Source organism: Hydrogenivirga okinawensis, assembly GCF_055385515.1.
The window spans coordinates 489,950-596,855 of record NZ_AP042386.1 but is presented as its reverse complement, the minus strand read 5'-3'; the positions used below and the strand labels follow the sequence as shown (position 1 = coordinate 596,855).

124 protein-coding genes and 4 tRNA genes (2 of these 128 cut by a window edge) are annotated in these 106,906 nt (G+C 48.8%); 62 read left to right on the top strand and 66 right to left on the bottom strand.

Translation table 11 applies throughout. The annotated features are described in order from the left end of the window. From ACZ483_RS03515 to ACZ483_RS03495, 5 genes are all read right to left on the bottom strand, one after another. Positions 1-143 carry the start of a DegT/DnrJ/EryC1/StrS family aminotransferase gene (locus ACZ483_RS03515; RefSeq protein ID WP_464324793.1) on the bottom strand. 916 nt of this gene lie to the left of the window's left edge, so the window shows 143 of its 1,059 coding nt (coding positions 1-143); it begins with the start codon at positions 141-143; its stop codon lies beyond the left edge, outside the window. Between the two features lie 219 nt (positions 144-362). Further along, positions 363-650 carry a hypothetical protein gene (locus tag ACZ483_RS03510; protein WP_464324792.1) on the bottom strand — a complete coding sequence of 96 codons (288 nt, stop codon included), beginning with the start codon at positions 648-650 and terminating at the stop codon, positions 363-365. Next, positions 643-3,144 (bottom strand): EAL domain-containing protein, encoded by a 2,502-nt coding sequence (locus ACZ483_RS03505; RefSeq protein WP_464324791.1) that lies wholly within the window; start codon positions 3,142-3,144, stop codon positions 643-645. The genes ACZ483_RS03510 and ACZ483_RS03505 overlap by 8 nt, the downstream gene beginning before the upstream one ends. A gap of 31 nt (positions 3,145-3,175) precedes the next feature. Next, positions 3,176-4,270: a PilZ domain-containing protein gene (locus tag ACZ483_RS03500; protein ID WP_464324790.1), complete on the bottom strand. Its 1,095-nt coding sequence runs from the start codon at positions 4,268-4,270 to the stop codon at positions 3,176-3,178. Further along, on the bottom strand, positions 4,258-6,795 hold the full coding sequence (locus ACZ483_RS03495) for an EAL domain-containing protein (protein ID WP_464324789.1): 2,538 nt from the start codon (positions 6,793-6,795) through the stop codon (positions 4,258-4,260). Before ACZ483_RS03495 ends, ACZ483_RS03500 begins: the two co-directional genes overlap by 13 nt. Positions 6,796-6,893: 98 nt before the next feature. Here ACZ483_RS03495 and ACZ483_RS03490 point away from each other — a divergent pair, with 98 nt between their 5' ends. From ACZ483_RS03490 to trxB, 4 genes are read left to right on the top strand one after another with little or no spacing between them, the layout of a single operon-like run. Then, positions 6,894-7,184 carry a hypothetical protein gene (locus ACZ483_RS03490; RefSeq protein ID WP_464324788.1) on the top strand — a complete coding sequence of 97 codons (291 nt, stop codon included), beginning with the start codon at positions 6,894-6,896 and terminating at the stop codon, positions 7,182-7,184. 47 nt (positions 7,185-7,231) lie between these two features. After that, entirely contained in the window at positions 7,232-7,465 is a 234-nt protein-coding gene (locus ACZ483_RS03485; protein ID WP_464324787.1) for an antitoxin, read from the top strand. Continuing rightward, entirely contained in the window at positions 7,465-7,875 is a 411-nt protein-coding gene (locus ACZ483_RS03480; protein ID WP_464324786.1) for a type II toxin-antitoxin system VapC family toxin, read from the top strand. Before ACZ483_RS03485 ends, ACZ483_RS03480 begins: the two co-directional genes overlap by 1 nt. Before the next feature lie 10 nt (positions 7,876-7,885). Continuing rightward, positions 7,886-8,821: a thioredoxin-disulfide reductase gene (trxB, locus tag ACZ483_RS03475; RefSeq protein WP_464324785.1), complete on the top strand. Its 936-nt coding sequence runs from the start codon at positions 7,886-7,888 to the stop codon at positions 8,819-8,821. Here the strand turns inward: trxB and ACZ483_RS03470 are convergent. Genes ACZ483_RS03470 through ACZ483_RS03455 form a run of 4 tightly spaced genes read right to left on the bottom strand, consistent with a single transcriptional unit; the run spans position 8,818 to position 12,626 of the window. After that, positions 8,818-10,074, bottom strand: coding sequence for a beta-barrel assembly-enhancing protease (locus tag ACZ483_RS03470; protein ID WP_464324784.1), 1,257 nt, complete (start codon positions 10,072-10,074; stop codon positions 8,818-8,820). The genes trxB and ACZ483_RS03470 overlap by 4 nt on opposite strands. Before the next feature lie 2 nt (positions 10,075-10,076). Then, positions 10,077-10,742, bottom strand: coding sequence for an ABC transporter ATP-binding protein (locus tag ACZ483_RS03465; protein WP_464324783.1), 666 nt, complete (start codon positions 10,740-10,742; stop codon positions 10,077-10,079). 1 nt (position 10,743) lies between these two features. Next, complete coding sequence (locus ACZ483_RS03460) at positions 10,744-11,931, bottom strand: FtsX-like permease family protein (protein ID WP_464324782.1); 1,188 nt, start codon at positions 11,929-11,931, stop codon at positions 10,744-10,746. Next, positions 11,928-12,626, bottom strand: a complete 699-nt coding sequence (locus tag ACZ483_RS03455) for a PilZ domain-containing protein (protein WP_464324781.1) — start codon at positions 12,624-12,626, stop codon at positions 11,928-11,930. Before ACZ483_RS03455 ends, ACZ483_RS03460 begins: the two co-directional genes overlap by 4 nt. Positions 12,627-12,739: 113 nt before the next feature. Between ACZ483_RS03455 and ACZ483_RS03450 the strand changes: the two genes are divergently transcribed. Continuing rightward, positions 12,740-13,177, top strand: a complete 438-nt coding sequence (locus ACZ483_RS03450) for an RrF2 family transcriptional regulator (RefSeq protein WP_464324780.1) — start codon at positions 12,740-12,742, stop codon at positions 13,175-13,177. On the opposite strand, the gene ACZ483_RS03445 is transcribed toward ACZ483_RS03450, so the two are convergent. Beyond that, entirely contained in the window at positions 13,122-14,123 is a 1,002-nt protein-coding gene (locus ACZ483_RS03445; RefSeq protein WP_464324779.1) for a hypothetical protein, read from the bottom strand. The two genes, ACZ483_RS03450 and ACZ483_RS03445, sit on opposite strands and share 56 nt — an antisense overlap. Between ACZ483_RS03445 and ACZ483_RS03440 the strand changes: the two genes are divergently transcribed. Beyond that, positions 14,113-14,346: a hypothetical protein gene (locus tag ACZ483_RS03440; protein WP_464324778.1), complete on the top strand. Its 234-nt coding sequence runs from the start codon at positions 14,113-14,115 to the stop codon at positions 14,344-14,346. The two genes, ACZ483_RS03445 and ACZ483_RS03440, sit on opposite strands and share 11 nt — an antisense overlap. A gap of 19 nt (positions 14,347-14,365) precedes the next feature. Here the strand turns inward: ACZ483_RS03440 and ACZ483_RS03435 are convergent, their stop codons facing one another. Beyond that, complete coding sequence (locus ACZ483_RS03435; protein ID WP_464324777.1) at positions 14,366-14,800, bottom strand: hemerythrin domain-containing protein; 435 nt, start codon at positions 14,798-14,800, stop codon at positions 14,366-14,368. A 42-nt stretch (positions 14,801-14,842) separates the two neighbouring features. Further along, entirely contained in the window at positions 14,843-16,795 is a 1,953-nt protein-coding gene (locus ACZ483_RS03430; RefSeq protein ID WP_464324776.1) for a cytochrome b N-terminal domain-containing protein, read from the bottom strand. 182 nt (positions 16,796-16,977) lie between these two features. Between ACZ483_RS03430 and ACZ483_RS03425 the strand changes: the two genes are divergently transcribed. Genes ACZ483_RS03425 through ACZ483_RS03375 form a run of 11 tightly spaced genes read left to right on the top strand, consistent with a single transcriptional unit; the run spans position 16,978 to position 27,981 of the window. Continuing rightward, on the top strand, positions 16,978-17,151 hold the full coding sequence (locus tag ACZ483_RS03425; protein ID WP_464324775.1) for a hypothetical protein: 174 nt from the start codon (positions 16,978-16,980) through the stop codon (positions 17,149-17,151). Between the two features lie 5 nt (positions 17,152-17,156). Next, positions 17,157-17,687: a cytochrome C oxidase subunit II gene (locus tag ACZ483_RS03420; RefSeq protein WP_464324774.1), complete on the top strand. Its 531-nt coding sequence runs from the start codon at positions 17,157-17,159 to the stop codon at positions 17,685-17,687. Between the two features lie 14 nt (positions 17,688-17,701). After that, the gene (locus tag ACZ483_RS03415) at positions 17,702-19,399 is read left to right on the top strand and encodes a cbb3-type cytochrome c oxidase subunit I (protein WP_464324773.1); all 1,698 of its coding nucleotides are present in this window, start codon (positions 17,702-17,704) and stop codon (positions 19,397-19,399) included. A 3-nt stretch (positions 19,400-19,402) separates the two neighbouring features. Then, positions 19,403-20,164 carry an SCO family protein gene (locus tag ACZ483_RS03410; RefSeq protein ID WP_464324772.1) on the top strand — a complete coding sequence of 254 codons (762 nt, stop codon included), beginning with the start codon at positions 19,403-19,405 and terminating at the stop codon, positions 20,162-20,164. A gap of 55 nt (positions 20,165-20,219) precedes the next feature. Beyond that, positions 20,220-21,869, top strand: a complete 1,650-nt coding sequence (locus tag ACZ483_RS03405; protein WP_464324771.1) for a cytochrome D1 domain-containing protein — start codon at positions 20,220-20,222, stop codon at positions 21,867-21,869. A gap of 11 nt (positions 21,870-21,880) precedes the next feature. Then, positions 21,881-23,563 carry a cytochrome D1 domain-containing protein gene (locus ACZ483_RS03400; RefSeq protein WP_464324770.1) on the top strand — a complete coding sequence of 561 codons (1,683 nt, stop codon included), beginning with the start codon at positions 21,881-21,883 and terminating at the stop codon, positions 23,561-23,563. Continuing rightward, a complete protein-coding gene (locus ACZ483_RS03395; RefSeq protein WP_464324769.1) occupies positions 23,547-24,635 on the top strand; it encodes a radical SAM protein in 1,089 nt (362 codons plus the stop codon). The genes ACZ483_RS03400 and ACZ483_RS03395 overlap by 17 nt, the downstream gene beginning before the upstream one ends. Then, complete coding sequence (locus tag ACZ483_RS03390; RefSeq protein WP_464324768.1) at positions 24,623-25,669, top strand: cytochrome D1 domain-containing protein; 1,047 nt, start codon at positions 24,623-24,625, stop codon at positions 25,667-25,669. Before ACZ483_RS03395 ends, ACZ483_RS03390 begins: the two co-directional genes overlap by 13 nt. 3 nt (positions 25,670-25,672) lie before the next feature. Beyond that, positions 25,673-26,437, top strand: a complete 765-nt coding sequence (cobA, locus tag ACZ483_RS03385; protein ID WP_464324767.1) for a uroporphyrinogen-III C-methyltransferase — start codon at positions 25,673-25,675, stop codon at positions 26,435-26,437. Next, complete coding sequence (gene ahbA / locus ACZ483_RS03380; protein ID WP_464324766.1) at positions 26,430-27,500, top strand: siroheme decarboxylase subunit alpha; 1,071 nt, start codon at positions 26,430-26,432, stop codon at positions 27,498-27,500. The genes cobA and ahbA overlap by 8 nt, the downstream gene beginning before the upstream one ends. Next, positions 27,403-27,981 (top strand): TetR/AcrR family transcriptional regulator, encoded by a 579-nt coding sequence (locus ACZ483_RS03375; protein ID WP_464324765.1) that lies wholly within the window; start codon positions 27,403-27,405, stop codon positions 27,979-27,981. Before ahbA ends, ACZ483_RS03375 begins: the two co-directional genes overlap by 98 nt. Here ACZ483_RS03375 and radA read toward each other — a convergent pair. Together radA and ACZ483_RS03365 are read right to left on the bottom strand one after the other, a co-directional pair. Continuing rightward, positions 27,978-29,312 (bottom strand): DNA repair protein RadA, encoded by a 1,335-nt coding sequence (radA, locus tag ACZ483_RS03370; RefSeq protein WP_464324764.1) that lies wholly within the window; start codon positions 29,310-29,312, stop codon positions 27,978-27,980. The two genes, ACZ483_RS03375 and radA, sit on opposite strands and share 4 nt — an antisense overlap. After that, the gene (locus tag ACZ483_RS03365) at positions 29,293-29,997 is read right to left on the bottom strand and encodes a succinate dehydrogenase/fumarate reductase iron-sulfur subunit (RefSeq protein WP_464324763.1); all 705 of its coding nucleotides are present in this window, start codon (positions 29,995-29,997) and stop codon (positions 29,293-29,295) included. Before ACZ483_RS03365 ends, radA begins: the two co-directional genes overlap by 20 nt. Positions 29,998-30,046: 49 nt before the next feature. Here ACZ483_RS03365 and argH point away from each other — a divergent pair, with 49 nt between their 5' ends. Next, positions 30,047-31,423, top strand: coding sequence for an argininosuccinate lyase (argH, locus tag ACZ483_RS03360; RefSeq protein WP_464324762.1), 1,377 nt, complete (start codon positions 30,047-30,049; stop codon positions 31,421-31,423). On the opposite strand, the gene ACZ483_RS03355 is transcribed toward argH, so the two are convergent. Further along, entirely contained in the window at positions 31,420-32,367 is a 948-nt protein-coding gene (locus ACZ483_RS03355; RefSeq protein ID WP_464324761.1) for a hypothetical protein, read from the bottom strand. The genes argH and ACZ483_RS03355 overlap by 4 nt on opposite strands. Continuing rightward, positions 32,364-32,900 carry an FMN-binding protein gene (locus ACZ483_RS03350; RefSeq protein WP_464324760.1) on the bottom strand — a complete coding sequence of 179 codons (537 nt, stop codon included), beginning with the start codon at positions 32,898-32,900 and terminating at the stop codon, positions 32,364-32,366. Before ACZ483_RS03350 ends, ACZ483_RS03355 begins: the two co-directional genes overlap by 4 nt. Positions 32,901-32,992: 92 nt before the next feature. On the opposite strand from ACZ483_RS03350, the gene ACZ483_RS03345 reads away from it, so the two are divergent. Together ACZ483_RS03345 and ACZ483_RS03340 are read left to right on the top strand one after the other, a co-directional pair. Then, positions 32,993-33,076: transfer RNA gene (locus ACZ483_RS03345), tRNA-Leu, on the top strand. Between the two features lie 19 nt (positions 33,077-33,095). Then, positions 33,096-33,878, top strand: coding sequence for a Gfo/Idh/MocA family oxidoreductase (locus ACZ483_RS03340; protein ID WP_464324759.1), 783 nt, complete (start codon positions 33,096-33,098; stop codon positions 33,876-33,878). 27 nt (positions 33,879-33,905) lie between these two features. Here the strand turns inward: ACZ483_RS03340 and ACZ483_RS03335 are convergent, their stop codons facing one another. Genes ACZ483_RS03335 through ACZ483_RS03305 form a run of 7 tightly spaced genes read right to left on the bottom strand, consistent with a single transcriptional unit; the run spans position 33,906 to position 38,474 of the window. Then, complete coding sequence (locus ACZ483_RS03335; RefSeq protein WP_464324758.1) at positions 33,906-34,613, bottom strand: FAD-binding oxidoreductase; 708 nt, start codon at positions 34,611-34,613, stop codon at positions 33,906-33,908. Beyond that, a complete protein-coding gene (gene pdo, locus ACZ483_RS03330; protein WP_464324757.1) occupies positions 34,603-35,286 on the bottom strand; it encodes a protein disulfide oxidoreductase in 684 nt (227 codons plus the stop codon). The genes ACZ483_RS03335 and pdo overlap by 11 nt, the downstream gene beginning before the upstream one ends. 52 nt (positions 35,287-35,338) lie before the next feature. After that, positions 35,339-35,995 (bottom strand): endonuclease V, encoded by a 657-nt coding sequence (locus tag ACZ483_RS03325; RefSeq protein ID WP_464324756.1) that lies wholly within the window; start codon positions 35,993-35,995, stop codon positions 35,339-35,341. Continuing rightward, on the bottom strand, positions 35,986-36,588 hold the full coding sequence (locus tag ACZ483_RS03320) for a TIGR00296 family protein (protein ID WP_464324755.1): 603 nt from the start codon (positions 36,586-36,588) through the stop codon (positions 35,986-35,988). Before ACZ483_RS03320 ends, ACZ483_RS03325 begins: the two co-directional genes overlap by 10 nt. Next, entirely contained in the window at positions 36,566-36,994 is a 429-nt protein-coding gene (ybeY, locus tag ACZ483_RS03315; protein ID WP_464324754.1) for an rRNA maturation RNase YbeY, read from the bottom strand. Before ybeY ends, ACZ483_RS03320 begins: the two co-directional genes overlap by 23 nt. Next, positions 36,927-37,952, bottom strand: coding sequence for a PhoH family protein (locus ACZ483_RS03310; protein WP_464325166.1), 1,026 nt, complete (start codon positions 37,950-37,952; stop codon positions 36,927-36,929). Before ACZ483_RS03310 ends, ybeY begins: the two co-directional genes overlap by 68 nt. A gap of 21 nt (positions 37,953-37,973) precedes the next feature. Next, a complete protein-coding gene (locus ACZ483_RS03305; protein ID WP_464324753.1) occupies positions 37,974-38,474 on the bottom strand; it encodes a hypothetical protein in 501 nt (166 codons plus the stop codon). Positions 38,475-38,554: 80 nt separating this feature from the next. Between ACZ483_RS03305 and htpX the strand changes: the two genes are divergently transcribed. From htpX to ACZ483_RS03275, 6 genes are all read left to right on the top strand, one after another. Then, positions 38,555-39,421: a zinc metalloprotease HtpX gene (gene htpX / locus ACZ483_RS03300; RefSeq protein WP_464324752.1), complete on the top strand. Its 867-nt coding sequence runs from the start codon at positions 38,555-38,557 to the stop codon at positions 39,419-39,421. A gap of 69 nt (positions 39,422-39,490) precedes the next feature. Then, complete coding sequence (pspA, locus tag ACZ483_RS03295) at positions 39,491-40,123, top strand: phosphoserine phosphatase PspA (RefSeq protein ID WP_464324751.1); 633 nt, start codon at positions 39,491-39,493, stop codon at positions 40,121-40,123. Beyond that, the gene (locus tag ACZ483_RS03290) at positions 40,098-42,650 is read left to right on the top strand and encodes a tetratricopeptide repeat protein (protein WP_464324750.1); all 2,553 of its coding nucleotides are present in this window, start codon (positions 40,098-40,100) and stop codon (positions 42,648-42,650) included. The genes pspA and ACZ483_RS03290 overlap by 26 nt, the downstream gene beginning before the upstream one ends. Further along, positions 42,650-43,276, top strand: coding sequence for a MotA/TolQ/ExbB proton channel family protein (locus ACZ483_RS03285; RefSeq protein WP_464324749.1), 627 nt, complete (start codon positions 42,650-42,652; stop codon positions 43,274-43,276). The genes ACZ483_RS03290 and ACZ483_RS03285 overlap by 1 nt, the downstream gene beginning before the upstream one ends. A 3-nt stretch (positions 43,277-43,279) precedes the next feature. Next, positions 43,280-43,681: an ExbD/TolR family protein gene (locus ACZ483_RS03280; protein WP_464324748.1), complete on the top strand. Its 402-nt coding sequence runs from the start codon at positions 43,280-43,282 to the stop codon at positions 43,679-43,681. 1 nt (position 43,682) lies between these two features. Beyond that, entirely contained in the window at positions 43,683-44,402 is a 720-nt protein-coding gene (locus ACZ483_RS03275) for a YdcF family protein (protein ID WP_464324747.1), read from the top strand. On the opposite strand, the gene proB is transcribed toward ACZ483_RS03275, so the two are convergent. From proB to ACZ483_RS03245, 6 genes are all read right to left on the bottom strand, one after another. After that, positions 44,396-45,466 (bottom strand): glutamate 5-kinase, encoded by a 1,071-nt coding sequence (gene proB, locus ACZ483_RS03270; RefSeq protein WP_464324746.1) that lies wholly within the window; start codon positions 45,464-45,466, stop codon positions 44,396-44,398. The genes ACZ483_RS03275 and proB overlap by 7 nt on opposite strands. After that, the gene (locus ACZ483_RS03265; protein ID WP_464324745.1) at positions 45,463-46,530 is read right to left on the bottom strand and encodes a M20 family metallopeptidase; all 1,068 of its coding nucleotides are present in this window, start codon (positions 46,528-46,530) and stop codon (positions 45,463-45,465) included. Before ACZ483_RS03265 ends, proB begins: the two co-directional genes overlap by 4 nt. A gap of 360 nt (positions 46,531-46,890) precedes the next feature. Next, positions 46,891-47,571 carry a TIGR01906 family membrane protein gene (locus ACZ483_RS03260; protein ID WP_464324744.1) on the bottom strand — a complete coding sequence of 227 codons (681 nt, stop codon included), beginning with the start codon at positions 47,569-47,571 and terminating at the stop codon, positions 46,891-46,893. Further along, complete coding sequence (gene bioW, locus ACZ483_RS03255; protein WP_464324743.1) at positions 47,520-48,257, bottom strand: 6-carboxyhexanoate--CoA ligase; 738 nt, start codon at positions 48,255-48,257, stop codon at positions 47,520-47,522. Before bioW ends, ACZ483_RS03260 begins: the two co-directional genes overlap by 52 nt. Further along, complete coding sequence (mtnA, locus tag ACZ483_RS03250) at positions 48,245-49,228, bottom strand: S-methyl-5-thioribose-1-phosphate isomerase (protein WP_464324742.1); 984 nt, start codon at positions 49,226-49,228, stop codon at positions 48,245-48,247. The genes bioW and mtnA overlap by 13 nt, the downstream gene beginning before the upstream one ends. 2 nt (positions 49,229-49,230) lie before the next feature. Beyond that, a complete protein-coding gene (locus tag ACZ483_RS03245; RefSeq protein WP_464324741.1) occupies positions 49,231-50,460 on the bottom strand; it encodes a 2,3-bisphosphoglycerate-independent phosphoglycerate mutase in 1,230 nt (409 codons plus the stop codon). Positions 50,461-50,476: 16 nt separating this feature from the next. On the opposite strand from ACZ483_RS03245, the gene ACZ483_RS03240 reads away from it, so the two are divergent. Genes ACZ483_RS03240 through ACZ483_RS03230 form a run of 3 tightly spaced genes read left to right on the top strand, consistent with a single transcriptional unit; the run spans position 50,477 to position 52,218 of the window. Further along, positions 50,477-51,064, top strand: a complete 588-nt coding sequence (locus ACZ483_RS03240; RefSeq protein ID WP_464324740.1) for a thermonuclease family protein — start codon at positions 50,477-50,479, stop codon at positions 51,062-51,064. Continuing rightward, positions 51,064-51,624, top strand: a complete 561-nt coding sequence (locus tag ACZ483_RS03235) for a precorrin-2 dehydrogenase/sirohydrochlorin ferrochelatase family protein (RefSeq protein ID WP_464324739.1) — start codon at positions 51,064-51,066, stop codon at positions 51,622-51,624. Before ACZ483_RS03240 ends, ACZ483_RS03235 begins: the two co-directional genes overlap by 1 nt. A gap of 9 nt (positions 51,625-51,633) precedes the next feature. After that, positions 51,634-52,218, top strand: a complete 585-nt coding sequence (locus ACZ483_RS03230) for a winged helix-turn-helix transcriptional regulator (RefSeq protein WP_464324738.1) — start codon at positions 51,634-51,636, stop codon at positions 52,216-52,218. On the opposite strand, the gene ACZ483_RS03225 is transcribed toward ACZ483_RS03230, so the two are convergent. Beyond that, positions 52,160-52,630, bottom strand: coding sequence for a cytochrome P460 family protein (locus ACZ483_RS03225; protein WP_464324737.1), 471 nt, complete (start codon positions 52,628-52,630; stop codon positions 52,160-52,162). The genes ACZ483_RS03230 and ACZ483_RS03225 overlap by 59 nt on opposite strands. A gap of 102 nt (positions 52,631-52,732) precedes the next feature. On the opposite strand from ACZ483_RS03225, the gene ACZ483_RS03220 reads away from it, so the two are divergent. After that, a complete protein-coding gene (locus ACZ483_RS03220; protein WP_464324736.1) occupies positions 52,733-53,170 on the top strand; it encodes a DUF501 domain-containing protein in 438 nt (145 codons plus the stop codon). Here ACZ483_RS03220 and ACZ483_RS03215 read toward each other — a convergent pair. The 7 genes from ACZ483_RS03215 to ACZ483_RS03185 are packed head-to-tail and all read right to left on the bottom strand — an operon-like array spanning position 53,160 to position 59,589. Further along, the gene (locus ACZ483_RS03215) at positions 53,160-53,900 is read right to left on the bottom strand and encodes a tRNA (adenine-N1)-methyltransferase (RefSeq protein WP_464324735.1); all 741 of its coding nucleotides are present in this window, start codon (positions 53,898-53,900) and stop codon (positions 53,160-53,162) included. The two genes, ACZ483_RS03220 and ACZ483_RS03215, sit on opposite strands and share 11 nt — an antisense overlap. A 1-nt stretch (position 53,901) precedes the next feature. Next, on the bottom strand, positions 53,902-55,308 hold the full coding sequence (locus ACZ483_RS03210) for a hypothetical protein (protein WP_464324734.1): 1,407 nt from the start codon (positions 55,306-55,308) through the stop codon (positions 53,902-53,904). A gap of 8 nt (positions 55,309-55,316) precedes the next feature. Next, positions 55,317-55,889, bottom strand: coding sequence for a GTP-binding protein (locus ACZ483_RS03205; RefSeq protein WP_464324733.1), 573 nt, complete (start codon positions 55,887-55,889; stop codon positions 55,317-55,319). Between the two features lies 1 nt (position 55,890). Further along, positions 55,891-56,973 carry a hypothetical protein gene (locus ACZ483_RS03200; RefSeq protein WP_464324732.1) on the bottom strand — a complete coding sequence of 361 codons (1,083 nt, stop codon included), beginning with the start codon at positions 56,971-56,973 and terminating at the stop codon, positions 55,891-55,893. Continuing rightward, the gene (gene rsfS / locus ACZ483_RS03195) at positions 56,970-57,299 is read right to left on the bottom strand and encodes a ribosome silencing factor (RefSeq protein WP_464324731.1); all 330 of its coding nucleotides are present in this window, start codon (positions 57,297-57,299) and stop codon (positions 56,970-56,972) included. Before rsfS ends, ACZ483_RS03200 begins: the two co-directional genes overlap by 4 nt. Further along, entirely contained in the window at positions 57,287-58,198 is a 912-nt protein-coding gene (locus tag ACZ483_RS03190) for an outer membrane protein assembly factor BamD (protein WP_464324730.1), read from the bottom strand. The genes rsfS and ACZ483_RS03190 overlap by 13 nt, the downstream gene beginning before the upstream one ends. Positions 58,199-58,200: 2 nt before the next feature. Beyond that, complete coding sequence (locus tag ACZ483_RS03185; RefSeq protein ID WP_464324729.1) at positions 58,201-59,589, bottom strand: Rne/Rng family ribonuclease; 1,389 nt, start codon at positions 59,587-59,589, stop codon at positions 58,201-58,203. Positions 59,590-59,616: 27 nt separating this feature from the next. Between ACZ483_RS03185 and ACZ483_RS03180 the strand changes: the two genes are divergently transcribed. From ACZ483_RS03180 to ACZ483_RS03170, 3 genes are all read left to right on the top strand, one after another. Next, positions 59,617-60,402, top strand: a complete 786-nt coding sequence (locus tag ACZ483_RS03180; RefSeq protein WP_464324728.1) for an LpxI family protein — start codon at positions 59,617-59,619, stop codon at positions 60,400-60,402. Positions 60,403-60,414: 12 nt separating this feature from the next. Continuing rightward, positions 60,415-60,720: a dephospho-CoA kinase gene (locus ACZ483_RS03175; RefSeq protein WP_464324727.1), complete on the top strand. Its 306-nt coding sequence runs from the start codon at positions 60,415-60,417 to the stop codon at positions 60,718-60,720. Positions 60,721-60,722: 2 nt separating this feature from the next. Beyond that, positions 60,723-60,813: transfer RNA gene (locus ACZ483_RS03170), tRNA-Ser, on the top strand. 2 nt (positions 60,814-60,815) lie between these two features. On the opposite strand, the gene ACZ483_RS03165 is transcribed toward ACZ483_RS03170, so the two are convergent. Beyond that, entirely contained in the window at positions 60,816-61,550 is a 735-nt protein-coding gene (locus ACZ483_RS03165) for a ZIP family metal transporter (protein WP_464324726.1), read from the bottom strand. A 54-nt stretch (positions 61,551-61,604) separates the two neighbouring features. Further along, entirely contained in the window at positions 61,605-63,131 is a 1,527-nt protein-coding gene (locus tag ACZ483_RS03160; protein WP_464324725.1) for a multicopper oxidase family protein, read from the bottom strand. Positions 63,132-63,360: 229 nt separating this feature from the next. Between ACZ483_RS03160 and argB the strand changes: the two genes are divergently transcribed. Next, positions 63,361-64,260 carry an acetylglutamate kinase gene (argB, locus tag ACZ483_RS03155; protein ID WP_464325165.1) on the top strand — a complete coding sequence of 300 codons (900 nt, stop codon included), beginning with the start codon at positions 63,361-63,363 and terminating at the stop codon, positions 64,258-64,260. Here argB and ACZ483_RS03150 read toward each other — a convergent pair. Beyond that, entirely contained in the window at positions 64,248-65,654 is a 1,407-nt protein-coding gene (locus ACZ483_RS03150) for a TldD/PmbA family protein (protein WP_464324724.1), read from the bottom strand. The two genes, argB and ACZ483_RS03150, sit on opposite strands and share 13 nt — an antisense overlap. Positions 65,655-65,663: 9 nt before the next feature. Then, entirely contained in the window at positions 65,664-66,629 is a 966-nt protein-coding gene (locus ACZ483_RS03145) for an SDR family NAD(P)-dependent oxidoreductase (protein WP_464324723.1), read from the bottom strand. Between the two features lie 34 nt (positions 66,630-66,663). Between ACZ483_RS03145 and ACZ483_RS03140 the strand changes: the two genes are divergently transcribed. Beyond that, positions 66,664-66,906, top strand: a complete 243-nt coding sequence (locus tag ACZ483_RS03140) for an NIL domain-containing protein (protein WP_464324722.1) — start codon at positions 66,664-66,666, stop codon at positions 66,904-66,906. On the opposite strand, the gene uvrB is transcribed toward ACZ483_RS03140, so the two are convergent. The 11 genes from uvrB to ACZ483_RS03085 are packed head-to-tail and all read right to left on the bottom strand — an operon-like array spanning position 66,907 to position 78,665. Next, a complete protein-coding gene (gene uvrB / locus ACZ483_RS03135) occupies positions 66,907-68,901 on the bottom strand; it encodes an excinuclease ABC subunit UvrB (RefSeq protein ID WP_464324721.1) in 1,995 nt (664 codons plus the stop codon). It lies immediately after the preceding gene. Between the two features lie 6 nt (positions 68,902-68,907). Then, a complete protein-coding gene (locus tag ACZ483_RS03130) occupies positions 68,908-69,465 on the bottom strand; it encodes a Uma2 family endonuclease (RefSeq protein WP_464324720.1) in 558 nt (185 codons plus the stop codon). 10 nt (positions 69,466-69,475) lie between these two features. After that, complete coding sequence (locus ACZ483_RS03125; protein WP_464324719.1) at positions 69,476-71,437, bottom strand: hydantoinase/oxoprolinase family protein; 1,962 nt, start codon at positions 71,435-71,437, stop codon at positions 69,476-69,478. Positions 71,438-71,478: 41 nt separating this feature from the next. Then, on the bottom strand, positions 71,479-72,189 hold the full coding sequence (locus ACZ483_RS03120; RefSeq protein ID WP_464324718.1) for a hypothetical protein: 711 nt from the start codon (positions 72,187-72,189) through the stop codon (positions 71,479-71,481). A gap of 29 nt (positions 72,190-72,218) precedes the next feature. Continuing rightward, positions 72,219-73,271, bottom strand: a complete 1,053-nt coding sequence (locus ACZ483_RS03115; protein WP_464324717.1) for a hypothetical protein — start codon at positions 73,269-73,271, stop codon at positions 72,219-72,221. Positions 73,272-73,299: 28 nt separating this feature from the next. Beyond that, entirely contained in the window at positions 73,300-74,451 is a 1,152-nt protein-coding gene (locus ACZ483_RS03110; RefSeq protein ID WP_464324716.1) for a cation:proton antiporter domain-containing protein, read from the bottom strand. Then, positions 74,441-75,757: a TrkA C-terminal domain-containing protein gene (locus tag ACZ483_RS03105; protein ID WP_464324715.1), complete on the bottom strand. Its 1,317-nt coding sequence runs from the start codon at positions 75,755-75,757 to the stop codon at positions 74,441-74,443. The genes ACZ483_RS03110 and ACZ483_RS03105 overlap by 11 nt, the downstream gene beginning before the upstream one ends. Beyond that, positions 75,754-76,674: an ArsA family ATPase gene (locus ACZ483_RS03100; RefSeq protein WP_464324714.1), complete on the bottom strand. Its 921-nt coding sequence runs from the start codon at positions 76,672-76,674 to the stop codon at positions 75,754-75,756. The genes ACZ483_RS03105 and ACZ483_RS03100 overlap by 4 nt, the downstream gene beginning before the upstream one ends. A gap of 10 nt (positions 76,675-76,684) precedes the next feature. Further along, on the bottom strand, positions 76,685-77,764 hold the full coding sequence (locus ACZ483_RS03095) for a bifunctional diguanylate cyclase/phosphohydrolase (RefSeq protein ID WP_464324713.1): 1,080 nt from the start codon (positions 77,762-77,764) through the stop codon (positions 76,685-76,687). A 34-nt stretch (positions 77,765-77,798) separates the two neighbouring features. Continuing rightward, positions 77,799-78,275 carry a YqaA family protein gene (locus tag ACZ483_RS03090; RefSeq protein WP_464324712.1) on the bottom strand — a complete coding sequence of 159 codons (477 nt, stop codon included), beginning with the start codon at positions 78,273-78,275 and terminating at the stop codon, positions 77,799-77,801. A gap of 3 nt (positions 78,276-78,278) precedes the next feature. Then, entirely contained in the window at positions 78,279-78,665 is a 387-nt protein-coding gene (locus ACZ483_RS03085; protein ID WP_464324711.1) for a hypothetical protein, read from the bottom strand. Between the two features lie 54 nt (positions 78,666-78,719). Between ACZ483_RS03085 and eno the strand changes: the two genes are divergently transcribed. Together eno and ACZ483_RS03075 are read left to right on the top strand one after the other, a co-directional pair. After that, positions 78,720-80,003 (top strand): phosphopyruvate hydratase, encoded by a 1,284-nt coding sequence (gene eno, locus ACZ483_RS03080; RefSeq protein WP_464324710.1) that lies wholly within the window; start codon positions 78,720-78,722, stop codon positions 80,001-80,003. Beyond that, on the top strand, positions 79,951-80,289 hold the full coding sequence (locus ACZ483_RS03075; RefSeq protein ID WP_464325174.1) for a hypothetical protein: 339 nt from the start codon (positions 79,951-79,953) through the stop codon (positions 80,287-80,289). Before eno ends, ACZ483_RS03075 begins: the two co-directional genes overlap by 53 nt. Here ACZ483_RS03075 and fabZ read toward each other — a convergent pair whose 3' ends face one another. Together fabZ and ACZ483_RS03065 are read right to left on the bottom strand one after the other, a co-directional pair. Further along, positions 80,290-80,736 (bottom strand): 3-hydroxyacyl-ACP dehydratase FabZ, encoded by a 447-nt coding sequence (gene fabZ / locus ACZ483_RS03070; protein ID WP_464324709.1) that lies wholly within the window; start codon positions 80,734-80,736, stop codon positions 80,290-80,292. 8 nt (positions 80,737-80,744) lie between these two features. After that, positions 80,745-81,158 (bottom strand): archease, encoded by a 414-nt coding sequence (locus tag ACZ483_RS03065; RefSeq protein ID WP_464324708.1) that lies wholly within the window; start codon positions 81,156-81,158, stop codon positions 80,745-80,747. A 22-nt stretch (positions 81,159-81,180) separates the two neighbouring features. Between ACZ483_RS03065 and ACZ483_RS03060 the strand changes: the two genes are divergently transcribed. Genes ACZ483_RS03060 through ACZ483_RS03015 form a run of 10 tightly spaced genes read left to right on the top strand, consistent with a single transcriptional unit; the run spans position 81,181 to position 89,861 of the window. After that, positions 81,181-81,543, top strand: a complete 363-nt coding sequence (locus tag ACZ483_RS03060; protein ID WP_464324707.1) for a response regulator transcription factor — start codon at positions 81,181-81,183, stop codon at positions 81,541-81,543. Continuing rightward, positions 81,533-83,014, top strand: a complete 1,482-nt coding sequence (locus tag ACZ483_RS03055) for a YaiO family outer membrane beta-barrel protein (RefSeq protein WP_464324706.1) — start codon at positions 81,533-81,535, stop codon at positions 83,012-83,014. The genes ACZ483_RS03060 and ACZ483_RS03055 overlap by 11 nt, the downstream gene beginning before the upstream one ends. Continuing rightward, a complete protein-coding gene (locus tag ACZ483_RS03050) occupies positions 82,995-84,140 on the top strand; it encodes a HEAT repeat domain-containing protein (protein WP_464324705.1) in 1,146 nt (381 codons plus the stop codon). Before ACZ483_RS03055 ends, ACZ483_RS03050 begins: the two co-directional genes overlap by 20 nt. Then, entirely contained in the window at positions 84,133-85,554 is a 1,422-nt protein-coding gene (locus ACZ483_RS03045) for a glycosyltransferase family 2 protein (RefSeq protein ID WP_464324704.1), read from the top strand. The genes ACZ483_RS03050 and ACZ483_RS03045 overlap by 8 nt, the downstream gene beginning before the upstream one ends. Beyond that, positions 85,538-86,023: a hypothetical protein gene (locus tag ACZ483_RS03040; RefSeq protein ID WP_464324703.1), complete on the top strand. Its 486-nt coding sequence runs from the start codon at positions 85,538-85,540 to the stop codon at positions 86,021-86,023. Before ACZ483_RS03045 ends, ACZ483_RS03040 begins: the two co-directional genes overlap by 17 nt. Beyond that, positions 86,013-86,492: a protein-tyrosine phosphatase family protein gene (locus tag ACZ483_RS03035; protein ID WP_464324702.1), complete on the top strand. Its 480-nt coding sequence runs from the start codon at positions 86,013-86,015 to the stop codon at positions 86,490-86,492. The genes ACZ483_RS03040 and ACZ483_RS03035 overlap by 11 nt, the downstream gene beginning before the upstream one ends. Further along, positions 86,489-87,439: a hypothetical protein gene (locus tag ACZ483_RS03030; protein WP_464324701.1), complete on the top strand. Its 951-nt coding sequence runs from the start codon at positions 86,489-86,491 to the stop codon at positions 87,437-87,439. The genes ACZ483_RS03035 and ACZ483_RS03030 overlap by 4 nt, the downstream gene beginning before the upstream one ends. A gap of 5 nt (positions 87,440-87,444) precedes the next feature. After that, positions 87,445-88,011 carry a sensor histidine kinase gene (locus ACZ483_RS03025; RefSeq protein ID WP_464324700.1) on the top strand — a complete coding sequence of 189 codons (567 nt, stop codon included), beginning with the start codon at positions 87,445-87,447 and terminating at the stop codon, positions 88,009-88,011. A gap of 39 nt (positions 88,012-88,050) precedes the next feature. After that, complete coding sequence (gene miaB / locus ACZ483_RS03020) at positions 88,051-89,376, top strand: tRNA (N6-isopentenyl adenosine(37)-C2)-methylthiotransferase MiaB (RefSeq protein ID WP_464324699.1); 1,326 nt, start codon at positions 88,051-88,053, stop codon at positions 89,374-89,376. Continuing rightward, on the top strand, positions 89,373-89,861 hold the full coding sequence (locus ACZ483_RS03015; protein WP_464324698.1) for a bifunctional nuclease family protein: 489 nt from the start codon (positions 89,373-89,375) through the stop codon (positions 89,859-89,861). The genes miaB and ACZ483_RS03015 overlap by 4 nt, the downstream gene beginning before the upstream one ends. On the opposite strand, the gene nth is transcribed toward ACZ483_RS03015, so the two are convergent. Then, positions 89,858-90,499, bottom strand: coding sequence for an endonuclease III (gene nth, locus ACZ483_RS03010; protein WP_464324697.1), 642 nt, complete (start codon positions 90,497-90,499; stop codon positions 89,858-89,860). The genes ACZ483_RS03015 and nth overlap by 4 nt on opposite strands. A 23-nt stretch (positions 90,500-90,522) precedes the next feature. Here nth and ACZ483_RS03005 point away from each other — a divergent pair, with 23 nt between their 5' ends. From ACZ483_RS03005 to ACZ483_RS02970, 8 genes are read left to right on the top strand one after another with little or no spacing between them, the layout of a single operon-like run. Continuing rightward, a complete protein-coding gene (locus ACZ483_RS03005) occupies positions 90,523-90,786 on the top strand; it encodes a hypothetical protein (RefSeq protein WP_464324696.1) in 264 nt (87 codons plus the stop codon). Next, positions 90,758-91,780, top strand: a complete 1,023-nt coding sequence (gene gcvT, locus ACZ483_RS03000) for a glycine cleavage system aminomethyltransferase GcvT (RefSeq protein ID WP_464324695.1) — start codon at positions 90,758-90,760, stop codon at positions 91,778-91,780. The genes ACZ483_RS03005 and gcvT overlap by 29 nt, the downstream gene beginning before the upstream one ends. A 9-nt stretch (positions 91,781-91,789) precedes the next feature. Further along, a complete protein-coding gene (locus ACZ483_RS02995; protein ID WP_464324694.1) occupies positions 91,790-92,701 on the top strand; it encodes a Ppx/GppA phosphatase family protein in 912 nt (303 codons plus the stop codon). A 3-nt stretch (positions 92,702-92,704) separates the two neighbouring features. Continuing rightward, positions 92,705-94,201, top strand: coding sequence for a protein translocase subunit SecD (secD, locus tag ACZ483_RS02990; protein ID WP_464324693.1), 1,497 nt, complete (start codon positions 92,705-92,707; stop codon positions 94,199-94,201). 56 nt (positions 94,202-94,257) lie between these two features. Further along, positions 94,258-94,716, top strand: coding sequence for a hypothetical protein (locus tag ACZ483_RS02985; RefSeq protein WP_464324692.1), 459 nt, complete (start codon positions 94,258-94,260; stop codon positions 94,714-94,716). Next, a complete protein-coding gene (locus ACZ483_RS02980) occupies positions 94,713-95,453 on the top strand; it encodes a sulfite exporter TauE/SafE family protein (protein WP_464324691.1) in 741 nt (246 codons plus the stop codon). The genes ACZ483_RS02985 and ACZ483_RS02980 overlap by 4 nt, the downstream gene beginning before the upstream one ends. 19 nt (positions 95,454-95,472) lie before the next feature. Then, a complete protein-coding gene (locus ACZ483_RS02975) occupies positions 95,473-95,901 on the top strand; it encodes a DUF4149 domain-containing protein (protein WP_464324690.1) in 429 nt (142 codons plus the stop codon). Between the two features lie 9 nt (positions 95,902-95,910). Then, positions 95,911-96,711, top strand: a complete 801-nt coding sequence (locus tag ACZ483_RS02970; RefSeq protein WP_464324689.1) for a glycosyltransferase family 9 protein — start codon at positions 95,911-95,913, stop codon at positions 96,709-96,711. Here ACZ483_RS02970 and ACZ483_RS02965 read toward each other — a convergent pair. Together ACZ483_RS02965 and ACZ483_RS02960 are read right to left on the bottom strand one after the other, a co-directional pair. Further along, a complete protein-coding gene (locus ACZ483_RS02965; RefSeq protein WP_464324688.1) occupies positions 96,658-97,149 on the bottom strand; it encodes an ADP-ribose-binding protein in 492 nt (163 codons plus the stop codon). The two genes, ACZ483_RS02970 and ACZ483_RS02965, sit on opposite strands and share 54 nt — an antisense overlap. A gap of 8 nt (positions 97,150-97,157) precedes the next feature. After that, positions 97,158-97,382 (bottom strand): hypothetical protein, encoded by a 225-nt coding sequence (locus tag ACZ483_RS02960; RefSeq protein ID WP_464324687.1) that lies wholly within the window; start codon positions 97,380-97,382, stop codon positions 97,158-97,160. Positions 97,383-97,472: 90 nt separating this feature from the next. On the opposite strand from ACZ483_RS02960, the gene hisF reads away from it, so the two are divergent. Further along, the gene (hisF, locus tag ACZ483_RS02955; RefSeq protein WP_464324686.1) at positions 97,473-98,231 is read left to right on the top strand and encodes an imidazole glycerol phosphate synthase subunit HisF; all 759 of its coding nucleotides are present in this window, start codon (positions 97,473-97,475) and stop codon (positions 98,229-98,231) included. Here the strand turns inward: hisF and ACZ483_RS02950 are convergent. Together ACZ483_RS02950 and ACZ483_RS02945 are read right to left on the bottom strand one after the other, a co-directional pair. Continuing rightward, positions 98,212-99,039, bottom strand: a complete 828-nt coding sequence (locus ACZ483_RS02950) for a hypothetical protein (protein ID WP_464324685.1) — start codon at positions 99,037-99,039, stop codon at positions 98,212-98,214. The two genes, hisF and ACZ483_RS02950, sit on opposite strands and share 20 nt — an antisense overlap. Position 99,040: 1 nt before the next feature. Further along, positions 99,041-100,243 carry a L,D-transpeptidase family protein gene (locus ACZ483_RS02945; protein ID WP_464324684.1) on the bottom strand — a complete coding sequence of 401 codons (1,203 nt, stop codon included), beginning with the start codon at positions 100,241-100,243 and terminating at the stop codon, positions 99,041-99,043. Positions 100,244-100,270: 27 nt separating this feature from the next. On the opposite strand from ACZ483_RS02945, the gene ribH reads away from it, so the two are divergent. Together ribH and nusB are read left to right on the top strand one after the other, a co-directional pair. After that, the gene (ribH, locus tag ACZ483_RS02940; protein ID WP_464324683.1) at positions 100,271-100,735 is read left to right on the top strand and encodes a 6,7-dimethyl-8-ribityllumazine synthase; all 465 of its coding nucleotides are present in this window, start codon (positions 100,271-100,273) and stop codon (positions 100,733-100,735) included. A 3-nt stretch (positions 100,736-100,738) separates the two neighbouring features. Next, the gene (gene nusB / locus ACZ483_RS02935) at positions 100,739-101,167 is read left to right on the top strand and encodes a transcription antitermination factor NusB (protein ID WP_464324682.1); all 429 of its coding nucleotides are present in this window, start codon (positions 100,739-100,741) and stop codon (positions 101,165-101,167) included. Here the strand turns inward: nusB and ACZ483_RS02930 are convergent. The 4 genes from ACZ483_RS02930 to ACZ483_RS02915 form a co-directional block, all read right to left on the bottom strand. Next, a complete protein-coding gene (locus ACZ483_RS02930; RefSeq protein ID WP_464324681.1) occupies positions 101,145-101,369 on the bottom strand; it encodes a DUF2905 domain-containing protein in 225 nt (74 codons plus the stop codon). The two genes, nusB and ACZ483_RS02930, sit on opposite strands and share 23 nt — an antisense overlap. A gap of 2 nt (positions 101,370-101,371) precedes the next feature. After that, a complete protein-coding gene (gene murD / locus ACZ483_RS02925) occupies positions 101,372-102,577 on the bottom strand; it encodes a UDP-N-acetylmuramoyl-L-alanine--D-glutamate ligase (protein ID WP_464324680.1) in 1,206 nt (401 codons plus the stop codon). Positions 102,578-102,582: 5 nt separating this feature from the next. Continuing rightward, positions 102,583-102,657: transfer RNA gene (locus ACZ483_RS02920), tRNA-Cys, on the bottom strand. 22 nt (positions 102,658-102,679) lie between these two features. Continuing rightward, a tRNA-Gly gene (locus tag ACZ483_RS02915) sits at positions 102,680-102,751 on the bottom strand. A gap of 46 nt (positions 102,752-102,797) precedes the next feature. On the opposite strand from ACZ483_RS02915, the gene ACZ483_RS02910 reads away from it, so the two are divergent. Together ACZ483_RS02910 and ACZ483_RS02905 are read left to right on the top strand one after the other, a co-directional pair. After that, positions 102,798-103,214, top strand: coding sequence for a hypothetical protein (locus tag ACZ483_RS02910; RefSeq protein ID WP_464324679.1), 417 nt, complete (start codon positions 102,798-102,800; stop codon positions 103,212-103,214). 16 nt (positions 103,215-103,230) lie between these two features. After that, complete coding sequence (locus ACZ483_RS02905) at positions 103,231-104,541, top strand: UDP-glucose dehydrogenase family protein (protein WP_464324678.1); 1,311 nt, start codon at positions 103,231-103,233, stop codon at positions 104,539-104,541. Here ACZ483_RS02905 and ACZ483_RS02900 read toward each other — a convergent pair. The 3 genes from ACZ483_RS02900 to ACZ483_RS02890 are packed head-to-tail and all read right to left on the bottom strand — an operon-like array spanning position 104,525 to position 106,414. After that, positions 104,525-105,088, bottom strand: coding sequence for a tetratricopeptide repeat protein (locus ACZ483_RS02900; protein ID WP_464324677.1), 564 nt, complete (start codon positions 105,086-105,088; stop codon positions 104,525-104,527). The genes ACZ483_RS02905 and ACZ483_RS02900 overlap by 17 nt on opposite strands. Before the next feature lie 9 nt (positions 105,089-105,097). Further along, a complete protein-coding gene (locus ACZ483_RS02895) occupies positions 105,098-105,994 on the bottom strand; it encodes a radical SAM protein (RefSeq protein WP_464324676.1) in 897 nt (298 codons plus the stop codon). A gap of 21 nt (positions 105,995-106,015) precedes the next feature. Then, a complete protein-coding gene (locus tag ACZ483_RS02890) occupies positions 106,016-106,414 on the bottom strand; it encodes an arsenate reductase ArsC (protein ID WP_464324675.1) in 399 nt (132 codons plus the stop codon). Between the two features lie 18 nt (positions 106,415-106,432). Between ACZ483_RS02890 and ACZ483_RS02885 the strand changes: the two genes are divergently transcribed. Beyond that, positions 106,433-106,765: an ArsR/SmtB family transcription factor gene (locus ACZ483_RS02885; protein ID WP_464324674.1), complete on the top strand. Its 333-nt coding sequence runs from the start codon at positions 106,433-106,435 to the stop codon at positions 106,763-106,765. 60 nt (positions 106,766-106,825) lie between these two features. Further along, positions 106,826-106,906, top strand: the 5' end (the start) of a protein-coding gene (locus ACZ483_RS02880) for a thioredoxin family protein (RefSeq protein ID WP_464324673.1). Its footprint extends 162 nt past the window's final position; 81 of the gene's 243 nt are visible here — the first part of the coding sequence; it begins with the start codon at positions 106,826-106,828; its stop codon lies off the right edge, out of view.

The following is a 106,906-nucleotide window of genomic DNA, read 5'->3' as shown; positions in this document are numbered from 1 at the left end:
CAGTGCTCGACCCCTACGAAGCGGGCGAACTCTTCCTGAAAGGTTTGAGTCCACTTCCCGCGGGTTATCTGGTGGCTCTCTATGATCTCGATGACAGCCTCTTTCTCTTCCTCAGAAAATACCGGCTCGATAATCCTTATCATGGCTTGAATGAGATATTATAGGGCATTATATTTTCCCCCATGAAGTTTGTAAACCTGCCTGTCGAAGTCCGCTGGGAAGAGGATACCTTCTAATTCAGGGAGCTTTTGCTCAAGGAGACACACCCGAAGAAGCTCAATACTCTGCGGAGGAATTTAAATTTTATAGACAGGGGAAGGGCTCCCATGAGCGTGAGTTCGCAGAAGCCCGGAGCGTGGGTCCTAAGGCTTTCCATACTTCCCCTCCAGACGCCTCAGGAGGCTGTCCTTGAGCTGAGGATTTACCAGCGCCCCTAATATGTCCGCCAGTTGGTAGTAAAGTATTCTTTTTTCTTCCTCACTCATCTTGCTGAGATCGATATCCGTTGGATCGTTAGGTATTTCCACACTTTTAAGGTTTTCGTTGGTAAGGGAGAGGTCGTATATTATTCTTTTGAGTATGAACCGCAGGGTGGTCCTTCCGACGAACTTTTCCCCTTCACGGAGGGCATCCTTTATCAATTCATCCATAACTTTTCAAGAATTCAAGGAGTTTATCATAGCCTGTCGGAGGTGAGAAGAGATAACCCTGCCCTTCGTCACACCCCATATCTTTCAATAGCCTGAGATGCTCGTCCTTTTCTATGCCCTCCGCAAGAGCGCTCGCTCCCACACTGTGGGATAGGTCGATTATAGTCTTGACAACGCTCTTTGCCCTTTCGGTCTCATCCATGGCGGTCACGAAGCTCCTGTCTATCTTTATCTTATCAACATCGAACTCTATCAGGTAGTTCATCGAGGAGTATCCCGTTCCGAAGTCGTCTATAGCTATCTTTATCCCGAGATTCCTTAGCTTCGAGAGGATGTCTCTCGTCCTTTCTGGATCTCTCATGGCGATGCTCTCCGTTATCTCGAAGAGGAAGCTCTCCGGTGCCACGGAGTGTTTTTTCAGGGCGTCCTTTACCTTCTGAACGAGCTTAACGTCCATGAACTGCTTCATCGAGAAGTTCACGCCTATAAAGAGGTCGTATCCTTCCCTGTGGAGCTTAGAAATATCCTCGAGGGCTCTGTCAAGGATGAAGTTTCCGAGCTCTATTATAAGTCCCGTGTTTTCCGCTACCGGTATGAACCTCGCAGGGGAGAGCACACCGAGTTCGGGATGGTTCCATCTCACGAGAGCTTCTACACCCACTACCCTGTGATCCGAAAGCCTCAGTACTGGCTGATAGTAAAGGATGAACTCACCTCCCCTTATAGCTTCCCTCAGGGAACTCCTCAAGACCGCCTCCTCGACGGTTTCAAGCTCTATCTCCTTCGAATAGAAGTAAACTGCTCCCTCTCCTATGTTCTTGGAAGCATTCAGGGCAAGTTCAGCTCTCCCAAGCAGTTCCTCCGCCTTTGTTCCGTCGTTGGGAAAGAGAGCCACTCCGTAGTTTGCGTTCAGGTAAAAGTTGTGGGAGTTTACCTTGAAAGGCTCGTTGAAAACCGATCTTATCTTGTCGAGGACTATGGTAAGGTCCCTCTTTCTCTTTATTCCCGTCAGGATTATTCCGAACTCATCGGCGAAGAACCTTCCTACTATGTCCCCTTCCCTGAGAGAGTTCCTCAGTCTGTGGGCTACTTCCTTCAACACTCTGTCACCTGCCTTCGTCCCGTAGGCGGTGTTGACTTCCCGAAAGCGGTTTATATCGAGTATGACTACGGCAATATGTTCCTTTCTGCGGAACGCGTGAGGTATTAAACTCCTGAGTTCTTCGGTGAAAAGGAGTCTGTTGGGAAGTCCTGTCAGCGGATCGTAGAAAGTAACCTTGAAAAGCTCCTCTTCGAGTTTTCTCTGTTCGGTTATGTCAAGTCCTACCGCAAGTCCAACGCACCTGCCTCCATAGGTTACTGTATCAGCGTAGAGCCTTGCCGTTATCTCCCTACCATCCTTCGTCAGTATCACAAAGTCGTTGTACTCCTTATGGATCTTTTCACAGTTCAGTCTTTTCCTAATTATCTCCTTAACCTCCTCCATGTGCTTCGGATGAACCAGTTCCCAGACGTACTTGTCCCTTAGCTCTTCGATCGTGTAACCGGTGAGCCTGAGTGCTGTGGGGTTGGCGTATATAAACTTTTCGTCGTAAAGGAATATGGCAACGGGAGCATTGTTTGTAAGAGTTTCTAAGAGCTCGAACTTTTCCTTAAGTTCGGTTACATCCGTCCAGTATCCTGCCACCCTGTAGAGGTCCTCAACTCTATCCACCACCTTCGCGTAAGCCTGTATCCATATATAGCTTCCGTCCTTCTTCTTAAAGCGGTAGGTGTGGAGTGCTTCTCCCTCGGAGAGTAGCTTCTGAACGTTTTTAAGAACTTCCTCTCTGTCCTCGGGGTGAAGGTTCTCTACCCACCAGCCAGTGTGGAAGTCTTCAGCTGTGTATCCAAGGAGCCTCTCAACATTTGGGCTTACGTAGATTACATTTAGAGGCTCAGGAGGCTTAGCTTCCACAAGGTAAACCACGTAGGGGCTTTTCTCCAAGAGGAAGGAATGGATCAGGCTTATCTCGCTCCCTTCCAGAAAGCGGGAGATGACCCCCGAAACCCTCTCAAGGAAGAAGATCTCTTCTTCAGAAAACTTCCTCTTGCCTCGGAATAGAAAGCTTATGACACCCCATCTCCTGTCCCTCAGCTTTATCGGAAGGCTGACACCGCTCTTAGCTCCCGCCTCGAGGACAAAGTTGGGGATCTCAAACCTCTCTTCCCTTTCGAAGTCCTCGCTCACGACGGGACAATCGGATCTGAGAGTGTGGTATGCTTTTGTATTCCCGTCGAGCTTCCTCTTCCCGATATTGCCGAGTCCTCTGTGGAACACCACCGAGAAAACGCTATCCCCCTCGTACCTTAGTATCTTGTAAAAGTCCGCCTTCAGGACCTTAGAGACCTTTTCGCCGACGGTTCTTAGAAAACCCTCTATATCTTTGCAACCCAATCCCTCAAGACAGATCTGGAGGAGGACTTCATAGAACGCCCTCTTCTTAAGTTTCATGATTCAGTTTATTTTATATCGACATACTCAACTATTCCTTGATCCCTTTTAACTCCCTCAGGATCTCGAACTGCCTCTCCATTACATAATCGCTGACTATCTCTTCCTCTTTAAGGTCGAGCTCGTACTGAATACCCGCTCTGAAACCCTCCCCGTAAGGGATAACGTAGCGGATCTGTCCCTTGGTCTCTACCTCCCCCTTAGGGAGGTTGAACTTCACACCTACCACGTCCCCTTCCTTCAGGTCGTTCTTCTCGTTCAGGTAAACGCCGACGCCTCCGATGGATATGTCCGCCATCCTTCCCATTATCCTCTTTCCTTCTTTGATTATCTCGACTGGTATGGGCTCCTTAGGGATCACCCTTACGTACTTCCTCCTCTCCTGAGGGAGTTCCACGAAGGTAAGGAGTTCTAAGAGAGCCTCCTCCCTCGGTATATCGACATCGAGGATCTTGATCGCCACGGTTTGGGGGAGACGTTTGTGTTTGAGGTATATCTCTTCCCCAGTCCCGAATATGTTTATGTTGCAGGTCCTTACCCTAAGCTTATCTTCTTCGATTGCGAGGATCTCCGAACGACAGACCACGGGAACCTCTTTGTAGTAAGTAAGGAGCTCAATCTCCCTTTCTCCCTGATTGTAGAGCTTTTCAACGAACTTTATGAGTAGCCTCCTTTCCTTATCCTCCGCCTCCTTCCTCTCCTCCTCCACCTTGTTCCTCAGCTCCTCCATATACTTTGCGTAGGCGTCCTCTACTATGGAGAGGTAAACGTCTATGAGGTCCACGAGAGACTTTATCCTGTGGTAATCCTTCCCGGAGCTGACTATGTAATCCACGTAGTCCCTCACGAGCTGGAGGGAGGCTCTCAGAAGCGCCTTTTTGAGGTCTATGTTAAAGCGGGCAAGCCTGTAGGAGAGGGAGAACAGCTCGTCCCTCGGATCCTTCTGAAAGGTAAATAGGAGAAGGTAGAGACGATCGACGAGAGTCGCTATACCCTGAGTTCCCAGAACCTTAGGCTTTTGTTCCCCTATAGATCTGAGGAAGTTTTCCCTGAAATTTTCCTTCCGGGAGGAGAAGAACTCGAAGTCCTCTACGAGATCCTCCCAGAGCTCCTCTATGTTCTCCATTCAAATCCTCTCAAAAACCCCTCAAACTCATCGGCTGGCATAGGCTTTGCAAAGTAATAACCCTGAGCGTAATCGCAGCCGAGTTCTTTCAGAAGCTTAGCTTGCTCCTCCGTCTCCACACCCTCGGCTACAGTTTTCAGACCGAAGGTTTTGGCAAGTACTATTGTAGCCTTTACTATTTCGAGATCGTCCCTGTCCTCTGGCAGATCCCTTATGAACTCTATGTCTATCTTCAGGGCATAAACGGGCAGTTTTTTAAGGTACGCGAGGGAGGAGTATCCGGTTCCGAAGTCGTCTATGTAAACCTTTATCCCAAAGCTCCTCAACGTATTTATGAAATCCACCGACTTTGAAATGTCTTCCATCACCGCGGACTCGGTTATCTCCACCTCTATAAGGTCGTACTCTCCTGAGCAGGATGCTATGGACATCACAAGCTTCTGGGCAAAGGCGGGCTCCCTTACCTGAATCGGAGAGACGTTCACCGCAAGCGGTATCCTTATCCCTCTACTCTTCCACTCGGCGACCTGCCTGCAGGCTTCCTTGACGACCCACTCCCCAACCTCGTGTATGAGCTCTCCCTTCTCTATGAGCGGTATGAACTTGTAAGGAGGAACTATCTCCCCGTTTCTCCTCCATCTTATCAGAGCCTCCGCACCCTCCACCTCACCGGTTTGCAGGTTTACCTTGGGCTGGTAGTAGAGAACGAACTCTCTTCTCTCTAAAGCTTTCCTCAGCTCGGTTCTGAGTAGAAGTTTCTCCTCTGTCGTCTTCTTTACCTCTGCCGAGTAGAAGATCTCCCTGTTACCTCCGTAGCTCTTGGCGTGAAGAACGGCTGAGGCGGCGTTGGTCATCAGATCCATGTGGAACTCAACATCGTGAGGATACACGGAGATTCCGTATGAGAAGGTAATTAGGAGATTTGTCGAATCGACCACTACCGGTTCCCTGAAAGCCTCCCTTATCCTCTCTATCAGCTTCCTGACCGCAAACCTCGCATCCTCAGAATACACGAGAACCCCGAACTCGTCCGCTCCGATCCTGCCCAAGAAGTCGCTCTCTCTGACAACGCTTTTCAGCCTCCGGGCCACCTCTCTGAGCAGTTCATCTCCGAGTCTGTGTCCGAGAGCCTCGTTTATCTCCGAGAACCTGTCGATATCGATTATTATCAGGGCAAGCTCCTTCCTCTCGGCTTTTGCTCTGTCGAAGTATTCTTTGAGCTTGCTGAGGAAGTAGTTCCTGTTGGGAAGATCCGTAAGCTCATCGTAGAGGGCGAGGTGGCTTATCCTCTCTTCAAACTTCAACCTCCTGAGACCGAAAGAAAGATCGTGGGCTATCTCGTGGAGAAGGTTTACCTCCTGCTCGGTAAAGGCTTCCTCTGTCCTCCTCGCTACCCTCAGAACGTAGCTCTCTCCCTCGACCTCCTCTAACTTGATACAGGCTATTGTATCGTTTTCAGAATACTCTCCGAACTCGGCTATAGTCTCACCACCGTTCAGATCCACTATGCCAGCATACTTGAAGTTCCCCTTCTCCCCTATTATCCTGACCGCCTCCGAGAAGAGGCTCTTCTTGTCCTTCGTTGTTGTTACTAAAATGTTTATACCGCTCAGGGCATCGTAGAGCTGGTTAAGCCTCTTTATCTCCTCCTCCCTCCTGTGTCTCTCCCTTATATCTCTGAAGACGCCGACCCTGAACCTTTTCCCCTGAAATTCGAAGGTCCTCCCGTGGACCTCAACCGGTATCCACTCTCCCGTTCTCTTATTCTCTAAGTATATCTTTTCCGAGAAACTTTCGGGCAAAGAGACAGCTTTCCTGTAAACCTTTTCTACGACCGGTCTTATCTCCTCGGGAACCACCCAGAGAGCGTCCTTCCCTATCAGCTCTTCCTCGCTCACTCCCAAAAGCTCGTAGGCTGTCCTATTAGCATCAGCTATCCCGTTAGTCTCCAAGTCCACAACAACTATTGCATCGGGAACGGCGTCGAGAATCGCTCTGTACCGTTCACTCCCGCCTTTTATTATCTTGGCAAAGTAGTAAGCGTCCATTGAGAAGGTTATGTCAAGGAGGACAGCCTTGAATAGGGCGAGCAGCGTCTGAGGTAATCGTTCCTTGGGAGCCAATCTCTGAACGAGAGGCAAGATGCTCTCAATCCACTTGGAGAAGGCTCCCGTGTAATATTTAGCATCAACGCCTACCTTCTCATGGACAAGACCCACGTGGAGCCTCGAGAGGGCGTAGTTAAGGTCGTAGTTCGCCTTAAGGAGCTGTTTGAAATACTCCGCCTGTTTCTTCTGAAGCCTCTCCATAAGTCCTTCTTCCTTAGTCAGGATCTTCCTCGTTTCCGGAAAGCTGAGAAGGTGATCGTAGAACGACCTGAACAGGGAGGCAAGCTCCTCCTCGCTCATTCTGTCCGAGATTTCCCTGAGAAGCTTCCTCTCCTCCTCACTAAGGTTCAGATAGGCGAGCCTTCTCTGGACTTCCCCCTCGTCGATCTTAAGTATCTTTGCAATTCTACCTATCACTCTTTTAATTTACAGATTTTTACAGAAAAGGGAAGTGTAAAATTCGACGAGCTTTTTCCAAAAAAATGCGTAGATTTAAGGTAGAAGGATGGTGATGTTTGCGAAAGAAGACGTACGTATTTGACAACGACACACTGGAAGTTTTGCAGGTCCTTAAAGAGGAACTCGGCAAGAAGGAAACCCAGATAATCCGCGAGGCTCTCAGGTTCTACTTCGAAAACCACAGGAGCAACAAGAACCTTATGAACTCCCTGAACGAGCTCGTGGAGAGAATGGAAAACATAGTCAAGCAGATATCGGATCTCAGCTACAGACTCGGAAGGTGCGAGGAAAAAGCCAAGAGACTCGAAGAGGAGATAAGGAGGCTCAAGGGAGAAAAGAGTCCTTAAATCGGACAGCTTGATAACAGGTATTTACATCATAGTATATACTTGCGATGAGAAAGACGAGAGTTTTCAGAAGCGGCAACTCGATCGCAGTTAGAATTCCAAAAGATTTCGGACTGAAAGAAGGTGAAGTCTATATAGTAAAGGAAGGAGAAAAGCTCGTTATAATCCCCAAAGAAAAGCGGTGGGAGGCTCTCTTCGAATTGCTAAGTAGCGTTCCAGAGACGAAGGATTTTTTAAAAGAAAGGAAACAGCCCGAACCTCAGGAAAGGGAGCTCTTTTGATGCTTTACATGTTGGACACCGACACGTGCAGTTTTATCATCAGAGAGAAACCTCCCCACGTAAGGGAAAGGCTTGAGAGAGTTACAGAGGAGGGGCACATCATCGGTCTTTCAAGCATTGTAATATTTGAACTCTTTTACGGTGCTCATGAGAAAGGTAGCAGGAGGCTCATAGAAGTGATAGAGGCTTTTGTAGATTTCTTCGAGATTTATGAGTTTGGATTTAAGGAGGCTCGAACAGCGGGAGTTGTGAGGGCTAAGCTGGCGAGTAAAGGCTATACCATAGGAGCGTACGACCTCCTCACAGGGAGCCACGCCTTATCCTTGGGCGCTACGCTTGTTACAAACAACGTTGCAGAATTCAAGAACAAGAAGACAGAAGGTCTCAGAGTGGAAAGCTGGATAAGTTAAAATTTTTCCCATGGCTGACATAGAGAAGGTGATCATCATAGGCGGGGCTCCTGCCGGTTTGACAGCTGCCATCTATACCTCGAGGGCTATGCTCGAACCTCTTGTCTTTGGAGGACACATGTTCGGCGGTCAGCTCATGCTCACCACGGACGTGGAGAACTATCCCGGCTTTCCTGAAGGAATCCAGGGACCTGAGCTCATAGACAGAATGAGACAGCAGGCTGAAAAGTTCGGAGCGAGAATAATCTACGAGAACGTTATAAAGGTCGATTTCAAATCGAGACCATTCAGAATCTGGGCTGGAGAGAAGGAGTATCTCACCGAGAGCGTAATAGTTGCAACGGGGGCGAGACCGAGAATGTTGGGACTCGAGTCGGAAGCCCTCCTGATGGGAAAGGGAGTTTCCTACTGCGCGGTATGCGACGGAGCCTTTTACAAGGATGTGGACGTCGTCGTTGTGGGAGGTGGGGACTCCGCTATGGAGGAGGCTCTTCACCTTACCCAGCACGCTCGGAGCGTAACAGTTATCCACAGAAGGGACAAGCTGAGGGCTTCGAAAATAATGCAGGAGAGGGCTTTCTCCACTCCAAAGATAAGGTTCATGTGGAACAGCGTTGTCGAGGAAATATACGACGTCAATCAGGGGAAGGTAACGGGTGTTCTGATAAAGAACGTCAAGACCCACGAGCTCAGCGAGATAAAGTGCGATGGCGTTTTCATAGCCATAGGGCACGTTCCGAATACCGACATCTTTGAAGGACAGCTCGACCTCGACTCCCACGGCTACATAAAGGTTCACGACTTTGTAAAGACCTCTGTCGAGGGCGTCTTCGCTGCCGGAGACGTTCACGATAAGAAGTACAGACAGGCTATAACTGCGGCGGCCTTCGGATGCATGGCAGCCTTAGAGTGCGAAAGGTATCTATCCCAGAAAGGGGTGAGTTAACCCACCCATCTCTTCAGCCTGTTGTATCTGCGCTTTGCATCCTCCAACCATGGTTCCTTTCCCCCGGCAAGCTTCAGAGCCTTCTCGTAATTCCTCAGTGCCATCTTGAACATACCGAGAGCTTCGTAATTCCTACCAAGATAGTAATAGGTGTCTGGATATGAAGGAACAAGCTTCCTCGCTGTTCTGAGAGCCTCCACACTCTCTCTGTATCTCCCCATATTGAACAGGATAGCTCCTTTAACGAACCATCCCCAGAGGAGCTGAGGGTCTATGTCCGTCGCTCTCGAAGCGTGGTAGAGAGCTTCTCTATTCCTACCCATTTCGGTTAGGATGGATGCTGTGTAGATGTGAGCCATCTGGTTTTTCTCAAAGAGCTCAATAGCCTGCTGGAACTTGGCAAGGGCTTCCATTTTCTTCCCCTTCGAGTAAAGCTTTCTACCTTCCTCGTACAGATCGAAGGAAGCCTTTGTACTCAGTATCCTATCCTTTACCTTGGCAAACGTTTCCGAGTTCATCTTCAAGCCGGGTTTTCTGTAGTTCATGACTAAAGAGGTCACTCTCTTTATCCTCTCCTCGGGGAGGGGATGGGTAGAGAGCCATCTGGGAAGCCTGTTCTTCCCAAGTTTCTTGAACTTCTCAAAAACGCCTATAAATCCGTAGGGATCGTAGCCGGCCTTCGAGACAAGCTCAATCCCAAAGTCATCCGCCTCCCTTTCCTGATCCCTACTGAACTTTAGAGCCAAGAGGTAGGCACCTGCGTTTGCGACCATCATAACGATCCTGGAGCCTTCATCCTTCCCTATCAAAGCCTGGGTTATCTGAAGTAGGAGGGAAAGCCCGAGGACCTTCTCCAGGTATCTGGCGTGGTGCCTTCTGTTCAGGTGTCCCAGTTCGTGCCCGAGTACGGCGGCGAGCTCACTTTCACTATCGAGCATAAGGATTAGTCCTCGCGTTACGAATATAGGACCTCCCGGCAGAGCAAAGGCGTTCTCAACAGAGGAGTTGACCACGTAGAACCTGTAGGGGAGCTTTCTCGGAGTGAGGGATGCAAGCCTTCTTCCAAGATTACTTACGTACTCCTGGACGTAGGAATCGGGGTATAGTCCCTCGTTCTCAGCTATGGCAGAGGGCACGTACATCTTTCCAAGCTTTATCTCCTCTTCTGGGGGGAGTAGGGCGTACTGTACACTCTCAGAGATCGGAGCGCAGGATATGAGCAATCCGAAGAGGAATACCAATAGCCTTACCATACTCAATCCTCACCAACCAATTTTCCGTCTTTGAGGTAAACAGTTCTATGGAAGAAGCTTCTGAGATCCGGGTTGTGGGTGGCAACCACGAAAGTTATACCCTCTTCCTCGTTCAACTTACTAAATAGCTCAAATATCTTTCTCCCCTCTTCCCAGTCTATGTTTCCCGTAGGCTCGTCGGCGAGGATAAGAGCCGGCTCGCTTATTAGTGCTCTCCCTATTGCAACTCTCTGCTGTTCCCCTCCAGAGAGCTGGTAGGGCTTGTGTTTTAGCCTATGAGAAAGCCTCAGGAAGTCGAGAATCCGGAGAGCCTTCTCCTTGGCGTTATCTATACCTAAGAGATCTGCAATTATTAGAAGGTTTTCGAGAACGTTGAAGTCTTCGAGAAGATAGTAGAACTGAAAGATGTAAGCCACCTTCCTCTTTCTAAACTCTGCAAGATCGTCCTCGCTCATATCTCCGAGCTTTCTTCCGAAAAGATAAACCTCGCCATCCGTCGGTTTGTCCAGGCCCCCTATAAGGTGGAGCAGAGTACTCTTCCCCGAACCGGAGGGACCCATAACGCCAACAAACTCACCCTTTACGATCGAGAGGCTCACACCTCTGAGAGCCTTCGTTCCGTCCGGATATACCTTCCAGAGATTTTCCGTCCTGAGTATCTCTTTCATGTTACTCGTTCCTCAGGATGTTGACCACGTTTTCCTTTGCCGCTCTCAGGGCTGGAAGGAGAGAGGATACAAAGGAGAGAACAAGTGTTCCTACGAAAGTAGCAATAAGGTCAAGAGGTTTTATGTGAACTGGAATGTAACTCATCATGTAAACCTCCTCAGGCACTCTTATAAGCCTGTATTCGTTCACAAAGTAAGCTATCACGAAAGAGGCCACTATACCGAGTAAAGCGCCGATAAAACCTATAGTCATACCCACGGAAACGAATATCCTGAGAATGCCCGAACTCTTCATGCCGAAGGTCTTAAGTATAGCTATGTCCCTTATCTTCTCCTTAGACTTCACGAAGAGCAGGCTTGTTATGTTAAAGGAAGCCACGAGAACCATCAAGAGTAGGACGAGGAAGAGGGCGAGCTTCTCTAACTGAAGGGCGTTGAAGAGAGGCTTGTTCAGGTCTATCCATGAACGGACTATGATCAGGTTGTCGTTGAGCATCCTCTCTACCCTCTCCTTTACCTCCTGTGCTCTATATGGATCCTCTATATAGACCTCCAGCCCTTCGAACCTAAACCCCCTCTTAAAGAATCTCCTTGCCTCCCTTTTCTTCATGTAAACTATCACAAAGTCCCTATCGTAAGCCCCCGTCTGAAACACGCCTCCTACGATTACCTCTCTCGTTTTCGGAACAAAACCCGTTGGAGTCCTTATACCTGTTGGAAAGACGAGAACAGCAGTGTCTCCAGGCTTCACCCCCAGTACGTCGGCTATCCCCTTGCCCACGACGAGGTGGTTAAGGCTACCTCTGACAAGGTGTTTCCCTACGAGATCCTTAAAGGCTCTCTCCTGAAAGTCCACCGCCTTAACCGTCACAGGTTGTATCCTGTCCTCCTTCGCCAAGATGGCGCTGTAAAGGGTAAAGGGAAGAACCTCTTTCACCTCTGGAACCTGCTCTACCATTCGCCTTATTACCTCAAGGTCCCTCTCCCCTACCACGCTGATTATCAGGTGAGGAGCGGTGGAAAGTATCTTATCCCTGAGGGAGTCCTGAAAGCCGGTAAATACACCGAGGGTTAAAAGGATGGCTCCAACACTGAGAAATACCCCGAAGAAGGAGATAAACGTGATGAGCAGAGTACTTCCCTTAACAGAGAGCAGGTATCGAAGGGCTATCTTAACGTGGAGGTTCATTCTACCATCCTCAGAGACTGGATTATCTCCTTCTGCCTGTTCATAACGTAGCGCCTTATCCTGTTGAGCCCTTCCTTTGGAAACTCTACCTCAAAGCCCAGCCTCATGTATACATCTTTACCTCTACCTATTACGTTCCGTAGTCTTCCCCTACCTGAAGCTTCTCCACATTCTGGGAGGTGAACCCTTATATCGAACTCTATAAAATCATCCTCCTTCAGGTTCTCAAGCTCTTTTTCTATAAACTCTATGAAATCTTTATGCTTCTTTTTGTCCAAAAGAACTCCTATGCCCATTTCGCTGACGTCCCGAGCAGACGTTTTTATCGCCTTTCCGTCGAACGCTATCTCCACCTCAACGGGTTTGTTTTCATCGGGTTCTACTCTCACGGATCTGCGTCGGACAAACTCAGGAGGTTCTACCAAATTCTCAACTGTGAGGACGAGCTCTCTTCCGAGGTTGCTGAAGACCTGGGTCTGGGCGTACTCTTTGGGTGAGAGTTTAACGTAAACCGGATCGAGGGTTGAGAAAGCCCCCTTAAGATGAGTCCTTCCCCAGTCGAAACCTATCAGCCTACCGTCGTCCTCAACCCAGCTCAGAACCATAGTTACCCTGACGGGAATCTCCTTATACTTCGTGACGACCTCGTAGCTGTTCCCCACCTCAAATATATCTGAGACTCTAATCTTATCCATCGGCTCAGAATAGTATAATCGGCAGAGTCCTGCTTCGGGATAATCTCTATCAAAATACGAGTACGACGAGGATCATCTTGATAAAACAGGGTTTTGTTCCTATAATGTATTTCATGATGATCTACTCTGATACTGTGCGCTACGCTCTTATGGCGCTGGCTTACTTGACTTACAATAAAGGTAGGTTAGTAAAGGCTGAGGAGATAGCTCAGAACCAGAACATTCCCAAACCCTTCCTCTCAAAGATACTTCACGAACTCGCGAGAAGGGAGATCCTTCACTCTGTGAAGGGACCGAGAGGTGGTTTCACCCTCAAGGTGGATCCGGAAAAGCTCACCATGTGGGACGTCGTTGTGCTTATGGGAGAGGAGAACAAGTTCAACACATGCGTTCTTATGCCCGATAAGTGTGACGTCTACGAGACCAACCCCTGCTCTCTCCATCACAGATGGGAGAAGATGAAGAAGAAGGTTATAGATTTCCTAAAGAGTACAACTATCGCCGATCTCGTAGAGGTGGAAGAGAAACATCTGTCTCAGCTCCTCTCCTGACGTAGATAAGAACTCCGGAAATCAGGTTCACCAGAAGTACCAAAAAGGAGATGAAGTAAAGTACTGAGCTGATTATAAATATGTGTCTTAAGTCAAAAAAGTAGGCTGTTAGGAAAGAAACTATGGATAGAAGGTGAAGGTAGAGGTTTACATACACCCTCCTCCTACTAATTATCTCGTGCATCGTGGGCGGATTTATAACTCCCCTGTTGCTGAGGTGGAGCCACACGAGAAAGGGAACTATCCTGTACATCATTGCAAAGACTACGCTCTGGGCAAAGGTCCCAAACAGGAACAGGAATAGAAGGAACTCCCTGTGGAGGAAGGGATAAAGAGCGGAGGAGAGAATTAAAGCAACCATTCCCACCTGCCAGAAGTTGATTAGAGGGTCGGGAATCTTTCTCCTTCTCTTTCTTAGTCTGTCGAGGGTAAGAACAGCTTGAAGTATCATCAGAATCGAGAGAAGCGGGTCTAAGAGAATGGAGTTGTAAAGGAGGAATTTCATGGCAAGTAAAACTGCAATGATAGGAGGCAGATACCAGGCAAACCTCTTCGGATAGGGAGGAGTTACAAAGAACATTTCTACAACCTGAAAGGAAACTGAGGCTACGAGTAAGAACACCCAGCCGATTAACATAAAGCTCAGATGAAGGTTGAGAAGCCTTAGGTGATCCAGAGGGTATATACCGCTCATATTCAGAATAAGTAAGACTCCGAGGGAAACACCTATAACGAAGTTCAGCAGAGAGAACTTAATTCCACGAGAGGTAGGTATATGACTCTTGACCCTAAGGAGACTGAAGGCAAAAACGGCAGATACTCCGAGAAGTCCTCCTGCTGTGAATGCTGTTCCCAGTAATATCAGCTCCTTATCTGCTGTGAACAATCCTATTAGGAGGAGAGGTATACCGATAAGTAGTAAAAGGTGGGTAAGGGTGGCCTTCAAAGAAGCCTTTTTTATAACGGCTCCTGCAACTACCGGAAGCATCTGGAAGAGAGCCCCTACCATAGTCATGGCAAGGAAGCCGAGGGTGAAGGAGTGGACCAGAAGGGGGAGGTTAAAGTTCTCCGAAATAGACATGAACAAGGCCAGGATAGAACCGATTAATCCGAAGATGGATGCGGTGATAAAGAATCTCCCAATTATACTGAAGGGAGGGAGAAACTGAAGGAGAAGACCCTTAGGGGTCATACCTCTCCTATCTCTGAGAGCTTTTCAACCATCTCCTCTGACTCTAAGTGCTGGTCGGACATCGGATAAAGTATTTGCTCCTCCTTCATGTTGTGCTGCTGTATAAGTATCATAAGGGACTCACCGATGGAGAGGAATTCCTCCTTGTTTTTATTTTTAAGAGCGTTCTCGAGCCTATCCAGGAGCTCCCGTGCCTGAGCGTGCTCGTGCCTCATGACCTGAGTGGGTCCCATAACTATTCCCGTCCTCTCTTCAAACTCTGGGAATAGGACCTCCTCTTCCTTCTTGAAGTGGAGTAGCGTCTTTTCTTTAAACTTATTGAACATCTCCTCAGCCCTTTCCCAATTTCCCTCCATAGCTGCCTTTTCCGCTTCAGCGTAGTAGTTATCACATCTTCTATGTTCTTCAGTCATGTACTGGGTTATACTCATGCTTTTTACCTCCTGTAAGTAAACGTTAATTCAATATTATACTCACCGGCCTCCCAAGGTAAAGAAGCCTTTTTCCTCATGGTAGCTTATAGCGAGACTCGTTGCCGGTTTCAGATCCCTCTCAAGCCTCAGCGTTTTCACTATATCTGGATGGGCTGTTTCGACCACCTTAAGCTCTATTTTGTGCTTTCCCGGAGATAGAAGGAACTCTTCGTAAACATATATAGATGAGTCTTTCCTGAGCCCTCTCGGATCGTATCTCTTTTTGAGGAGAGGCTTCCCGTCCACGATGAAGGTAACTTCTATGGGTGATCTCTCCACCGCTATATTCTGGATAGCTTGCATGTGCTTGAGCTTGCTGTACGTTCTTTCCGCCTTTTTAATAGGGGAAGATCTGTACTTAAAGGTTATTACTGCAAGGGATCTATCGGTAGGATAGAAGTTCATCCTGTCCGTTGTAAGAGGGTAGAAGCTCAGGAAGGGTATAAAGAGTATTACCGGAGCCAATATAGGATTGAACTTCTTTTGGGATACTATGGTGACCTCCTTCGGAAACTGCTCGGTAGTTTTGAGGTAACTTATGAAGCTTTCAACTTCTTCCTCGATGTTGGCGATGTAGGGAGCCTCGATTATTCTAATCCTCCCCCTCTCTAAGGTCTTCAGTAACCTCGGTCTCCTTTCGCCTTTGAACCTCTGCTCTGTCCACTCAACCCCCTCCCTAAAGTAACAGTCAGGACCGTCACATGAGACGAGCATTACCCCTTTAGCCTCCCTAAGGAAATCCCTCATCCACACCGCGTTGACCGCACCCACACAGGGAAGTGTATACACTCTGACACTCTCCCTTTCCTTTACCTCCGCACTGAAGGGACACCTAAAGACGAGGAGCTGGGGCTTTTCCCTCGATACCTCTTCCATTATCTTGGTGAGTGGAACAGTGGGGATCTCGTTAGCGTTGTAGTTACAAGAGGCTACACATATACCGCAGCCAGCACACTTGTCCTCTATCACTACAGCCTTTTCTTCTTCGGCGTTTACCCTCTTCATGTAGATAGCCTCGTAAGGACAGTCTAAAAAGCACTGTCTGCATCCCTCACACTTCTCCTCTACAACGTAAGCGGGCGGATTCCTTCTACCCTTTATGAGCCAAGGGAAGGCTGTAAGCAGTCCGAAAAATCCCACGAAGAGGAACCAGTTGACCGATAGGGGAAAGATTTTGAATAACGGATATCCGGTCAGATAGAACCAGTCCAGGCTCATGCCGAAGGGAACCTTTCCCAAATCCGCAGGAGGATCGCTCTTTGCGGGAAATATCAGGGCGATGGCAAGAGCGTAAACGGTCAGCATTATCATGAGCGGCTTGGGAGGAAAGAGCCTCGGTCTGGAGATCCTCATTACATGAACCCACAGAGTGAAGACGAGGAGTATGGTCACCGCTATGTGCCCGAAGAGGAGGATTCTAAAGAGTCCCCCTAACTGTTTTATGTCCGTTCCCAAGAAGGCGCTCATTAGAGCGTGACCGAATATAGGTATAACGCTGAAGAACTTGGCCGTTAAAAGTCCCGTAAGCTGCGCTCTCTCGTCCCACACCAGTAAGTATCCGGAGAGTCCTATGATCAAGAATATTAAAAGCGTTCCCACTCCGGAGACCCACGCTATCCACCTGAACATCCTGAACCTGTCGGTGAAGATCATGTGGATCATGTGGAGAACGGCGAAGAGAATCAATCCGTCGGAAGTGTATCTGTGAATCCCGCGCATTAGACTCCCGAGGAAGGAGGAAGATATAGCCTCAACCGAATCGTAGGCACCTTTGGGATCCACATCGTAGAAGAAAAATAGGTATATACCCGATACGACGTCGAGAATCAGGAGGAATATGGTTATAGCTCCGAGGTAGTAAAGGGGGTTGAGCCAGGAAGAGTATATCTTGCTTAGTGCAAAGCCTATCCTCTGCATAAGTTTATAGGTTGGACTTATAGTAACCATCTCCATCTCACTCCTCCGTAAGTGATGACATACTTACCTCATGCCTACCAATTAATAATAGGAATTATAGATCAACTGATCATAATTTTTTCTTATGATAAATATCATAAGTTCTTATAGAAAAATGAGTAAAAGGTCGTAAACTAATATAGAGGGTGAGTGAATAAGCATTTACGGAGGTGGTTGGGATGAGTGCGGAGAGGAAAACATCCTTTCTTCAGCTGGTGTTTGACGACTTTATTCTCCTACTCTTTCTGGGAGTCGCGGTTTACGCGATCTCCTACCTGATCTGGGGGCTGATCGAGATAGCTTGGCTCCCGCCGATACCAGATGAGATCAAGCAGGCTCTGTTAGGGAGGTGAGAGTCATGGCTCTGCTACCGCCACGTGAAGGTTGGTTTTATCAGAAGGTAGCCAAGGACGAAAAGATCTGGATGGGGATGGCCTTCATAGTCTCGGTTTTCCTGTTCTTCTGGATGATAATCTGGCACGTCTACGCGAAGCAGAACCCCTCCTTCACAACCTACCGGACGACACCTGAGGAGTTCTACGCACTGACGGAAGCTTTCATCAATAAGTACAAGATAGGTGAGGAGAACGGAATTCCCGTTGTTAAGCCACCCCCGGGGAGCGACGTCTTTCTGCTCGCCCAGCAGTTCAGGTGGTATCCGGTCCTCGTTCTGAAGAAGGGAGAGGAGTACAGATTCCACATCTCTTCCCTTGACGTTCTCCACGGCTTCTCCCTCCAGCCGGTGAACATGAACTTCATGGTTTATCCCAAGTACGACTATGTTCTGACCTTCAAACCCACCTCAGCGGGTGAGTACGCTATCGTCTGTAACGAGTTCTGCGGGATCGGACACCACATGATGATTGGAAAGATCATCGTTGAGGAATAAGGGAGGTGTGAGTCATGGCTGTTGCCGTTGAAAGTGGTGAGAAGTGGTTCAGAACCTGTGATGTCACAGGTTTCAAGGTCGATGTGAGGGCGGAGAAGATAGCTAAGGTGAACGCCGTTATGGCGGTCGTTTCCTTCCTAATAGCGGTCATAGCCGCCCTTCTCTTGGTTCTGACGAGATGGCAACTCTTCCACGTTCTCCCCGTTGACTGGTACTACAGAGTTTTAACGCTACACGGACTCGATGCTCTCGTCTTCTGGATAATCTTTTTCGAACTCGCCGCACTGACTTTTGCCTCCACCGCTTTCCTGAACACGAGGATGTCTTCCCCAGCCGCCGGATGGCTCGGAACTATCTTGGCGATAGTAGGATGGCTCTTGGTGAACTACACCATACTTGCAGGACAGGCGGATGTCCTGATGACCTCCTACGCACCCTTGAAAGCCCACCCCCTCTTCTATTTGGGAATGATACTCTTTGCGGTCGGAGCGCTGGTAATAGTCACAACCTTCTTCGCGAACCTGATGATATGGAGAAGGGAAAATCCAGGGCAATCCCTTCCTCTCTTCGTTTACGGGCTTATGGCTGCGGCGATAATTGCAGTAATAACCATAGTCTCTGGAGCGATAATCTACATCCCTACCTTCCTGTGGTCCCTCGGAATTATAAAGGACATAGATCCTGCGGTTTATAAACTCGTCTGGTGGGGTCTGGGACACCCCTCTCAGCAGATAAACGTGGCAGCCCACGTCTCAGTATGGTATCTGATAGCCTTCCTCGCAACGGGAGGTACTTCCATAAACGAGAAGGTGAGTAGATTCGCCTTTATCCTTTACATAATCGCCATAAACGTAGCTTCCGCCCACCACCTCCTCGTTGACCCGGCGGTAAGTCCAGTATGGAAGGTCTGGAATACGAGCTACGTTATGTACCTGGCTGTTTTCGCATCTATGATCCACGCCTTCGCCGTTCCTTCGGCAATAGAGGTAGCTCAAAGGAGGAGGGGATACACCAACGGACTCTTCGAGTGGCTCAAACGTGCTCCGTGGAGCAACCCCGCCTTCTCGGGAATGATGCTCTCGATGATCATCTTCGGTTTCATAGGCGGGATCACCGGTGTGGTGAATGGAATGGAGCAGACCAACATAATAGTTCATAACACCCTCTCCGTTCCCGGACACTTTAAGGGAGCGGTCGTAGGAGGAACCGCCCTCGCCTTCATGGCGGTAACCTACTACCTGATACCCCTCCTCTTTAGAAAGAAGATAGCCTTCTACGGAGTAGCCAAGTACGTACCTTGGCTCTTCGGAATAGGTATCGCCATTCTCTCGGTTTCCATGTACATACTTGGAGCCTTCGGAATTCCCAGAAGACACTGGGACATAACCTTCTCCGGAGGACCCTTCACCTTCACCTTCAATCCTGTAACCGACTTCTTCTGGGCGCTCTTCGGTCTCGGCGGAATACTTGCCGTTCTTGGAGCTCTGATCTGGATACTTCAGGTTGTGGTATCCGTCTTCTTCGGACAGCCCTTCAGGGGACCTCAGGATCTCCAGATTCCTATAGCGGAACCTCCTCCCGCCGAGAAAGAGGAGCACGAGGGCTTCGCCGCACCCGGAACCTTTACCCTTGTCCTTCTCTTCATAACCGCCTTTATCATCTTCGTGGCTCTGAACTACGGATGGCTCTCCGCCATGTGGGAGGTGAAATAACCCATGGCTCCCCTCCTTGCCCCTCTCCTTCTTTTCCTCCTTTTCACAACCTCCTTTCCAAAGGAGATAGACATAGTTCCTAAACCTGAGTTCGTTTTGGGTAAGAAGGTCCCCGACGTCACTCTCATAAACGAGAGGGGTGAGGAAGTAAGGCTGAGTCAGGTCGCGGACGGAAAACCTCTTATGCTCTCCTTCATCTACACCAGGTGCACCTCAGCTTGTCCCATGATAGTTAAGGGCATAAAGGAAGCTCTAAAGGGGATAACCTACCGAGACGTGAAGGTCCTGCTCATCGATTTTGATGAAAGGGATAAGCCTGCAGATCTTAGAAACTTCAGAAAGAAGAGAGATATTATAGGGAGCCGGTGGATAGTTGCCTTAGCTAAGGGAAACGATCTAAAAAACCTCACAAGGGCGGTGGATTTCAGGTTCTTCTACGATGAGAAGACCGATATGTTTGCCCACCCAAACGTCTTGGTGATCTTGTCTCCTGATCTCATTATCTCCGGATACATGATGGGAGTTACCTACAACTCGAAAAAGCTTTCTCTTCTGATAGAGAAGGCACGCCTCGGGAAGGTGGATCTGAATCCTGTAAAGGGCTTTTTTCTCAAGTGCTTCCGCTACGATCCTGTTACGGGAACCTACACGATAGACTGGTCCTTTGTAGCCATGCTTGTGGGAGGTCTGATACCTATCTTGGGTATGTTTTACTTCCTTTTTCTCAGAGATCTCCTGCTCAAGCTGAGGGGTGTGGGATCATGAGGTTTTTTGTAAGTACGCTAAAAATTGAGAAAATCATCATAAAGGAGGTTTTACCATGAAAGGGCTGAAGCTTGGAGTGGTAGCCGGAGCCCTGATGTTGGGTGCTTCCGTGGGAGCGTCTGCGGCAGAAGTTCCTAAGCTCACACCAGAGGAGATGAAGAAAGCCTCTCAGATCTTCTTCGACAGGTGCGCGGGATGTCACGGGATGCTGAGGAAGGGAGCGACAGGACCAGCCCTCACACCGGACATAACGAGGCAGAGGGGCCTCAAGTATCTCGAGACGATAATCACCAACGGAACTCCCGGAGGGATGCCCGACTGGGGAAGACAGGGGATACTCTCGAAGGAGGAGATCAAGCTCCTCGCCAAGTTCCTGATGCATGAACCCCCCGAACCACCGCTGATGTCCCTCGCTGACATGAAGAAGTGGTGGAAGGTTTACATACCTCCCGAGGCAAGACCGAAAAAGCCCCAACACAACCTCAACTGGAAGAACTTCATGGGGGTGATCCTCAGGGACGTCGGTAAGGTGGCGATAATAGACGGGGACACTAAGAAGCTCGTCAGCATAGTGGATACAGGATTTGCGGTTCACATATTCAGATCCTCGGGAACAGGAAGGTACTTCCTCACCATAGGGAGAGATGGAAAGGCAACCCTAATAGACCTCTGGCTCAAGAAACCCGATAAGGTCGCAGAGGTTAAGGTCTGTTACGATGCAAGATCCATAGACACGAGCAAGTACAAGGGTCCGAAGGGGGACTTTATGGACAAGCTTGTGGTGGTAGGTTGCTACTGGCCTCCCAGCTTCGTAGTTCTGGACGGGCAGACCCTTGAGCCTTTAAAGATAGTCAATACAAGCGGTTACACATGGGACACTAACGAGTATCTGAGAGAATCGAGGGTCGCGTCCATAGTGGCCTCTCATTATGACCCTGAGTGGGTTATATCCAACAAAGAGGTGGGTAAGGTTCTGCTCGTTAACTACGAAGATCTCTCCAATCTAAAGATACACATGATAGATGCGGAGAGATTCCTTCACGACGGCGGATGGGATATGCACAAGAGGTACTTCCTCGTTGCCGCCAACATGAGAAATAAAATCATTGTTATAGATACCAAGGAGAAGAAATTTGTAGGCGAGATAGAGACGGGTGTCAAACCCCACCCCGGAAGGGGAGCGAACTTCGTTCATCCGAGGTACGGACCCATCTGGTGTACGGGACACTTGGGTTCTAACAACGTAGCGTGTATTGGAACAGATCCTAAGCGCCATTCCAGATACGCCTGGAAACTCGTCGCCAACATAGAGCTACCCGGTCCCGGTGGAGGTACGCTCTTCATCAAGACCCATCCCAATTCCCCCCACATCTGGGTTGACAGGACCCTCAGCGCCGATCCCAAGCTCCAGAGACAGCTTTACGTCATAGACAAGAGATCTCTGAAAGTTATCAAAACGATCAACGTTATAGACGAACTCAGAAAGCTTGGCTACAAGAAGATAGACGGAAGGGTTGTCCACCCCGAGTTCGACATGCACGGCAAGGAGGTATGGGTCTCCGTATGGGGCAGGAAGGACAAGCCCACCGCGATAGTAGTCTTTGACGACAGAACGATGAAGATAAAGAAGGTTATCACGGGAGATTGGGTAAGGACACCTACGGGAATCTTCAACGTCTACACAACGACCAACGACATCTACTGAGGTGAGAAGGTATGGCTTCTCTCATCTCACTACGTTCCCTCGCCCCCTCCCTTCCCCTCTTTTTTTTCCTTTTTTCCATCTCCCATGCCATAGACGGAAGAGACATCTACTTTAAGAACTGTTCTTCCTGTCACCACGAAAAAAGAATAGGAAGGACCGCCCCTCCCCTGCTTCCAGAGTTTCTCAAGAGAAAGAGCGACAATTACCTGAAGAAGGTTATAAAAGACGGAATTCCTGCGACGACCATGCCCTCCTTCGAATCCCTCTCTGATGAAGAGGTTGACTCTCTGATTAGTTTCCTCAGAAAGCCTGCTGGAAGGATCGAGTATTCTCTGAGGGATGTGAAGGAGAGCTACCAGAAGTTTGGAGGGAAGGGGAAGATTCTGAAGATAAAGGACCTGAAGAACCTCACCGTTTTCGTGGATAAAGGAGGTAAGGTTTACCTTCTCGAAGGCGAGGGGATACTCGATAGCTTTCCTTTCAAGAACGTTCACGGAGGAGTTAAGTTCTCCCCCGACGGAAGTCGCTTCTACGTTCCCTCGAGGGACGGATGGGTTTTACTTTACGACCTTGAGAAAGGAAAGCCCTCAGCTAAGGTGAGAACCTGTATCTATCTGAGGAACATAGCTCTTTCGAGGGATGGGAGCGTTCTTGCGGTAGCCTGCACACTACCCAAAACCCTCGTCCTCCTCGATAAAGATCTGAGACCTTTAAAGTCTGTAGATCTCCCCGGCAGACCCTCTGCGGTCTATGAGCTTCACGGGAAAGGACTCTTCCTTATGACCTTCAGGGATAAGCCTTACATGGCTTTTATTGAACCAAGCGGAAGGATAAGGCTCAGTAGAACTGAGGAACCTCTCGAGGACTTCTTTATAGATCCCTTTGAGAACTACGTAGTGGGTAGTTCCAGAGGGAGTTCAAAGCTCGTAGTTTACAGCTTAGAAACCGGGGAAAAGGTGTTTGAACAAAGGATAGAGGCTATGCCCCACCTCTTCTCCTCTTCCTTCTGGTATGGAGACGGAAACTTCTACTTCGCCACAAGACACGTGGGATCAGAGGAAGTGAGCATCTGGAGAATGTATGACTGGAAGTTTATAAGAAGCGTAGACGTCGGGGGAAGAGGCTTCTTTGTGAGAACCCATCCCGACAACCCATATCTGTGGATAGACAACAGGGATAAAGGTGTGGCTCTGTTAAACAAAAAAACTTTCGAAGTGAAGAGAATCACCGTCTCGGGGAAGGTAACCCATGTAGAGTTCTCCGGAGACGGAAGACTCGCTTACCTGAGCGTTCTGGAGGGAGACAGGGGATCGCTCCTGATTCTCGATCCTTTGACCTTCAGGAAGATCTCCCTCATTCCATCTGAACAGCCCGCCGGAAAGTACAACTTCGTCCTCAAGTCCCGCAAGTTCCTACCTTTACTGCTCGGAAAGGAAGTTTTCATGGCGAAGTGTTGGGGTTGCCATCACCTGACGGAAGAAGCCTTCGGACCTTCCTTTAAATGGATCGTAGGACACAGAAGTAAGGAGGAAATAGTCTCCCAGATACTTAATCCAGAGGAGACTGCAAAGCTCCTCGGATACAAGAGGAACGCGATGCCGAGGATAGAGATCTCAAGGAGGGAGTTAGAGGCGATCCTGAGTCTAATGGAGAGCCTGAAGGAGGAGGAAAAGCTCTATGCTGAGGGTGAGTGAGTTCATAAAGACCGCCTTAGAGGGGAAGTCCCACAAACCTTTCGGGGGAGTTATCCTGATCTGGAACCTCACCAACAGATGTAACCTCTACTGCAAACACTGTTACTCATCGGCGAATCAGGATAGGAGAGGGGAGCTCTCCCTCAAGGAGATAGGCAGAGTCTCCGACTCTATCGTCGGATCTGGAGTCAGGTTCGCCATACTCTCAGGCGGTGAACCGCTTTTGAGGGAGGACATTTACGAGATAGCCAAGATACTGAAGAGCAAAGGAATAAAAACCTACCTCTCCACGAACGGAATACTGATAAACGCCGAGAACGTTAGAGAAATAAAGGAACACTTCGATTACGTCGGCATAAGCATAGACGGAACCCCGGAGGTTCACGACGCCTTCAGGGGCAAGAGATTCGCCTTCGAAGAAGCTCTGAACGCCCTGATGCTCTGCCTTGACGAAGGTATAAAGGTAGGTTTGAGGTTCACTTTAACGGACAGGACTGCTCCCTCCCTTCCCTTCATCTTCGACCTTGCGGAGGATCTCGAAGTCCCCAAGCTATACATATCCCACCTTGTCTATGCGGGGAGGGGCAAGAGGCTCTCGAGCGTGGAGAAAGAAAACTACCGCAGGGTGGTGGAGTTCATAATTTCCAAAGCCCTCGACTACGTGGAGACGGGAAGGAGCCCTCAGGTAGTTACGGGAAACAACGAGACGGATGCGGTTGTCCTTTACGAGCTCTTTAAGGAAAGGTATCCGGAGAGGGCGGATTATCTACTTGAGATACTGAGGAATTGGGGAGGGAATCAGGCGGGTGTGAGGCTTGTGAACATTGATCACAGGGGGAACGTCAAGCCCGATCCCTTCTTCTTTCACAGCCTCGGAAACGTGAGGGAGAAGGATTTTTCCCGGATATGGAACTCCAACGGGATACTGAGCAAACTCAGGGAGAGACCGAGGAAGATTGAAGGAAGGTGCTCCTCCTGCCCCTATTTGGGGATATGCAACGGCAACTCCAGGGCGAGAGCCTTCTACGCGACGGGAAGCTACTTCGGGGAGGATCCCGCATGCTACCTCTGATAGTGCTTTTGCTCTTTACGATAGGCTTTGCCCAGAAGATATACGTTGTTGAGAGGGAGAGGGGCGCCCTCGCGGTGATTGAGGAAGGTAAGGTTAAGGAGATAAAGAACTTGGGGAACACAAACCACGCAACTCTCAAGTTCTGGAGAGGTCACGCCTACCTCATAAGCCGGGACGGCTTCCTCTCGAGGATAGATACTCGAAGGGACAGACTTGTCAAGAAGGTCAGGGTCGGGAAGAGCTCGATAGGGTTTACCTTCTGCCTCGATAAGGTGGCGGTAGCCAACTACTCTCCCAAGGACGTAGTCCTACTGTCGGAGGATCTGGAAGAACTGAGAAGAATAGAAACAGGCTCGAAGAACGTAGGCATAAAGAGCTACAGAGGTCTCCTCGTCTTCTCTCTAATGGACAAGGACGAGGTGTGGATCGTGGACTGCAAGAGTATGAAGCTTCTCAAGAGGATCAGGAACGTAGGAAGTATGCCCTTCGACGCCCTTCTCTCGAAGGATAAGTACATAGTCGGATTGTTTGGTGAGAACGCCGTAGGCGTCCTTGATCTCAAAGACTTCTCCTACAGGAAGGTCAGGTTCGGAAGGAAGGGAAAGGAGGTGGTCTTCAAGGTTCCCCACTTCGGACTCTGGGGAGTCTGGAAAGATAAAGCCTATATCCCGGCGGTGGGTGAGAGGAAAGTACATGTAGTGGATCTTGAGAGCTTTGAGTATATAGGGAGTATAAATCTCCCCGGTCTTCCCGTCTTTGTCTCCGTCTCCCCCGATGGTAGGTACCTTGCGGTGAACTACAGTGGAGACTCCGAGGATCTTATCTCCCTAATAGACAGGGAGAAGATGGAGGTTGTCAGAACGAGGAAGCTCGGCAGGAGGATACTGCATCTTAGGTTCTCCCTCGACGGAAGTTCACTCTACCTCTCCTCTTACTACGAGAATCTGCTCAAGAGAGTCTCCGTCCCGGGGCTCGAGCTTATAGATAGCATAAGCGTTCCAACGCCCTCGGGTGTCTTTATCGAAGGAGGTTAAGCCATGGGGAAGGTCTATCTGGTCGGTGCTGGTCCGGGTGATCCAGAGCTACTGACACTCAAGGCTATAAGGGTTCTTTCTATCGCAGACGTCGTTCTATACGATCGGCTCGTCAACGAGGAGGTTCTTCAGTTCGTCAAGCCTGGGTGCAAGCTCGTCTATGTTGGCAAAGAAGATGGAAAGCATACCATTCCTCAGGAAAGGATAAACGAGCTTCTTGTTTATTATGCTGGGATACACGAGAACGTGGTGAGATTGAAGGGGGGAGATCCCTTTGTCTTCGGAAGGGGTGGAGAGGAGGCTATCTTCCTTACCAAGAGGGGAATCCCCTTCGAAGTTGTTCCCGGAGTAAGCTCCATCTACGCGGTTCCTGCCTACGCAGGGATTCCCCTAACCTTCAGGGGTATAGCCTCCTCCTTTGCGGTTGTGACGGGACACGAGGCGACAGGTAAGGAAAAGAGGGTAGACTGGAGAGCCTTCATGGACGTCGATACTATCGTCGTTCTAATGGGTGTTAAGAACAGACAGAAGATAGCGAGGGAGCTTATATACCTCGGGAGAGACCCTTCCCAGCCGGTAGCCTTTGTGGAGAGAGGAACTACGGAGGCCCAGAGAGTTGTTATTTCTACTCTCGGCGAGGTAAGCGAAAACCCGCCTGAGGTAAGTCCTCCCGCAGTGATGATAATCGGTGAGGTGGTTCGCCTGCACACCTTACTCAAGGACGGCATTCAAAACCTGAAGCAGCTGGAGGAGATATACCATGCTTAGGGAAGAGCTTCTGAAATTGATCCAGTCCGACATACCCATCGTGGAGAGACCCTTCCTCTGGCTCGCTCAAAAACTGGGAACCTCGGAAGGTAAGGTGATGAGTGAGATAGAAAGTCTCAAAGAGGAAGGTGTCGTAAGGCAGATCTCACCGATATTCGACACACGAGCGGTGGGTTATGACAGCTCCCTCGTAGCCTTCAAGGTGGATTCAGAAAGGATCGAAGAGGTCGCACGCTTTGTGAATTCCCATCCCGGAGTGAGCCATAACTATGAGAGGGAGGACGAGCTCAACCTCTGGTTCACGATAGCCGTTCCTCCGGACGCCAGGTTATCCCTTGAGGAGACTGTATCACTGATCGCAGAGAGAACAGGAGTAAAGGATTACGCTGTTCTGAGAACCCTCAGGACCTTCAAAATAGGTGTGAAGCTCGACTACGGAAAGCTCGAGGAAAGGGAAGAGGTAAAAGTAAGGAGTCCGGTTGAGGCAAGCAAACTCTCCGAACTGGAAAAGAAGGTTGTAAGGGAGTCCCAGAAAGATATACCTCTGACGGAGAGGCCCTTCGGGGAGGTGGCCCGCAGAATCGGAATGGAAGAGGAGGATCTCTTAGAGGTTCTGAGATCTTTTAAGGAGAAGGGGATAATCAGACGCTTTTCTGCGATCCTGTATCACAGGAGGGTAGGCTTCAGGGCAAACGGAATGGTGGTGTGGAAGGTTTCTCCCGAGAGGGTTGAGGAGGTAGGAAGATACCTCTCCTCTTTCAAGAGCGTGTCCCACTGTTATGAGAGAACAACCAATGGAATCTGGAGTTACAACCTCTTTTCGATGGTCCACGGTAAAAGGAGGGACGAAGTAGTCGATTTCGTGAATAGAGTTAGCGAAGAGATAGGCGTAAAGAGCTATAAAATTCTCTTCTCCAAGAGAGAGTTTAAGAAGAGGAGGGTGGAACTCTTCTCGGAGGCTTTCTATGAATGGGAGAAAAACAACTTGGGACTGGGAGTACGTCCCCACGAAGGAGAGAATAGCGAAGGCAGCTCTGAGCCTGTTCTCGAGGAAAGGTTTTAAGGGGACAACGATAAAGGATATAGCGAGCGAGGTGGGGATTACGGAAGGTGCGATATACCGACATTTCTCCAGTAAGGAGCAGATTATCTCCTATCTCTTAGAGAGGGTGAGCGGAGAGATAGAGGAGATATTGGAGAGGGAAGTCTTCCCTTTAAGGGATATAAAGGCAAAGGTGGGAAAGCTCGTAGAGGTTCTCTTGGGCTACGCTCTCGATAACCCGGACTCCTTCCGTTTCCTAAGCGTTTACCACATACTCAGGGAGAATGGAACTGAGGATAAGCTACCGGGCAGAAAAATCTTAGATATGCTCAGGGAAGCTTATAGAACCGGAAAGATAAACGTTACGCCTGAAGTGGCTCTCAGCCTTATAGTTGGATCGGTTGAAAGGCTCTTTATACTGTGGGAGTTGGGTGTAGTGGAAACGGAGAGAGAAAAGCTCACCGAAGAACTAAAGCTATCCATAATAAGGGCTATTCTCTAAAGTAACAGGTCGATAGCCTCTCTTACGTTAGAGACCGGCAGTATCTCCACACCATCCACGTCCATATTCAGACTACTCGGCAGAACTATCCTTTTAAAACCGAACCTCCTTGCCTCTTCCACCCTTATATCTCCGAAATGAACTGCCCTGACCTCCCCGGCAAGTCCTAACTCTCCAAAAATAACTGTGTCTTCAGGTATGGTCTTCTCCCTTTTGGAGGAAGCTATCGCGAGAGCTACCGCAAGGTCCGCCGCGGGCTCCTTTACAGAGAGTCCCCCCGCCACGTTGATGAAGACGTCCGAGTCCCTCGTGAATATGTTCGCCTCCTTTTCGAGTATCGCGAGAATAAGGGAGAGTCGGTTCACGTCAAAACCCTGAGTCCTCCTCTGAGGAGTCGTGTAGAGTGCAGGAAGAACGAGAGCCTGAACCTCAAGGAGTATAGGCTTGCTCCCCTCGGTGTGGGGAAATATCACGCTCCCCGGAGAGCTTATTCTTTCGCCGATAAAGAAGGCGGAGGGTTCAGGAACTTCCTCGAGCCCGTAATCCCCCATCTTGAAGACCGCTACCTCCCCCGTTGAGCCAAACCTGTTCTTTACCACCTTAACGACTCTGTAGAAGTTGTACCTCTCCCCTTCGAACTGGAGGACGGTATCAACTATATGTTCGAGAACCTTCGGACCCGCTATCGCACCCTCCTTGGTTATTTGCCCAACTATGAAGCAGGGGATCCCCTTCTCCTTGCACACCTCGGTCAGTTTAAAGGTCACCTCCCTGACTTGAGATACGGAACCCGCACTCGACTCAAGTCCTTCCGAGTAGAGTGTCTGCACCGAGTCTACGACCAGGAGGGAGGGGTTTTCCCCTTCGATAGCTTCTAAAACGTTTTCCAGCAAGGTTTCCGGATAGAGGAGTATGTCGGGACTCGATATGCCCAACCTCCTCCCCCTTAGGGCTATCTGGGATCCCGACTCCTCTCCAGAGACGTAAAGGACCTTACCGTACTTCGCGAACCTGTTTGAGATCTGGAGAAGAAGCGTGGACTTACCTATCCCTGGCTCCCCGGCTATCAGGATCACCTGACCCTTAACCAATCCACCTCCAAGGGCATTGTCAAGACTCTCAAAGCCCGTACTCAGCCTCTCGGATACCTCCTCTTCCCAGCTGTCTATCGGAAGAACCTTTGTCTGATTACCTATCCTGTAGACCTTCCCCTTTTCTACAAGTTCCTCTACGAGGGTATTCCACTCACCGCAGGAGGGACACCTACCTTTCCACTTGACCGACTGGTATCCACAGGACTGACAGACGTATCTAACAGCTTGCTTTGCCATCCTCTTTAATATAGGTCATGAGCTCTCTTATAAGGGAGGCAGGCTCTACCTCCTTAGGACAGGCGCTGTTACACTTATCGCATGAGAGGCAGTGGTAAAGATGACCCTCCTCGAGAGCTTCCCTGAGCCTGTAATCTTTATCCCTATCCCTTGGATCTTCGAGGAACCTGTAAAACTTGGCGAAAAAGAGGGGACCGGCGTACTCGCTCTCCAAAACCTGAGGACAGTAGGACTGACAGGCGGAGCAGAGAATACAGTCCGCCGCCCTTTCTATTCTCCTGTTTATATCTGGAGGTATCCTGACCTCTCCACTGTACTCCTTTATCCATGTATGAAAGCGCTTCATCCTCTCTATAACGCTCTCGTGATCAACCGCGAGATCTTTTATCGGAGGGAATTTGTCAAGGGGTTCCAGCACGATCTCCTCACCAGTGAGAGCGTAGGGAAGAACCTGCTCCTTGCAGGCGAGCTTCGGAAAGCCGTTTATAAAGATAGTGCAGGTTCCGCATATCCCCGCCCTGCAGAACTGCCTGAAGGTAAGCGAGGGGTCCTGATTCTCCTTTATCCTCTGAAGAGCGGTTAAGAAGGTCATTCCCTCCTCGTAATCTACTTCGAAGGTGTCGTATCCCCTCTTCCCATCGGTAGGATCGTATCTGAATATTTTCAAACGGAGTTTTAGCTCCATGGGGGAATAATATAGCGAAGGAGGAGGCGTTTTCAAATAAAATTTCCTTATGGAAAAACCTTGGTCTGGAAGGTTTTCGGAGGGGACGGATGAGTTCGTGGAGGAGTTCACTGAGTCGGTCAGCTTTGATAGGGAGCTCGCCTTAGAGGACATAAAACAGGATATAGCCCACGTTAGAACCCTTCAAAAAGCAGGAGTCCTTGGCAAAGAGGAAGCGGAAAGGATAATAGAAGGACTCAAGGACATAGAAAGGGACATAATGGAGGGGAAGTTTGAGTGGAAGAGAGAACTCGAAGACGTTCATATGAACGTAGAGGCGGAGCTTATCAAAAGGATAGGGGAAATCGGAGGAAAGCTCCATACGGGAAGGTCGAGGAACGATCAGATCACCACCGATGAGAGGCTTCATCTGAAGAGGGAGATCAGGGAGATAATAAACCTTCTGAAAGCTCTCAGGAAAACTCTTGTCAGGCTTGCCGAGAGAAGTATCGACGTTATGGTTCCAGCCTACACTCACCTTCAGAGAGCACAGCCCATCAGGCTCGCTCACTACTTTTTGGCTTTCAGGGAGATGTTTCTGAAGGATACGGAGAGGTTTATGGACTGTTACAGGAGGGTGGATGAGCTCTCTCTCGGCAGCGGAGCGGTCGCTGGGGTGGACTTCCCCTTAGACAGACACTACACCGCCGAGCTCTTGGGCTTCAACAGGCTCGTGAGGAACTCTATCTATGCCACCGCGGACAGGGACTTCATAACGGAGTTCCTCTTTGTATGTGCCCTTACGGGTATGCACCTCTCAAGGCTATCTGAGGATCTGATAATCTGGTCTTCGGAGGAGTTCGGTTACATAGATCTGCCCGACAAGCTCTGCACCGGGAGCTCCATAATGCCCCAGAAGAAGAACCCGGACGTTCTGGAACTCATAAGGGGGAAGACTGGAAGACTTTACGGAAATATGATCTCCCTGATGACCACTCTCAAGGGACTCCCCACAGCCTACAACAGGGATCTTCAGGAGGATAAGGAACCTCTATTCGACAGTGTTAGAACGTTGAAAGGCTCCCTCATAGGAATGAGGAAGGTCCTGGAAGATCTGTCCCTAAGAGAACAGAATATGCTCAAGAATGCGGGTAACTTCGTTCTCGCTACAGATCTCGCCAACTATTTAGTTCTGAAAGGTGTTCCCTTCAGGAGGGCGCACCACATAGTGGGCAGTATAGTTTCATACCTCATTGAGAAGGGGAAGAGGCTCGAAGAAATAACCCTGGAGGAGCTTAAGAACTTCTCCGAACTCTTCGAGGAAGACGTCTTTAACGTGCTCAGTCCAGAGGCTGTAGCCGATAGGAGGAAGACCTACGGGGGAACTTCGAGGGAAAGGATCTTTGAGATGCTCAACGTGGCAAAGAGGGAGGAAGGACTAACTTAGAGAAGGACGATAGCCTTCGCCCGGTGTCTCAGTATGGAAACGAGTATCACCGCCGAGAGGTAGAGCATGAGAAGGGTGAGGGAGAAAAAGGAGATGAGCTTTACATAGGCGAAAAGGGGGTGAATGAACCTGATCAGGATCCCGCTCACGTTGTCTATAAGGGCTGAGGAAAGTAGGAGCGCGCTAAGTGTAGCCTTCCTCTTTACGTTCGTGAAGAAGGCAAAGTGAACCAGAGCGAAGAGGTAAACGGCCATGGCGAGGAAGTGGGGATTTGCGATGTCTATTATTCCCGCAAGGGTCTTGGGTCTTACGAACCTCTGGGGATCTCCGAGGTAATACCTCGCTACGGAGTCTGGTGTTAGACCGAACTTTTCATAGAATAAAAAAAAATTGACCGCCGTGAATATAAAGGTGGAGACTGTAAACACAAAGACTATCGTGTAGAGAATGGATCTCTCGGGAGGCTCTTCCTTTTCCTCTGTCAGGTATAGCTTTAGGGCGAGGGCTAACATCGTTCCTGAGGAGATCTGATAGACAACGAAGGAGGCTATTTTCAAGTATATGAATAGGGATCCGAGGTAGTAAACGAGGAAACCGCTAAGAATATCAAGAAGACCGAAGAGGAAAGAGAGGGATATTAGTGTGTACTTAACGTTGTCCCTCATGCATCTGTGAATGAAGAGGGAAGCAAGGACCAACAGAAAGGTTAGGAGCATAAAGAGCTGGATGTGAACGTCCTCGAGGAGCTGGGCTAATGGTAGTCTTTCAGGAAACTGCGGATCGGTGAAGAAGTAGGAGAACATCTTTTTGTAGGTGAGGCCGAACTTGGAGTGGTAGTAAAGCCAGCTTCCAACCCAGTAGAGGGCTGCCGAGATCAGAAAGAAAACCACCGTGATGTAAAGTGGTCTATTGCCCTTTATGTTCGAAGATATGAAAAATCTCATTTAGCTTCTCCGAAGAGAACCTTCCACACCGCTAAAGCCCTCCTTGCAGCTTTGGTTATAGCCCTTGCCGTGAGGGTCGCTCCGGTCATGTTGGGAATGTCTCTATTCAAACGCAACAGATCCTTGTCGAGGGACTTACCTTTGAATAGGGAGAGCCAGTTCTCGTCCGCCATGTATTCGAGAGGCTCGTTGAAGGACAGAACCTCAACCGTCTCTATTTTCCCGTCTGGGGATATAACAAAGAGAACGCTCTCGTTGTGCGTTCTCACCCTGTGAACGTCCACATATCCGTAAGCTACCACCTGTCCACCCCGTTTCACCACGTATATAGAGATCAATCGGCTATCTAAGGGGACTCTTCCAATCTTCTCAACCTTATCCTTCTGTTCCCGCGTGAGGGCTATGTTCTTCACCTCTATCTGGGCGTCCGGGTAGAGGGCTTTAAGGGCTCCCTCCGGAGTGTTAAAGTCCCTTTCCTCGGAAAAACTCACAAAGGCAAGGGCGAGCAGGAGTGAAAGAAAAAAACATCTCATTTGGCATTTATTATACAAAAAATTTATACTCAATCTCAATTTTAAAAACCTCCTCTACGGTCGAAATAAAAGGTAACTTATAATTAAAGATAGCCGGAGTGGCGGAACTGGCAGACGCGGGGGATTCAAAATCCTCTGCCCGCGAGGGCGTGCGGGTTCGACTCCCGCCTCCGGCATTCAAAGGGAAAGGTAAAGATGCACGTCCTTCTCGTTGGACTCGGCAACATGGGCATGAAGTATCTCGCCAAGTTAGAGGAGCTTCAGGAGCTTCCCGTTCTCTGCGATATAGATCCTTATAAGAACGTGGAGAGGTATCCCTTTTACTGCCATTTCGGTGAGATAAAGGAGAGCATCAGGAGGGTGATAGTTGCGGTAAATCCTGAACATCACGTTGAGATCGCTGAGAGTTTTCTGGAAAGGAAGATTCCCGTACTTTTGGAAAAGCCACCCGCTAAGGAAAGCGAGGAGTTTAGGAGAATATGTAAGGATAAGAACCTCGAGATTTCGGAGATAGAACTCTACTCCCTCCCGGTGAAAGAGTTTCCCAAAGGAGTTAAGGTTCTGGAGATAGATATAGAAAGGCTCAACAGGGGTAGGGGCTACATAAACCCTCTATGGGATCTCGCCTGGCACGACCTATATGTTCTTCAGTACCTATTTGGGGACATAGAGCTGTTGGAAGTAAAGGAAGGAGAGATCTGGGAGCTGGAGGGGAAGGCAGGAGGTGTTCCCTTCAGGTTGAGGGTGGCGTGGGAATATAAAGGAGAGGTTAGCCGTAGATGGGAGGTTAGAACTGAGGAGGGAATCATCCTTATGGACTTCCTCAGGGAGGAGATAAAACGCAACGGAGAGAGTATTAGGAGAAGGGAGGGCGACAAGCTGAGAGAGATGGTGTCCGACTTCCTGGAAGGGAAGAGAAGGGAAGGATCTACCGAGAGGGCTCTGAGAAATCTTGAGCTCTTGGAGTCCCTTTCTTAATCGTATCTCTCGGTTTTTATCTGAGATCTATCCACACCGAGGCTTAAAAGGATATCCTTCATATCGTCCACGAAGGCAGGAGGACCGCACAGGTAATACAGGTTGGCGGGCAGATCCTCCACCTCTTTCAGAATCATATTCGGTATTTATCCTACCGGTGTACCCACGCCACCCTTCGGGCTTTTCCCTTGTGAGCGTTATCTTCACTCTCATGTTCGAGTAAGAGGACATATCCTCGAGTTCTTCCCTGTAAATTATCTCCTCGTAGGTAGTGAAGGAGGCGAGGAGCGTTGCCTTTACGTTGTGGAGTTCCTTATCCCTTATGTACCTGAGTATGGACATGAGGGGAACTATTCCGCTTCCCGCACCGATCAGAACTACACAGGTGGAGAGACCCTCTATCCAATAGAACTTCCCATAGGGACCCTTGATGTAGAACTCGTCTCCTGGCTTTACCTCGGTGGTCAGATAAACGGAAGCCTTTCCTCCCTCCTTCCTCTTTATAGTGAGCTCTAAGATGTCCTTCCTGAGAGGGGTGGAGGCTATCGAGTAGGCGCGCTTGAGCTCCTCACCCGTGGGCGGATAGGGCACCTTAAGCATCACGTACTGACCAGGATAGAAGTCGAAGTCGTGCCCCCTGATATCGAAGACGAGAGTCTTTACCGTTGGGGTCTCCCGGCGAACCTCTATAACCGGGGCGACCATTTCAACGAGGGGCTTCCTCTCAAGCTCCACCCTCGTCCTTCTCCTTCTTGAGCTTTTCGTAAGTGGCGATCACGTACCCGAGGAAAGCGTTCTCGGGCTGGGCACCGACGAACTCGGCGATCCCGTTGTTTATAACTATCTTAGGGACTCCAACCACCTGAAACCTCTCGGCAAGGTCAGGATTTTCGGAGGCGTCTATAACCTTTGCGGTTATGTAGTCGCTCGCCAGTGCGAAGTTGTAAGCCATAACCGCGGCGGCCGGGCAGTATCCACAGGAGGTGGTTACGAAGACCATGAGCTCGATTGGTATATCTACCTGCTTGAGAAGTTCGAGAGTCTTCTCGGAGAGGTTGGGCTTCCTCTTGGATACCTGAAGGATCCCCTGAATCAGTGTGCTGAACTCGAGACCGGCAGGCAGACCTATGTACCTTATCCCGTAATCCTTATCACCCTCTATAACTATCGTCGGTATCCTGTCCACACCGTACTTTTCGGCAAGCTCCTTTTCCAGCACGGGCGTGTGAACCTCATACCTTATCTTGTCCTCTCCAACAACGCTCACGAGCTCCTGTACAAGCTCCTCTACCGTCTGGCAGCTCTCACATCCGATCGCCTGGGAGAAGATCTTTAAGGTAACTGGCTCCTTGAATTCCTTCTCGAAAATATCCTTGAGCTGCGTTCTTACGTCCAGTCCTAAGAGCATCCTTCCACCTCCTTTTCAGGATATTAATATATTCTTAACTCCTTAAGCTGCATCAGAATAAACTTTCCCTCCTTACCCTCTGGAGTAGGTTGTGGGCTAAGCGGGTGGGTTCGGGTATCCTGTACTTGGAAGCCTTGAGAACGAGGTCTATGGCAGTTTTGAGGCTTATCCTGTGTCCAACTGAGACGAAAACGGGTTGGGTGTTGTCCTTGGTCCTCACGGCAGCTCCTACTATGCGGTCCTTGTACCTGAGATAGGTAAAGCTTCCCTTCCTGAGATCCGGTTCCTTGTAGTGGCCGAATAGCCTTGTCTTGGCGACTCCGACGCTTACCTCTCCCGTCTCGACGCCAAAGTGGGAGGCTATGCCACATCCCCTTGGATGGGCTACACCCTGCCCGTCGATGAAGAAGACGTCGGGCTTTATTTTAGCCTTCTCGTAAAGCTTGAGGAGGAGAGGCATCTCCCTGAAGGCTAAAAGTGTGGGTATATAGGGGAACTCAACCCTGTCTTCCACAATTAGGTTGTAAATGGGTCTTAGTGTTTTGAGCTCCACGATAACAAGGCTCGCCCAAGCTCTCGTCGGGTTTTCGTCTATCTTCTCGAAGGTGAGATCCATTCCACCCACAGTTTCAACCTTCTCGAAGTCGTCCCTCTGGACAACCTTCTTAGCGCACTCTATCTGAATCCTCTTAAGATCCTCTATTCGCATCTCATCTCCTCTACCTGCCTCACCTCTCCCCAGGGTTCCACCTCCTCGAAGATTTCACTCTGGAACCTGTAAATCTTAACATCCTTTCTCCGCCAACAGTCCCTCTCAAGACCAGCCTTCAGACAGGTGAAGCTAAGGAACTCCTCAGGGGACCACCCGTATCTCACCGCTACCTGTGGGAGAAGGAGCCCTCTTCGAGAACTCTCCTCCACTATTAAACCGTCCAAGCCAACCCTGATAGCCCCGGGCAAGCTTTCCTTATCCACCTCCTCGGGCTCCGTGAGAAGGGACAGCTCCCATATAACGCTGTCTAACTCTTCCTTTTTCAGGGGCGGGAACCTCGGATCCCTGAAGGATGCACTTATGGACGAGCTGATCACCGCTCTCCATAGTGGATAAACTGAATAAGGAACTCCCACGCAACCTCTCAGTGCCTTGTCGGGAAAGGTCAGGAGTGTGGTAAAGACACCCCTCTTTTGGGAAAACTTGTCCTTCAGTTCTTTGGGAACTTCAAGGTTAACTCCTTCGAAGACCGAGAGGACAGATCTCCTCCCGATGAGTATCAGCTCCTTAGCTTCCTCTGAGCTTAGCACCCAACCTCTCCTCTAACTCCCTGAACTTCCTCTCCTCTTCCCCCCCGAGCTCGTGGTCGTATCCGAGCAGGTGAACTATCCCGTGGATCAGTAACCTCTCGACCTCCTCCTCCAGAGTGTGTCCGAGCTCTTCAGCCTGCTTCCGGGCGGTATCGAGGGATATTACGATATCGCCGAGGATTAACCTTTCCCCAACCTTGTCCCCCATCGGGAAGGAAAGGACGTCCGTAGGTTTATCCTTCCCTCTGTAGACTCTGTTTAGCTCCCTTATCTCCCTGTCATCCGTTATAAGGATGCTGAGCTCGGCGTTATCTATTCCGAGGATCTCCAGAGCCTTTTCAGCTCTCTCCCTTATCCAGTCCTTCCGGACTCTCCTCTTCCTCAGCTTTATCTGAATCTCGTTCATGGGCTTCGTAAGCCTCTATTATCCTCGCCACTATCGGGTGCCTGACTACGTCCTCCTGAGAGAACCAGACGAAGTCTATCCCTTCTATACCTCTCAGAACCCTGAGAGCTTCCACGAGACCGGAGTGCTCCTTCTTCGGCAGGTCTATCTGGGTTATATCTCCCGTGATTACCACCTTTGAACCGAAGCCTATACGGGTAAGGAACATCTTCATCTGTTCCTTCGTGGCGTTCTGCGCCTCGTCAAGGATTATGAAGGCATCGTTGAGAGTTCTACCCCTCATGAAGGCGAGGGGTGCTATCTCTATTATGTTCCTCTCTAACATGTACATCGCCTTGTCGTAATCGACCATATCGTAAAGGGCGTCGTAGAGGGGTCTGAGGTAGGGATCGACCTTTTCAGCTATCGTTCCCGGGAGGAAGCCGAGCTTCTCACCCGCCTCCACCGCAGGTCTTGTAAGGATTATCTTGTTCACCTTCTGATCTTTCAGGTGGGCGAGAGCCATAGCCATAGCGAGGTAGGTCTTACCTGTTCCGGCGGGACCGACTCCAAAGACCACGTCGTTCTTCCTTATAGCCTCAACATATCTCCTCTGGGTGGGTGTTTTGGGAACTATCGCTCTCCTGCGGTGGGTTACTAAGATTACTTCCTCCTCTTCCGGAGCGCTCTCTGGACCCTCCGTCTGCTGGAGGAAATCCTTGGCGTAATCCCTAACCTCCCTTGCGGTCAGCCTCTCCCTCTCGAGACGGGACATCACAGCTCTGAGGAAGGATAGGAACTTCCTTACCTTGTCATCCTCTCCTTTGATTATCAGCTCCGTCCCGCGAGGGACTATCCGCACGTCGAAGACCTTGGAGAAGTATCTGACGTTTTCGTCCCCCCTTCCCACGATGGCGTAAAATCTCTCGTCGTACCTTCCGAGGTCAATCCTCTCTTCAACAGCGACCTTGTTGATCATCTTACTTTTTATACCTCCCATTTAAAGTAATCCTTCTCTTTTAAGGACGTCTGCAAGTTTTTCATCCTCCTTAGCAAGCTCCCTAAGGGCATTTAGAAGCCTTCTCAACCTTTCGGGTTTTACGTCCCTTTCTAACTCTTCAATAGTTTCTCTCTTTGCCTTACTTACAATAGTTTTTCTATCCCACAGTGCGAAACCTACGATCCCTCCTACCAAACCTATCTGAGCGACGAATATACCTACCATTATGTTCACAAGTCTGTTCAGTTCGTTGTTTATCTGCTCGAATCTCCTATCCACCTGCTCAAACCTCTTGTCTATCTGCTCGAATCTCTTATCTATCTGCTCAAATCTTTCATCTATGCTCTTCTGCATCTGATCAAACCTCTTGTCCACCTGCCCCATGAAGACTCTTAAGGAGGTCTTTATCTCCGTAAGGTCTTTGATGATTTGTTTCTCCTCCTGAGGAGTTAAAGCATAGCCATACGCTACCAGTATGAGAACTAAAAGGAACGTAATCATTCCCCTTGACTTTTCGATCACCTAAGGATTAAATATAATTACCGAATCTCTATAAAACAACCTTTAGGAGGTTAAGGTTCATGGGATACATGCTAAGGACCGCTATACTCCTCGGACTGCTCACCGGGATACTACTTTTCCTCGGTAACGCGATAGCCGGAAAGACGGGTATGCTCATAGCCTTCATAATAGCGGCGGTCATGAACTTCCTCTCCTACTGGTTCTCGGACAAGATAGTCCTTTCCATGTACGGGGCTAAGGAGATAAGCTACGAGGAGGCTCCCTGGCTCCACAGAATAGTGGAGGATCTTGCAAGGAGAGCGAACATACCGAAGCCTCCCATATACCTCGTCCCCATGGAACAACCCAACGCCTTTGCGACTGGAAGAGGTCCGGGGCATGCGGCGGTGGCGGTAACGAGAGGGATTTTAGAGATTTTGGACGAAGAGGAGCTTAGGGGAGTCCTTGCCCACGAACTCGCCCATATAAAGAACAGGGATGTCCTTATAGCTTCCATAGCGGCGACCATAGCGGGCGCTATATCTATGATAGTGAACTGGCTCCAGTGGGCTCTCATATTCGGATGGGGAAGGGACGAAGAGAACAACAACCCCCTATCCATAGTGGGGAGTATTCTTCTCATAATTATCACTCCGATAATCGCGGCTATAATCCAGATGGCTATATCGAGATCGAGGGAGTATCTCGCCGATGAGACTGGAGCCTATATCTGCGGGTGCCCCTTAGCTCTGGCGAGGGCTCTCGAAAAGATTCATAACTACGTCACACAGGTCCCCGCGAAGGTGAACGAGGGAACCGCCCACCTCTTTATAGAGAACCCCCTCAAGGGAGAGGGTATCTGGGAACTCTTCTCCACCCACCCCTCCACCGAAAAGAGGATAGCGAGGCTCGTCGAGATAGCGAGGAAGATGGGACAGGTTCAGTAATTGAAAATACTTACCAGATTCGGTATGGGGGCGTGCCTCCTTCTTTGTGCTAAAATACAGGTTCTGTAAATGCCAAAGCTGATAATCGTGAGGCACGCCGAAAGCCAGTGGAATCCCATCGGAAGGTATCAGGGGCTTCTGGATCCCGATCTTACTCAGCGTGGAAAACTTCAAGCTGAGGCGCTGGCAAAGGAGCTCTCAAAGGAAAACGTATCGAGGATATACACCTCTCCCCTAAGAAGGACCTACGAGACCGCACGGATAATTTCCGAAAGACTCGACATCCCTTTACATAAGGAGGAGAGAGTGATAGAGATAGATCACGGCAAGTGGTCTGGGCTTCTGGTGGAAGAGGTCAGAGAGAGGTATCCTGAAGAGTTCGAGCTATGGATAAGGGAGCCCCACAGGATAAGGTTCGAGGGAGGGGAGAGCTTGGAGGACGTTTACAGAAGGGTTAAGGACTTCCTCGATGATGTGAAGAAGAACCACGAGGAGGAAACGGTAGTTATAGTCTCCCACACAGTCCCGATAAGGTGTATGTACTGCGCACTATTGGATATTGATCTTTCCAAGTTCTGGAGCTTTGGATGCGATAACGCCTCTTACTCGGTGGTTCTTATGGAGGAGAGGAACGTTCTTCAAAAGCTGAACATAACCTGTCATCTGGGGGATCTGTATGTGGAAGCTCACAGGGCTCTTTAGCCTGCTCCTACTTTTCGGTTCGGTACTTGCCGATCCTCTACGGGAAAGTATCAACCTTAGGGTAAAGGTAGTCGGTAAGATCCTCGAGGAAAAACCCAAACTCCTTCCCCCCGAAAGAATAGAGCTTAAAGAGGAGATAACACACTTAGACCTCTCCAAGGACCTACTCGAACCCCCAAAGGAAATTGAAGAGGCACCCATCGATATCCCGAAAGAGGAGCAAGGTTGTGGGGGTCCCAAGGATAGATCCTACTACAGAGCTGGCGTAAAGTCCTATCTGAAGGGTCGACTTAAAAAGGCTGAGAGCAAAATGCTCGACGTTCTCTCTATTCAGAACTCGGCCTTCATTCCTCAGGCGGAGTACGTCCTCGGACTCATATACTCAAAGACCCGCAGAGAGAAAAAGGCGCTTAACTTCCTTAAAAGTTCCTGTGAAGCTCAACATCCTTACAGGATGCCAGCCTGTGAAGCCCTCTATGCTCTTAAGTTCAGGCTCGAAGGTAAGCCCGTTCGCGTGGACACCCCAGATCTGTGGAGCAAAGTGTATTCATTAAAGGAAGAGGGTAAGATCGAAAGGACCAGCTGTAGCGATACGGTATTTACAAACTACTGCGCTTACGTGAATGACTTTGTTGAGGGAAAAGAAAACACGGACTACCGTGAGAGCACGGAGCTCAGAAAGGGGATAATCCTTTTGGAAAAGGGAAAGGAGAAGGAGGCTAAAGGTATATTCGAGAGGTACTCGAGACCGCTCAGCCCCTACAGAGATGTGGCACTGTACTACCTCGGTGTCATAGCTTTGAGGAACGGGGACCTAAAACTCGCTTACAAGTACGCATCCCTCTTAGAGACGTCCAGACCGGACTATGCTGACAGTCTGTACCTGATGTTATCTGGTGGAGACGTTATCCTCTCGAGGCTTGCTTACCAGTCTACCGGTTCAAGATTAGCTCTGAGAAACGCCGGTGTGCTCTTCTATAACGAGGGGAAGGACTCTCTCGCCTACGCGGAGTTCGAGAAGGCGGGAGATTACCTGTTCGCTACATGGTCCGCCATAAGAGACGGGGATTACAGGAGAGCTTACATCTCCCTTAAGAAAGTGGAGGATAGGGATAGAGACTACTACGTGTGGCTCTTAGAAACGCTCTACTGGCTGGGGAAAGACGAGGAGATGGAGAGGGTGCTGGAGGAAATAAAAGAAGCTACGCCTGAGCTTTACAGGGAATATCTCGGATGGCTTATGTTCCGGAAGGAGAGATGGACAGAGGCTGCAAGATACTTCACGGACGCTTATCATAAAGCCCTCGCCTTTTACAACGCCGGCAGATACGAAGAGGTAATAGATATTCTCGAAGGAAGGGACGGCTACAAGGAGAGACTCTTAAAGGCAAAGGCATCAATATCTATGGGAAAGGGTGAGCTGGCAAGGATGTTCCTGACCGAAGAGACACCGGAAGAACTTTACCTTCTCGGAATGAGCTTCTTTATAGAGGGGAACTATCGGGAAGCCATAACATACTTCGAAAAGCTCTTGAAGGAGAACGCTCTGAAGAGTAGAGCCATGTTGAGAATTGCCGATTCCTACTACAATCTTGGAAACTACGATAGGGCTAAGGAGATATACAAGGAGATCCTAACACTCTATCCGAACTCTAAGGAAGCTCTCGATGCTACCCTCGCCTTAGTCCAGATAGAACTCCAGAGACCCTCTCAGGATCTAAAAACCCTTTCTAAGGAGTTCATGAGCAAGTTCCCCGACTCCCCACTTATCCCAGATATAAAGTTACAGCTCGCTTCCTTATATATAAAAGAGGGGAACAGGGAGGAGGCTAAGAGAATTCTCACCGAGCTCTCTGAAATGGAAACTTACAGGACAAGAGCCCTTATAAAACTTGCCGAGATAGAGGAGGACCCCCTTAGGAAGGAGGAGCTTTTAAAGCAAGCGATTATGGAAGGGAGCAAAAAGGAAAAGGAGATAGCGATATCAATGCTTAAGAACCTTTACTTAGAGAGGAAGGAGTTTAAAAAGCTGGCGGACTTCCTGAGCGGTGGCAGTTTTGAGGACAGAAAGAGAGCTCTGGAGATATACATATCGGAAGATCTTCAGAAGGCTATAGAATTTTTCGATGAGCTTATGAAGGAGAACTCCAAGGACGAGGAACTGAGAAAGATAGCCCTCACCATGTACAGTAAGACGAAAGGGAAGAAGTACCTCAAGATAGCCAAGGAGAGCAATGATCCAGAGGTAAGAGCCAAGGCGCTCTACTTACTGGGTAGAATGGAAAGAAAGAGGGATAAGAGAAAGGCTTTAGAATACTTTGTTGAGGTTATCCTCACCGCTAAGGGAGTTCAGCCTTACTACAATAGGAGTATCCTTGAGGCGGTGGACATTTTGATCTCCTTGAGGGCTCGTAGGGACGCCTCCTGCCTGCTGGACAAGCTCGATCATAGGTACCTGACCAAGAGAGATATAAAAAAGGTTAAAATCTTGAGAAAGAAACTTCCCAAGTGTGAGGTGAAGAAGTGATGGAGGGAGCCTTTTTTCAGCTCACGGAACTGATAAGAAAGGGCGGTGTCGTTATGTATCCCTTGATAATCCTCTCTATAATTTCCTGGGTGTTTATAGTAGAGAGGATAGTCAGGCTGAGGGTTTCAGCCTTTCTTCCCAAGAATATCAACGAGGTGAAGATTCTTTTACAGAAGGGTGATGTGGAGGGTGCCGCAAAGGTGCTCTCACTGAATACGGATCTGTTCTCAAAATCTCTTAGCTTAGTTCTCGATGAGTACCTGAAGGGGAATAGAAGAAAATCGGAGCTCCTCTCAATTATGGAGAGCGAACTCTCCGCTGTGATCCCAGCTGTGGAGAAGAACCTTATGCTTCTGTCTGCGATAGCTTCCCTCGCTCCGCTCCTCGGACTATTCGGAACCATAACGGGACTCATAAAGGTCTTCTCTGCCTATGCCTCGGTTCAAACGGAGGAGGCTATGAGGTTGCTCGCTGCAGGAATAGGGGAAGCTCTCACGGCAGCTGCGACCGGTTTGATAGTCGCTATACCAGCCCTACTTGCCTACTGGATATTCAGGAACATGGGGAACGACATAATAGAGAAGGTAGAACAGGAGGCGAGGGACATTCTCAGTATGTTGGAGTGAGGTATGAACCTTAGGAGAAGGGCTCGGTTAGGAAGCGACGAGAGGGCTTACATCGATGTTGTTCCTCTCGTTGATACGCTTCTGGCAGTCTTTCTGTTCTTAGCCGTTTTAGCCTTTCAGGCTCCCTTGACCTTCTTGGCGGTCAAATTACCCGAAGCTGAGAAGGGAGAGACACAAAGGATCAGGGCGGCGAGGGTTCAGATAACGCAGAAGGGGGCTCTTCTCTTAGAGGGAAAGCCGACCGATCTGAAGAGTATCGAGAGTTTTTTAAAAAAACATAAGCCTTCTTACCTAATCGTTGAGGCCGATGAAGATACGAAACACAAGTTCGTAGTTTACGTTATGGATGCCGCAAAGAAGTCCGGTGTTGAGAACGTTATAATAGCTGTAAGAAAGAAGCGCTAAGATGTTCTTTCTCAAAAAGCTGATTTCATATTTAATCCTCCCTCCTGGGATATACATAGCCCTCTTCCTTCTCATAGGAGTGTTTTCAAGGAAGAAGAGGATCGTCTACATCCCGGCGGTGGTAGGAGCCCTTTCCCTTTATCTCATATCCGTAGAGCCCTTCAAGGATCTGCTCTTTTATCCTTTGGAGAGAGCTTATCCCAGGCCGAAGGAAGTAAAGGGAGACGCCATAGTCGTTCTCGGGGGTGGTGCCTACAATTCCGGCTACCTTAAGGCGAGTTCCTACAAGAGGCTCATAACCGCATTCCTACTTCACAGGAGAACGGGGAGACCTTTAATACTCTCAGGTGGGGCGGCGATAGGGGTTATACCAGAGGCAAAGATAATGAAAGAACTCCTGTTAGAGTTCGGTGTGGACGAGGAGGACATATACGCAGATCTCAGGAGCAGGGATACGAGGGAGAACGCTCTCTATGTGAAGGAGATCTGTGGGAGGATAGGTTGCAAAGGTATAACCTTAGTTACCTCTGCATTCCACATGAAAAGGGCGGTCCGGGTTTTCGAGAAGGCGGGTCTAAAGGTTCAGCCCTACCCGACCGATTTCAAGTTCGAGGGTAGGTACAACCTCTACAGTCTATTTCCCAAGTACAGCGTTTTTTACGATTCCTCTATAGCGATAAGGGAGTACATAGGTTTAATTTTTTACGCCTTGGCTTACTGAAAGACAACGAGGTTGTCTCTGTGGATAACCTCCTCCTTGGTCGTTTTCAAGAGCTCCTTGACCTGATAGCCTTTCAGCCCGGCTATTCTCCTTATCTCTTCGCTTGAGAAGTTTACCTTCCCCTTCCCCACGGCTATCCCCTCGGGATTCACAACGCTGACAACGTCCCCCTTCGAGAAGTTGCCCTCAACCTTTATTACTCCCGCGGGGAGGAGGCTCTTCCCCTCCCTCACTGCTCTAACCGCTCCCTCATCTACAAAGAGGACACCCTTGGGCTCCTCCACCATTGCCATGAACTTAAGTCTGCTCCTGATTTTCCGCTGGGAGGGAACAAATAGAGTTCCCGAAGTCTTCAATTCTCGCAGGTTCCTGAAGTCGTCCTCCTTACCTGTGACGATCACCGGAATTCCTATGGATACGGCGAGCCTCGTAGCCTCAAGCTTGCTCCTCATTCCTCCACTTCCGAACTCCGTTCCCGTTCCCCTGACAAGCTTCATCGCCTTCTCTATGTCCCTTACCTCCTTAACCACTCTGCCTTTCTCGTCCAGTAGTCCGCCGGAGGAAGAGAGGATCACGAGTAGATCCGCCTCCATCATGTAGCTTACGTAGGCGGAGAGAAAGTCGTTGTCTCCAAAAATAAGCTCGCTCACAGCCACCGTGTCGTTCTCGTTTACTATCGGGATTATCCCGAGCCCTAACATCCTTTCCAAAGTATTCCTGGCGTTCTTGAACCTGTCCTCGTTCCCCTTTTTGAAGATGTCGCTGGTGAGTAGGACCTGTCCCACCGTCAGGTCGTAGTTGGAGAATATGGTGTCATAGATGTGCATGAGGTAAGCCTGTCCTATACCGGAGAGCGCCTGTCTCAAAGTGAGCTCTCCTGGTTTCTTCTCGATCCCCAGCTTCTTGGCACCGCAGAGAACCGCTCCCGAGGACACTATCAAGATCTCGTCTCCAAGACTTTTGAGCTCCTTTACCGACTCAGCGAGCTTCGAAAGGAACTTTAGGTCTATATCTCCCCTCTCGGTCTGAAGAAGGTTCGAACCTATCTTGAAGACTATCCTCATCTCAGCTTCTCCATTAACCTGAGGAAGAAGAGGGTCATCCTCTCGAGGTCCTCCTCACTTATGCTCTCCCTGTCAGTATGACTATCCTTGAGACTCCCGTGTCCAAAGATTACGCAGGAGAGACCTGCCCTGTGGTAGTTAGCCGCATCGGTCCAGGAGGGCATCGTCCCCCTCTCAGGTCTCTCCCCGATAGCCTCCTCGTAAGCCTCCTCTAAGACCTCCACGAAACCGTCGCACCCGAAGTCTATGTATTCCTCCACGTCCTCGAGCCTGTAATCGATCTTGCAGGAGGTATTTATCTCCTTGAGGATCTCCCTTATCCTGCCATCGAGAGTCTTCCAGCTTTCCCCTCTGAAGAGCTTTATCTCCAAGAGCATCTCGCACCGCTTGGGTACGACGTAGTTCTTTGAACCTGCCCTGATCATGATTACGTTTACAGGTCTATCGAGACCTTCTTCCAGCCTCCTAACTATCTCCATACACACCTTTACTGGGTTCTCCACCTTTTCAAACTCCGCTCCGTGGGCACCTTCTCCAATTACGGTGACGATGAACTCCATAGCTCCCATCTGGGAGGTGCAGAGCATGCCGTAGGTGGGCTCTAAAACGAGGCAGAACCTTTCCCCTTCGAGGAGTTCGCTCATCTTTTCCGAACCGAGGGCGGAGTTGTTCTCCTCATCCACCACGAAGGCTAAGGAAACGGGGAGTTCCTCTTCAGGGTACCTTTCCTTGAACAGTTCCACAGCGGTGATGAGCGAAGCTAAGGGACCCTTCACGTCACTTGCTCCCCTTCCGTATATCCTCCCATCGATCTCCTTCGGTTTGAAAGCTTCCCTCATATCTATCGGCGGGACAGTGTCCACATGGCAGGAGATCAGAACAGGCTTCTTCCCTCTGTAGAAAAGGTTGTATCTCCTTCCATCAACAGACTGCCTCTGGAGTTCTATCCCCTTCTCCCTTAGATTTTCCTCTATGAACTTCTGAATAGACTCCTCCCTTCCCGAAACGCTCCTTATAGCTATCAGCTCCTTAAGAATCTCCTTTACTCTCTTCCGGATCTCCATAAGATAATAGTTTAGGTGAAGTAGAGGCTCCTGCTACTCTTTGAAATACTTTTAATATCACTCAGCCTGTATATCCTGAAGCCTCTCTTTGCGGAGAAGATAGCATTCCGGTGGAGGACACAAAACTCAGGAAAAGCTCCAAAGTCGGCCTCGATATAGCCTTTTCGAAGCCCGAAAGAAAAGCGAGTCCCTCAGATACGGACTTGGAGAAGAGGGAGTCGCTCTCTGGCTCTGGACTATCTCGCTAAGGCTGGGGTTATACGGAGATACAAACTAATAAAAGAATCCAGGGAGGAGGCGAGGAGGAGAGAAGATCTGTTGCAGAGCTTAAGGCGAACCCCCATCAGATAAGATCCTACTTTAAGATGATCTCCTATATCTGATCAGGAGTATTCCCGAGAATAGAGAGACAAGGGAGAGTAGAAGGGACATACCTATTACCAGGAGCGTTCCATCGTACCAAAACTTCATGGGATAGATCCTGAGTAGAGTATCGGTATACTTGAACCTCCAGGAGTAGGGATCAAAGACATAGTTGTGGAAGAGTTCAAAGGCAAGGTCGTAGTTCGTTATCGAGAAGAAGGCTACGCCCAGAATCAGGATTAGAGAAAAGAGAGATGAACCTAACAACGTCCAGCCTACAAGTTTCCTGTCCCTAAGATAGAGAATAGAAAGGAGGGAGAGAAGAACGGATAGGTAAACGAAGGGAAAGAACCAGCCTAAGAAGTTCTTTACATCCTCCATATGTTTGATCTCTCTGGGAGTGAAGGCAGGTCTCCCGTCTGGTAGCCGTGCCCTTTTGAACTCCTCCATCCCTTCGTCGGAGAGAACTGCCCTCAGTCCGAGCTTTGCGAGATACTTTCTATAATCGTCCTCCATCCCGTACCTATCTTTTGGAAAGTCCGCCTTCGAGTACTCCCAGTCGATGAACCATTCGTTGAAGGCTATCCTCGTAGGTACTCCCACAAAAATTATTGGACTCAGTAAGATTACGAGAAGTGAGGCAAGGAGCTTATCAAAACCGCCCTTCTTTCCAAGCATGCTATTACTTCCCCTACCCTTTCTCTCTCGATAAAGTATATCCGACCCCCCAAAGGATCTCCTCTTTCTTTTAAAGGCGTTATCCTAACGTAACCGAGCTTTAGAGAGGCAACGTAGCCCGTAAGGTAATCTGGATCATCGCTCCAGCAGAGTTCGGCGAGGACACCGCAAAAGAGGTTCTTGATGGCAAGGGCGAGGGCATCGAGGGTCCTCTCGGTAAAGCCTCTGCTCAGCAGTTCTTTCCTGACCGCGGGGCGGTCCATCCAGTCCACCCTAACCGTCCTTATTCCCCGCTCGGGATCTGGCTCAAGTCTTTCCCCTGTTCTTACGTCCATCAGGACCGCACCCCTCATGTTCCCACCCTTAGGATTCGCACCCTTCGAGAGGAGTTCTACACCTCCCCTTGCCACCTCTCTGGGAACTCCCGACTCCACGAGCTTCTTCATGGCAAACTCCCTTGCAGACTCTACCGAGGAGAAGGAGTAGGAGCTGATCGGTAGGGATAGATCTACTACTTCTACGCTTTTAAGCCTTTCCAAGGTTATTATAAGGCTGTCGTGCTCCTTCGGTCTTCTTAAAAGCCCACAGAGTGTTTGGGGTATGTCGTTTTCCTCGATTATCCGTTCCGCTCCGGATACGTGTCTCTCCCTAAGGGAGGCTCTCATCCTCACGCTCAGGAGAGGCATCTCTTTATATTTTCCTCATTGACGGGTTTTATTATCCCCTTTTCCGTGATGATCGCGGTTATGTTTTCTGCAGGGGTAACGTCGAAGGCTATGTGGATTGCAGGAGACCCTTCGGGGGCTATCTCCACGCCGAGACAACTCTTGAGCTCCTCCTCACTCCTCTCCTCTATGGGGATATCTTTTCCGCTATTTATAGCAAGGTCGAAGGTCGAAGAGGGGGCAGCGACGTAGAAGGGGATTCCGTGCTCCTTCGCCAGAACGGAAAGGGAGTAGGTTCCTATCTTGTTTGCCACGTCCCCCCTCGCGGTTATCCTGTCCGCTCCGAGTATGACGAGATCCACGAGCCCCCTGCTCATAAGGAAGCCCGCGGTTGAGTCCGTTATTATCCTGTGGGGTATGTTTTCCTTCAGAAGTTCCCAGGCGGTGAGCCTTGATCCCTGGAGGTAAGGTCTTGTCTCATCGACCCAGACAGTAATTCTCTTCCCGGCGTAGTGGGCTGAGCGTATAACTCCGAGAGCTGTTCCCCACCCGGCTGTGGCTAAGGCTCCCGTGTTGCAGTGGGTAAGTATCCTCGCCTCTTCCGGTATGAGCTCGTTGCCTATTTCCCCCATCCTCCTGTTCGCTTCGTAGTCTTCTATCTCTATGTTCTTTGCCTCCTCCTCTATGTCCTCTCCTGAGTTGTAAGCAGATAACATTCTCTCCAAAGCCCAGAAGAGGTTGTAGGCTGTGGGACGGGTGTTCTTTAGAGTCTCGTAAACCTCCCTTGGATCAAACCCCTTTCTTACACCAAGGACAAAGCCGTAAGCGGCGACGCATCCTATAGCCGGAGCTCCCCTGACCGCCATGTCCTTTATGGCTCTTGCGACATCTTTATGATCCTTGAGCTCGAGCCAAACCTCCCTCTTAGGGAGCTCTCTCTGGTCTAAGAGGAGCAGGTGATCTCCCTTCCAGTAGAAGGCTTTAACTTCCATCTTTAAGCTCCGTACTTCTTGAGTCTGAGGGCGTGAGCCAGAAGGAGGTTCATCTTCTTCTGGGCGGGTATTGTGCCGAGCTCTCCCTTTAGACACTCCCTTTCCGTAAACCTCTCCGAAGTTCCTCCCAGGGTGTAAGGGGAGTGAATCAGTAGGGGGACGGGATGCCAAGAGTGACCTTTAAGTATCGAGGGGGTGGAGTGATCTCCGGTTATCGCGAGGACGTCGGGTTTGAGGTCGAGTAGATCGGGGAGATGTCTGTCGAACTCCTCCACAACGGACACCTTTCCTTCCCAGTTTCCGTCCTCTCCGTAGGAGTCCGTCTTCTTTATATGGAGGAAGAAGAAGTCGTAGCTCTCCCAAACCTTTCTGAGCGCTCTTATCTCGTCCTCTATGGTGTTTCCATCGAACTCGATCACATCCATGCCGACTAAGCTTGCGAGGCCCTTGTACATGGGATAAACCGCTACGCAGCAGGGTTTTAGTCCGAACCGCTCCTCCATCGTCGGTATGTTCGGCTTTTTGGAAAAGCCCCTTAGGAGGATGTAGTTGGCTTTGGGCTCATCCCTGAGTATCTTGGAGACCTCCTCTATAAACTTCCTCACTACGCGGGCGACCTTTTCAGCGTTAGGGTTCCTTCCAACGGGCTCCAAGGGCTCCTTACCGACCGCCTGGGGATCGGTGTCGTTTATCTCGTCGCTTCCTTCGGGGAGGGGTTCGGGGAAACGAAGAACTATGGCGGTCCTGTGCTCCATACTGGGAGCCATTATCACCTTCACTCCCTCTATCTCCTTTAAGTTCTCCTGTATCTTCCTCGTTATCCTCCTGTTTTCCTCGGTTGGTATCCTCCCTGCCCTCCTGTCCTTGACTATCGGTCTCCCGTTCACGTACTCTACGGTGGCGTAATTTCCCCTTATCGCTATGTCCGTCTCTCTGACCTCTAAGCCGAGTCCGAGGGCTTCCAGTATTCCTCTTCCTATCTCGTACTTTATCGGGTCGTAGCCGAATATACCGAGATGACCGGGACCGCTCCCCGGTGTGATCCCGTAGTCTACCGGAATGTGCATTCCTAAGGCAGACCTCTTAGCAAGCTCGTCGAGATTAGGTGTATTGGCGAGTTCGAGCTCCGTCTTTCCGTCCTTAACAGGTAGGCCTCCCAAGCCGTCGAGGACCACCAGGAGTATCTTGGAATTGTTCCTCTGGACAAGCTCCTCAATCACTCCCATATCCATAGTATAGAATAAACACATGCCCAGGAAAGTTCCCCTTTCGAGAAGAGGAGTATCTTACCTTCTCGTTCTTCTCGTCCTGTACGTCTTCTATCAGCTTGCCGAGGAACAGTTCAAGAAGATAGGCGGAGCAGACGTGAGCGCCGAAAACCTCGATAAGGTTCCATGCAAGGTGGTAAAGGTCTACGACGGGGATACCTTCAAGTGCAGGCTCGAGAGCGGAGAGGAGGTTAAGGTGAGACTGATAGGCATAGACACACCTGAGAGCAGGAGGAACAAAAAGGCGTACAGGGACGCCGAGAAGAGCGGGAGATCGGTGGAGGAGATAATCAGACTTGGAAAGAAGGCTTCGGAGTTCACCAAGAGGCTCATACCTCCGGGTACGATCGTTTACTTAGAAACGGACGTCCAGCTCCACGACAGGTACGGAAGGCTCTTAGCTTACGTCTATCTCCCCGACGGAAGGATGCTCAACGAGGTCCTTGTTGAGGAGGGTTACGCTACAGTTTACACCGTCCCTCCCAACGTCAAGTACGCCGAAAGGCTTGTAGAACTTCAGAGGAAGGCGATGATGGAGAAGAGGGGACTCTGGGCGGAGGGGATGTGATGCCGTTCTTTCCTGTTTTTATAGACCTTTCAAAGAAAAAGGTTCTCGTCGTCGGCGGTGGAAGGGTTGCCACGAGGAAGGTGAAGAACCTACTGAGGTTTACAGAAGACATAACCGTTGTAGCTCCTAAGGTAACTCGAGAGCTCGATGAGATTTACAGGGAAGGGAGGATAAGACTGAAGAGGAGGAGGTTTCTCGCTCAGGACCTGAAGGAAGCGGACGTCGTGATTGTAGCGGTAGATAACGTAAAGCTTCAGGAGAGGATATACAGGCTCTGTGAGAGAAGAGGGATACTATGCAACTCGGTGGACTCTCCGGAGTTCTGCAACTTCCTATTCCCTTCCCTCGTAATCAGGGGAGATCTTGTTATAGGGATAAGCTCTTCGGGGAAAGTTCCCGCTCTCTCCAGAAGGGTTAGGGAGATTGTAGAGAGATGCCTTCCCGAAAGTATAGAGGAGGTGCTGGAGGAACTGAGCAGGGAGAGAAGAAGAATGGAGAAGGGAGAAGAGAGACAGAGGAGGATAACGAAGCTCGTTGATAGGCTCCTGCCTTTAGAGTAAATTCTGAGAATGGAGGGAAAGAGCGTTCTCCGTTGCAAGTGGGCTCTCCAGATAGTCCTGAAGCTCACCGAGGGGCAGAAGAGGCCCTCCCAGCTTCTGAGGGAGATAGAGGGTCTGAAGGAGAGGGTCCTCTTCGACAGGCTCTCCCGCCTTATGAAGGGAGGACTCATCGGAAAGTGGACTGTGGAAGGCTATCCAAAGGAGTCCTACTACTACTTGAAGAACTCGGAGGAGTTCTTGCCTCTGAGAGAGTGGCTCTCTTCGGTAGATCTTCCGGTGGAAGATATGGTGAGGCTCTTCTCCTGCAAGTGGACACTCCCTATAATGGAGCTCCTCGAGGAGCCGAAGTCCCCCTCGCAGATAAGAGAGATGCTCGACGGCATATCTGACAAGGTTCTTCAGGAGAGGCTCAAGAGGCTCGAAGATCTTAACCTCGTTCATCGTGAGGTTCTCCCCACGAGACCACCGAAGGTCCTCTACTCCCTGTCTACCGAAGGGAAGGACGTACTCCCTACGCTCAAAAGACTGGAGAACTTCACTCTTTGTAAACCGAGAAGACGTAGTCCCTCTCCCTCACCTGAGCGTGGCAGCTGAAGCAGTCCCTCTTCATGTTCTTCACCAGATTCTTTCCAGAGCCATCGTAGGCGTAAAATCCCCATCCTCCAGTGTCTTTGAATCTCTTAGAGTCCTTGATCATAAATGCCTCTATCTTCTTCCTCCCTTCGGTGTAAGCTCCTTCCGACTCTTTGGCTTCGTAAAGGAGAAATACGAGAACCGAACCGTCCGGAAAGCTCCTCTTTCCGCCTTTCTTCACCGCCTTCAGGGCTATATCGTTGGCATATACGTGATGGATGCCTCCGAAGGGGTTATAGAGGGGATGCTTCTCGCTGTAAATTACCATGCTTTTTACGTGGTTCCACCCCTTGTACTCTTCCGTGCCTATCCTGTAACCTCCGGCTACGGCTACAGAAAGAATGAGACCGAGTGAAAGAGCTCTCCTTCCCATGGCTTCACCTCCTTGGGATAAATCTCGTAAGTTATTGATACTTGTCAATTTCCGAAAATTCGGTAATGGACTTACCGGAAAGTCAGTATAGTTTAAAAACTTATGAGGGCTGTGGAGAACCCTATCGTGGTCTTCGAGAACGGCATATACAGGCCCGAACCGACGAGGTTCTGGATATTAGACAGGGACCTGAGAGGTGCGATATCTAAGCTCGAGTCGGAGGGTTGGATAAGAAAGCTCTCCGAGGAAATAACATCAAACGGGGAGCTGTTCGAGTTCTTTATAAAGCTCCACGAGAAGGAGGTAAAGAAGAGGAGGGAGATATTGAGAAGAGACTTTCTACAGATCTACGAGGGAACGGGTAAGTGGGATCTCGTGTGCAAGAGAGTTCTGTTAAATCCAGACGTCGGTATCGGGGGGATAAGGAACTTCAGGGCGAAACCCTTTAAGGTGAGGTGCCTCCACCTATGGACAGCCTACCACCTGGGAGATGAAGAGTTCAGAAATCCTATAGGGGAGTTCGTTCTATCTAAGATCTGATCTTTCTGGCAAAGAGTAAATATGCGGTATGTCCGACCATAGTGTCCTCCGGTCTGAAGCGCTCACCGACGGTCTTGTAGTATCTGTGGAGTATCTCGAGTACCTCGATACCTCCGAAGAGCCCCTCCATACACTTCAGGAGGTCTATCACCTGATTCGCCGTGGGAAGAAGGAAGCCGACGGGAGCTCCTTCCTTCAAACCTCCGTGAACCTTTTCGAGATAGGGGATGGGATCCCTTACATCTACAAAGGCGGCATCGAAGAAATTTTCAGGAACCTCAGCCTTTGCAAAATCCTCGTTATGAAACCTGACGTTCTCTCCGAGGCCGAACCTTTCCATGTTCTTCTTGGCGAGTTTGTAAAACTTATCAACCGCCTCGTAGGTGTATACCTCCCCGGCGAGCCTTGAGAAGACAGCACAAAGGGCGCCACTCCCGGTCCCGAACTCAAGAACCTTCGAACCTTTATCTATCCCCAACTTGAAGGCTATATAGAAGGCGTCCTTTGGATAAATTATCTGGGTCTTCCTCTCAAAGCCGAGGACGATCACCTCCTCGAGGGTGGGCTTGAAAATCTCGAACTTCCCCAGCCTTATACCTTCAGGCTTTCCCACGAGCTCAGAGAACCTTAGGACGTCTTTCCTCACGTTCAGGTTCCCCCTGGGTTCGAGGCGACGGAGGTACCTCTTCTCCCCATACCTTATCAGTATCCAGTCGCCTTCCTTGAGCATTCTAACCCTTTATCTTAAGGTACTTGTCTATGTCGAGAACCTTGAATATGTCCTTAAAAGGTCTGAGTTGGAACTCGAGCTCCTCCTCCTGTTTCTTCTCACCTATCTCCTGAGATCCAAGATCGAGCATGAAGGAGAGAAGACTTAGAAGTTTCTCCTCTTCCTCCTCACCGGGATTCTTGGTGAGATGGAACTTCCCCTCGGAGAAAGTCAGGAAAGGGTAGCGCACGGCCTCCCGCAGGACTATCGTGTTAGTTCTCGTCGGGGAGTGTTTCATGAAGATGCTCAGAACCTCGTTGATCATGAAAAGGTAGACGAGGGAAGCTATGTTGTCCACCTTCTTTTGAAAGTACAGGCTGACGAAGTAGGGCTCTTCGAACTTCAGTGAGTCGTTGATCCTGAAGGCGCCCTCGCTCTCCATCAGGGACATAAGGAGCTTCCCGTCCTTAAAGACTATGAACCTGTCTCCTCTCTTTTCAGAGATCAGAAGGAGAGCGTTCTTCTTATACTTACTTAGACCTAAAAAGAGCTTGCTTATTTCCATGAAGTGACTGCTCACCGTATCTATCTCGGGCTTTGTCAGGTACCTCATCGCTATGAACTTCACGACGTTGTTGTCTAAGGACACGAGGCTGAGGTCGGCGTTCCTGTCGGGGGATAGGAAGAACTCAAAGACGTCGAAATCTATCGGATATACGGCAAAGATCTCGCCGTTTTCGTAGAAAAGATTTATTGTATAGGTCTGTGAGGATATTCTGGCTATTCCGGAAAATTTACCGTTCTTCAGGCTCTCGAGGATCGTGACTATGTTTACCTTCTTGAGAGGGACGCTCTCCATCATGTACTCTATCTCTAAAGCCTCCGCAATCTCACTCTCTCTGAACTCGTATATGTCAAGCTTTCCCTCTGCGAGCAGGTCCTTTACTCTCCTGAGCAAGGAAACTATAGGCTCTTCCGAGAGGACGATAACTTCTATAAGGTTTTTACCTTCAAAGAAGGAGGTCTCAGGATCTCTCTCGAAGGCTCTAAAAATCGCATAGGGTGATATTATCTTATCAACTATATGATCAAGTTCCTTCCTCACTACGGTTGCCTGAATCATTAGCTCGTCGTTGCCGACCGGTGTTTCAAGGGGGATTCCCTTTACGTCAGCGCTTTCATAGAAGGCAAAGAACCCCTCAGGATTAGAGAGCATTTCTGCAAGGCAGTAAACCAGCAGGTTGTAAGCGTTTACCTTCTTTTTAAAACCGTTCAGATCACACTTGAACTCCCTTATCAGGCCGTCCTCCACTCTGAGGGACAAAAAGTATCGGTTCACAAAGAGCTCTAAGGTTCCCGACCTACCTTGAAGGAGACCAGTTAATATATCGTTCAGGCTCCGAGCGTCCCCGATATAGCCGTAGAACATACTCCAATTTATCCTACCATCTTTCTGAACTTATCCAAGAGCTCCCCCACAATTAGGTCGAAGGTCTCCTCAACACCTTTACCCTCCACCGCCACAGCCTCTACAGATTTCTTTCCCGGTATGGAGACCTCTTTCTGGAGAACCTCTAAAGGCAAGGCGTCGGGAAGATCTCTCTTGTTGTACTGGATCACAACAGGAGTATCATCCAAGGTTTTACCGTACATCTTAAGGTCGCTTTCAAGAACGCTTATGAACTCTTTATTTTCCAACAACCTTTTTTCTGAGGAGTCCACAACAAAGACCACTGCATCAGCTCCCCTCATGACCATTCTTCTTATATCCTTGTAGATATTCTGTCCCGGGATCGTATATATGGAGAAGGAGATTGTGAACCCTTCCATATCCATCTTCTTGGTGATGAAATCAAAGACGAGGGTTCTCTCCTCCTTGGTGTCGAAGCTCAGGACATCGAGACCACTTGATTTGGCAAGTTGCTCTATATTTGTGGTCTTTCCAGACATGGCTATGCCGTGATAGACAACCTTGAATTTCACCGTCCCCCTCGACGGATCCATTAGCATCTTACTCCCTCCTTTTAACTTTTAGTCTATTCCAGTTCAAACAGTTGCCACATACGGGGATGTACCTCTCCTGTTCCTTGCCACAGATGGAGCACTCCCAAAGCTTTAAAATTTCCAACAGATCTCTGTAACACTCCCTCAACTCCTTTTTGTTTATAAGATCTTTTATCGGAGCGGGGAGGCTGTCTTTTAGTTCCTCGAGCCTCTCTTCCATGCCGAGGTTCAGGTAAAGGAGGGCAAGAACCAAGGTGTCAAGCTCTTCCTTCTTCCCTTCGACAAACTCCATTAGATCCTGGTTTACAACGTTCCTCTCCACCATAAGGAGGACAAGCTCGTTCTGAAGGCCTGTTTCGAAAGCCCTCTGGATACCCTTCCTCCTCTTCTTGCTCTCCTCGTGCGAACTCAAGACAAAGAGAGACAGAAGGGAGGGGGGGAACTTCTCAGCTTCGTCCACCCTGCCCATATCGGCAAGCATTGCTCCAAGAATCCTTTTTTCCTCTTCACGCAGAACCCTCTCACTCCTCTCCAAGACGTCCCTCTGTAGGTCGAGAGCCTTTTCCCGTTCCCCATTTAGATAGTAGAGAGAACGCAGGAGCCTCTTAGCCCTCAGGTTTTCGGGGTTCTTTCCCGCCGCCTTCTCGAGGAGATCTATCGCCCTCTCCCTGTCTTCCCGATGAAGATCTTCCGCTAAGGCGGTCTCAACTATTCCCCCCTCGTACCTTTGCAGGTAAAGGGACGGTGTTTTGAACTGCTCCCTCAAGCTTTCAATATAGAGGGGTATTATCTCCTCCCTTCCTATGAGCTTGGAGAACTCTTTCTCAGCGGAAGAGAGATACCCTGTCCAGAGCTTATGGAGACCGTTCCTGAGTCTCTCCCCATACCTCCTCCAACCGATAGACCTTATTTCAGAGAGTACGTACGATATAAGGAAGCCCACAATGAAGCTTATCAGCACTATCAGGAAGAGAGGAAACTCAAGGGAGTAACGGAAGAAGGTAAGTTTCGCCGGCTCGAGGTTGTAGTAAGCGAATACGAGCGCGAGAATAAGCACGAGTATGAAGAGAGCTACCTTTAGAACTATCATACTTCCACCCTCCGGGCTTCAGACCATATCCACTCTATCCCGTAGTGTTCCCTCCACTCCGGTGTGAATATGTGGACTATTACGTCGAGGAGGTCTATGAGTATCCAGTTACCAAACTCCATACCCTCGACGTGATCCACCTGATATCCAGCTTTCTCTGCCTCCTCAGCTATGTAATCGGCGACCGCCCGAGCGTGAACGGGGGAGTTAGCCGTGGCTATAACAAAGTAATCGGCTATGTTTGTAAGCCTCGAAACATCGAGTATGACTATATCCTCAGCCTTCTTATCTTCCAGCTTCTCCTTTATAAGCTTCAGCTTTTCCATCCCTTCCTCTTTAGCAGGTTCTCCAGCTCCCTGTAATATTTCGTAGCTCCATAGACCTCTTTATACTTCTTTATAGCCTTGAGAGCTTCTTTTCTTGCCTTCCTTCCGATCTCCTCCCACCTTTCGATCTCCTTCTTGAGGAACTCGAGCCTCCTCTTTACCGCTTCCCGTTCCTCTCCCTTCACATCCTCTAACTTGTCCTGCGTCTCCTCTATAAGGTCTTCAAGCTTGTCCTTTTCCATCTCTACCTGCCTGTCAACAAGGAGTAGCGAACGTATATAGCGGTAGGCTACCTCCTCCTCGGAGACATACTTCGGGAAGTTAACGAGTATCTCCTGATACCTCAGGGCAGCGGAGTAGGTATAGCCATAGTCCTCGTAGAACTTTGCTATGAGATACTCGTGTTTTGCAATCTTCGTATAAGCCTCGTCTATTAGCTCCTGAACCTTATGATAGAAGGCACTCCTTGGGAAGCGTGTCAAAAACTCCTTAGCCTTGTCTATAGCTTTCCAGGTGTACTCCTGATCCCTGTAAGGATCTGGGGCTATCTTTATGTAGCTATCTATGAGTAAGTAGTACGCCTCCTCGGTTCTTGGAAGCTTAGGATAGTAGAAGATGTAGTCTTCGAGAGCTACGACGGCGTTCACGTAGTCTTCATCCAAGTAGTAGCTCTTCCCGAGGAGAAACTTGGCGTTCTCTATCTGCTTGGGAGTTAGGTAATCCATGAACTTCAAAGCTTCGTTGAACTTGAAAGCAGCTTCTCCGTAATCCTTCTCCCTGAAAGCCTGAAGGGCTTCCTTGTAATACTCCTGTGCCTTCTTTGCCCTCTTCTCCTCCGTCATCTTCGCACAGCCCACAAGGAGCAGGGCGATCAAGAGAATAGATAGAAACCTCTCCATCCTCATCCCGCCAAGAACATCTCGTAGTAATCAAGGGGAACGTCGCACTCTTCCCTGACAGAGACCCACTCTTTCAGATTCGTCCTCTCCAGTAGTTTTTCTATCCTCTCCCTGAGCATGGGGTTTATCCTTATCTCTAAGTACCTGCCCTTGAAGTAGCCGAGCTCTTTCTCTATCTCGTACAGAACGACCTCGGGGCTCTTTATAAAGCCCTTACCTTTGCAGTAGGGGCAGTCCACGGAGAGGAGTCTCGTGACGCTGGGGGTTTCCTTCTTCCTAGTCATCTCCAGTAGACCGAGTTGAGTTATCCCGTAAATGTGAACGCTGGAGCCCTCGTCTGCGAAGAGTTCTCTCAGTCTCTTAACAAGGAGTTCCCTGTTTCTCCTGTCCTTCATGTCTATAAAGTCGATGACTATTATCCCACCTATATCCCTGAGTTTTATCTGCTTCGCTATCTCCTCAGCAGCTTCAAGGTTCGTCTTTAGCGCGTTCTCCTCGAGAGTTTCTCCACAGCCTGCACCACTGTTTACATCTATCACAGTCATAGCCTCGGTCTCCTCAATTATCAGGTAGCCTCCGCCCCTGAGCCACACATACTTGGCAAAGAGCTTCGTCATAGCCTTGTCCAAACCGTACTTTTTGAAGAAAACGCTGATGTTTCTAACGTATCTAACCTTGTTTAAAAGTTCTGGAAAGTTCTCCTCTATGTAAGCTAAAAGCTCAGTCCAGAGATCCCTGTCGTCCACAACTATCTCCTCTATGTCCTGCCAGTTGTTTCTTATAAGCTGGGCGTAGAGAGGAACTTCTTCGTAGAGAAGCCCCGTTTTCACAACCTCGGCTTTCTTCCTGATCTCCTTCCACTTTCCCCTGAGATCCTCTAAATCCTTGAGTATACCCTCCTCCGGAGCTACGACTGCCGAGGTTCTCACTATTGCACCTTCGTCCTTGAGGACACCCTCAATAAGCTCCTTCAACCTCTCTCTCCTCTTTACGTCTTCTATCTTTGAGGAGACAAACACTCTCTTCGACGTAGGAAGGTAAACGAGATACTTTCCGGGAATGCTGATCCTACAGGTGACCTTTGCTCCCTTATCATCTATCGGTTCCCTCTTTACCTGCACTATCATCTCCGAACCCACTTCGGGGAGGGAACACTTCTCATCCTCCTCTCCCATGCCCTTGAGAGGCAAGTAAGCTTCCCTATCAAGACCTATATCCAAAAAAGCTCCGTCTAAGCTCTTTGCGAACCTCTTGACTTTCCCCTTGAAAATGCTCCCTGCTATCCTGTTCGCTTCTCTGTTCTCCACCTTTATCTCCGTTATCTCTTTCTCTTTCAGGAGGAAGGAAAGAATAAGGTTCTTACTTGCCGAAACTATAAGGCGAACATCCATTGGGAGATATTTTAAAGTATTTTTGGTATGTCTATAGGTCTTATAGCTGGAAAGGGAAGCCTCCCAGAGGAGTTCAGGAGGCTCGCAAAGAAGAGAGGAGAGGAAGTATTTACCGTAGGCGTGAAGGGGATCACAGATATAGAAAGCGATGAACTCCTACCAATAGGAAAGGTCGGGAGGCTCGTAAAAACCTTGAAGAAAAAGGGAGTGAGGAAACTCGTTATGCTCGGCAAGTTCGAACCCCGCCTGCTCTATACGAGCCTTCTAAGTTTCGATCTGAAAGCTCTAAGCGTTCTCAGAAGATCCAAGGACAGAAGACCGGCAAACCTGATAAGTGCTTTTATGGAGTTTATGGAAGAGGAAGGCTTCGAGTTCATAGATCCGAGACCTTACCTTGAGGAGATCCTCGCACCCGAAGGCACCTTTGGAAGGATAGAACCTTCGGAAGAGGCTATGGAGGACGGCGTTTTCGGATTCATAATAGCTAAGGAGCTTGCGGAGCTCGATGTAGGTCAGACAGTGGTGGTAAAGGATAAGGCTGTGGTTGCTGTGGAGGCTATGGAGGGGACACAGGAGACCATAAAGAGAGGGGGGAAGATCGCGGGCAAGGGGACGAGGGTCGTAAAGGTGGCAAGGAAGGTTCAGGACTTCAGAATAGATGTCCCAACTGTGGGGATAGAAACGCTCGAGATGATGGCTGATGTGGGGGCTGATACCCTCTTCCTTGAGGCAGGGAAGGTCTACGTTGTGGAAAAGGAGAAGTTCGTAAAACGGGCGGACAGGCTCGGTATAGCCGTGGTTGGATTGTGCTAAAATTGAGCTACTATGAAATACGAATGGGAGAAGTACAAGGAGAAAGTTTTTGAACTAAAAGAGATCTTCAAGAACAGAAACGAAGGTACAGAAACGGAAGTAGACATCGTGCTTCCTGGTGACGAAGACTACGAATCTGAAACGGGACTACCCTACGTGAGGATACGTTTTTATATCAACGATCACGTCCATGAGAGAAGGATGGAGTTGTACGAATACCATCTGAGGAAGGACCTGCAGGATCTTGTTAATCTTATAGAACATTTCATCCAAGAGTTCGAAATGGAGATAGAGCAGAGCGAGTACGGAGGCGGTTAGAAGGAGGGGTGGCCGAGCGGACGAAGGCGGGGGATTTGAAATCCCTTGAGGGTTCGCAGCCCTCCGTGGGTTCGAATCCCACCCCCTCCGCCAGCTTAGATAGAATCCAAAAACAGCATAAGCAGAAAGCCCAAAAGAAAACTCAGAGTTACGGCAAACTCCCTATTTTTCGAGGAGTATATCTCGGGCAGAACCTCCTTAACGGTAACGTAGAGCATAGCTCCGCCTCCGAAACCGAGACCCAAAGAGAGTAGATCCTCAAACACGTCCATGAGGAAATATCCCAAAATAGCGAAGAGAGATTCAATTAGACCACTCCCCAATCCGGCAAGAAGAGGAGCCATGAGATTATTGGTTGCCACCATCAGGGGAAGAGTAACTACAAGACCCTCTGGAATATCCTGGATTGCTATAGCCAGAGCGAGAGGCACACCCGTTTCCCAAGAGTAGGATGCCGATATGCCGACACTTATACCTTCGGGTATATTGTGAATTGTTACTCCTATTACTATAAGTGTTAGCTTCCTTAGTTTTTCACCGCCTAAGGCTCCTTCTCTCCCCTTCACGACGTGTTCGTGAGGAGAAAGGTTTTCTATCAACGTCATAACAGAGAAGCCGAAAATGGTTCCTAAGGCGGTGGGTAGAAATCCCCCCAATTCTATACCCGGAAGTATCAGACTCGTAAAACTCGCAACGAGCATAACCCCAGCAGCAAAGGAAAGACTAACGCTTATATCGAGGAGAGGACTTTTAAAGACAACAGCCAAGAGGCTACCAGTGAAGGTCCCCAATGTAAGCAGTAAGGAGAGGACCCAAATACTTTCGAGCACAGATATGAATTATAAAAGGGAGAGGAGGCACGGCAGGACCTCCTCTAAAGTGGGCTATACCCTCCTCCATATCCCCATCATTCCGATATCTTCGTGGCCGAGGATGTGGCAGTGGAAAACGGTATCTCCCGTGTAATCTAACACCGGGACGAGCATGGTAACGGAGCCCATGGGTGGAACGTTTATGGTATCTTTAAAGCCGTTTATCGTTGTGTAAAGCTGGGCGTAGTTGGGATCTCCTCCACGAATGTTGAGTATAACCGCTCCGTCCGTGTGCTGGTGGAAGGGGTGATCCATTCCCGTTTGGTTTACGATCGTCCAAACCTCGTAGGTCCCTACAGGGGATTCAAGGATGTAAGGATTCTCGTCAAAGACCTGCCTATTTATAGCTCCTCTACCACGGACAAAGTTAAGGGACATCCTAACCCGCCTGAGGCTGGATGTATCCATCCTTCTGAGAGACGCGACCCATTGGGCTATCTCCGAGTTTATAGAAGTTGGTATCTGATCGTTTGTAGAGGCACCGCTGTACTCAAGAGTTAGGAGAGTGACCGTTCCCGCGCCGTTTATAGAGCTGGATACGAGTTGATAGGTCCCCGGCGCCTGATCCGCCTTGACGAGAATATCAGCCCTTTCTCCTGGTGAGAGGATTATCTCAGTAAGAGGAACGGGCTGATCGAGAAGGTTGTTGTCCGTGCCGACGAGATACATCGTGTGACCCTGGAGGGACAGCCTTAGATATCTATAAGCACAAGCGTTGAGTACCCTCCACCTTTGAACCTGTCCGGGCTGGATAGTGAGAACAGGGTTGACCTGCCCATTCACCATAACCGTGTTTCCAAGGATCCTCATGTAGTCCATCCTGTTCCAGGTAGTGGGCAGTCCATTTGCGATGGAGATGTCCGTAATGATCATTATGTGCTCTTCGTAGTTTTGAAGGTCTGGAACGTCGTCCTCGACTATAAGTGCTCCCCCTGCAAGACCCCTCCAGAACTGCTCGCCAACGGTTCCGTGGTAGTGGGGGTGATAAAAGCCCATCATACCTCCCCACTGTTTGGATAGGTCGTACTCGAAGGTTATGGAGTCGCCCGAATTGAAGGTGAGGAATATGTTGTCTGCGTTTCCTGCAGGGGAAACGTGCCATCCGTGGGTGTGGAGATTGGTGATGCTCATATCCTTCCCGAGAATATTGGTTCCGGTTATGTCCGCATTCTGGGGTAGATTGTTGGTGAAGTGAACTCTAAGGATATCCCCCTGTTTAACCCTTATCGTTGGTGCCGGATAGGAACCGTTGTAAAGCATCATCGTAACCGTCTGACCGTTTATAGTGGTCTGAGCCCTCATTGGAGATATAGAAGTTTCGACTACGTTGCCGTTCCTAATCAGCTGTGCAAGAGGTGGATCCTGGAAAGGTGCCCCCGGAGGTGGGCTTGAAGTTCCACCGCCACCGCCTCCACCGCGTCTCATCATACCCGTGAGCTGGTCTCCAGCTCCGCTTCCTCCTCCGCAGGATTGGATCAGACCAGCTGCCGCTCCCACGCCCATGTAGGCGAGGAACTGTCGCCTGCTTATTCCCCTCATGCTGCACCCTCCTTAGATTTTTTTTCGAGAAAGATTTTTATCTGGGAGGTACTCGATTTTTTATAAGAATTTCTTAAATCTACCAAATATGTAAAAATCTACGAATATTATTAATTTCATATAATTCCTGTGCTTTAAAACTTAGAACTACCCACAGCTGCAAGAGCTTGTAAATTAAAATTTCTTTATAATCTAAAAAGAGTGATTAATGTTCTATGCAAAGAGTTCCATGGAAAGGCTAATAGAGAAGGCAAAAATACTCCAGGAAGCTCTCCCTTACATAAGGGAGTTTCACGGTAAGGTTTTCCTAATAAAGTACGGTGGCTCGGCTATGACGAGGGAGGATCTGAGGGAATCCTTTGCGAGGGACGTTGTCCTTCTCAAATACGTAGGTATAAATCCCGTTATAGTTCACGGAGGAGGTCCTCAGATAAGCGTGACGTTGGAGAGGTTTGGGATAAAACCAAAGTTCGTTGGAGGGATGAGGAAGACCGATGAGGATACGATGCACGTGGTAGAGATGGTTCTTTCCGGAGATATAAACAAAGATATAGTAGCCCTGATAAACCGCCACAGCGGTGAGAAGCTCTACGCCGTCGGTATATCTGGACGGGACGGGAGACTCTTAAAAGCGAGGAAACTGAACAAGGAGAGCTATTTTAAAGAGCTGGGTCTTCCCGTTCCCGAGGAGGATGTGGGTTTTGTTGGGGAGGTGGTGGGTGTGAACAGTGAGCTTATCTTCGCCCTTATCGAGAAGAACTTCATACCTGTGATCGCTCCCGTGGGTGTAGGAGAAGAGGGGGAAGCTTACAACGTAAACGCCGATATTGCCGCCTCGGAGATTGCGAAAGCCCTGAGAGCAGAGAAGTTAATATTCTTAACCGATACTGAAGGCGTAAAGGACGAAAAGGGGAAGCTGATATCGACGCTGACCAAGGAGAGGGCGCAGGAGCTGATAGAGAAGGGTGTCATAAGGGAGGGCATGATACCTAAGGTAAGGTCAGCACTCAGGGCTATGGAAGCAGGTGTGAGGAAGGTTCACATAATAGACGGAAGGGTTCAGCACTCTCTCCTTTTAGAAATATTTACCGAAAAAGGTATAGGAACGGAGATAGTTCAGCAGAGCTGACAACCCCCTAAGGTGAGATTCCTTATCCTGACCGTTGGCTGGGCATCGGTAACAGGAACACCCTGACCGTCCTTACCACAGGTTCCGATCGCCCATCCGAGGTCGTTCCCCACCGCGTCTATATCTTGAAGTGCCTTGGGTCCGTTCCCTATCAAGGTTGCACCTCTGATCGGATAGGTTATCTCCCCGTTCTCTATCATGTAGCCTTCCATTATCTCGAAGACGAAGTCCCCCGTAACCGTGTTCACCTCTCCCCCGCCCATTTTCACGACGTAAACACCTTTCTTAGTATCCTGAAGTATATCTTCGGGATTGTCCTTTCCTTTGTCTATATAGGTGTTGGTCATCCTAACTATCGGGACGTGGGCGTAGCTCTGTCTTCTTCCATTTCCTGTAGACTCCTTCCCCTCCTTCATAGCTCTGAGACGATCGTACATGTAACCTACGAGGTAACCGTTCTTTATAAGAACCTTCCTCTGGGCAGGGACCCCCTCATCGTCCACCGTGAAAGAGCCGTTGTGCTCAGGCAACGTCGCATCGTCTATTACCGTTACGAGTTCACTTGCCACTTTCTCGCCGAGCTTTCCCGAGTAAACCGAAAGGCCCTTCTGGACGAGGTCAGCCTCCAAACCGTGTCCGACCGCCTCGTGGATCATCGTTCCTCCCGCCTGAGAGGAGAGAACTACCGTGAACTGACCTGCCGGTGCGGGCTTGGCGGTTAGCATGAGGAGGGCTCTCTCCGCAGCTTTCTGGGCTACCAGCTCCGGAGGTGTGTGTTCGAATATTTCGAAGCCTTTCCTTCCTCCCAGAGATTCGTAACCCCTCTGGAGTGTCTCTCCGTCACTTGCTACAACCTCGACGAAGAAAACAACCCTCTTCTGGGTGTCCTCAGCCATCTCACCCAAGTTGTTTACGACCAGAATTTCCCTTGTTTTGTCCATAAGGACCGAGAGAACCTGCTTTATCTTGTCACCGTAGCTCCTCGCCTTATCCTCAGCCCTTTTGAGTATCTCAGCCCTGTAGTGGAGATCTGTAGAGTCTGGATCTATTATCGTAGGAGTCCAGCCCTCTGTGTACCTGAGTCCAATAGCGACGGGTCCGTATCCCTCACCCCTCGCGAGGGTCTTGACGAGCTCCATAAGGTTCTCGAAGGTTGGTTCGGTGGTGTATCCGTAGTAGGTTTTTCCGTTTTTTATTAACCTTATTCCTACACCTTCATCGTAGCCGTGGGATATTTTTCCCAGCTTTTTGTCTTCGAGCTCCATTCTTGTCGTTCTCGAGCGCTCGTAGAATATCTCCCCGTACTCTCCTCCTTGGGAGAGTAGGTTTGAAAGGATTATCCCAGCTTTATCCTTTATAAGCTCTTTTACCTCGTTAACCTTAGATTCAATCATGATCCGACCTCACACCTCGATATCCTTCACCCAATCCCAGTTCTCCTTAAACCACTCAACCGTTCTCTCTATACCCTCCTCGAGGGAAACTTCTGGTTCCCAATCGAGGAGCTTCTTCGCTTTCTCTATGTCCGCCCATGTATCCTTCATATCCGCCTTGTGAAACTCCCTGTAAATTATTCTTGCCTCCCTTCCAGCAAACCTTTCTATAAGCTCTATCATCTCTATCAATTTATAGGGTCTGTTGTTTCCGAGATTTATTATCTCGTAGCCGGCAGGCCTCAGAGCCTTTACAGTTCCTTTGGCTATGTCGTCAACGTAGGTGAAGTCTCTGCTCTGATGCCCGTCTCCGAAGACCGTTACCGGCTCTCCCTTCATTATCCAGTAGGTGAACCTGAAGGGACTCATATCCGGTCTCCCCGCAGGTCCGTAAACGGTGAAGTATCTCAGGATCGTGACGTCTATCCCATAGAGGTAATGGTAGGTGTAGGTCAAGACCTCGGCACCCTTTTTGGAAGCTGCGTAAGGCGAAATGGGTTCGTTCACGGGGAGATCTTCTCTGAAGGGCATAGGTTGTCCGGCATAGAGGGAGGAGGTGGATGCCTGAACGAGCTTGGGGACCTTAAAGTCCTTCATGAGTTCGAGGATGTTGAGTGTTCCGTAAACGTTCGTCCTCATGTAAACCCACGGATCTTCTATGGAGTACCTCACTCCCGCCCTCGCCGCCTCGTTTATAACCGCATCGAATTTATGCTTCTTGAAGACCTCCTTAAGACTCTCCAGGTTCTCTATGTCCACCCTGTAAAAGGTGAAGCTCTTGTTTTCAAGAAGATCCCTTAGCCTCCAGTCTTTTATGCGGATATCGTAGTAATCGTTCAGGTTGTCCACACCGACTACTCTGTAGCCCTCCTGAAGCAGGAGCTTTGAGACCTTCCAGCCTATGAACCCGGCACAGCCGGTAACGAGTATCTCCATGGAGTCTCAATTATAGCTTATAATCTTAGTAGCCATGAACATGGTGAGGCTTCAACTGATCTACCCGGAGGAGCTCGTTAAAGAACCTATCCTATGTATGGTCTGCAAGAACTTCGATGTGGTTCTGAACATAAGAACCGCAAAGGTTACGAAGGACACGGGTATCCTCACGGTGGAGATGGACGGGGAGGCTGAGGAGATAGAGAGGGCTATAAAGTTCATAGAGGAGAGAGGGGTCAACGTCCAACCTATAGAGGGTCAGATATTTACCGAGTGATCAGTTGAGGTTCAGGTAGCTCCTGAGCTGTTTTATCTCGTCTCTGAGCTTCGCCGCCTTTTCGAACTCCCAGTTCTTCGCCGCCTCCCACATCTCCTTCTCTAACTTCTCTATCCTCTTTATCAGATCCTCCTCCGTCTTTATCCCCTTAGGAAGCTTCACAGGAAGCTGGACGTAGTCAAGCTCTTCAAGGGCAAGGAGTTCCCTTATAGGCTTTCTGACGCTCTTAGGAGTTATCCCGTGCTCCTCGTTGAACTTCTTTTGCTTCTCCCTCCTTCTGTTGGTCTCCTCTATAGCCCTTTTCATGGAGTTGGTTATCCTGTCCGCGTAGAGGATAGCCTTACCGTTTACGTTCCTCGCCGCCCTGCCTATGGTCTGAATCAGTGAGGTGTAGCTCCTCAGAAATCCCTCCTTGTCTGCCTCAAGGATCGCTACCAAGGAAACTTCCGGAAGGTCGAGACCTTCTCTGAGAAGGTTAACACCTACGACCACGTCCACGCTTCCTTCCCTAAGTTCCCTCACTATCCTCGCCCTCTCTATGGCGTCAAGATCCGAGTGCATATAGGTAGCCTTTATCTTCCTCTCGGTCAGGTAGTCCGCCACCTCCTCCGCGAGCCGTTTGGTCGTCGTCAGGACGAGAGCCCTCTCGTTCCTCCTCTTCCTCTCCTGTATCTCTTTAATAAGATCCTCAAGCTGGTTCTTCGTCGGTCTCACCTCCACCTCCGGATCTAAAAGTCCCGTGGGACGGACTATTTGCTCCACTATAATCCCGTTGCTCCTCTCTATCTCCCACTCTCCGGGAGTTGCGGAGACGTATATGACCTGATTTATTCTCTCAAAGAACTCCTCGAACTTCAGTGGTCTGTTGTCCAAAGCTGAAGGAAGCCTCCATCCGTACTCTACGAGCTTCTCCTTTCTCGACCTGTCTCCGTTGTACATCGCCCTTATCTGAGGTATGGTCATGTGGGACTCGTCCACTATCAGGAGGAAGTCCTCAGGGAAGTAGTCAAGGAGTGTAAAGGGAGGTTCTCCCGGCTCCCTTCCATCAAAGTATCTTGAGTAGTTCTCTATCCCCTTGCAGTGTCCGAGCTCCCTTATCATCTCTATGTCGTACATCGTTCTCTGGTAGAGTCGTTGAGCCTCCACCTGCCTACCTCTGCTTTTGAACCACTCCACCCTTTCCTTCAGATCCCTCTCTATCTCCTCCAGAGCCTTCTCCACGGTCGGTCTAGGAGCTATGTAGTGGGAGGCAGGGAAGAGGGAAACCTCCTCAAGCTCCTGAATCACGTGCCTGTTGAGGACGTCCATAACTGCTATCCTCTCCACCTCGTCGTCCCATAGCTCTATCCTTATGAGGTAGTCCTCCGCGTTGGAAGGGATTATCTCTAAGGCGTCCCCCTTCACCGAGAAGGTTGCCCTCCTGTAGGCGTAGTCGTTCCTCTCATACCCCATCTCCACGAGCTTCCTTATGGTTTTGGATAGGCTAAGGTAACTTCCCTTACTTATCTTTATCCTCAAGCTCTCGTAGTGTTCGGGAGAGCCGAGTCCGTATATGCAGGAGACCGAGGCGACGACTATCACGTCCCTCCTCTCCAATACCGATATGGTCGCCGAGTGCCTGTACCTCTCAAGAACCTCGTTTATGCTCGCGTCCTTCTCTATGTAGAGATCCTTCTCCGGTATGTAAGCCTCCGGCTGGTAGTAGTCATAGTAAGAGATGAAGTACTCCACCGCGTTCTCGGGAAAGAGCTCCTTGAACTCCCTGTAGAGCTGTGCCGCGAGTATCTTGTTGTGAACCACCACGAGCGTAGGTCTGTTGTAGTGAGCTATAACGTTGGCTATGGTATATGTCTTCCCTGTGCCCGTTGCGCCCAGAAGAACCTGCTCCCTCACTCCCCTTTCCAAGTTGTCGAGGAGCTGTTCTATAGCCTTCGGCTGGTCTCCGGCGGGCTTGAGGTCGGTTACCAGTTTGAACCTCTGCTCTGCGGTCTTCATAGGAAATTAAAATATCTCTCTCAGGTTCAGTTTGAAACCCTTGAGAACCTTAGACCTTACCTCTCCCCTGCCCTCCTCCGAACACCCCTCGTTGAATAGTTCGTACTTTCCCTCCTTGTTCAGAACCAAAACCTCCACACATTTCATCTCAGGATAAACGAGCCAGAACTCCTTCACACCGAATCTCTCGTATATCTCCCTCTTCTCTACCGTATCCCTACCGAGGGTTGAGGGAGAGACCACTTCAACCACAAGGTCCGGCGGACCGAAGATAGCCCTCTCCTCGTCTATGATCTCCTTCCTCTCCTTCGAGATAAAAACTAAGTCCGGCTGTAGAACGTACTTGGGTTCGAACACCACGTCTATGGGGGCGTAGAAGACCTCTCCAAGATCCTTTTCCTTGACATAGCTCCATATTGCGAACTCGAGCTCCCTCAAAACCCTCTGATGCTTCGGTTTCGGCACAGGTGCGACAACGAGCTTCCCTCCGATTATCTCATACCTGTTCTCGTCTTCAAGTTTGAGGTAGTCCTCGTAGGTCCACTCTTTTTCCTTTAACTTCATAACTCTAAATTTAAACGGACAGGATCAGATTTCCAAACCTGTCCACCTCGGCAACGGAGCTGGGAGGGATGAGCGTAGTGGAGGAGTACTCCACAACGATGGCGGGACCTTCTATAACGTTTCCCCACCTGAGCTTTTCCCTCTCGTAAACTTTGGTATCCACAAACTCACCGCCGAAGGCGGTCTTTTTAACACCTAAGAGAGCCTGCGAAGGATCTTCAGAAGACTTCTCTTCGAAGGTATGAAGTTGAGGTTTCGGCGTAGACACTATAGCCCTTAATCTGATGTTCACTATCTCCACCTCCCTCTCGTGGCGGTATCCGTAAACACGCTCGTGTTCCCTTTCAAACCCCTCTCTGAAGTCCTCGGTAAAGGGAACGGTGAGCTCGTAGGACTGCCCCACGTATCTCATGTCAAGGGACTCCCGAAAGATAACATCTTCGAAGCCTTCACGTTGAGCGTCTTCGTAAGCCTTCTTCCTCAGTGTTTCAAAGAGTTCGCTTATCTGATGGGTCCCCACCTCGGAGCCTCTCAGCATGACCGTGAGGGAGTAGTCCCTTACGATGTCCGCAAGGAGCATTCCCATCGCCGAGAATATGCCGGGATTGGGAGGGACGATAACCTTCGGTATACCTAAAGACTTAGCCAGAAAGACCGCATGGAGACCTCCCGCCCCTCCGTAGGTTATGAGGGAGAACTCACGGGGGTTGTATCCCCTCTGAACGGACACCTTCCTGAGAGCCTTCTCCATGTTGGAGTTGGCTATCTCAACGATGGCGTTGGAAAGCTCCAAGGGTGTAGTGGAGAGCTTCTTTGAGAGTTCCTCCATAGGTTCTTCGAGCCTTTCGGGATACAACCTCATCCTGCCTCCGAGAAAGTGCTCCGGTATGAGTCTGCCGAGATAGAGGTTGGCGTCGGTTACGGTTATCTCCCTGCCTCCTCTACCGTAACATACAGGTCCCGGATCCGCCCCTGCGCTCTGGGGTCCTACCCTGAGCACTCCTCCCTCGTCTATCCAAGCTATGGAACCTCCTCCCGCTCCGATCGTGTGTATGTCTATCATGGGAACCTTTACAGGTATTCCCTCTATCTTGGTCTCCGTAGTTATCTTAGGTTCTCCGTCTATCAGGGACACGTCGGTGGAGGTTCCACCCATGTCAAAGGTTATGAGTCTGTCCTCTCCTATGAGTCTTCCGAGATAAAGGGAGCTTATTACCCCTCCCGCGGGACCCGAGAGTATCGTCCTGACCGCCTCCTCCTTTGCCACCTCCAAGCTTATTATCCCGCCGTTGGACTGCATTATTCCGAGGGTATCCTTCTCCTTCAGGTTCTTCTCAAGATAGGAGATGTAGCCTTCCATCTTGGGAGATACGTAGGCGTTCACCACGGTCGTCGATGTCCTTTCGTACTCCCTGAATTCGGGAAGGATCTGAGAAGAGAGAGAAATATGGATTCCGAGCCTTCCCAAAATCCTCTCTATCTCTAACTCATGGGTTGGATTAGCATAGGAGTGAAGGAGACAGACCGCAACGGACTCCACTCTCAGATCTTTTAGCTTCTGTGCTAACTTCTCTATCTCCTTCGGGTCTATATCCTCTAAAATCTCTCCCCTATAGTTCATTCTTCCCTTCACCCCGAACCTCAGATTCCTCGGCACCAGAGGCTCAGGCTTTCTGTAATGCAGATCGTAGAGCCTCTCCCTGTTCTGCCTTCCGATCTCTATAACGTCCTCAAAGCCTCTGTTAGTTACGAGGGCGGTCTTCGCTCCCTTTCTCTCAAGGAGGGCGTTCGTTGCAACCGTAGAGCCGTGAACTATCCTGCGCCCCTCCCCCCCGATCTCCTCGAGACCCCTCAGAACCGCCTCCGCGGGGTTTTTCGGTGTCGATGGGATTTTTAAAACCTTCCAGTCATTGCCGTCAAAGTATGTGAAGTCCGTAAAGGTTCCTCCCGTATCTACACCGATGAAGAGCATGGGAATATTGTAAGGCAATTGCAGACACGTAATATCAGAACTTACAAATTGAGCTCTTCTTTTATCTTTCGAATCAGATCTTCCCTTCCTTCAAAGGTATATCTACTAAGATGGGGAATATTAAGCAAAAATGTTTCTTTTCCTGTTATTCCATTTAAAGGAGCTTTGGCAATTCTAATCTTCCATTTATCCCACTTTGCATCAAATACTTTTTCAGAACCTGAGACTTTAAACTTTAGTTTTATGTAATCACAGGCCGGTTTAGAAAACACGATAAGGATTTTAGGTTTAACCTTTGCCAAGAGCCACTCGTTAACAGGCCAGCAAAAATCAAAGCATTTAAAAAGGCTGGAGTATTTAAAGTTTAAATCATCTTCATTTCGTGTTCTTATAAAACAGAGGTTTGAAGCACATATTTTCCTAAGCATGTCTTCGTCTCCTAATAGCCCACGAATAAAGTGTCTTATATGTAGCTGGAGCTTATCTGTACCAGGTTCCTTATTATCCCAGCGTTCATCTAGATATTCATTCCACCACCTGTTTTCCCTCTCTCTTGAACATATACGTTCTATGTCCTGTTTTATTGTACAATCGCTCATATCCTCAGGACTACCACCTGGGTTCAGTCCCATTATGAAGAAATCCCCTTCTCTGACAGTTCTATAACTGCTATACAGGACACCTCCAGACTTGTTTAAGATTTCTGGACTTCTTTCGCTAAGTATTTGTAAAATGGTATCCCGCACTTCCAAACAAATCATATCTTGCACTTCCCTACAAGTTAATTGTATAGCGAGTAAACGCCATAATTATCTCCTTCAAAACCAAGTATATCTGCTAAGTCTTGAAATGCTTTCTGATGTGCACTTGCACACACCATATATCCTTCTTCAATAAGACTTTCAAGATAAAACTTTAACATTAATTGGCTATCTTCGGACTTGAATGCGTCTATATCTTCGATGAAAAACGGACCTCGACCAATTCTGAAAGTTCGAGCTTCACAAAAGTAAATGAGATCTTTGAAACTATTATCTAAAAGAAGTTCGCGTGAATCATTTAACGACGGGAAAGCAGGCAAACTTAACAGATTACTTTTATTTAGCCTCAAGTCTTTCTTAAAAAATGCTTTTGTAAAAATAACAGGGACGACCATTCTATCAACGTAATCTTCTACTAATCCACAAAGAGCGATACGCTGAACAGGCTTTTTTATGTTACTCATAGCCTCTTGTATTGAACTGTTAACAGGTATATTGATCTGTTCTTGTATTATTTCAACGTATCTCCTTTCTATGGGTACGTAAATAGGAGTTCCTATCTTGAAGTGTTCAACTCCTAAGAATGTCCTTCCAAAGATCCATCCTATCTCCTCTGTGAGGAGTCTTTCAGGAGAAAGAAGTTCACCACTGGATAGCCACAATTCTGAACTTACAATCTTTCCATCTTTAAACTGCAATTTTATATTTCCTTTTCTTTGCAATACTATAATTTCTATAAATTCAATACCTTCAGAAGAAAGCATTAGCTCAGGAAGTTCTAAAGGCACATAACCAATTTTTTCCTTTGCAAGCTTAGCTATATACCTGTAGTATGTATTCCGTATGGCACTGGCAAGATCATTAACCTTAATTTTCAAAATATTACTTTCGTGCTCAATTATGCCTGGAATAAGTTTAATCCTATGGTCTCTTACTTTATTGATCAATTCAAAAAGCGCATAAATGAAAAACAGAATTTCCCTTCTCTTTTCAAAGCAGTCTACATGGATCAAAGTAAAAGGTTTGATTTCAACTTCTTTAATTATCTCAGGGAATTTAAATTTAACAGCCATATTCCCTCCTCCTTTGTAGTTTATTATATTACCTTAATATCCTAACCAACATCTTAGCTCCCCATGGGAAGAGTAGGGAAGACAGAGCAGCTCCGAGGAAGAGAACTACACCGGTTCTTTCGTCTATCAGTCCTGAGAGCCTTGCTATCTCTATCCCCGCTATCATCAGGGTGAAGGGATAGGAGAGGAGGAGTGAGGAGAGGAAGGACTCCCTGAGGGAGAAGTTCCCAAAGAGAAGAACTAAAGAAGGTATAAACCTCACGAGGAACATCATGAGCAGGATAATTCCCACCTCCCTTATCAGGGATAGATCTATGCCCGTCAGATCCATGCTCATTCCCGTTTTTATAAAGAAGATCGGGATCAGGAAGCCGTAGCCTATGGAACTGAGCTTCTCCTCGAGGTCGTGTTTCTTCCTTATGAAGTAAGAGAAGACCATACCCGCCAAGAAGGCTCCTAAGACGCTCTCAACTTCCGCTATGTGGGCAAGGACGGCGGAGGTAAACATAAGAGCGAGACTGAGCCTTATACCTATGGCGCTCGGATCCTCCTCGTAGGTCAGTTTTTTGACTATCTCGGGGAACCACCACACGAGGAGTCCAATGAGGCGGAAGGCTAAGAAGAAAAGCAGGAAGAAAAGGAAGACGATCCCCAACTCCTCTAAAAAGTGCCTCCAGCCGGAGAAACTACCTACCTTCTCCATGAAGGTCAGGGCGAAGAGACTCGCCACTTCCCCGATGACCCCGAGGATAAGAACCTTCTTGGCGAGGGAAGTTCCCAGCAGTTTCATATCCCTGAGGGTGGCTACCATGAGACCGACCGAGATGAGCGAGAGGATTATCCCTACGGAAACTCCCATACCGAGAAAAAGCGAAAGGGGGACCGCCACGAGAAATATGGAAAGTACGTAGAGGGAGTAAATCAGGAAAAGCCTTCCCTCTATCCTCTCCACGAGGTTGAAGTCCACCTCGAGACCGGCGAGGAACATGAGGATCAGGAAACCGAACTTGGAGAGAAAGAGGAGGATCTCCGGAAGTTCTTGACCTGAGCCGATTAGATGTCCAATCAATAAACCGAACACGAGCTCCCCGACCGGAACGGGCATCTTGAGAGTTCGGGCAAAGAGCGGAGCTATAAAGGCAGTACCGAAGACGATCAGTAAAAGGAACTCACCGCTCAAGGGATACCTCCGGCACGAGGAGAGTGGTTACGGAACTCCTCTTGGCTAAAAGATGGGGAGCGTAGGGGTTAAAGAGGCTCGTTTTCTTGCCGGGCGTGTATCCTACTGCAAGGAGATTGAAGTTTCCTCCCAACATCTTCAGCGTCTCTCTAACTGGGTTTCCCTCCTTCCTTATCAGCTTCACTTCGAGTCCCGATACCTTCTGGGCTCTGTCCACAAAGCTCTTAAGATTCTCGAGTACCTCCCTTTCCTCCTTCGTCATCATCTTCTCGATCGCACTCACGTAGATTATGAACACTTTGCTCCCGAAGAGCCTCGCGAAGTCCATTGCAGTTGGAAGTAGGAAGCCGAGAGCCTCAGTGTTCGCCGATACGAGGATGTTCTCGTAAGGAAAGGAACCTCTCAGATGTAGAGTGGGAAAGTAAAAATTCTCGAAGGCTAAATCTATCCTGCTCTTTGAAAAGAGGCTCCATCTATCCTTACCAAAAACGGCGATACCGACATCATCGACGCTCGCTGGCTTGTCGCACTCCTCCTTCCACTCCTTCACCTTGAGCCCTCCCTTCAGGTATTCGAACTCCTCTCCTTTCACGTCGCAGAAGACACCCACACTCCCCCACTTTAGAGGAAAGTTGGATTCTCCTTTAGTGACCGTGTTTATGAAGAGCTCTATCCTTGAGGGATCCCCCACGACTAAGAGCCTGTCCCCCGGCTGGATCCTGATATCGGTTCGCGGGAGAATTATGCTATTTTCCCTGTATATGAGTGCAATCCTCACGCTCCTCTGACGGAGGTCGCTCAGTCTCATATAAACTGCGGGAGAACTCTCAGTTATCAGCACCTCCGCTATCTCCCCCTTCCTGAAGCCTATTCCCACGGGATAACGGATTATCCCCTTTCCGACGAGAAGGTTCCTGAGTATAGCTCCGAGGATGTCGGGTATAGAAACGACCTCTATCTCAAGGTTTCTTATCTCCTTTCTATCGGGTCGTTCCTTTGCAACGTATACGATCTTTCCCCTGTAGCCGAAGGCTTTTCTGAGAACGGTTGCAACGTCTATCGTAGCCTCCTCGGTCAGGAAGGAGATCACCGCCTCCGTCTCCGACAGATCTATCTCCCTCCTCCACAGCTCTATGTCTGTAGCGCTCCCTAAAACCACGCTCAGGTTCTTTATCCCCTTCTCCTTTTCGAGGAAGTTCCTGAGCCTCTCGCTCTCCTTCTCGACTACAACCACGTCGCTTATACCTGCGACTATCTCAGTTATCTCCTCCACATACCTTCCGAGTCCTAAGAGTACCACGCTCATATCCCCATCCTCCTCCCGATCTCGACCGCAAGATCTTTCAGATCCTCTATCCCTTTAACGTCCCTCTCCCTCAGAGGTAGTTTGATCATTCTCAGGAAAGAGAACCTTTCCTCGATCTCCCTGAGGTACTTCCTCTCCTGCTCCTTCCTCTCCAAGAGAAACTCGTCCCTCGTTTCCTCCGGAAGAACCTTGTTCACTACGAGAAACTCGAGCTCAACGCCGATTCTCCTCAACTCCCTCACCATCCTCTCCGTTTCTAAGATCGGCAACCTCTCCGGATTAAGAACCGGAACGAAGAGAGTGTCCCTGGAGAGAAGAAGCTCTAAAAATCTTGAGAACCTTTTTCTCCTCTCCTCAAGGATGCTCAAGGACCTATCCTCCCTATCGATCCCTCCGGCCTCTTTGAAACTCTCCGCCTTCCTCTTCCTCCTTATGAGCTCCTCGAGCCACTTCCCTACCCTCCCTACTGTTCTGAGCATCTGGAGTGTGTGTCCCGTCGGTGCGGTATCTATCACGAAGGAGTCGAACTCGCTCAGATTTTTCAGAATGACCTTTGAAAGCCTTTCTATAACCGCCGCCTCCTCCGCTCCCGGCGTTTCCTCGATACTGTGAAAGACCTCCTTAATCTGATCGAATACGTCCGGAGAGACGCTCCCCTCTATGTTCTCGAGGGCGGTTTCAACGTACTCCTTCAGAACCTCGTAGGGATCTATCTCCAAGGCACTCAGGTTGTTTGTCACCTCCCTCATCTCCTTTAAAGGCTCCGTCTCAAGAACGTCGGCAAGGGAGTGGGCGGGATCGGTAGATATCAAAAGAGTCTTCTTTCCCCTTGTGGATAGGAGAAGGGCAAAGGCGGCGGAGACAGTTGTCTTTCCAACACCTCCCTTTCCACCGAAAAAGTAAACTCTACGGGGCATAGGAGAAAGTTTACACGGTAAAGGGCTTCTTGGAGAACTCGAGAATTGTGTCGAGGACCTCCTCTACGGAGGTAAAGTCGTCGGGGAACCTCATCTGCTTGTACTTCAAATCTACTCCCCTCTCTTTCATGTACCTCTCGACACCTTCCACCTTTTCTGGAGGAGGTATATAAGGCGCTATAACGCCGAACTCGTCCCCTCCGAGCCTGAAGATTACTGGAGAGGTTATGTCCAGTATATCCACTCTCATGAGCTTAAGGATGAGATCCCTTATGTCGTACATAGCGCAGCACTGGACGTTTATGGCGTTTACGAGCTCCGTAAGAACTTCGTTCCCCCTCTCCCAGCCGTATCTCTGATTGATTTCGAAGAGGTTTTTAACATCGAAGATCGTGAAGCAGAAAGGCTCTCCCCTCTCTATAAAAGCCTGAATCGTGCTCAGAAAGAGGTCTCCCTTTATAGCTCCCGTGAAGTCGAGGTAATAGAAGGTCCACCTGATCTTCTCGAGCTCTGTTTCGGCGTAATAAACTGGTGGAACCGCTCCTTCGAGCTTCGAGAGAGCTCTCACGGCGTAGGGAACTATGTCGGGATCGAACTGAGCGCCGGCAAGCTCCTCCAACTCCTCGAGAGCCTTCTTCCACGGTTTGGACTTCTTGTAAATCCTCCTCGAAGTCATCGCTTCGAAGGAATCCGCTATGGTGTAAAGTCTTGCGAGGAAGGGTATCTCTTCCCCCTTCTTCCCGAAGGGATAGCCTGTCCCGTCGTATCTCTCCTGATGGTAGAGGAGGATATTCAAGCTCTCCTCTGGAAGATCGAGATCCTTTACGAGTTCGTAGCCGAGCTGGACGTGGAGCTTCATTACCTCGTACTCCTTGGGAGTGAGCCTTGCGGGCTTGAGTAGTATGACGTCCGGTATCGCCACCTTTCCTATATCGTGGATGCTGCCACCTATCCTTATAAGCTCGAGCTCCCTTTCGGTAAGACCAAGCTCCTTTCCTATTCGAACGGCAAAGATTATTCCCCTCTCGCTGTGTCCTTTCGTATAGGCGTCCCTTAGCTCCAAGAGCTTTGTGAAAAACTGTTCGTTCATAAATTACCTATCTCCTAATGTAAATTTAGATCGGTCAGAAGAAGATGCCTTTAATCATATCCCCTGCAAAGGCGAAGATCAGGAACCTCGGTAGCCTACCTACGAAGGCGGCTATGAGGAAAGGAATTCGGGGCATCTCGAATATACCGGCGAGCCAGCATATAACCTTGAAGGGAATTGGAGTTAGGGCTCCGAGGAGAACGGCGAGGACGCCGTACCTGTTCATGAAGGCTTCTCCCTTAAGGAAATTTCTCTCGCCGAGAAGTTTCTTAGCCAGAGGTTCACCGAAAACCAGTCCCAAGGTGTGGGCTGTGAGTCCTCCCAAGACGCTTCCGATGGTTGCTATCAGAGCTGCCAAGAGTGGGCTAAGACCCAAGGCGGTTCCGCCTGCTATGAAGGGATCGGGTGGAATAGGTTGCACTATGCTCTCGGTGTAGGAGATTAAGAAGATACCGAGGTATCCGTAGTTTTCCACCAGATTTCTTGACCAGAGTTCAAGACTTTCAAGCATACTTTATATAAGACCCTCTTTTTTGAGGATTTTAGCAACCCTCTCGTCCTCCTCAGCCGGCTTTATAAGAGCGGCTATTACTTTTCTCAACTTCTCCGGTTTGGTTTCCCTCTCAAGCTCCTCTATGGTCCTTCTCTTGGTTTCGCTGATGATAGTTCTCCTGTCCCACCATGCAAAAGCTATCACTGAAATGGTAAGAGTTGTAAAAATGCCTGCCAGAATCCACAGGAAGATATAGACCTGCTCAAAGCGTTTGTTCACCTGTTCCATGAAGGTTTTAAGGGTAGTTTCCAGTCTAATCAACCTTTCCCTATCCTCTTGAGTAAAACCTGCTTCCTTTGAGTAAGCTAGTCCGGAAATCAGAAAAATGAGGATTATCAAAAACCTCATGGTAATTATTCTATGTTCACCGATAGTTCTTCACAAGGTATAAAATATTACACCATGTCTGCGATAGTTGGTGTTCACGGGAGAGAGGTTCTCGACTCGAGAGGAAACCCCACCGTTGAAGCTGAAGTGGTTCTGGAAAGCGGCGCCGTGGGAAGGGCTATAGTCCCGAGCGGTGCTTCCACCGGAGAAAGGGAAGCCTTAGAGCTAAGAGATGAAGATCCCGAGAGGTTTCACGGTAAAGGAGTCCTTAAGGCGGTAGACAACATCAACGGGGAGATAGCCAAAAAGATACGCGGTATGGAGTCCCTCAACCAGAGGGAGATAGACCTTACCCTTATCGAGCTCGACGGAACGGAGAACAAGAGCAGACTCGGAGCAAACGCCATCCTTGCGGTTAGCATGGCCGTTGCGAGGGCGAGCGCTGAGGAACTCGGTATATCCCTTTACGAGTATTTAGGGGGAGGGTTCGGTAGCAGACTCCCCGTTCCTTTTATGAACGTTATAAACGGAGGCGTTCACGCCGACAACCCTCTGGATATACAGGAGTTCATGATAGTTCCGGTCTGTGGTGGATCCTTTAGGGAAGCCCTGAGGGCGGGTGTAGAAATTTTCCATACCCTGAAGAAGGTCCTTAAAGAGAGAGGTTTCTCCACGAACGTCGGCGATGAGGGAGGCTTCGCTCCCAACTTAAGCTCTACCGAGGAAGCCCTCGATACCCTTATGCTCGCCATAGAGAAAACGGGATACAGACCGGGAGAGGACGTGTTCTTAGCTCTCGACTGCGCCTCCTCTGAGTTCTATGAAAACGGCAAGTACAGGCTCGAAGGAAAGGAGAGGAGCTCGGAGGAGATGATAAGTTTTTACGAGGAACTTTTGAACAAATATCCTATAGTTTCCATAGAGGATCCTCTTTCAGAGAACGACTGGGAGGGCTGGAAGGAGCTTACAAAGGCTCTCGGGAGCAGAGTTCAGCTCGTTGGAGACGACCTCTTTACTACAAATCCTAAGATTCTAAAGGAGGGGATAGAGAAGGGTGTAGCCAACTCAATACTGATAAAGCTTAACCAGATAGGAACCCTTTCGGAGACCCTGGACACGATAATGCTTGCAAAGGAGCACGGCTACATGGCGATAATATCCCACAGGTCGGGCGAGTCGGAGGACACCTTCATAGCCCACCTCGCGGTGGCGACGAATGCAGGACAGATAAAGACGGGATCCGCTTCCCGTTCGGACAGGATTGCAAAGTACAACGAGCTTCTTAGAATAGAAGAAGAGCTCGGTTATGGAGCGGGGTTCTGGGGAAAGGAAGAGTTCTGGAGATTTATTAATCATTAAAAGGCTTGCCTACGGATTTCTGGCTTTATCTTTGATAAACACGGTAGCGAACCTCTTCCTCTCGGAGCTGAACGTAAAGAGGGTTCTTCAGCTTAAGCTTGCCTCCGACAGGCTAGAGAGGTTAATCGATGTGGAGAAAGGAAAGAACCTGAAACTGAGAGCTATCCACGCGAGGGTGAAGAGAAATCCCAAGTTTTACAAGGAGAAGTTTGTAAGGGAGTACCTTCTTATGTTCAAGAAGGGGGAGAAGGTTATACCGCTACCGAAGGAGCTCTGGTATAGGTAATTACCTCTTCACCTCTTCGAGCTTCCTCGCTGCGGCATAGAGGACGGCTTCTGCGACGACCTCTTCATTTACCTTAGCGGTCCCCTTCATCTTCGAGAGAGCCTTTTTAAGGGATATGGTTTCGAGCTCCATTATGAGCTGATCCCCCGGAAAGACAGGTTTCTTAAATCTTGCGTCATCTATACCTGCAAAGACCACAGCGTACTTACCTATCTCCAAGTTAAGCGACTTGATCATGAGTATCCCACCCACCTGCGCCATAGCCTCGAGTATGTAAACTCCCGGAAAGAGGGGAAATCCAGGAAAGTGTCCCTGAAAATAGGGCTCGTTTACCGAAACGTTCTTCAGTCCGACGATCCTCTTCCCTTCCTCGTATTCGAGTATCCTGTCCACGAGGAGAAGTGGATACCTGTGGGGGAGAACTTCCATTATCTCTAATATGTCCATGGAAAGCATTATATATCAAAGATAACCTCGGCAACCCACTCTCCGTTTTCCTTCTCAATCCTTAACCTATGATAGGTTGCCGCCTTTATAACGAGTTTTGAGGAATGTCTGCTGGGATCAAACATCTCGCCGTACAGCCTCACCTTAGCTTTTCCCTCCGTAAGCTCAAGAACCTCACACTTTGATGCAACGAACTTATCCCTCTCGTGCAGAACGAGAATCTCGTTCAAGAGGTCCGCAAGAAGAAAGGGCATAGGACTCTCTACGCTCACCTCCTTAACCTCCTTCCCTTCAACCCTGTCTATGTCCGTAATCTCGTTAAAAGTGGCTAAAACAGCCTTACAAAAGAGATCTTTCAGGCTCTCTGCCCTCACTCTAATCCCGGCATCTGCGGTTATGTCGTCCACGGTTTCGTAGAACATTATCCCTTATTTTATAATCCTTATGGTGAGAGTTCTCGTCGTTGACGATGAGAGGGTTATAGGAAAGATGCTTGAAACCGCCATAAGAAATCGGGGACATGAAGCTCGTTGGATAGACAACGCCAACGATATCGTTAAGGAAGTGGAGGAGTATAAACCGGACGTAATTCTCCTAGATATAAACATGCCTGGCAAGTCCGGATTTGAAGCCTTGAAGGAGCTTAAGAATTCAGGCAACAGAACCCCCGTTATAGTGATAAGTGTTCTGTCTCAGGACTTTAACATAGAAAAAGCCTACGAGATGGGTGCGGTAGATTATGTGATAAAACCTTTCAGCATCAACTATTTAATCAGAAAATTGGAGAAATACGCCTATGAAGATTAAGCTCTTACTTCTTTTTATAGTGTCCCTCTCCTTTTCCGCCGAAACTTATTACTGTGTGCAACTCGTGAGTTCAAAAAACCTGAACCATGTAAAGAGGCTTATAAAGAGGGTAAGCACCTTTCCGGACGTGCGGATTGAAAAAATAGGCAATTACTACGTTCTGAGGGCAGGGTTCTTTAGAGATATAAGGAATGCGAAGAAACTGGAGAGAAGGGCTAAGGATATATTCAGGGACGCCTTCTCAAGAAGGTGCGCCTTCCTGCCGGAGAGGATACTAATACCGAGCTATAAACCGAAGAGGAAGAAGGTTTACACCTACGAAGTAGGAATGAGGCTCGCCCGAATTTTTATCAAGAAAGGAAAACTGGAAAAGGCAGAGGAGATATATAGGGAGTTGGCAGAGCTCTATCCGGATAGCAGGGAGGTAAAGCTCCAACTGGCGCGGGTTCTGTTCTGGCAGGGTAGGTATGAAGAGTCCCTCAAGATTTATAAAGAACTGGAGAAGTTCGAACCAACTCTGGCTGACGAGAGGAGGAGGGTCGAGATAAAGAAGATAATGGAGGAGGTGGATAGGCTCGAAAAGGAAGGGAAGTTGGACGAGGCTATAAAGATATTGGAGGAGCTTTACAAGGAGGAAAAGAACTACACTATCGGTATGAAGCTCGGCACCCTTTATCTGAAAATGAACAGAAGGGAAGAGGCTTCGAGGGTCTTCTCGGAACTGAGACAGATGTATCCTGAGGATAAGGATATAGAGAGGCTCTATGAGATCTCCGTAAAAAAAAACCTCAAGGGGAACTATGTCAGGTTAGGTCTTAGATACTTCTGGTACGAAAGGAGGAAGTATAGGGACAGAGAAGTGTTTGTAAACACTAAGTTTTCCGGGATATTGGGTGGATCCCTCGTGGGAACTTTCAGACTTGTGAACAGGTTCAACAAGGAAAACTCCCAGTTCGCTTTGGAGTTCTACCGGAGAATAGGAAGAGGATACTGGGGGTATCTGTCGGGAGATCTCTCTCCAGAGGCGGACTTCCTTCCCGAATATAGCTTGGGAGGAGGTGTTTTTAGAAGCTTGAGGAGAGCCGAGGTGGGAAGCAGTTTCAGGTTTATGAGGTTCTCCACCTCAAGGGTTCTCCTAATAATACCTTCCGCCACCATCTACTTACCTAACAGCCTTTATCACACGCTTAATCTTTACTTTAACGTGGAGAGAAGCACCTACACTTTGCTCAACAGACTGACGTGGGACAACGGAACGAACAGATTATTTGCTTCCTTTTCCTTTGGAACTTCCTCCGAAAGGTTGCAGGCGGGGGAGGACTTCGTTAGATACTCCACTTACTCCCTATCCCTCGGAGGTGAGTTGAGGATACGGAAAAGGTTTGGTTTGGGAGGAGGTTTATACCTGGAGAACAGAGAAGGGCTTTACAGGAGGTACGGATTAGAGGGCTATGGAAGGTTTTGGTGGTGATTTAGGGGATATCCTTCAGAGGATACAGGTAGTAGATCCTGTTTTACTTAAGGAGATCCTATGGAAGGTATTCCTTTTTCTTTTGAGCCTCGACATACTTCTCTTTGTGATCACCGTGGTTCACAGGGCTTACGTGGATCTGAAGGAAAAAAGATACAGGAGAGCCTATGAGAAATATACGGATCAGATAACCATGTTCGTCTTTTACGGAGAAGAGATAGATCCGCCGAGGGGTGCGGTGGAAAAGGAGGCTTTCGGAGACGTGTGTATAGAAGTTGTAAAGAAATTCAAGGGCGAGGTAAAGGATAAGGTGAAGGAGCTCGCGAAAAGATACAGCATCGTAGAGTATTATCTAAGGCAGACGAGAAGTCTTGTAATTCACAGGAGGGTTGTATCTTACGAGAAACTCGCTTACTTGGGAGTGTATGAGATAAAGGACAAGTTGAAGGAAGTTATAGAGAAGGAGGATAGGGAGTGGGTGGTCGAGAGGCTTCTCTTTGCTTACTCGCTCTTGGTTGAGGATCTGGGCGAGTTGGACTTTCTCTTTTCAAAACTCGGCTACTTCAAAAACGTGAGCTTCAAGTTCGCTGAGTTCTTATGGTTTAACATCATAGAGAGCTTCTTCAACAGGGATGATTTTGGAGATCTACTTAAATTCGTCAGGGAGAGGTTTTTAAAAAGGAAAGATAAATTTATGATACGAGCCTTCGTTGAAGCCTTAGGAAACAAGAGGTTGTTTAAAGGCATAGATTTTGTCCTCGAGGTCTATAGGGAACTCAAAGAGGATGTTCTTACGAGGATAAGCTGTATAAGGGCGTTCGGTTTGATAGGTTACGAAGGTTTCTGCAAGATTTTTAAGGAAAACGTGGAGCATCCCGACTGGAGAGTCAGAGCGGTGATCTGTAAGTTTGCCCATCTTTGCTCGTGGGATGTTGTGGGCGATCTGCTCATCAAGAGATTGGGAGACGAAAACTACTACGTTAGAATAAATGCAGGCAAGGCGCTCGTTTTCTTTAGGTCAAAGGCGAAATCTGTCCTTGAAGAGCTTCTGGAAGCGGAAGATAGGTTCGTAAGGGATACTGCCAGATACCTCCTCCAAGAGTTGGAGGTCGTCGGGCATGCTTAAAACCATGGCTTACTTTCTCTTGGGTTTCCAGCTCTTCATACTAAGCTATTTCACCGCAGTAAACGGACTCTACACATTATTTATAGTCATATCTCTATTTCATATATACAGACATATGATCCTCGCAAGTCGAGAGAAGTTGGAGATGATGCTTTCCAACGTCCTCTACAGACCTATTTCCATAATAGTTCCCGCTTACAACGAGGAAGAAACTATCGTTTCAAGCGTAGCTTCCCTCCTAAGGTTGCACTATCCTGAGTTCGAGATAGTAGTTGTGAACGATGGATCTACCGACGGAACCTTAGAAAGGCTTAAGGAGAGTTTCAGGCTCGTTAGGATTGATAAACCCGTACGGATAGTTCTAAAACACAAGCCAATAAAGGATATATACGTTTCGCTCGACTACCCCAACCTGTTAGTTGTGGATAAGGAGAACGGAGGGAAGGCGGACGCTCTGAACTGCGGTATAAACGTATGTACCTACCCCTTCTTCTGCTGTATAGACGCCGATTCTATCTTAGAGGAACAGGCTCTTTTGAGAGCTTCAAGGTTGTTTGTAGAGGATAAAAGAGTTATAGCTACGGGGGGAACCGTAAGAGCTCTGAACGGGTGTGAGATCAAGGACGGAAGGGTGGTAAGGATAAGAGCTCCCAAAAAGTGGGTTGAGATATTCCAGGTGATAGAGTATACGAGAGGCTTCCTTATAGGAAGAACCGCTTGGAACATCTTCAATAGCCTGCTGATAATCTCCGGAGCTTTCGGTATATTCCGTAAAGACGCTGTTTTGGAGGTGGGCGGGTATCGGCATACCGTAGGTGAGGACATGGATCTTGTGGTAAGGCTCCACAAACACTTTATAGAGAAAAAGATCCCCTACAGGATAGTCTTCATACCTGACCCTATATGTTGGACACAGGTTCCTTCTGATTTAAGTTCCCTCCTCAAACAGAGGAACAGGTGGCACAGGGGACTCATAGACAGCCTATGGTATAGCAAAAAGATGTTCTTTAATCCCAAGTACGGATGGGTTGGACTTTTGGGATACCCTTACTTCGTTTTCGTTGAAGCCCTCGGTCCCTTTGTAGAGTTCTTAGGATACTTGGGGGTTGTGCTCTTTTACCTTTTCGGAATGCTCAGCAGGGAGTTTGCCCTCCTCTTTTTCTTAATAGCCTTCGCTTGGAGCGTCCTCATAAGTGTGGGATCCATTCTCCTCGACAACTTACTCTATAAAAGGTACGGCTCCCTGAAAGATATCGTAAAACTCATGTTCTTTAGCCTTTTGGATATCTTCGGTTACCGGCAGATTATAGTTATGGAGAGGTTCGTTGCGACCTTCCAGTTCTGGTACAGGGCTTGGGGAAAGCCTAAAAGAAAAGCCATGGAGGAAGCTAAGGTTGGTGAGGTTGGCTCTTAAACTTTACGAGAACTCTCTCAGGATGTTTTTCTTTCTCGTTCTTATGTTCAGCTTTACCTCTTTCGTCCTATCGCTGATAGACTTTCCTAAGTATGAGAGGTATCTATTACCCCTCCAATGGGCAAAAGCTAAGCCGGTCAGACTCAAAGACAACGTATGGGTGGGCGGTTATATGAGGGAGGAGAAACTAATTGAGTTTCTAAAAGAGCGCAGGATAAGGGTAGTTGTTATTATGTTAGATAGAGATATGTTTCACGAGGGAGCAATTGTAGAAAGAGAAAGATCCTTCCTGAAGAGAAAGGGTTTCAGGGTTTACTTCGTTCAGTTTAAACCCTTCATGGAGACTGAGAACTCGGTAGAGAAGCTCTCTAAGATTCTGAAAAGACACAGGAGAGAGGGAATATACTTCCACAGCTATCTCGGCAGGGTGAGAACTCGTATCGTCAGGAGGCTAGTCGGTGCTCACTAAGGTAATTAGGGCTATCTTCATACTGGTTTTGATCGGCTACCTGTTCTCCTTGGGTTCCGTTTACTTCAGCTACGTAGAGCCCTACCTCTTTCCTTTAAGATTAATCCAAGGTGAAGCTCGGTATATTACAGAAAACATAATTGTGGGACCCTATCCGAGGGAAAAGGACATAGACAAGCTCGTCCGTGTAAGTAAGGTTGAGGTCTTCATCTCCCTCCTGAACCCCTCCATACCCTTTGAGAAAAGCCTAATTGAAAAGGAGAAGGAGATCTTACAAAGGTATGAGGTTAACTTCTACAACGTCCCTCTATCTTTCATAGATCTTGGATCTAAGGAGAACCTGAAAAAGCTATCTCGTATAAAAGAGCTAATAGAAAAGCATCAGGGAAAAAAGATATACATACACTGCTATCTTGGGAGGCACAGGGTAGGGATAGTTGCAGAAAGACTTTTGGGAGTAGTGAAGTGATACTTCTGACCGTACTCTTCATTCTTATTATAGGTTGTGCCTCTAAAACATCTAAGCTCGAGGGAATAAACTACATAGATATTGTACAGACAGGTAGCAGGATAAGTATTTCCTATTATTCAGAGAATCCGTTGAAAGGTAAGGAAGAAGGCAGAATCCAGAAAATCGGTGTCAGATGTTACAGAGGAACTCCTCATATCTCCCTCTGGGTCTGGAAGTATGAAGATATAGAAGGTAACTGGAAAACCTTCCTAAGTGTTGTTAAGAGATGGAATGTCAGAAGGGTCTATTTGCAGGTGAGCGACAGGTTGAGCAAGGAACATGTTGAGAGATTGAAGTCCTTGGGTCTCGAAGTTTATTTGCTCGACGGTGGAAGGGATACGAGGATCAATTTAAATAAGAGTATATTGGAAAGCTTGGAAGCAAGTGGTATTCAGATAGATGTTGAACCATACCTGAACCCGGATTTCAACGTCCGTAGGGAACTATATATAAGGGAATATGTAAACATGCTGAAAAGTCTCAGAAACGACCTGGGTAACGTGAAGCTATCTGTGGTCATACCTTTCTGGTTCGACAAATATACACTTGCGGGAAGGCCACTCTTGGACTATGTATTTGAGCATGCAGACGAGGTTGTGGTCATGGCGTACAGGAGCAGTATAGAAGAAGCTCTACGTTTGTCTCGTGAGGAGATAGAGTTAAGTAAAAGATGGGGAAAGAAACTCTATGTTGGTTTTGAACTCCACAGACAGAAAGACGAGATCCACAATATTTATAAGGTCGAAAGGGAGGGACTTAGGCTGGTTGGTAGGTATAAAGTCAGAGGTGATAGGCTCACTCTTCCTATGGAAAAGGCTAAGAGGTTAAAATTACTTTCCTGCAAAGGTGTAGACGGCTTTGTACTGCACAGCTTTGAAGTGTTTGTCTCTTTTGCCGATAAGTAGTGAAGATGAGCAAGGCCGGAGACATCAGGAGGGCTCTAGTCCACGAACTTGCTAACAAGGTATCTGCTCTAAAGAGCTTTGTGGAGAGCAGGGAATTAAATTTTGACAAAGACATAACCCTGCTGGTGGACAACCTTGATCTTCTAACAAGATACTTGCTCGACCTGGAACTGCCAGGCAGAGAGGTTAGAGAGAGGGAATTTGTTTTAAGCGATGTTATAGAAGACGTTGTTTCAGAGTTATATTTGACATCCAAGTTCAAAAAAGTGGCGATAGAAGTAAAGGGTTGCAATCTTAAGGTTAAAACGGACGAGTTCATTTTCAAGAGAATTCTGTATAACCTCCTGCACAACGCCATAAAGTTTTCTCCGCAGGATTCAACCGTACATGTGTACTGTGATGCGGGAGATATCTGGATAGAGAATAGTGTGGAGAAATCGGATCTCATGGATCTGGTGGGTTCAGGCATGGGGTTGGACATTACGAAGGAGCTCGCCTCCCTGATAAACCTTAGGATTGATTACTATGATCTTGAGGATCTCTTCAAAGTGAGGATTGTCCTCCCGAATTAAACTTGCCTAAGTTCCTATGACGCCACAAAATTATATACTATGGGAAAGAAATACTTTATAAAGACTTTCGGTTGCCAGATGAACTTCAACGACTCGGAAAGGATAAGGGGGATACTGCGCACCCTCGGATACGAACCGACCGACAACTGGGAGGAGGCGGATCTGATACTTTTAAATACCTGTACCATCAGGGAGAAGCCGGATCAGAAGGTTCTCTCCCACATAGGAGAGTATAAGAAGGTAAAGGAAAAAAATCCCAGCGCCTTGATAGCGGTTTCAGGCTGTCTCGCCCAGAGGGCAGGCTGGGAGCTCGTTCAGAAGGCTCCTGTTGTAGACATAATGTTTTCTTCCTTTAACATGCATCAACTTCCTGAGCTCATAAATCAGGCTCAGGCGGGCTACAAGGCGATAGCGATCCTCGAAGAGCCTCCTGAGGACGAGGATAGGGTCTGGGAGTTTCCCGTAGAGAGGGATAACCCTTACTGTGCCTACGTAACGGTTATAAAGGGATGCGATAAGAACTGCACCTACTGTGTGGTCCCGAGAACGAGGGGAAGGGAGAGGTCAAGATCCTTAGAGAGCATTCTCGAAGAGGTAAGGAGGCTTGTGGACGATGGAGTCAGGGAGGTACACCTGCTCGGGCAGAACGTGACCGCCTGGGGAAAGGATCTTGAAAAGCCTATACCTTTCTCCGAACTCCTCTATCAGGTTTCGAAGATAGAAGGTGTCGAGAGGATAAGGTTTACCACAGGACATCCGATAGACCTGACCGACGACACAATAGAGGCTATGGCGGATATACCACAGGTGTGCAACGCTTTGCATCTTCCCTTTCAGGCAGGTTCCAACAGGATCCTTGAACTTATGGACAGGAAGTATACCAAGGAGTTCTATCTTGAGAGGATAGAAAGGCTTAAAGAGAAGATACCCGGCATAGCCCTATCTACGGACATAATAGTGGGATTCCCTACGGAGACGGATGAGGACTTTGAACACACCCTCGATGTGGTCAGGCGGGTGGAGTTCGAGCAGATCTTCTCCTTCAAGTTCTCTCCGAGACCCGGAACGCCCGCAGCCGAAATGGAGGGACAGGTTCCCGACGAAGTGAAGACCGAAAGGATGAGCAGGCTCTTGGAGCTTCAGAAGGCTATAATGTCGAAACTTTCAAAAAGATACGAAGGCACCGTGCAGGAGGTTCTGGTCGAGGAGGAGAGGAGTGACAGAACCGTTATAGGTAGAACGACAACCAACAAGTGGGCAACGCTCACGGGAGGGAAGGAACTGGTAGGAAAGATTGTTAAGGTTAAGGTCAGGAGGGCAACACCATTCAACCTTGAGTGTGAGCTTCTGGAGGTGGTGAGATGATAGAGATGGTGGTTCACGGCGTGACGCTCGATCCGGTCTCCCAGATGCCGATCGTGGTTCTCAAAGCTAAGGAGGACGAGGAGACGATACTCCCTATATGGATAGGAGCCTTCGAGGCGAACGGAATAGCTATGAAGCTTCAGGACGTGGAGCCTCCGAGACCTATGACCTACGAACTCCTTCAGAACGTGATTACCGAGATGGGTGGGGTGGTAGATAGAATAGTAATAAACGATCTCAAGGACAGCACCTACTACGCGGAGATACATATAGTCCAAGGAAACAACACCCTAATAATAGATTCAAGACCGAGTGATGCAATAAACTTAGCTCTGAGGTTTGGAGCGCCTATATTTGTGGCGGAAGAGGTTCTCGAAAAGTCGAGGGTTCCCGAACCAGAGGAGGACGAGGAAAAGAGACAGCTCAAGGAGTGGCTTGAAAACATAAGACCTGAGGATTTTGAGATAGGCGGAGAGCAGAGCTAAAAACACTTGTCGCAGAACTTTTCTATCGGACAGATCTCACACTTCGGTTTCTGGGGAGTGCATATCCTCTGACCAAAGGCTACGAGAAGTCTGTTTATAACTATCCAGTACTCCTTCGGCAGAACCTTCGTAAGCTCTTTCTCCGTTTGCTCTGGCGTTTTCGTCTTTATAAGACACCAACGGTTCGTTATCCTGTGGACGTGGGTATCCACACATATCGCAGGTATTCCGTATCCGTCAGCGAGGACGAGGTTGGCAACCTTCCTCCCAACGCCGGGAAGTTTCAGGAGCTCTTCTCTTCTATCGGGGACCTTGCCTCCGTAGTTCTCTACGAGTATCCTCGCGAGCTCCTTCAGTTGCTTAGCCTTATTCCTGTAGAATCCAACGGGATAAATGAGCCTTTCGAGCTCATCCAGGGGAACTTCGAGTAGGTCTTCGGGACACTTGATCCTTTCAAAGAACCTTTTACAGACCTTTGCTGTTGTTTCATCCCGTGTCCTTGTGGATAAAAGGGCACAGACCAGAACCTTGAAGGGATTGTGGGTGTGCTGTGCCACGAGGGTTACAACAGGAGCCTCCCACTTCTCGTAGTTCTCCTTAAGGATCTCTATCACCTTCGGTATGTCCGCTTTCCTCATCGTAACGGAGTTATATTAATACCATGGAATGGGGACAGGTCATAACGATAATCTTCGGTGTTGCCGGGTTCATGGGAATATTCATGTTCTTGATAAACAAGGGGGTAGGTAGCGTTGAAAAGAGAATAGATGATCTGAATAACCGGGTTGATCGCTTGGAAGACAGCATGAACAGAAGGTTCGACAGGCTTGAGGGGGAGATGGGGGAGATAAGGGAACTGCTTTACCGGGTGCTCGGAGACCTTCCAAGAAAGGATCATGAGAACACCTCTATACGAGATTCATAAAAATTTAAAGTCAAGGTTTATCGACTTTCACGGCTGGGAAATGCCCCTTCAATACACCGGTATTATAGAAGAGGCAAGGGCTGTAAGGAGCTCGGCGGGAGTGTTCGACATATCCCACATGGGAAGGCTGATTGTTTCTGGAAAGGACGCCTTAGGCGTGCTTCAAAGACTTACCACCAACAACCTCAAGAAGCTTTACCCCGGAAGGGTTCAGTACAATCTCTTTACCAACGAAAGAGGAGGGGTGAAGGACGACGTCACGATATACATGCTCTCGGAGGAAGAGTTCTTCATCTGCACCAACGCTGCCAATAAAGAAAAGATTAAAAACTGGCTTGAAGGATACGTACCTGTTAAAGACGTCTCCGACTCCACTATCCAGATAGCCCTCCAGGGACCTAAGAGCGAGGAGATTCTCAAGGATTACTTCGATATAGAAGATCTCAAATATTACCACTTCAAAACCTTTGGAGACACGATCGTCTCTAGAACGGGATACACGGGGGTGGACGGCTTTGAGATCTACGCTCCTGTTGAAGAGGGGACAGATCTCTTTGAGGAACTTGTGAAGAAGGCAAAGCCCTGCGGGCTGGGAGCGAGGGACGTTCTCAGAATAGAGGCGGGATTTCCACTCTACGGACATGAGATCTCGGAGGATATAACTCCCTTAGAGGCTAACTTGGACAGGTTCGTGGAGCTTTCGAAGGACTTCTTAGGAAAGGAGGCTATGCTCTCTAAGGAGATAAAGAGGAAGCTCTTCGGTCTTGAGATGATAGAGAGAGGCGTTCCGAGGGAGGGTTACGATATATTAAGAGAAGGTAAGGTCGTAGGAAAAGTATCGAGCGGGACCTTTTCACCGACGCTCGGGAAGGGGATAGCCCTCTGCTTCGTTGATCTTGAGGAAAGAAGGGAGGGGAACGAGGTTTTTCTGAAAGTCAGGGATAGGTTCTTGAGAGGCGTTCTGAGGAGGTATCCCTTCGTAAAGAGAGGTTAAACTATCTCCATGCGGATAGCCTCGATCGATATAGGCTCTTACTCCGTTCGTATGACCGTCGCCGACGTTAAGGATGGAAACATAGACGTTGTCTTAGAGAAAGGTTACATAACATCCCTTGGGAGCGGTGTAAAGGAGACAGGGGAACTCAGGGAAGACAGGGTGGAGGAGACCTTAAAGGTTCTTGAAGGGTATAAGAAGGACATAGAGAGACTTGGAGTCGATAAGGTCGTGGCGGTTGCAACGGAAGCTATCAGGAGAGCTGAGAACGCCGAAGATTTTTCAAGGAGGGTAAAGGAGAAAACTGGAATAGAAGTAAAGGTTATCAGCCCGAAGGAGGAGGGGGAACTCGCCTTCCTCGCTACAGCCTACTCCCTCAAACCGAAGGGAGACTTTCTTGTGGTAGATCAGGGGGGAGGATCGACGGAGTTCATCTTCGGGAAAGACATGAACGTAGAGGATCTTATCTCCCTTCCAATAGGGATAGTCAGCCTTACTGAAAGGTTTCTCAGACACGACCCTCCCTCTGAAGAGGAGATAAGGAAGCTGATGGACTTTTTAAAGGAGGAGGTAGAGCCTCTGAAAAGGGATGTCGATGAAATAATAGGGCTCGGCGGGACCATAACGACTCTCTCAGCTTTAGAGTACAACGTCTATCCCTACGATCCTAAAAGGATCCACGGGAGTGAGCTGACCCTGGAGTCCATCAGGAAGTGGTTTGATAGACTTGTTAGACTCCCTTTTAAGGAGAGAAGCAGAAGATACAAACAGATAGAGGATAAGCGGGCGGAGGTCATTATTTCAGGTATAGCGATGTTTATCGTGATCCTCGAGATCTTTGGGAAGGACAAGCTAAGGGTGGGAGACTGGGGGGTGAAGCACGGACTTATAGTGAGGGAGTTGCTTTCGTATAATAGTTAACCGATGAAAAATACGACATACAATCTCGCGGGATTTATACTGCTCGTAGCTCTTTCGATCCTCGTCGTAATTTACAGACCGGTGAACCTCGGACTCGATCTCAAGGGTGGCATATCCATAGTTCTCCAACCGGATTATAAAAGGGCTCTTGAAAACGAGTACGAAAGGATGGCACGCTTTCTCGAGAAGACTTTAAGGGATAGAGGCTTCAGGATTTTGGACGTTACCGCCTATTCGGACAGGATAGAGATAGAGTACTTGGAGGAAAAAGAGCTACCCTCCATCCTCGAGGAGATAAAGAAAATATCTAAGGAGTTTGTTGTAGAAAAAAGTCAGGAAGGAATACTCAGGGTAGTATTTTCGGAAAGGTATATAGCTCAATTTAAGAAGGACATAGTCGATCAGACTATAGAAGTTCTCAGAAACAGGATAGACAAGCTCGGCGTAGCTCAGCCTGTAGTGACGAGGCTCGGGGGTGAGAGGATACTAATTGAGCTTCCCGGCTTTCTTGACATAGAGAGGGCAAAGAGGATCATAGGCAGTACAGCCTCCTTAGAACTGAGGCTCGTTATGGACAGCTCCTACTCGAGGGAGGAACTCGAGAGAAAGCTCACGAAAGATACGGAGATACTTCCCTCCAGAGACGGCAACGAGTGGTTTCTTCTCGATAAAGTTCCTGTGGTATCGGGATCCGATCTAAAGACCGCTTACATATCCCAAGACGAGTTTGGGCGTCCTGCTGTAGGTTTTGAACTCAAGAGTGAAGCCGCCTCCAAGTTTGCGGAATTTACTTCAAAGAACATAGGTAAAAGGCTCGCTATAGTCTTAGAGGACAAGGTTGTCTCTGCCCCCGTGATAAGGAGCAGAATATCCGACAGAGGACAGATAACGGGGAACTTCACACCAGAGGAGGTTAGGGACCTCGCTCTGATCCTGAGAACGGGAGCTCTGCCAACGAGCGTTGAGATACTCCAAGAGAAGGTCGTCGGACCCTCCCTCGGGAAGGATGCTATAGAACAGGGGATAAAGGCCGGCATACTTGGTTTTATCCTCTTAGTTCTTATCGTTGTGATGAGGTACAAGACTGCGGGAGTATCTGCTACGGTATCTATTCTCATGAACGCTCTTCTCCTTTGGGCTGGACTTGCTGGGCTGGGCGGAACACTCACCCTTCCGGGTATAGCGGGGATAATCCTCAATATGGGAATAGCTGTTGACTCTAACGTTCTGATATTCGAGAGGGTGAAAGAGGAACTCCGCTTAGGAAACACCCTACGGAAGGCTATCGAACTTGGCTACAGGAGGACCCTCAGTGCAGTATGGGATACCCACATTACACTGCTCGTTGCTTCCTTGATACTCTTTCAGTTCGGAAGTGGACCGGTGAAGGGCTTCGCTACCACCCTCGCCATAGGAACGATAGCGAGTTTTCTCTCCAACGTTTACTACGCGAAAGTTTTCTTAGATTTTCTTGCGAAGAGAAGGTGGCTCAAGATTTAAAATTCCTTCTCATCGAATACCTTTATAATTAACTATCCCAAATAAAGGAGGTAGCTATGGAGAGTATGGAAGATAGAGTTGTGATTATGGTCAGAGAGTTCTTCGAAGATATAGAAAAGAAAGAACCCTTTGAGACGCAGCTTATGGACTTCCGTTTAAGGTTCAGAGCCAAGCTCCTTGAGATAGTTACTTCCTTTCCGACAGAGCCGGAGATAGCGAGCAGGAGCCTCGATTACGCCCTTGAAGGGATAGAGAGAATCCTTAAGGAAGAGATGGAGAAGGTAAACCTTGAGTCGGAAGAGTCTCTTTACAGAACAATTCAGACACTCAAGACAGTAAACGAAGTTCTAAAGGAGTTTATGCAGGAGAACAGGGTAAACGATAAGAGGAGGCTTTCCTACCTGACTGGATACATAGGTAAGATGGTTGAGAGGCTTAGGCACGAGTATAAGAAGAGGTTCGGTGGTATACTCTCGAGCTTGAAGAAGCTCCTTGGCATAGGCAGAAGTCCGTGAGCGACACGCTTATCAGCTTCTGGGTGTTTTTATTCGCCTGGTTCTTTCAGGCTTTTACCGGCTTCGGTGCCGGTATATTTATAGTTGGAATACTCTCCCTTACGTTAGATCCCAAAACGGTCATAGTTAGTTCTGCCCCCATAAACCTTATAGGAACTCTATTTATGGCTTTCCTTCTTATGAGGAGAGTAAGACCCAACTGGAGGGTGCTCGGCACGCTCATCTTAGGCTCTGTACCCGGGATATTCTTAGGCGGAAAATTACTGTTGCTCTTGGAAAGAGACACTCTCAAACTAATCATCGGGCTCTTCATATTATCTCTAGGTCTCTACGATCTGCTCGTTCAGAAAGGAAGCCTGAGGAGGTTCAAACTTGAAAGAGGCTTGATCACAGGTGCAGGAGCCGGATTTATGGGGGGCTTTTTTGCTGGTCTAATAGGTATGGGAGGACCACCCCCGGTGGTGTATCTCAATCAGGTGCTTGATGATGTGGAAGAGTTTAAATCCACACTGACTCTCTTCTTTACCTCTAATATTATCTTCAGACTGCTTGCATACGGCGTTCAAGGTGGTTTGGAGTTCATCGAAGCCAGTCTTGTAGTATCCGCTGCTCTTGCAGTACCCTTAGGTATACTCTCAGGTCTATACACCTCGAGGATGATAAAACCTCAAAGGTTGAAAGAGATAATCTCCTTCAGCGTTCTTTTCCTCGGAATAATGCTCATTTTCGAACCCTGATATGTTAAAATGTTAACGAATGTTTACGAAGGAGTTCTTTCTCTGGCTTCACGTTATACTCGCCGCTTTCTGGGTAGGTGGTATGATCTTCCTTTCACTCGTTATAGCTCCTTATATAAAGGATAAGCCCTTTCGAGACGAGGCTTTTCAGGAGGTGGGGAAGAGGTTCAGTCTGTACGGCACTATGATAACGCTCTCCCTCCTACTTATAACCGGCCTCGCGAACGCCTATCTTCTGCATGGAGGGCTGGAGAGGAGGAGCGTAATTGAGAAGCTTGTACTTTTCTTTATTATCGTGGTGGTCTCTTTGGTTCACGACCTTTGGGCGGGTAAAAAGGCCATCGGCTCAGAGTACCACAGGAAGTGGGCGCGCTGGCTTGGACTTATAAATCTCATCCTTGCCCTCATAATGGTTTACATGGGGGTGAGAATAAGACTCGGGATGTAATATATTTCTGTGAAAGCCCTGCTTTACAGAAGGGGTGGGCTTGGTGATACGCTCCTCACCTTCCCCCTGCTCGAGATCTTGAAGAGGAAAGGTTTGCATATCACAGCGGTCGGCAACTGCGATTACTTTAAAATAGCCAGAGCCGTAGGCTGGGTGGACAGGATTCTCTCTGAGGTTCCCGATGAAGAGTTCGACCTTGAAATAAAGGTGTCTTTCGATGGAAACGTAAGACCTTTCCCCGAAGGAAGAGTTTGGATCCTCGAACACTATTTAAAAGCGACAGGTTTGGAGTCTGAGGAATTTTCCTTAAGATTACCCGTGGAGCCCGTAGATAACTCCCCTTTTAAAGGAAAGGCGGTTATACATCCCTCGAGTGGATCTAAGAAGAAGAACCCCGATATAGAGCTCTTCCTGAGAGTGGAAGAGGTTCTGAGAAACCGCGACCTCGATGTCATATATCTCATAGGCGAAGCGGACGCTTGGGCTAAGGAGCAGGTAAGTAATTACGTAGAGAGTTTAGACCCCCTGTGGATAGCCCGATCCTTAAAAGACGCCCTTCTATATATAGGTCCTGATTCGGGTATATCTCACCTCGCTTCTTATGTTGGGGTGCCCTCAATTGTTATCTACGGTCCCTCCGATCCAGTAGTATGGAAGCCTATAGGTGAGAAGGTTTATCAGCTGTCCCTTGGTCTCGACTGTTCACCCTGCTTTCCCAACGTGTGCGAAGGTAGAGAGTGCCTAAACTCCGAGGCTCTACTTAAGAGCCTTCTTCCACTCCTCGACCATCTCCTCGTCGAGATCTACTAAGATAACCTTCTCTAAGCAGACTGGATTGAAATTCTTTATCTCCTCCACCATGACCCTGGCAGCTATGTCCTTAGGAACTTTGCCTACACCCGTTCCCATCCCGGGGAAGGCTACACTCTTAAAGCACAGTTCGTCAGCCAGCTTCAAGGCAGCTCTCGTAGCCTTCCTTACCTTCTCTTCGGTAGTTTTCATGGCAGGTTCTTCCATAGTGGGAGCGTGGATTACACCTTTGAACTTCAGTTTCCCGGCGGTAGTTAGAATGGCGCTACCCACAGGTACAGGAGCCTTAGAGACAGCTTCCTTTTCGATTTCGTCCCCTCCAAACCTTCTTATAACTCCGGCAACACCGCCACCCATGTAACCATAGCTGTTAGCCGGATTCACTATTACGTCTGCATCTACTTCTAAGAGACTGCCCCTTTTAATCTCAACTTCCATGAAGAAAATTATACGTAAATGGGCTCCGTTATCTCGCTCAGTCCTGTCTCCAATCTCATGAGAATGTATTTGCCCCTTATAGTGTCCACTGGTATTTCCACAACCTCTCCGCTCTCCTTGGTTATCACTATCTTCCCGTTCTCTACGCTTATCTCCTTAACCGGCTTTCCCGTATTGGAGTCTATTATGAGCTTTTCCTTTATGACATCCTGAGCAACCTTCCGAGCCATCATTTAACCTCCCGAGATTTTTATCTCAGATCTTTATATAGCTTTCCCACGATTGCTTTCCACCGATCTGTGTCATAAAATCTAAAGTCTGTAATGCTTGCCAAAAGGATAATTCCCTGTCTTGACGTGGATAAGGGAAGGGTGGTAAAGGGTGTCAAATTTTTAAATCTTAGGGACGCCGGCGATCCTGTTGAGGTAGCCAAGAGATACGAGGAGGAAGGTGCGGACGAACTCGTCTTTTTAGACATAACCGCTTCGGCAGAGGACAGGGAGATCATGATAGAGGTGGTGAAAAAGGTAGCGGAGACCGTTTTTATGCCCTTCACTGTAGGAGGTGGCATAAGGACGGTGGCAGACATGAGGAGGCTTTTGGAGGCAGGAGCCGATAAGGTTTCCGTAAATACAGCTGCGGTCAAGAATCCCGAGCTGGTTCATGAAGGAGCAAAGCTCTTCGGATCTCAGTGCATAGTGGTGGCTATAGACGCAAAGAGAAGAGGAGAGAGCTGGGAGGTTTATATCCACGGAGGGAGGACACCCACAGGTATAGATGCTGTTGAGTGGGCTAAGAAGGTAGAGTCCCTTGGAGCGGGAGAGATACTCCTTACGTCCATGGATAGGGACGGAACTAAGGAGGGCTACGATGTTGAGCTCTGCAAAGCTGTTGCGGAAACGGTGAACATACCGGTCATCGCGAGCGGAGGAGCGGGGAGTAAGGAACACTTCTACGAGGTGTTTGAGAAGGGAAAAGTTGACGCAGCCTTGGCGGCTTCACTGTTCCACTTCAGAGAGATAAGTATACCTGATCTAAAGGAGTACCTTTATAAAAACGGCATCAGGGTAAGGCTTGCTTGAAGTTCTCTGCAAAACCTCTCCTTATGTAACAGGCAAAGTTCTCCCCGAGGACCCTACGGGCTACAAACCTTGCCCTTTCCTTGGCCACCTCCTCGTTCTTCCTAAGGTTCTTTGTGACCCCATCGGCGAGACCGACCACCTTAACCACGGGCTTCAGCCCCGCTTTCCTGAAACCTTCCAAAAGCTCCTTTATGTTCTCGAGGTTTATATCTTCAGTCCTCGTCCTTCCGTATCCGAAGAGAAGTGAATACTTGGCAACGAGCATGTAAACCCTATCCTCTTCTTCTTTCACCAGTGTGTAGTTACCAACGAGTGACGGTTTTTGAGGTTTTTTCCCCCTGATCCTATAAACGAGCTCTATCTCCTCACCGGGTCCAACGGGAGGCAGGCTTATCCTCGCCTTGCTCCTGGACAGATCGGTCACGTACAAGCTGAGCGGTTCGAATATCAGAGGTGTGCGGGATATCAGCCTCTTTCCGTAAATGGTCTCGCTCTCAAAGCTGCTGTTACCGAGGACCTGCTCAAGGACAGCGTTCTCGATAACCTTACCACCTCTGTTCTTGAACGTTACTCTGACCTCGTAGACACTTTCATCGATTTTGTAGATCCTTGCATCGACCTTAAGTAGCTCAACCCTCTTCTCGATAAGCTTCTTTTCGATGGGAAGGAAGATAAGAACGTCGGCACGTCTGTACACCTTTCCCTTCTCCTTTAAGGTTTTAGAGGAGATCTCAAGGGCTGCACTCTGATCGACTGGACATACTCCAAACCCGAGGGCAATTAGAGAGAGAAGGAACAGGACGATCATATTACCTACCCTCCCTTAAAAACTCCTCTTCCAGAATTCTCAAACCATCCCCCTCTTTTATTATATAAAGCCTTTTTATACCCAGGTCAGAGAACTTGTCCGATCTGTAAGATTGCCTGAACTCGGCAAGGTAGTATTCTACCTCCTTAGAAAGACCTCTCCTGAAGGCAAGGATCGTCAGGTCGTCTATCTTTACCTCTATGAACTCTTTGTTGGAGATTACCCTCTTTTTGTATCTTCTCCACTCTCTGATCCCTCCCCTCTTCCAGCGAAACTTGTCCGAGTAAAAGGAGAGATACCTCTCCACATCCTTTTCTTCCCAGCTTTCCTTCCACTCTCTCAGGAAACTTTTTACATCGTCCACCTTAATGTCTTCAGGAATTTCCTTATAGATGGCGATCAGAGTGTTCTTAGTTGAGATCCTACTGACTATCTCCCTGAGATCACTATTTCCCGCTACCACACACCCTCTTGTACTGAAGGGTATTTTATTCCTGTCCTCTTCGTCGCTACCGTGGAGCCATATTCCGCTTCCTCCCTTTCCGAGAAGCCTGTCCACCGGGTTAGGGTAGTTGAGGACGACAGCTATCCCTCCATACATTGCCGGTAACCTGTTGGGTGGTATGAATTCGGTGAAGTAGTAAATACCTTCGGGCGTCCTCCTGTCACCTTCTCTCCACTTGTCCTCCCAGTCCCTTCCGGTAGTTACGGGGTAGAGGTCTTCGAGTTTCTTTCCTTTATAAATTAGAAGATACTGGGACATCTTCTCAACGAGGAATACGTACTTACCCTCCGCGTTCTCAAGGATTACCGGCGGCGGAACCTTAAACCTTTTCCTCACTACGGCGGTGAGCTTATCCCTGAAAACTTCCGGGTTCTCAACCTTTCGCAGGAGTGCGTTAAGTCTGAAGTAGGAAGGATTGTATCCCGAATGGATCTCTATGGAACGTAAGTAGTTTTCGAGCGCTTTCTCGGTCTCACCCCTCTTCTCCAGAAGTAATCCTTTGGCAAAGAACTTAAAGTACTTGGGGGGTTCTATCTTTTGATCCTCAACTATGCTCTTTAAAAGGAACAGGTCATAGGTGTCCGCCTTTCCGGATATAAACCTTTCAAAGGATCTAATCAGATCACCCTTTTCTAAATGGTGCGGTGCTGTGCCGAAGGCGAGGGTGAAAAGGAGAATTACGCTTATCGCTCTCCCCATCGGTGGAATATTATAAAATTCCTTACTATGAAGGTTCAGGAAGGAGCCCTTCGGGCTGAGGGTATAAGGTTCGGAATAGTGGCGTCGAGGTTCAACCACCTGCTGGTAGACAGACTCGTAGAGGGAGCGGTGGACTGCATACTCAGACACGGCGGAAGTGAGGACAGCATAGAACTGGTAAGAGTTCCCGGATCCTGGGAGATACCGGTAGCTGTAAAGAAGCTCCTGGATAGGGCTGACATAGACGCGGTCATAGCCTTGGGGGTTCTGATAAGGGGAAGCACTCCCCACTTCGATTATATAGCCGCCGAAGTTTCTAAAGGCCTCGCCAACCTTTCCATAGATTACGGAAAACCTGTCTCCTTCGGTGTTATAACCGCCGATACGATCGAGCAGGCCGTGGAGAGGGCAGGAACTAAGATGGGCAACAAGGGGTGGGAGGCAGCCCTTTCCGCTATAGAGATGGCGAACCTCTTCAAAAAGCTCGGTTAAGCTATGAGGTTCAGAAAAAAGGCACGGGAGAACAGCCTGATAGTGCTGTATCGATGGGATATAAGAGGCGATTCCCTCGACAGGATAATTAACGAGCTCATCGAGGAAAAGGGTATAAAGAATAGGGAGATAGTGGAGTATATGGATAAACTTATCAGCACCGTTAGGGACAGACTGCCCGAGATAGACTCCCTTATTTCGGAATACGCTCAGGATTGGAGCATAGATAGACTTGGATATATAGAGAGGAACGCTCTCAGGCTCGGAACTGCTGAGCTCCTCTTCCTCGGTCCCCCCGATCCTGGTAGAGCCTTTAACGACTATATAGACCTCGTTAAAAAGTACGCTGACAGGAAAGCGGCGAAGTTTGTCAACGGCATTCTATCAAAGATATACAAGGATCACAGGGCTACCTCTTCAGCGAAAAAATAAGGTTTAGCAGAAGGGTAAGTATAACGCTGAGCAGGAGGGAGGTCACTATAGGAAAGTAGAACACAAAGTTATCCCGCTTCACAACTATATCTCCCGGAAGTCTGCCTATACCAAGAGGTAACTTCTCAAATACCATTAGTAGAAGTCCTATAACTATCAGGAGAACGCCGAAGAGAACAAGAAGCTTACCCATATCCGACATACTTATAGTTTACAACGCTCCCTTACTAACCGTTCAAAGGCGTTCCCCCTCTCTACGTAATTTGTAAACATATCGAAAGAGGAGCATCCGGGAGAAAAGAGTATGAAATCACCAGGGGAAGCTACCCGAAGCGCCCTGTCCACAGCTTCTTCCAAAGAAGAGCAGAGCTCTGATCTTTCCTTGCCGAAAAATTCGCTCAACTTCTCTTTTGTCTCCCCGATTAGAAGAGCGAGCTTAACCCTATCCGCCACGTCAGTTAATATACCGAAGTCCACACCCTTGTCTTTACCCCCTGCTATCAGGATCACGGATCCCTGCGGAAAACTGGAAAGGGCAGCCCGTAGAGCGTTTGGAGTTGTGGATTTGGAGTCGTTGTATATCTCAATCCCTCTGAAGGTGAGCACGAGTTCCATCCTGAAGGGAAGTCCCCTAAACTCTCTAAGAACCTTCCTTATATCCTCCTCGGAGGCACCGAAGAGGTGAGCTATTAGAGCCGCCACGGCGGCGTTCTTTAGATTGTGTTCTCCTTTGAGTTTAAGATCTGAGGAGTTGAACAGCTTTAAACCTTCCTGAAAGTTGAGCTTTCTTGCTTTCGTCGGTGTATCAACAACCTCACGCTGATCTGAACCGGCTATAAAAAGATCCCTTTCTATCTGCCGTGAAAATATCCTGTACTTGCTGTGCAGGTAATCCGCCAAGTCAGGGTGCCAGTCGAGGTGATCTTCGTGAAAGTTAAGAAAAGCTCCTATAGTTGGTCTGAAAGTCTTTAGAGTCTTCCCCTGAAAGGAGGAAACTTCGAGAACAACGGTAGCTTCTGGATCCCTCAGGACAACTTCGGAGAAAGGTGTTCCCATGTTTCCTGCCTCATAAACTCTTCCCAGCTTTCCTCTCAGCATTAGGTAGGTGAGCCTCGTTGTGGTAGATTTACCGTCCGTTCCCGTTATGGCGATAACCTTCCCCTTAAAAAACCTCCAGGCGAGCTCAAGCTCACCTATTACCTCAAGCCCTTTCCTTTCAGCCTCTATCCAGAGAGGATGATGGGGCGGTATTCCCGGTGAGAGAACCACGGTATCCACAGCTTCGATAAACTCCTCCCACCTGTCCCCTCGGGCGTCATCACCCGAAAATACCTCAAAACCTCTGCTTTCTAATAGCTTAACCGCCGCCTGACCGCTTTTTCCAAGTCCCCAAACAAGAAGTTTGTTCATTTTAATGGAGGCGACGGGCGGATTCGAACCGCCGTAGAAGGGATTTGCAGTCCCTCGCCTAGCCGCTCGGCCACGTCGCCTTGTTTTTAATTTAATACCAAGAGCGGGCGACGGGACTTGAACCCGCGACCTGCTGCATGGCAAGCAGCCGCTCTACCACTGAGCTACGCCCGCTTCCAAGGAAATATTATAATCCATACCAGGCTAAAATCTATATAGCATGTTTCTGGCGGTGTTTACCGTCCTGACGGGTCTCGGCTGGTGGATAATGCTGAGCTTTACGGCGAGGGATTACTGTCTACAGCCCTTTGGAAGGGAAGCCGAGATGATCGGTAAGTCCTTCGGTCTTGCGGTCTCTATGCTATCCATTTTTGGTTACGAGGCCGACAGGTTTACTAAGGCGGTCAAGATAAAGAATCCACTCAACAGGCTGGCGGTAGCCTACGTCATTGCGGTAATAGGGGGTTTCGTTAGCACCCTCTTCTATCCTATCCATCCGGAGGGCTTCAGGGATCTGGTCTTTGGTTCGCTCTCGATGAAGGCGAACTTCCTTTTAGGCTTCTGTGAAGCGGCTATAATTTATGTTTTTTTCCTTTACGGCTTCAAGATGCTCCTTCAGTTTCTCTTCGGCAAATGAAGTAAAATCCTTAAACATGAAGGTAACGGTAATAGGCGGCGGCTACGTCGGGCTGGTAACGGGAGCATGCCTTTCCCACTTGGGCAACGAAGTTCTAATAGTAGAGAAGATTCCTGAAAAGGTGGAACTCCTGAAGAAGGGGACAAGCCCCATTTACGAGCCGGGGCTCGACGAGCTCCTCAGGGAGGGGATAGATAGAGGAAGTCTGCACTTTACGACGGACATTGAGGAAGGGGTGAACTTCTCGGACGTAATATTTATCTGCGTAGGAACGCCTTCTCTTCCCGACGGATCGGCGGATCTCTCTCAGGTGGAGGAGGTGGCGAGGCTGACCGCCAAGTGTATGAGTTCCTACAAGCTCCTGATAGAGAAATCAACCGTTCCCGTGAACACCCATCAGTTGGTTAAGAAGACAGTTCAGAGGTATCTGAAAAAGGATATACCCTTCGACGTAGCCTCTAACCCAGAGTTTCTAAGGGAAGGCTCCGCCGTTTACGACTTCTTGAACCCTGACAGGATAGTTGTGGGTGTTGAAAGTAAAAGGGCTGAAGAGCTGATGAGGGAGCTTTACAAACCCCTGACCGACAAAGGCTTTCCTCTTCTAATTACCGATCCCGCAACCGCCGAGCTCATAAAGCACGCTTCTAACTCCTTCCTCGCCATGAAGATATCCTTCATAAACATGGTGGCAGATCTCTGTGAGAGAACAGGGGCAGATGTCGAGCTCGTTGCTCAGGGCATGGGTTACGACAAGAGGATAGGAAGGGAGTTTCTGAGAGCTGGGATAGGCTACGGAGGGAGCTGTTTTCCAAAGGATGTTAAGGCTTTCATAAAGATAGCGGAGGATCTGGGTGTCGATTTCGGATTACTCAAAGAGGTTGAGAAGATAAACTCCAAGAGGGTGGAGAGGTTCTTAGAGAAGGTTAAGAACGCTCTCTGGACGTTGAAGGACAAGAACATAGCTGTATGGGGTCTCTCCTTTAAACCTAACACCGACGATATAAGGGAGGCTCCCTCTCTAAAAATTATTCCCCAGCTCCTGAGGGAAGGGGCAAAGGTAAGAGCTTATGATCCTAAAGCTGTGGAGAACTTCAGGAAGGTGTTCAGGGAAGGTGATGATCTTGTTTATGTAAAGGATAAGTATGAGGCGGTCAGAGGTGCAGAGGCGCTACTGATACTTACAGAGTGGGAGGAGTTCGCAAAGGCTGATATGGATAAGGTTAAAGAACTCATGGAACTCCCTATAGTAATAGACGGAAGGAACGTCTTTGACCCAGGTCAGATGAAGATTATGGGATTCGAGTACTACCCTATTGGACGGGGCTAAAGAGGTCAGGATGATCCTTAGAGTGCTTCTCGAACCAGTGTTCTAAATCCTCCCTGTTGTACTCCCCGTCCTTTGTAAACACCTGCTCGAACTCGTTGAAGCTCATTCCCTCGAGTATGGCAAGTATGTAGTACCTCACCCCCGGCTCGTCCTTGGGGTTCATCCTGTAAACCTCCTTAAGAACCCTGAGCGCCTCTTCTACCTCCCCCAGTTCCCAGAGGAAAATTCCCCAGTTTATAAGAGCCCTTATAATGTGCCTGTTGGTAGGATGTTTCCACTCAAGCCTGTCGGGAAGTTTACCTTCCTTAGATATAAACTCCTTAGCTCTAAGATAAGCTTCCCTAAGGAGATCCTCCGCTTCCTTCAGCTTCCCTTCCATCTCGTATATATCGCTGAGGATAACGTAGGGCTCCAAGTAGTGGGGATCCTTTTCAATAAGCTTCCTTAACCTTTCCTTAAACTCCTCAACCCTTCCCTCTCTCTCAAGCTTCCTGATCTTCTCAAGTTCCCTTTCGACCTCCCTTTCTACGTCCACGAACTCTACCATGCGGATATTTTAATCCTCAATCAGGGTAAGTCCACCTGCATAGTCCAAGGCTCTCTCGTACTCCTCCCTGCTTACCCTTCTCGCGAGCTCCGGGTAGTCTTTTGCCTTGTAGAAGGGGAAGTACTGATCCATGACGTTCACCGCAAGCTCTGGATCTATACTTCTGAGGAACTCCATCACCTCCTTCGTCGTGGATATGTCGTTGGGAAGGACGAGGTGTCTCACTATCAGTCCCCTGACCGCTATCCCCCGCTCGTCGGTCTTCAGATTTCCCACCTGCCTGTACATCTCCCTTATAGCCTCCTTGGCGTGCTTAGGATAGTCCTTGACCTTGGAGTACTTCCTTCCGAACTCCCTGTTTAAGTACTTCAAATCGGCAAGGTATATGTCCACTATCCCGTCCAAAAGCTTGAGGGACTCCAAGGAGTCGAAGGAAGAGGTGTTGTAAACGAGGGGTATCCTGAGACCTCTCTCAACCGCTATGAGGAGAGCTTCCAAAATCTGGGGGACCACGTGGGAGGGAGATACAAGGTTTATATTGTGACACCCCATATCCTGGAGTTCTAACATCATACGAGCGAGCTCTTCAGGTTTTACCTCTCTCCCCTCTCCGAGGTGGCTTATCTCGTAGTTCTGGCAGTAAACGCACCTCATGTTGCAGTAGGAGAAGAAAATTGTTCCGCTTCCCCTGTAGCCCCTTATAGGAAACTCCTCACCCCTGTGAGGGAAGTAGGAAGAGACGACCGCATACCTGCCCGTCTTACAGTATCCGAGCTCGCCTTCAGACCTGTTCACCTCGCAGTTGTGAGGGCAGACTCGGCAGGAGAGAAGCATCTCCTTAGCCTTCTCCGCCCTCTCCTTAAGCTCTCCGCTCTCGTAAAGGTTCAGGTAGGAGGGATACTTCATAGAGTTGAGTTTACTCTTCGCTCAGAGCCTTTCAATGAGCTCCTTCACCCTTTTCCCTATCTCATCCCTTACCCACCTGAAGGCGTAAAAGCCCCTACCGGCAGGGTCGGGAATACCCCAGTGTTCTGTCTTGGCTCCCGGCACCACGGGACACTCATTCTTCGCTGAGTCGCAGAGGGTTATAACGAGATCAAGATCACTTAGGGGTATCTCCTCAAGGCTCTTTGAGCGATGGTGGGATATGTCAATACCGACTTCTTTCATAACCTCTATGGCGAGCTTGTGGACGTAGCCCGCCGGTTGTGAGCCTGCAGAGTAAACTTCTACGTCTTTGCCCATCTCCCTGGCGAAGTGTCTCGCAAAACCCTCCGCTATCTGGCTCCTCGCCGAGTTCCCCGTGCATATGAAGGCTATCTTCATAGCTTGATACCTCTCGTGATGGACTCTATCTTTATCACCATGGAACTTGAGAAGGTGAGGAAATTTTACTACGCCCTTTCCGACGAGGTGAGATTGACGATAATATCCCTGCTCTCTAAGAAGGGTGAGCTCTGCGTGTGCGAACTCCAGTCCTTCTTCGGCATATCCCAACCTAACCTGTCCTTTCATTTGAGGGTTCTCAAGGAGGCTAACCTCGTAAAAACTCAGAGGAGGGGGAAGTGGGTGTATTACAGACTGAACGAAGACAACGAGCTCCTGAAAACAAACCTGAACTTCATAAGCTCTCTTGAGCTTGAGGTTCCACAGGAGACCGCCTGCGAGCTTTCTTGACTACAATCATATAAAAAATTTTTTATATGAGTATATAATTAAACACTGAAGGAGGTTGTCATGAAGAAGGTTCAGGTCATAAGCGCGTCAAACTGCAAGAACTGCGAGATTCTCTACGATGTGGTCTCAAAGATCGTGGAG

What these genes read in the sequence shown, in the direction of transcription:
- ACZ483_RS03510 (WP_464324792.1), bottom strand. Translation starts at nt 650, where the DNA reads ATGGATGAATTGATAAAGGATGCCCTCCGTGAAGGGGAAAAGTTCGTC.
- ACZ483_RS03505 (WP_464324791.1), bottom strand. Translation starts at nt 3,144, where the DNA reads ATGAAACTTAAGAAGAGGGCGTTCTATGAAGTCCTCCTCCAGATCTGT.
- ACZ483_RS03500 (WP_464324790.1), bottom strand. Translation starts at nt 4,270, where the DNA reads ATGGAGAACATAGAGGAGCTCTGGGAGGATCTCGTAGAGGACTTCGAG.
- ACZ483_RS03485 (WP_464324787.1), top strand. Translation starts at nt 7,232, where the DNA reads ATGAGAAAGACGAGAGTTTTCAGAAGCGGCAACTCGATCGCAGTTAGA.
- ACZ483_RS03480 (WP_464324786.1), top strand. Translation starts at nt 7,465, where the DNA reads ATGCTTTACATGTTGGACACCGACACGTGCAGTTTTATCATCAGAGAG.
- trxB (WP_464324785.1), top strand. Translation starts at nt 7,886, where the DNA reads ATGGCTGACATAGAGAAGGTGATCATCATAGGCGGGGCTCCTGCCGGT.
- ACZ483_RS03470 (WP_464324784.1), bottom strand. Translation starts at nt 10,074, where the DNA reads ATGGTAAGGCTATTGGTATTCCTCTTCGGATTGCTCATATCCTGCGCT.
- ACZ483_RS03465 (WP_464324783.1), bottom strand. Translation starts at nt 10,742, where the DNA reads ATGAAAGAGATACTCAGGACGGAAAATCTCTGGAAGGTATATCCGGAC.
- ACZ483_RS03460 (WP_464324782.1), bottom strand. Translation starts at nt 11,931, where the DNA reads ATGAACCTCCACGTTAAGATAGCCCTTCGATACCTGCTCTCTGTTAAG.
- ACZ483_RS03455 (WP_464324781.1), bottom strand. Translation starts at nt 12,626, where the DNA reads ATGGATAAGATTAGAGTCTCAGATATATTTGAGGTGGGGAACAGCTAC.
- ACZ483_RS03450 (WP_464324780.1), top strand. Translation starts at nt 12,740, where the DNA reads ATGATGATCTACTCTGATACTGTGCGCTACGCTCTTATGGCGCTGGCT.
- ACZ483_RS03435 (WP_464324777.1), bottom strand. Translation starts at nt 14,800, where the DNA reads ATGAGTATAACCCAGTACATGACTGAAGAACATAGAAGATGTGATAAC.
- ACZ483_RS03430 (WP_464324776.1), bottom strand. Translation starts at nt 16,795, where the DNA reads ATGGAGATGGTTACTATAAGTCCAACCTATAAACTTATGCAGAGGATA.
- ACZ483_RS03425 (WP_464324775.1), top strand. Translation starts at nt 16,978, where the DNA reads ATGAGTGCGGAGAGGAAAACATCCTTTCTTCAGCTGGTGTTTGACGAC.
- ACZ483_RS03420 (WP_464324774.1), top strand. Translation starts at nt 17,157, where the DNA reads ATGGCTCTGCTACCGCCACGTGAAGGTTGGTTTTATCAGAAGGTAGCC.
- ACZ483_RS03415 (WP_464324773.1), top strand. Translation starts at nt 17,702, where the DNA reads ATGGCTGTTGCCGTTGAAAGTGGTGAGAAGTGGTTCAGAACCTGTGAT.
- ACZ483_RS03410 (WP_464324772.1), top strand. Translation starts at nt 19,403, where the DNA reads ATGGCTCCCCTCCTTGCCCCTCTCCTTCTTTTCCTCCTTTTCACAACC.
- ACZ483_RS03405 (WP_464324771.1), top strand. Translation starts at nt 20,220, where the DNA reads ATGAAAGGGCTGAAGCTTGGAGTGGTAGCCGGAGCCCTGATGTTGGGT.
- ACZ483_RS03400 (WP_464324770.1), top strand. Translation starts at nt 21,881, where the DNA reads ATGGCTTCTCTCATCTCACTACGTTCCCTCGCCCCCTCCCTTCCCCTC.
- ACZ483_RS03395 (WP_464324769.1), top strand. Translation starts at nt 23,547, where the DNA reads ATGCTGAGGGTGAGTGAGTTCATAAAGACCGCCTTAGAGGGGAAGTCC.
- ACZ483_RS03390 (WP_464324768.1), top strand. Translation starts at nt 24,623, where the DNA reads ATGCTACCTCTGATAGTGCTTTTGCTCTTTACGATAGGCTTTGCCCAG.
- cobA (WP_464324767.1), top strand. Translation starts at nt 25,673, where the DNA reads ATGGGGAAGGTCTATCTGGTCGGTGCTGGTCCGGGTGATCCAGAGCTA.
- ahbA (WP_464324766.1), top strand. Translation starts at nt 26,430, where the DNA reads ATGCTTAGGGAAGAGCTTCTGAAATTGATCCAGTCCGACATACCCATC.
- ACZ483_RS03375 (WP_464324765.1), top strand. Translation starts at nt 27,403, where the DNA reads ATGAATGGGAGAAAAACAACTTGGGACTGGGAGTACGTCCCCACGAAG.
- radA (WP_464324764.1), bottom strand. Translation starts at nt 29,312, where the DNA reads ATGGCAAAGCAAGCTGTTAGATACGTCTGTCAGTCCTGTGGATACCAG.
- ACZ483_RS03365 (WP_464324763.1), bottom strand. Translation starts at nt 29,997, where the DNA reads ATGGAGCTAAAACTCCGTTTGAAAATATTCAGATACGATCCTACCGAT.
- argH (WP_464324762.1), top strand. Translation starts at nt 30,047, where the DNA reads ATGGAAAAACCTTGGTCTGGAAGGTTTTCGGAGGGGACGGATGAGTTC.
- ACZ483_RS03355 (WP_464324761.1), bottom strand. Translation starts at nt 32,367, where the DNA reads ATGAGATTTTTCATATCTTCGAACATAAAGGGCAATAGACCACTTTAC.
- ACZ483_RS03350 (WP_464324760.1), bottom strand. Translation starts at nt 32,900, where the DNA reads ATGAGATGTTTTTTTCTTTCACTCCTGCTCGCCCTTGCCTTTGTGAGT.
- ACZ483_RS03340 (WP_464324759.1), top strand. Translation starts at nt 33,096, where the DNA reads ATGCACGTCCTTCTCGTTGGACTCGGCAACATGGGCATGAAGTATCTC.
- pdo (WP_464324757.1), bottom strand. Translation starts at nt 35,286, where the DNA reads ATGCTCTTAGGACTGGACGTAAGAACGCAGCTCAAGGATATTTTCGAG.
- ACZ483_RS03325 (WP_464324756.1), bottom strand. Translation starts at nt 35,995, where the DNA reads ATGCGAATAGAGGATCTTAAGAGGATTCAGATAGAGTGCGCTAAGAAG.
- ybeY (WP_464324754.1), bottom strand. Translation starts at nt 36,994, where the DNA reads ATGAACGAGATTCAGATAAAGCTGAGGAAGAGGAGAGTCCGGAAGGAC.
- ACZ483_RS03310 (WP_464325166.1), bottom strand. Translation starts at nt 37,952, where the DNA reads ATGATCAACAAGGTCGCTGTTGAAGAGAGGATTGACCTCGGAAGGTAC.
- ACZ483_RS03305 (WP_464324753.1), bottom strand. Translation starts at nt 38,474, where the DNA reads ATGATTACGTTCCTTTTAGTTCTCATACTGGTAGCGTATGGCTATGCT.
- htpX (WP_464324752.1), top strand. Translation starts at nt 38,555, where the DNA reads ATGGGATACATGCTAAGGACCGCTATACTCCTCGGACTGCTCACCGGG.
- pspA (WP_464324751.1), top strand. Translation starts at nt 39,491, where the DNA reads ATGCCAAAGCTGATAATCGTGAGGCACGCCGAAAGCCAGTGGAATCCC.
- ACZ483_RS03290 (WP_464324750.1), top strand. Translation starts at nt 40,098, where the DNA reads ATGTGGAAGCTCACAGGGCTCTTTAGCCTGCTCCTACTTTTCGGTTCG.
- ACZ483_RS03285 (WP_464324749.1), top strand. Translation starts at nt 42,650, where the DNA reads ATGGAGGGAGCCTTTTTTCAGCTCACGGAACTGATAAGAAAGGGCGGT.
- ACZ483_RS03280 (WP_464324748.1), top strand. Translation starts at nt 43,280, where the DNA reads ATGAACCTTAGGAGAAGGGCTCGGTTAGGAAGCGACGAGAGGGCTTAC.
- ACZ483_RS03275 (WP_464324747.1), top strand. Translation starts at nt 43,683, where the DNA reads ATGTTCTTTCTCAAAAAGCTGATTTCATATTTAATCCTCCCTCCTGGG.
- proB (WP_464324746.1), bottom strand. Translation starts at nt 45,466, where the DNA reads ATGAGGATAGTCTTCAAGATAGGTTCGAACCTTCTTCAGACCGAGAGG.
- ACZ483_RS03265 (WP_464324745.1), bottom strand. Translation starts at nt 46,530, where the DNA reads ATGGAGATCCGGAAGAGAGTAAAGGAGATTCTTAAGGAGCTGATAGCT.
- ACZ483_RS03260 (WP_464324744.1), bottom strand. Translation starts at nt 47,571, where the DNA reads ATGCTTGGAAAGAAGGGCGGTTTTGATAAGCTCCTTGCCTCACTTCTC.
- bioW (WP_464324743.1), bottom strand. Translation starts at nt 48,257, where the DNA reads ATGCCTCTCCTGAGCGTGAGGATGAGAGCCTCCCTTAGGGAGAGACAC.
- mtnA (WP_464324742.1), bottom strand. Translation starts at nt 49,228, where the DNA reads ATGGAAGTTAAAGCCTTCTACTGGAAGGGAGATCACCTGCTCCTCTTA.
- ACZ483_RS03245 (WP_464324741.1), bottom strand. Translation starts at nt 50,460, where the DNA reads ATGGATATGGGAGTGATTGAGGAGCTTGTCCAGAGGAACAATTCCAAG.
- ACZ483_RS03240 (WP_464324740.1), top strand. Translation starts at nt 50,477, where the DNA reads ATGCCCAGGAAAGTTCCCCTTTCGAGAAGAGGAGTATCTTACCTTCTC.
- ACZ483_RS03235 (WP_464324739.1), top strand. Translation starts at nt 51,064, where the DNA reads ATGCCGTTCTTTCCTGTTTTTATAGACCTTTCAAAGAAAAAGGTTCTC.
- ACZ483_RS03230 (WP_464324738.1), top strand. Translation starts at nt 51,634, where the DNA reads ATGGAGGGAAAGAGCGTTCTCCGTTGCAAGTGGGCTCTCCAGATAGTC.
- ACZ483_RS03225 (WP_464324737.1), bottom strand. Translation starts at nt 52,630, where the DNA reads ATGGGAAGGAGAGCTCTTTCACTCGGTCTCATTCTTTCTGTAGCCGTA.
- ACZ483_RS03220 (WP_464324736.1), top strand. Translation starts at nt 52,733, where the DNA reads ATGAGGGCTGTGGAGAACCCTATCGTGGTCTTCGAGAACGGCATATAC.
- ACZ483_RS03215 (WP_464324735.1), bottom strand. Translation starts at nt 53,900, where the DNA reads ATGCTCAAGGAAGGCGACTGGATACTGATAAGGTATGGGGAGAAGAGG.
- ACZ483_RS03210 (WP_464324734.1), bottom strand. Translation starts at nt 55,308, where the DNA reads ATGTTCTACGGCTATATCGGGGACGCTCGGAGCCTGAACGATATATTA.
- ACZ483_RS03205 (WP_464324733.1), bottom strand. Translation starts at nt 55,889, where the DNA reads ATGCTAATGGATCCGTCGAGGGGGACGGTGAAATTCAAGGTTGTCTAT.
- ACZ483_RS03200 (WP_464324732.1), bottom strand. Translation starts at nt 56,973, where the DNA reads ATGATAGTTCTAAAGGTAGCTCTCTTCATACTCGTGCTTATTCTCGCG.
- rsfS (WP_464324731.1), bottom strand. Translation starts at nt 57,299, where the DNA reads ATGGAAAAGCTGAAGCTTATAAAGGAGAAGCTGGAAGATAAGAAGGCT.
- ACZ483_RS03190 (WP_464324730.1), bottom strand. Translation starts at nt 58,198, where the DNA reads ATGGAGAGGTTTCTATCTATTCTCTTGATCGCCCTGCTCCTTGTGGGC.
- ACZ483_RS03185 (WP_464324729.1), bottom strand. Translation starts at nt 59,589, where the DNA reads ATGGATGTTCGCCTTATAGTTTCGGCAAGTAAGAACCTTATTCTTTCC.
- ACZ483_RS03180 (WP_464324728.1), top strand. Translation starts at nt 59,617, where the DNA reads ATGTCTATAGGTCTTATAGCTGGAAAGGGAAGCCTCCCAGAGGAGTTC.
- ACZ483_RS03175 (WP_464324727.1), top strand. Translation starts at nt 60,415, where the DNA reads ATGAAATACGAATGGGAGAAGTACAAGGAGAAAGTTTTTGAACTAAAA.
- ACZ483_RS03160 (WP_464324725.1), bottom strand. Translation starts at nt 63,131, where the DNA reads ATGAGGGGAATAAGCAGGCGACAGTTCCTCGCCTACATGGGCGTGGGA.
- argB (WP_464325165.1), top strand. Translation starts at nt 63,361, where the DNA reads ATGGAAAGGCTAATAGAGAAGGCAAAAATACTCCAGGAAGCTCTCCCT.
- ACZ483_RS03150 (WP_464324724.1), bottom strand. Translation starts at nt 65,654, where the DNA reads ATGATTGAATCTAAGGTTAACGAGGTAAAAGAGCTTATAAAGGATAAA.
- ACZ483_RS03145 (WP_464324723.1), bottom strand. Translation starts at nt 66,629, where the DNA reads ATGGAGATACTCGTTACCGGCTGTGCCGGGTTCATAGGCTGGAAGGTC.
- ACZ483_RS03140 (WP_464324722.1), top strand. Translation starts at nt 66,664, where the DNA reads ATGAACATGGTGAGGCTTCAACTGATCTACCCGGAGGAGCTCGTTAAA.
- uvrB (WP_464324721.1), bottom strand. Translation starts at nt 68,901, where the DNA reads ATGAAGACCGCAGAGCAGAGGTTCAAACTGGTAACCGACCTCAAGCCC.
- ACZ483_RS03130 (WP_464324720.1), bottom strand. Translation starts at nt 69,465, where the DNA reads ATGAAGTTAAAGGAAAAAGAGTGGACCTACGAGGACTACCTCAAACTT.
- ACZ483_RS03125 (WP_464324719.1), bottom strand. Translation starts at nt 71,437, where the DNA reads ATGCTCTTCATCGGTGTAGATACGGGAGGAACCTTTACGGACTTCACA.
- ACZ483_RS03115 (WP_464324717.1), bottom strand. Translation starts at nt 73,271, where the DNA reads ATGGCTGTTAAATTTAAATTCCCTGAGATAATTAAAGAAGTTGAAATC.
- ACZ483_RS03105 (WP_464324715.1), bottom strand. Translation starts at nt 75,757, where the DNA reads ATGAGCGTGGTACTCTTAGGACTCGGAAGGTATGTGGAGGAGATAACT.
- ACZ483_RS03100 (WP_464324714.1), bottom strand. Translation starts at nt 76,674, where the DNA reads ATGCCCCGTAGAGTTTACTTTTTCGGTGGAAAGGGAGGTGTTGGAAAG.
- ACZ483_RS03095 (WP_464324713.1), bottom strand. Translation starts at nt 77,764, where the DNA reads ATGAACGAACAGTTTTTCACAAAGCTCTTGGAGCTAAGGGACGCCTAT.
- ACZ483_RS03090 (WP_464324712.1), bottom strand. Translation starts at nt 78,275, where the DNA reads ATGCTTGAAAGTCTTGAACTCTGGTCAAGAAATCTGGTGGAAAACTAC.
- ACZ483_RS03085 (WP_464324711.1), bottom strand. Translation starts at nt 78,665, where the DNA reads ATGAGGTTTTTGATAATCCTCATTTTTCTGATTTCCGGACTAGCTTAC.
- eno (WP_464324710.1), top strand. Translation starts at nt 78,720, where the DNA reads ATGTCTGCGATAGTTGGTGTTCACGGGAGAGAGGTTCTCGACTCGAGA.
- ACZ483_RS03075 (WP_464325174.1), top strand. Translation starts at nt 79,951, where the DNA reads ATGGAGCGGGGTTCTGGGGAAAGGAAGAGTTCTGGAGATTTATTAATC.
- fabZ (WP_464324709.1), bottom strand. Translation starts at nt 80,736, where the DNA reads ATGGACATATTAGAGATAATGGAAGTTCTCCCCCACAGGTATCCACTT.
- ACZ483_RS03065 (WP_464324708.1), bottom strand. Translation starts at nt 81,158, where the DNA reads ATGTTCTACGAAACCGTGGACGACATAACCGCAGATGCCGGGATTAGA.
- ACZ483_RS03060 (WP_464324707.1), top strand. Translation starts at nt 81,181, where the DNA reads ATGGTGAGAGTTCTCGTCGTTGACGATGAGAGGGTTATAGGAAAGATG.
- ACZ483_RS03055 (WP_464324706.1), top strand. Translation starts at nt 81,533, where the DNA reads ATGAAGATTAAGCTCTTACTTCTTTTTATAGTGTCCCTCTCCTTTTCC.
- ACZ483_RS03050 (WP_464324705.1), top strand. Translation starts at nt 82,995, where the DNA reads ATGGAAGGTTTTGGTGGTGATTTAGGGGATATCCTTCAGAGGATACAG.
- ACZ483_RS03045 (WP_464324704.1), top strand. Translation starts at nt 84,133, where the DNA reads ATGCTTAAAACCATGGCTTACTTTCTCTTGGGTTTCCAGCTCTTCATA.
- ACZ483_RS03025 (WP_464324700.1), top strand. Translation starts at nt 87,445, where the DNA reads ATGAGCAAGGCCGGAGACATCAGGAGGGCTCTAGTCCACGAACTTGCT.
- miaB (WP_464324699.1), top strand. Translation starts at nt 88,051, where the DNA reads ATGGGAAAGAAATACTTTATAAAGACTTTCGGTTGCCAGATGAACTTC.
- ACZ483_RS03015 (WP_464324698.1), top strand. Translation starts at nt 89,373, where the DNA reads ATGATAGAGATGGTGGTTCACGGCGTGACGCTCGATCCGGTCTCCCAG.
- nth (WP_464324697.1), bottom strand. Translation starts at nt 90,499, where the DNA reads ATGAGGAAAGCGGACATACCGAAGGTGATAGAGATCCTTAAGGAGAAC.
- ACZ483_RS03005 (WP_464324696.1), top strand. Translation starts at nt 90,523, where the DNA reads ATGGAATGGGGACAGGTCATAACGATAATCTTCGGTGTTGCCGGGTTC.
- gcvT (WP_464324695.1), top strand. Translation starts at nt 90,758, where the DNA reads ATGAGAACACCTCTATACGAGATTCATAAAAATTTAAAGTCAAGGTTT.
- ACZ483_RS02995 (WP_464324694.1), top strand. Translation starts at nt 91,790, where the DNA reads ATGCGGATAGCCTCGATCGATATAGGCTCTTACTCCGTTCGTATGACC.
- secD (WP_464324693.1), top strand. Translation starts at nt 92,705, where the DNA reads ATGAAAAATACGACATACAATCTCGCGGGATTTATACTGCTCGTAGCT.
- ACZ483_RS02985 (WP_464324692.1), top strand. Translation starts at nt 94,258, where the DNA reads ATGGAGAGTATGGAAGATAGAGTTGTGATTATGGTCAGAGAGTTCTTC.
- ACZ483_RS02975 (WP_464324690.1), top strand. Translation starts at nt 95,473, where the DNA reads ATGTTTACGAAGGAGTTCTTTCTCTGGCTTCACGTTATACTCGCCGCT.
- ACZ483_RS02965 (WP_464324688.1), bottom strand. Translation starts at nt 97,149, where the DNA reads ATGGAAGTTGAGATTAAAAGGGGCAGTCTCTTAGAAGTAGATGCAGAC.
- ACZ483_RS02960 (WP_464324687.1), bottom strand. Translation starts at nt 97,382, where the DNA reads ATGATGGCTCGGAAGGTTGCTCAGGATGTCATAAAGGAAAAGCTCATA.
- hisF (WP_464324686.1), top strand. Translation starts at nt 97,473, where the DNA reads ATGCTTGCCAAAAGGATAATTCCCTGTCTTGACGTGGATAAGGGAAGG.
- ACZ483_RS02950 (WP_464324685.1), bottom strand. Translation starts at nt 99,039, where the DNA reads ATGATCGTCCTGTTCCTTCTCTCTCTAATTGCCCTCGGGTTTGGAGTA.
- ACZ483_RS02945 (WP_464324684.1), bottom strand. Translation starts at nt 100,243, where the DNA reads ATGGGGAGAGCGATAAGCGTAATTCTCCTTTTCACCCTCGCCTTCGGC.
- ribH (WP_464324683.1), top strand. Translation starts at nt 100,271, where the DNA reads ATGAAGGTTCAGGAAGGAGCCCTTCGGGCTGAGGGTATAAGGTTCGGA.
- nusB (WP_464324682.1), top strand. Translation starts at nt 100,739, where the DNA reads ATGAGGTTCAGAAAAAAGGCACGGGAGAACAGCCTGATAGTGCTGTAT.
- ACZ483_RS02930 (WP_464324681.1), bottom strand. Translation starts at nt 101,369, where the DNA reads ATGTCGGATATGGGTAAGCTTCTTGTTCTCTTCGGCGTTCTCCTGATA.
- murD (WP_464324680.1), bottom strand. Translation starts at nt 102,577, where the DNA reads ATGAACAAACTTCTTGTTTGGGGACTTGGAAAAAGCGGTCAGGCGGCG.
- ACZ483_RS02910 (WP_464324679.1), top strand. Translation starts at nt 102,798, where the DNA reads ATGTTTCTGGCGGTGTTTACCGTCCTGACGGGTCTCGGCTGGTGGATA.
- ACZ483_RS02905 (WP_464324678.1), top strand. Translation starts at nt 103,231, where the DNA reads ATGAAGGTAACGGTAATAGGCGGCGGCTACGTCGGGCTGGTAACGGGA.
- ACZ483_RS02900 (WP_464324677.1), bottom strand. Translation starts at nt 105,088, where the DNA reads ATGGTAGAGTTCGTGGACGTAGAAAGGGAGGTCGAAAGGGAACTTGAG.
- ACZ483_RS02895 (WP_464324676.1), bottom strand. Translation starts at nt 105,994, where the DNA reads ATGAAGTATCCCTCCTACCTGAACCTTTACGAGAGCGGAGAGCTTAAG.
- ACZ483_RS02890 (WP_464324675.1), bottom strand. Translation starts at nt 106,414, where the DNA reads ATGAAGATAGCCTTCATATGCACGGGGAACTCGGCGAGGAGCCAGATA.
- ACZ483_RS02885 (WP_464324674.1), top strand. Translation starts at nt 106,433, where the DNA reads ATGGACTCTATCTTTATCACCATGGAACTTGAGAAGGTGAGGAAATTT.